At 71.2% G+C, this 89,448-nt stretch carries 78 protein-coding genes and 4 pseudogenes; 43 read left to right on the top strand and 39 right to left on the bottom strand.

Translation table 11 applies throughout. From position 1 onward, the window contains the following. Window positions 1-92: 92 nt before the first annotated feature. From BCL76_RS37305 to BCL76_RS37295, 3 genes are all read right to left on the bottom strand, one after another. Window positions 93-581, bottom strand: a complete 489-nt coding sequence (locus BCL76_RS37305) for a GNAT family N-acetyltransferase (RefSeq protein ID WP_109783955.1) — start codon at window positions 579-581, stop codon at window positions 93-95. Window positions 582-697: 116 nt separating this feature from the next. Beyond that, window positions 698-1,657: a hypothetical protein gene (locus tag BCL76_RS37300; RefSeq protein ID WP_109783947.1), complete on the bottom strand. Its 960-nt coding sequence runs from the start codon at window positions 1,655-1,657 to the stop codon at window positions 698-700. Window positions 1,658-1,759: 102 nt separating this feature from the next. Then, window positions 1,760-3,673 (bottom strand): FHA domain-containing protein, encoded by a 1,914-nt coding sequence (locus BCL76_RS37295; RefSeq protein ID WP_109783946.1) that lies wholly within the window; start codon window positions 3,671-3,673, stop codon window positions 1,760-1,762. Between the two features lie 178 nt (window positions 3,674-3,851). Here BCL76_RS37295 and BCL76_RS37290 point away from each other — a divergent pair, with 178 nt between their 5' ends. Next, entirely contained in the window at window positions 3,852-5,306 is a 1,455-nt protein-coding gene (locus BCL76_RS37290) for a serine/threonine-protein kinase (RefSeq protein WP_109783945.1), read from the top strand. Between the two features lie 36 nt (window positions 5,307-5,342). Here the strand turns inward: BCL76_RS37290 and BCL76_RS37285 are convergent, their stop codons facing one another. From BCL76_RS37285 to BCL76_RS37265, 5 genes are all read right to left on the bottom strand, one after another. Beyond that, a complete protein-coding gene (locus BCL76_RS37285; protein ID WP_109783954.1) occupies window positions 5,343-5,846 on the bottom strand; it encodes a MarR family winged helix-turn-helix transcriptional regulator in 504 nt (167 codons plus the stop codon). A gap of 42 nt (window positions 5,847-5,888) precedes the next feature. Continuing rightward, entirely contained in the window at window positions 5,889-9,794 is a 3,906-nt protein-coding gene (locus BCL76_RS37280; RefSeq protein WP_181382894.1) for a hypothetical protein, read from the bottom strand. Then, window positions 9,791-11,224: a hypothetical protein gene (locus tag BCL76_RS37275; protein WP_109783943.1), complete on the bottom strand. Its 1,434-nt coding sequence runs from the start codon at window positions 11,222-11,224 to the stop codon at window positions 9,791-9,793. The genes BCL76_RS37280 and BCL76_RS37275 overlap by 4 nt, the downstream gene beginning before the upstream one ends. After that, window positions 11,221-12,294, bottom strand: a complete 1,074-nt coding sequence (locus BCL76_RS37270) for a hypothetical protein (protein WP_109783942.1) — start codon at window positions 12,292-12,294, stop codon at window positions 11,221-11,223. The genes BCL76_RS37275 and BCL76_RS37270 overlap by 4 nt, the downstream gene beginning before the upstream one ends. A gap of 67 nt (window positions 12,295-12,361) precedes the next feature. Next, a complete protein-coding gene (locus BCL76_RS37265; RefSeq protein ID WP_109783941.1) occupies window positions 12,362-14,056 on the bottom strand; it encodes a hypothetical protein in 1,695 nt (564 codons plus the stop codon). Window positions 14,057-14,161: 105 nt separating this feature from the next. Here BCL76_RS37265 and BCL76_RS40435 point away from each other — a divergent pair, with 105 nt between their 5' ends. The 5 genes from BCL76_RS40435 (at window position 14,162) to BCL76_RS37245 (ending at window position 18,118) form a co-directional block, all read left to right on the top strand. Further along, entirely contained in the window at window positions 14,162-15,118 is a 957-nt protein-coding gene (locus BCL76_RS40435; protein ID WP_146228512.1) for a hypothetical protein, read from the top strand. A gap of 166 nt (window positions 15,119-15,284) precedes the next feature. Beyond that, window positions 15,285-16,553, top strand: a complete 1,269-nt coding sequence (locus tag BCL76_RS37255; RefSeq protein ID WP_109783939.1) for a YhgE/Pip domain-containing protein — start codon at window positions 15,285-15,287, stop codon at window positions 16,551-16,553. A 76-nt stretch (window positions 16,554-16,629) separates the two neighbouring features. Further along, the gene (locus BCL76_RS39350; RefSeq protein ID WP_181382893.1) at window positions 16,630-16,776 is read left to right on the top strand and encodes a hypothetical protein; all 147 of its coding nucleotides are present in this window, start codon (window positions 16,630-16,632) and stop codon (window positions 16,774-16,776) included. A gap of 41 nt (window positions 16,777-16,817) precedes the next feature. Further along, entirely contained in the window at window positions 16,818-17,378 is a 561-nt protein-coding gene (locus BCL76_RS37250) for a GNAT family N-acetyltransferase (protein ID WP_309136886.1), read from the top strand. Window positions 17,379-17,488: 110 nt separating this feature from the next. Further along, window positions 17,489-18,118 carry an ATP-binding protein gene (locus BCL76_RS37245; RefSeq protein ID WP_109783938.1) on the top strand — a complete coding sequence of 210 codons (630 nt, stop codon included), beginning with the start codon at window positions 17,489-17,491 and terminating at the stop codon, window positions 18,116-18,118. A 238-nt stretch (window positions 18,119-18,356) separates the two neighbouring features. On the opposite strand, the gene BCL76_RS37240 is transcribed toward BCL76_RS37245, so the two are convergent. The 3 genes from BCL76_RS37240 to BCL76_RS37230 all read right to left on the bottom strand — a co-directional run bounded on the left by BCL76_RS37240 (window position 18,357) and on the right by BCL76_RS37230 (window position 22,209). After that, a complete protein-coding gene (locus tag BCL76_RS37240) occupies window positions 18,357-18,971 on the bottom strand; it encodes a hypothetical protein (protein ID WP_219934020.1) in 615 nt (204 codons plus the stop codon). Between the two features lie 331 nt (window positions 18,972-19,302). Then, entirely contained in the window at window positions 19,303-20,862 is a 1,560-nt protein-coding gene (locus BCL76_RS37235) for an amidohydrolase (protein WP_109783936.1), read from the bottom strand. A 12-nt stretch (window positions 20,863-20,874) separates the two neighbouring features. After that, entirely contained in the window at window positions 20,875-22,209 is a 1,335-nt protein-coding gene (locus BCL76_RS37230; protein ID WP_109783935.1) for a lysine N(6)-hydroxylase/L-ornithine N(5)-oxygenase family protein, read from the bottom strand. Window positions 22,210-22,461: 252 nt separating this feature from the next. Here BCL76_RS37230 and BCL76_RS37225 point away from each other — a divergent pair, with 252 nt between their 5' ends. From BCL76_RS37225 to BCL76_RS37210, 4 genes are all read left to right on the top strand, one after another. Beyond that, window positions 22,462-23,406 carry a methionyl-tRNA formyltransferase gene (locus BCL76_RS37225; protein WP_109783934.1) on the top strand — a complete coding sequence of 315 codons (945 nt, stop codon included), beginning with the start codon at window positions 22,462-22,464 and terminating at the stop codon, window positions 23,404-23,406. A gap of 329 nt (window positions 23,407-23,735) precedes the next feature. Continuing rightward, entirely contained in the window at window positions 23,736-24,278 is a 543-nt protein-coding gene (locus BCL76_RS37220) for a hypothetical protein (RefSeq protein WP_109783933.1), read from the top strand. Window positions 24,279-24,280: 2 nt separating this feature from the next. Further along, a complete protein-coding gene (locus BCL76_RS37215) occupies window positions 24,281-24,778 on the top strand; it encodes a hypothetical protein (protein ID WP_109783932.1) in 498 nt (165 codons plus the stop codon). Between the two features lie 165 nt (window positions 24,779-24,943). Continuing rightward, window positions 24,944-25,375: an ATP-binding protein gene (locus tag BCL76_RS37210; RefSeq protein WP_109783931.1), complete on the top strand. Its 432-nt coding sequence runs from the start codon at window positions 24,944-24,946 to the stop codon at window positions 25,373-25,375. Between the two features lie 37 nt (window positions 25,376-25,412). Here BCL76_RS37210 and BCL76_RS37205 read toward each other — a convergent pair whose 3' ends face one another. Then, on the bottom strand, window positions 25,413-26,327 hold the full coding sequence (locus BCL76_RS37205; RefSeq protein ID WP_109783930.1) for a hypothetical protein: 915 nt from the start codon (window positions 26,325-26,327) through the stop codon (window positions 25,413-25,415). Between the two features lie 136 nt (window positions 26,328-26,463). Further along, the gene (locus BCL76_RS37200; RefSeq protein WP_109783929.1) at window positions 26,464-27,741 is read right to left on the bottom strand and encodes an AI-2E family transporter; all 1,278 of its coding nucleotides are present in this window, start codon (window positions 27,739-27,741) and stop codon (window positions 26,464-26,466) included. A gap of 271 nt (window positions 27,742-28,012) precedes the next feature. On the opposite strand from BCL76_RS37200, the gene BCL76_RS37195 reads away from it, so the two are divergent. Further along, window positions 28,013-30,064 carry an MMPL family transporter gene (locus tag BCL76_RS37195; RefSeq protein ID WP_109783928.1) on the top strand — a complete coding sequence of 684 codons (2,052 nt, stop codon included), beginning with the start codon at window positions 28,013-28,015 and terminating at the stop codon, window positions 30,062-30,064. 113 nt (window positions 30,065-30,177) lie between these two features. Here BCL76_RS37195 and BCL76_RS37190 read toward each other — a convergent pair whose 3' ends face one another. Continuing rightward, entirely contained in the window at window positions 30,178-30,801 is a 624-nt protein-coding gene (locus BCL76_RS37190; RefSeq protein ID WP_109783927.1) for a TetR family transcriptional regulator, read from the bottom strand. Between the two features lie 84 nt (window positions 30,802-30,885). Between BCL76_RS37190 and BCL76_RS37185 the strand changes: the two genes are divergently transcribed. From BCL76_RS37185 to BCL76_RS40430, 3 genes are all read left to right on the top strand, one after another. Next, window positions 30,886-31,107 (top strand): hypothetical protein, encoded by a 222-nt coding sequence (locus BCL76_RS37185; RefSeq protein WP_375138011.1) that lies wholly within the window; start codon window positions 30,886-30,888, stop codon window positions 31,105-31,107. Next, window positions 31,104-31,406 (top strand): DUF4190 domain-containing protein, encoded by a 303-nt coding sequence (locus BCL76_RS37180; protein ID WP_109783925.1) that lies wholly within the window; start codon window positions 31,104-31,106, stop codon window positions 31,404-31,406. Before BCL76_RS37185 ends, BCL76_RS37180 begins: the two co-directional genes overlap by 4 nt. Window positions 31,407-31,568: 162 nt before the next feature. Continuing rightward, window positions 31,569-33,146, top strand: coding sequence for a serine/threonine protein kinase (locus BCL76_RS40430; RefSeq protein ID WP_309136885.1), 1,578 nt, complete (start codon window positions 31,569-31,571; stop codon window positions 33,144-33,146). A 139-nt stretch (window positions 33,147-33,285) separates the two neighbouring features. On the opposite strand, the gene BCL76_RS37170 is transcribed toward BCL76_RS40430, so the two are convergent. The 3 genes from BCL76_RS37170 to BCL76_RS37160 all read right to left on the bottom strand — a co-directional run bounded on the left by BCL76_RS37170 (window position 33,286) and on the right by BCL76_RS37160 (window position 36,684). Beyond that, complete coding sequence (locus BCL76_RS37170; protein WP_109783923.1) at window positions 33,286-34,725, bottom strand: hypothetical protein; 1,440 nt, start codon at window positions 34,723-34,725, stop codon at window positions 33,286-33,288. A gap of 445 nt (window positions 34,726-35,170) precedes the next feature. Further along, window positions 35,171-35,434, bottom strand: coding sequence for a hypothetical protein (locus BCL76_RS37165; RefSeq protein ID WP_109783952.1), 264 nt, complete (start codon window positions 35,432-35,434; stop codon window positions 35,171-35,173). A 374-nt stretch (window positions 35,435-35,808) separates the two neighbouring features. Continuing rightward, window positions 35,809-36,684, bottom strand: a complete 876-nt coding sequence (locus tag BCL76_RS37160; protein ID WP_109783922.1) for a LysR family transcriptional regulator — start codon at window positions 36,682-36,684, stop codon at window positions 35,809-35,811. A 122-nt stretch (window positions 36,685-36,806) separates the two neighbouring features. On the opposite strand from BCL76_RS37160, the gene BCL76_RS37155 reads away from it, so the two are divergent. After that, complete coding sequence (locus BCL76_RS37155) at window positions 36,807-37,805, top strand: NADP-dependent oxidoreductase (protein WP_109783921.1); 999 nt, start codon at window positions 36,807-36,809, stop codon at window positions 37,803-37,805. Between the two features lie 163 nt (window positions 37,806-37,968). On the opposite strand, the gene BCL76_RS37150 is transcribed toward BCL76_RS37155, so the two are convergent. Together BCL76_RS37150 and BCL76_RS37145 are read right to left on the bottom strand one after the other, a co-directional pair. Continuing rightward, a complete protein-coding gene (locus BCL76_RS37150) occupies window positions 37,969-38,139 on the bottom strand; it encodes a hypothetical protein (protein WP_258310139.1) in 171 nt (56 codons plus the stop codon). A 387-nt stretch (window positions 38,140-38,526) separates the two neighbouring features. Then, window positions 38,527-38,850, bottom strand: a complete 324-nt coding sequence (locus tag BCL76_RS37145; protein WP_109783920.1) for a hypothetical protein — start codon at window positions 38,848-38,850, stop codon at window positions 38,527-38,529. 204 nt (window positions 38,851-39,054) lie between these two features. Between BCL76_RS37145 and BCL76_RS40215 the strand changes: the two are divergent. Both BCL76_RS40215 and BCL76_RS37135 read left to right on the top strand, forming a co-directional pair. Continuing rightward, a pseudogene (locus BCL76_RS40215) lies at window positions 39,055-39,220 on the top strand (cation:proton antiporter); the annotation flags it as partial. A gap of 480 nt (window positions 39,221-39,700) precedes the next feature. Continuing rightward, complete coding sequence (locus tag BCL76_RS37135; protein ID WP_109783951.1) at window positions 39,701-40,117, top strand: LppU/SCO3897 family protein; 417 nt, start codon at window positions 39,701-39,703, stop codon at window positions 40,115-40,117. Window positions 40,118-40,481: 364 nt separating this feature from the next. Here BCL76_RS37135 and BCL76_RS40210 read toward each other — a convergent pair whose 3' ends face one another. After that, window positions 40,482-40,904 (bottom strand): DUF6188 family protein, encoded by a 423-nt coding sequence (locus BCL76_RS40210; RefSeq protein WP_258310138.1) that lies wholly within the window; start codon window positions 40,902-40,904, stop codon window positions 40,482-40,484. 88 nt (window positions 40,905-40,992) lie between these two features. Beyond that, on the bottom strand, window positions 40,993-41,721 hold the full coding sequence (locus BCL76_RS37125; RefSeq protein WP_109783919.1) for an SDR family oxidoreductase: 729 nt from the start codon (window positions 41,719-41,721) through the stop codon (window positions 40,993-40,995). Between the two features lie 180 nt (window positions 41,722-41,901). Here BCL76_RS37125 and BCL76_RS37120 point away from each other — a divergent pair, with 180 nt between their 5' ends. Both BCL76_RS37120 and BCL76_RS37110 read left to right on the top strand, forming a co-directional pair. Continuing rightward, window positions 41,902-42,393, top strand: a complete 492-nt coding sequence (locus tag BCL76_RS37120) for a DUF4279 domain-containing protein (protein WP_109783918.1) — start codon at window positions 41,902-41,904, stop codon at window positions 42,391-42,393. Between the two features lie 561 nt (window positions 42,394-42,954). Next, a complete protein-coding gene (locus BCL76_RS37110; RefSeq protein WP_109783917.1) occupies window positions 42,955-43,755 on the top strand; it encodes an arylamine N-acetyltransferase family protein in 801 nt (266 codons plus the stop codon). A 22-nt stretch (window positions 43,756-43,777) separates the two neighbouring features. On the opposite strand, the gene BCL76_RS37105 is transcribed toward BCL76_RS37110, so the two are convergent. Both BCL76_RS37105 and BCL76_RS37100 read right to left on the bottom strand, forming a co-directional pair. After that, window positions 43,778-44,566, bottom strand: a complete 789-nt coding sequence (locus tag BCL76_RS37105; RefSeq protein WP_109783916.1) for a GNAT family N-acetyltransferase — start codon at window positions 44,564-44,566, stop codon at window positions 43,778-43,780. A 59-nt stretch (window positions 44,567-44,625) separates the two neighbouring features. Next, window positions 44,626-45,855 carry a PP2C family protein-serine/threonine phosphatase gene (locus BCL76_RS37100; protein WP_258310137.1) on the bottom strand — a complete coding sequence of 410 codons (1,230 nt, stop codon included), beginning with the start codon at window positions 45,853-45,855 and terminating at the stop codon, window positions 44,626-44,628. Between the two features lie 622 nt (window positions 45,856-46,477). Here BCL76_RS37100 and BCL76_RS37095 point away from each other — a divergent pair. Both BCL76_RS37095 and BCL76_RS37090 read left to right on the top strand, forming a co-directional pair. Continuing rightward, window positions 46,478-46,684 carry a hypothetical protein gene (locus BCL76_RS37095; protein ID WP_109783914.1) on the top strand — a complete coding sequence of 69 codons (207 nt, stop codon included), beginning with the start codon at window positions 46,478-46,480 and terminating at the stop codon, window positions 46,682-46,684. A 383-nt stretch (window positions 46,685-47,067) separates the two neighbouring features. Further along, a pseudogene (locus BCL76_RS37090) lies at window positions 47,068-47,316 on the top strand (hypothetical protein); the annotation flags it as partial. Window positions 47,317-47,350: 34 nt separating this feature from the next. On the opposite strand, the gene BCL76_RS37085 reads toward BCL76_RS37090, so the two are convergent. Then, entirely contained in the window at window positions 47,351-47,692 is a 342-nt protein-coding gene (locus tag BCL76_RS37085) for a VOC family protein (protein ID WP_109783913.1), read from the bottom strand. A 177-nt stretch (window positions 47,693-47,869) separates the two neighbouring features. Between BCL76_RS37085 and BCL76_RS37080 the strand changes: the two genes are divergently transcribed. After that, on the top strand, window positions 47,870-48,880 hold the full coding sequence (locus BCL76_RS37080) for a quinone oxidoreductase family protein (protein WP_109783912.1): 1,011 nt from the start codon (window positions 47,870-47,872) through the stop codon (window positions 48,878-48,880). A gap of 407 nt (window positions 48,881-49,287) precedes the next feature. Here BCL76_RS37080 and BCL76_RS37075 read toward each other — a convergent pair whose 3' ends face one another. Then, window positions 49,288-49,488, bottom strand: coding sequence for a hypothetical protein (locus tag BCL76_RS37075; protein ID WP_109783911.1), 201 nt, complete (start codon window positions 49,486-49,488; stop codon window positions 49,288-49,290). 268 nt (window positions 49,489-49,756) lie between these two features. Here BCL76_RS37075 and BCL76_RS37070 point away from each other — a divergent pair, with 268 nt between their 5' ends. Continuing rightward, window positions 49,757-50,206, top strand: coding sequence for a spore-associated protein (locus BCL76_RS37070; RefSeq protein ID WP_109783910.1), 450 nt, complete (start codon window positions 49,757-49,759; stop codon window positions 50,204-50,206). Between the two features lie 194 nt (window positions 50,207-50,400). On the opposite strand, the gene BCL76_RS37065 is transcribed toward BCL76_RS37070, so the two are convergent. From BCL76_RS37065 to BCL76_RS37050, 4 genes are all read right to left on the bottom strand, one after another. After that, window positions 50,401-50,622 carry a hypothetical protein gene (locus BCL76_RS37065; protein ID WP_109783909.1) on the bottom strand — a complete coding sequence of 74 codons (222 nt, stop codon included), beginning with the start codon at window positions 50,620-50,622 and terminating at the stop codon, window positions 50,401-50,403. A gap of 151 nt (window positions 50,623-50,773) precedes the next feature. After that, window positions 50,774-51,358, bottom strand: a complete 585-nt coding sequence (locus tag BCL76_RS37060) for a hypothetical protein (RefSeq protein WP_109783908.1) — start codon at window positions 51,356-51,358, stop codon at window positions 50,774-50,776. A 189-nt stretch (window positions 51,359-51,547) separates the two neighbouring features. Continuing rightward, window positions 51,548-52,522: a caspase family protein gene (locus BCL76_RS37055; protein WP_109783907.1), complete on the bottom strand. Its 975-nt coding sequence runs from the start codon at window positions 52,520-52,522 to the stop codon at window positions 51,548-51,550. Between the two features lie 407 nt (window positions 52,523-52,929). Beyond that, complete coding sequence (locus tag BCL76_RS37050) at window positions 52,930-53,232, bottom strand: hypothetical protein (RefSeq protein ID WP_109783906.1); 303 nt, start codon at window positions 53,230-53,232, stop codon at window positions 52,930-52,932. Window positions 53,233-53,751: 519 nt separating this feature from the next. Between BCL76_RS37050 and BCL76_RS39340 the strand changes: the two genes are divergently transcribed. Beyond that, window positions 53,752-53,892 (top strand): hypothetical protein, encoded by a 141-nt coding sequence (locus tag BCL76_RS39340; RefSeq protein WP_181382892.1) that lies wholly within the window; start codon window positions 53,752-53,754, stop codon window positions 53,890-53,892. A 425-nt stretch (window positions 53,893-54,317) separates the two neighbouring features. Here the strand turns inward: BCL76_RS39340 and BCL76_RS37040 are convergent, their stop codons facing one another. Beyond that, window positions 54,318-54,944, bottom strand: a complete 627-nt coding sequence (locus BCL76_RS37040; protein WP_109783905.1) for a hypothetical protein — start codon at window positions 54,942-54,944, stop codon at window positions 54,318-54,320. A 254-nt stretch (window positions 54,945-55,198) separates the two neighbouring features. Continuing rightward, complete coding sequence (locus tag BCL76_RS37035; protein WP_109783950.1) at window positions 55,199-55,927, bottom strand: GbsR/MarR family transcriptional regulator; 729 nt, start codon at window positions 55,925-55,927, stop codon at window positions 55,199-55,201. Window positions 55,928-56,191: 264 nt separating this feature from the next. Here BCL76_RS37035 and BCL76_RS37030 point away from each other — a divergent pair, with 264 nt between their 5' ends. From BCL76_RS37030 to BCL76_RS39490, 4 genes are all read left to right on the top strand, one after another. Further along, complete coding sequence (locus BCL76_RS37030) at window positions 56,192-57,199, top strand: hypothetical protein (RefSeq protein WP_109783904.1); 1,008 nt, start codon at window positions 56,192-56,194, stop codon at window positions 57,197-57,199. A 54-nt stretch (window positions 57,200-57,253) separates the two neighbouring features. Next, complete coding sequence (locus BCL76_RS37025) at window positions 57,254-58,408, top strand: serine hydrolase domain-containing protein (RefSeq protein ID WP_109783903.1); 1,155 nt, start codon at window positions 57,254-57,256, stop codon at window positions 58,406-58,408. 974 nt (window positions 58,409-59,382) lie between these two features. Beyond that, on the top strand, window positions 59,383-59,523 hold the full coding sequence (locus BCL76_RS39335) for a hypothetical protein (RefSeq protein ID WP_181382891.1): 141 nt from the start codon (window positions 59,383-59,385) through the stop codon (window positions 59,521-59,523). Between the two features lie 505 nt (window positions 59,524-60,028). After that, window positions 60,029-60,835 (top strand): DUF6234 family protein, encoded by an 807-nt coding sequence (locus tag BCL76_RS39490; protein WP_219934018.1) that lies wholly within the window; start codon window positions 60,029-60,031, stop codon window positions 60,833-60,835. A 321-nt stretch (window positions 60,836-61,156) separates the two neighbouring features. On the opposite strand, the gene BCL76_RS37010 is transcribed toward BCL76_RS39490, so the two are convergent. Then, window positions 61,157-61,387, bottom strand: coding sequence for a hypothetical protein (locus BCL76_RS37010; protein WP_146228511.1), 231 nt, complete (start codon window positions 61,385-61,387; stop codon window positions 61,157-61,159). Window positions 61,388-61,662: 275 nt separating this feature from the next. Between BCL76_RS37010 and BCL76_RS37005 the strand changes: the two genes are divergently transcribed. The 5 genes from BCL76_RS37005 to BCL76_RS40585 all read left to right on the top strand — a co-directional run bounded on the left by BCL76_RS37005 (window position 61,663) and on the right by BCL76_RS40585 (window position 63,146). Then, window positions 61,663-61,950, top strand: coding sequence for a hypothetical protein (locus BCL76_RS37005; protein WP_109783901.1), 288 nt, complete (start codon window positions 61,663-61,665; stop codon window positions 61,948-61,950). Continuing rightward, window positions 61,874-62,269 (top strand): DUF6973 domain-containing protein, encoded by a 396-nt coding sequence (locus BCL76_RS37000; protein ID WP_181382890.1) that lies wholly within the window; start codon window positions 61,874-61,876, stop codon window positions 62,267-62,269. The genes BCL76_RS37005 and BCL76_RS37000 overlap by 77 nt, the downstream gene beginning before the upstream one ends. A gap of 24 nt (window positions 62,270-62,293) precedes the next feature. Next, window positions 62,294-62,698, top strand: a complete 405-nt coding sequence (locus BCL76_RS36995; protein ID WP_109783899.1) for a hypothetical protein — start codon at window positions 62,294-62,296, stop codon at window positions 62,696-62,698. A 137-nt stretch (window positions 62,699-62,835) separates the two neighbouring features. Next, window positions 62,836-62,919, top strand: a complete 84-nt coding sequence (locus BCL76_RS40590) for an Imm53 family immunity protein (RefSeq protein ID WP_375138012.1) — start codon at window positions 62,836-62,838, stop codon at window positions 62,917-62,919. Then, window positions 62,892-63,146, top strand: a complete 255-nt coding sequence (locus BCL76_RS40585) for an Imm53 family immunity protein (RefSeq protein ID WP_219934017.1) — start codon at window positions 62,892-62,894, stop codon at window positions 63,144-63,146. Before BCL76_RS40590 ends, BCL76_RS40585 begins: the two co-directional genes overlap by 28 nt. 237 nt (window positions 63,147-63,383) lie before the next feature. Here BCL76_RS40585 and BCL76_RS36985 read toward each other — a convergent pair whose 3' ends face one another. Beyond that, window positions 63,384-63,995: a hypothetical protein gene (locus BCL76_RS36985; RefSeq protein ID WP_219934016.1), complete on the bottom strand. Its 612-nt coding sequence runs from the start codon at window positions 63,993-63,995 to the stop codon at window positions 63,384-63,386. A 309-nt stretch (window positions 63,996-64,304) separates the two neighbouring features. Continuing rightward, window positions 64,305-64,628, bottom strand: a pseudogene (locus BCL76_RS40660) (IS30 family transposase); the annotation flags it as partial. 638 nt (window positions 64,629-65,266) lie between these two features. On the opposite strand from BCL76_RS40660, the gene BCL76_RS38720 reads away from it, so the two are divergent. Further along, window positions 65,267-65,485 (top strand): hypothetical protein, encoded by a 219-nt coding sequence (locus BCL76_RS38720; protein ID WP_146228510.1) that lies wholly within the window; start codon window positions 65,267-65,269, stop codon window positions 65,483-65,485. 977 nt (window positions 65,486-66,462) lie between these two features. On the opposite strand, the gene BCL76_RS36980 is transcribed toward BCL76_RS38720, so the two are convergent. Continuing rightward, window positions 66,463-66,795, bottom strand: coding sequence for a glyoxalase superfamily protein (locus BCL76_RS36980; RefSeq protein ID WP_109783898.1), 333 nt, complete (start codon window positions 66,793-66,795; stop codon window positions 66,463-66,465). Between the two features lie 807 nt (window positions 66,796-67,602). Between BCL76_RS36980 and BCL76_RS36975 the strand changes: the two genes are divergently transcribed. The 7 genes from BCL76_RS36975 (at window position 67,603) to BCL76_RS38715 (ending at window position 83,013) form a co-directional block, all read left to right on the top strand. Continuing rightward, window positions 67,603-68,979, top strand: coding sequence for an MFS transporter (locus BCL76_RS36975; protein WP_109783897.1), 1,377 nt, complete (start codon window positions 67,603-67,605; stop codon window positions 68,977-68,979). 170 nt (window positions 68,980-69,149) lie between these two features. Further along, complete coding sequence (locus BCL76_RS36970) at window positions 69,150-70,457, top strand: condensation domain-containing protein (protein ID WP_109783896.1); 1,308 nt, start codon at window positions 69,150-69,152, stop codon at window positions 70,455-70,457. 431 nt (window positions 70,458-70,888) lie between these two features. Then, complete coding sequence (locus tag BCL76_RS36960) at window positions 70,889-74,083, top strand: non-ribosomal peptide synthetase (RefSeq protein WP_109783894.1); 3,195 nt, start codon at window positions 70,889-70,891, stop codon at window positions 74,081-74,083. Continuing rightward, window positions 74,083-76,095 (top strand): non-ribosomal peptide synthetase, encoded by a 2,013-nt coding sequence (locus BCL76_RS36955; RefSeq protein ID WP_109783893.1) that lies wholly within the window; start codon window positions 74,083-74,085, stop codon window positions 76,093-76,095. Before BCL76_RS36960 ends, BCL76_RS36955 begins: the two co-directional genes overlap by 1 nt. Before the next feature lies 1 nt (window position 76,096). Beyond that, window positions 76,097-77,983: a non-ribosomal peptide synthetase gene (locus tag BCL76_RS36950; protein ID WP_109783892.1), complete on the top strand. Its 1,887-nt coding sequence runs from the start codon at window positions 76,097-76,099 to the stop codon at window positions 77,981-77,983. After that, window positions 77,973-81,131: a condensation domain-containing protein gene (locus BCL76_RS36945; RefSeq protein ID WP_109783891.1), complete on the top strand. Its 3,159-nt coding sequence runs from the start codon at window positions 77,973-77,975 to the stop codon at window positions 81,129-81,131. Before BCL76_RS36950 ends, BCL76_RS36945 begins: the two co-directional genes overlap by 11 nt. 1,045 nt (window positions 81,132-82,176) lie before the next feature. Then, a complete protein-coding gene (locus tag BCL76_RS38715; protein ID WP_181382889.1) occupies window positions 82,177-83,013 on the top strand; it encodes a hypothetical protein in 837 nt (278 codons plus the stop codon). 189 nt (window positions 83,014-83,202) lie between these two features. Here the strand turns inward: BCL76_RS38715 and BCL76_RS40205 are convergent. The 3 genes and pseudogenes from BCL76_RS40205 to BCL76_RS36910 all read right to left on the bottom strand — a co-directional run. Next, a pseudogene (locus BCL76_RS40205) lies at window positions 83,203-83,361 on the bottom strand (XRE family transcriptional regulator); the annotation flags it as partial. A 753-nt stretch (window positions 83,362-84,114) separates the two neighbouring features. Next, on the bottom strand, window positions 84,115-84,552 hold the full coding sequence (locus tag BCL76_RS36920) for an NUDIX domain-containing protein (RefSeq protein ID WP_109783889.1): 438 nt from the start codon (window positions 84,550-84,552) through the stop codon (window positions 84,115-84,117). A gap of 1,429 nt (window positions 84,553-85,981) precedes the next feature. Then, complete coding sequence (locus BCL76_RS36910; protein WP_109783887.1) at window positions 85,982-86,392, bottom strand: winged helix-turn-helix transcriptional regulator; 411 nt, start codon at window positions 86,390-86,392, stop codon at window positions 85,982-85,984. Window positions 86,393-86,491: 99 nt separating this feature from the next. Here BCL76_RS36910 and BCL76_RS36905 point away from each other — a divergent pair, with 99 nt between their 5' ends. Together BCL76_RS36905 and BCL76_RS36900 are read left to right on the top strand one after the other, a co-directional pair. Then, complete coding sequence (locus BCL76_RS36905; RefSeq protein WP_109783886.1) at window positions 86,492-87,349, top strand: alpha/beta hydrolase; 858 nt, start codon at window positions 86,492-86,494, stop codon at window positions 87,347-87,349. Between the two features lie 104 nt (window positions 87,350-87,453). Next, the gene (locus tag BCL76_RS36900; protein WP_258310136.1) at window positions 87,454-87,684 is read left to right on the top strand and encodes a hypothetical protein; all 231 of its coding nucleotides are present in this window, start codon (window positions 87,454-87,456) and stop codon (window positions 87,682-87,684) included. Between the two features lie 243 nt (window positions 87,685-87,927). On the opposite strand, the gene BCL76_RS36895 is transcribed toward BCL76_RS36900, so the two are convergent. After that, a complete protein-coding gene (locus BCL76_RS36895; protein WP_109783885.1) occupies window positions 87,928-88,443 on the bottom strand; it encodes a DinB family protein in 516 nt (171 codons plus the stop codon). Between the last annotated feature and the right edge of the window lie 1,005 nt (window positions 88,444-89,448).

Genomic DNA, 89,448 nt, shown 5'->3' with positions numbered 1-89,448 from the left:
AGCATCGACCAGATCGCCCGCGACCTCACCATCTGGATGGCCGCCCGCGACTTCCCCGGACGACGGCACGCCAGCAACTTCTAAAACAAGCCCTAGGTGAGTTCCTTCCGCATCAGCGTGCACATGGTTTCGTAGCGGCGCAGCGATCCGTCAGGAGCTTGCTCGTCCCACGCGTCCGGCCGCCGGTCGTACGCGACATATCCCAGTCGTTCGTACAGTGCACGTGCCCGGGGGTTGTTCTCCTCCACAGCCAGCTCGGCCTGCCGCAGGCCGCGGTTCCTGATCCGTAGTTCCGCGGCGTCCACGAGGAAGGTGCCGATCCCGCACGACTGCAGTGCGGGGTGGACCGCCAGCTGCCACAACGTGCCGACGCCCTCCTTGACCCGGTAGTCGACCCCGCCCTTCGCCACGGGGATGTCGGCTGCGGCGCAGACGGCCAGGTATTCGACCTCCCCGATCCGGGCACGTTCCACCTGCCCGGCGACGCCGGCCAGGTGATGGTCCGATCCCGCCCACCCGCACGAGGCCAGGTCCGCATGCGTCAAGTCCCTGGCCGACAACTTCAACACGACGTCCGTCATCGTCACCACCTCCGACGGGCAAGCATCCATGCCGCTCACGCGGGGCGCAAAGCCGTTTCCTCGGCTCATCGGCATGCGGCCGTGACCATGCGCGCGGGACGGTCTCGACGGCGCCGCTACGACCGTCCTTGCGGCGGACGGGATCGGCGGACGGGGTGGCCGTCGGGGCCTTCGGTGAGCCAGGAGCCGTCGCCCAGGGGTACCCCCTCGTACGGGTTGCTCACGCCGAGGTCGATCTCACCGCAGGGCACGCCGGTGCGCACGTCGACGAGGTGGTGGCGGAACCACTCCTCCTCGTCCTCGCGCTCACCGCCCAGGGTGACGACCGCCGTGTCCGGGGTCAGGTAGCCGCCGCTCCATTCCAGGAAGGTGTCGTCCGGGTCGTACCCGAAGGCATCGACGGGCAGCGTGAACAGCACCTCTCCGCCGGGGTGGTCGTGGAAGGCGACGTCCCCCTGCTCGTGGTCGACGGTCATGAACTGCTGCCCGCCCGGTGCCAGGTCGATCAGGCAGCGGTCCGGCCACGGGTACGTCACGAAACGCGGTGCGCCGTCGGCGTCGGTCACACCCCGGAGGATGACGGACCCGTCCTGGCCCTCACCGATGTCGAGGTAGACACTGCCGTCGGCCGGGTGCACGTGGTGGAGACCGCCGTGCCCGACGGTCTCCAACTCCGTACGGGCGAGGACCTCCCCGCTGTCGGCGTCGTACACGACCCACTGGTCCGCGACCCCGCGCTGCGCCATCACGTCGGGCCGGTAGACCCACACGGTGCGGCCGTCCAAGGACAGCGAACAGCCGGGCCGATGGCCGTGACGCACGTCGGAGTGCGGTGCGAAGGCCGACGTCCACACCGGGTCACCGGAGCGCGTGAGGCAGACGACCGCGTTCCGCGTGGTGTACACGACCCGCTCCAGATCGGGCCGGACCACGGACTCCTCCACCTCGTCGCCGGCGCGCGGCCGGAACACCGCGGCGGGCTCCAGCGGCCCGAGGGCGGCGGGGTCCACCAGGTAGGCGTGGATCCGCCCGTCGCGGTGGCGCGTGATGGCCTTCGGAGGCTGCCCGGGAATCATCGGCCGAGGCTATCCCCCGGCTCAGGCCGGCCGCCCGCCGGGGCCCCGGCGGGCGGCGGGCGGCGGCGGGCAGGCGGGCGGCGGGCAGGCGGCACACCGGCGCTACACCTGCTGCAACGGGAGGCTCCGCGGGTCGGCCGGGCGGGGTACGAAGACCGGGGAGTCCGACTGGTAGAAGAGGTCGATGTCGGCCTCCTCCCCACCGACGATCAGGGTGTCCCAGGCGCCGCTCTCCCGCAGGGTGCGCAGGGTGGCCGGAGCGATCGAGGCCAGGTGGGCGCGGAGTTCACCGTCCGTGGGCAGCCCGGGCAGCCGGGACCCCAGCCGGTCGCGGATCCCGGCCATCCGCTCCAGCAGCGCGTCCAGGTCGCTCCCCTCCGGGTCGCCGGCACCGGCACCGGCACCGGCCTCCGCGGCGCGCGCGATGATGTCCCGGATGGCGCGGGTGACGCCCTGGTCGTCGGTGGTCACCATGGCGTTCCAGGCCCGGCTCTTGTGCCGGTACTGGAGCATGGACATGGCGGCCTCGTGCCGGATGAAGTCGGCGTCCCGCAGCGGCTTGCCCTGCCAGGCGCGGCTGAGCGAACGGGCCAGGGACGTGGCGGAGGCGAGGCCGCTGTTGAGGCCGCGGCCCGGCCAGAAGTGGATGGCGTTGGCGGCGTCGCCCAGCAGGAAGCCGAAGGTGCCGGGGCTGGTCGTGGTCGGCCGGTGCAGCTGCGCCGTGAACCGCGGGCGCTGCACCATGTCCAGCCGGAACGAGGTGATCGCCGACAGGTCGTCCTCGGCCACCCCGAACAGGCGAAGGCCCTGCCGGATCTCCTTCCACAGCGGGGAGCTGCGCAGCAGGGCGGGCAGGAAGAGGGTGCCGTGGGTGGGGCAGCGGAACTCGTTGTCCTCCTCCTGGCGGCTCATCAGGCAGGGGCGGGCGGCGATGCACTCCTCGAAGACCTGGCGGACCGGGTCGATGCCGATGACGTTCTTGGCCTCCTCCCGGGTGAGCCGCATGTTCAGGAAGCCCTCGCCGCGCAGCGAGTTGAGCAGGAAACGGTTCTGCGACACCGTGAGCAGCACGCTCATCGGGTCAGGCAGCTTCGACTTGACCCGCAGCCCCAGCACGACGTCCTGAAGGTGCTCGCCGTCGAGGGAGTAGATCGAGGCGTCGGCCGTGCCGAAGCGGTCGGCGTAGTGCTCGCGGGTGCGGGAGCGGCCGCCTTCGCAGACCACCAGGACGTGTTCCTGCCTGATCCGGTTCTGCCGCTCGGTCGCGTCGAATCGTTCGGGGACGAGACGGATCGCGGGCCGCCGGTTCGCCAGGTCCAGCAGTCGGTCCTCGATGTGGGCGATCCGGATGTTGCGGGGCGGACGGCCGTCGACCGAGTCCGGGCCGACGGGCCACATCTCGGAGTAGGCACCGTCGTCGTCGAACAGCGCGCCGAGGACCTCCTCGGGCAGGGCGAGGTACTGGCGGCTCTGGACGGTCACCACCTGTTGGCGGCGGAAGTTGCCCTGCGTCTCGTCCTTCCAGACGATCGCGGAGCCCTGCCTGGTCCAGCGTCCGTCATAGAGGGTGATGGTGGTCCGGCCGGGCAGCATCTCGTCGAGCGCCAGGGCGAAGGCGAGACCCACCGGGCCACCGCCGGTGACGGTGACCCGCAGAGTGCCGGGGTCCGTGGTGCTCACTCGGGGGACGTCCAGGAGGGAAAGGTCCATGACCGTCTCCATGGCGTCCTGCGCCTCGTAGAGGAACGTTTCGTCACCGATCCGGATGCAGTCGTTCGGGCGCAGTACGTGCCGGGTGACGCGCCGGTCGTTGACGAACGTGCCGTTGCGGCTGTCGCGGTCGTAGAGGACGAACCCGGGGTCCTCCGCGAGGATCTCGGCGTGCAGCCGGGAGGCATTGGCGCTGACGATCACGACGCCGTTGTCGCTCTTGCGCCCGAAACTGAGGGGCTCGGCGCCCAGGACCACGCTCTGTCCGGTGAACGGACCCGTGCGCCCAACGATGACCGAAGGCACTCCACACTCCTTGAAACGATGCCGCTGATTACCCGTACGCCGACAACACGCGATCGAGAAGGTGTTCGGTTCAACCATTTCTTGGAATCTCTTGGAATCTTTTGAGTCCCGCTGAACCGGGGGCCGGGGCCGTACGTGATGTTCGCGTCGGCTGGCGCCAAGAAGGAGAACCGCCCCCATGTACTACGACGAAGACGAGACCGTGTCGGAGACCGCGTTCACGGCCACCACCGCGGGCAGTGCCGCGGGCACCGCCGCAGGTACGGACGCCGCGGGCGGGGACCGGCTGATCGCGGGCCGCTACCGGTTGCTGTCCCGGCTCGGCGAAGGCGGCATGGGCACCGTGTGGCGGGCCCGCGACGAGACCCTGTACCGGGAGGTCGCGGTGAAGGAGGTACGGGCTCCGGCCGGGCTGGGGCCCGGTGACATCACGCGGATGTACGGCCGCCTGGAGCGGGAGGCATGGGCGGCGGCCCGGATACCCGACCGCAACGTGGTCACGATCCACGACGTGGTCATGGAGGACGACCGGCCCTGGATCGTGATGGAACTGATCCGCGGACAGTCGCTCGCCGATCTGCTCCGGGCCGAGGGCCCGCTCACCCCGCGGCACGCCGCGCACATCGGCGGGGAGGTGCTGAGCGCGCTGCGCGCCGCCCATGCCGTCGGGGTGGAGCACCGGGACGTCAAGCCGGCGAACGTACTGCTCGCCGAGGACGGGCGGGTCGTGCTCAGCGACTTCGGTATCGCGATGGTCGAGGGCAGCACCGCGCTGACCATGACCGGCGAGCTGGTCGGCTCCCCCGAGTACCTGCCGCCGGAGCGGGCGCTGGGCCGCCCCTCGGGCCCCGAGTCCGACCTGTGGTCCCTCGGTGTGCTGCTGTACGCGGCCGTGGAGGGGCTCTCCCCGTTCCGGCACGACACCGCGCTGAGCACCCTGCGGGCCGTCGTGGACGAGGAACCGCCGGTGCCCACCCGCGCCGGACCGCTGGCGCCGGTCATCGCCGGGCTGCTCCGCAAGGAGCCCGCGGAGCGGACGCCTGCCGGCGAAGCCGCCGAAGCCCTCCGGGAGATCGCCCATCCGGACGCCACCACGACCGCCGGCGCCCGCGTCCTGGCGGACTCCGCAGGACCCGCCACGCGCGCGACCGCAGGCCCCGACGCGGTCGCCGCGCCGCCCCGCAAGCGCCGTACGGTGGCCTTCGTCGCGGCCGGCGTGGCCGCCTGCGTACTGATCGGCGGCGGGATCGCGTACGCGCTGAACGGCAACGACGCGGAGACCGGCACCGGCACCGGTTCGGGCCTACGGCTGTCGGTGGCGGGCACGAACACGACCTACACCGGCAGCTGCCCCATCCCGGAGGGCCGGGCCCCGGCGTTCACCGCGACCTTCACCGCGTCCGAGCCGACACTGATCTCCTACCGCTGGGTGTCCGGCGACGGCTCGGTGGTGGATCCGCACTGGCGCACCCTGTCCGTCGGGGACAAGGCCGAGCCGACGAAGCGCGACACCGTGCGCCTGACGGCCTACGCGAAGACGGGCACCCTGAGGACCGGGATGGCCGTGGAGCTCCAGAGCCCCATCCGCACCACCTCCAACCCGGTCCCCTTCCAGATCACCTGCACCGGCTGAACCCCGTACGGGCCCGGCCGGCGCCGGCCGGGGCCCTCAAGGAGCCTGGGGCTCCGCCCGCTCGACGTTGGCGACCATCCTGCGCAGCACCTTGAGGGCGGCCACGTACTCCTCGTCGCTGATCCCCTGATGGACCACGGCGCGCTGTTCGGTCACCAGCTGCCGCAGCCGCACCCGGGCGGCTACCCCGGCTTCGGTGAGGTGCAGGCGCTGCCGGTCGTCGGTCGTGAGCCAGCCACGGTGGAGCAGCTGGTCCACGACCCGGGCGATCTCGTGCGGTCCTTCCGCCAGAGGGGTCAGTTGGGTGACCACTTCCTCCCGACCGGGCGCGGGAAGCCCGCTGTCGACCCGGTTGAGGACCCAGTACTGCGGCTGCGTCACATCGATCCGGGCCATGGCGTCCCGTAGCTGCCGGGTGACCGCCGTGTGGGCCAGGCCGCTCCAGTAGCCGATGGGCTGGGTGGCGAGCATGTCGTCGGTGGCGGCCGGATCTGCCGGCGCCTGGTCGGTGATGGGGGTCGTACCGGTCAACGGTTCCATGATCACGACGCTACACACCCCCGACCCCCTGCGCTTCGTCGGTCAGGTGCCCGGGCAGGCCGGGTGCCACGTGGCTCCCTTGGCATAGGTGTCGAGTTCCGTACGGGTGAGGCCGCCACCCGCTGCCGCACAGGCGGCGGCTCGGGGGTCGCGGGCGGCCGTCACCGCCTCGGTGACGTCCCGTAGGGCGAGAACCAGGGATCCCAGCAGGAGACGGCCCGGCGGAAGGGCGAACGCCCAGGGGTGCTCGCCGAAGCCGTCGTGCCCGAGCGCGACCGGCTCCATGTCCGGTCGTACGAGCCAGGTGGTGAAGTCCCGATATCCGGAGGTGGTGGCGAGCGCGCCCCAGGTCCCCTCCACCAACACGTCCATGGTGTGGGCCCCCTTGGGCATCGGAAGGTCGTCGAGGGGCTCGGCCTCGCCCTTGCCCGAGTCGGGCAAGCGCCAACCACGAGCCCCGGACCGGAGAACGCTGCCGTCCTCGCTGAAGAGGAGCCGACCCCCTGGGGTCGTACCGGGGATGGTCCGAGTCCGTCGGGCCTTCCCCGCGTCGGACAGGTCCCACACGGTCAGGCCCGTCGATCCGCCGTCCAGGACCAGTGTCCGCCCGTCGGGGGACAACGCCCCGCCGCCCCCCGAGTGGGGGACGAATCCGGCCTCCTTGCCGGACTCGGACACCACGCCGGAGTCGAGGTCCAGGACGGCGTCGGATCCGGAGTCCGGGCCCGCGCCGGGGGTCGCTGTCTCGTACTCCTCGGGGCCGGCTCCGTCGCCCGGGATCGCTCCCGGCTCCGGCATGCCCGTCCCCGGGACGCGCTGCTCGTCCACCGTAGGGGTGGAGGTGCCGGACATGACCCTCTGGAACGGCGCGGCGTGGCTCCCGTCGCCCTCCACCCGCCAGACCAGCGCCTCGGAATTTTCGGCGCGCACCGCCACCACGGTCTTCCCTTGCGGGCCGACCAGCAAGGAGGTGACGCCTCCGGTCGTACGTCCCGTTCCGGACCCGCTCGGGCGTCCGCTGTCCGCCACGACGTCCGCGGGCAGCGGGAACGTGGCCGCCAGTCGGCGCGGCCGGGTCCGGTCGCTCACGTCCCACAGCGACAGCTCGCCGTCCTCGAACACAGCCATGCGGGTGGCGTCCTGGTCGATCCCCAACAGGTCCGCGGGCGCCTCCAGAGCACCGAGCCGCCGGAACGGCGATCCGGCCGCGGCGTCGAAGAGGACGGTCTCCAGTTCCTGCTTCGTGGTGCCTTCGACGAACTGGGTCACCGCCAGGACCGACGCGCGCGCGGCGTACGCGGCCGTCTCGTAGCGCGTGAGGGGTTGCGGGGTCGGCGGCTGGGTCTGCGCGGAGACGTCCCAGAACCGCACCGTGCCGTCGTCGCCGCCGATCGCCAGCAGCCTCCCGTCCGGGCTGTAGGCGATCGGCGGCACGGTGTCCAGGGCCGAGGGGGGCTTCGCTGCCGCCGTCGCGCCCGCCGTCCTGCGCAGCACGACCTCGCTGCCCAGCAGGATCACCCCGGAGTCGTCCCGTGCCACGGCACCCCCCTGCGGCCCGTGCACCACCCAACTCGATCCTCGGAGGGCCGCTTCGTGCCGGTATCCCGGGCCGGTCCGCTCCGGGGAGATGCTCCAGACGTCGATGAACCGGTTGCCCGCGCCCACTCCCGCCGCGAGGGGATGCGTGGTGGCGGTGTAGAGGGTGTCGTCGAGCGTGTCGTGGAAGGCCACGCCGGTGGTGGGGTTGCTCTGTCCCGTGGTCGGACCTGGCTCGATGGTGACGGTCACCGGGAGCCCGGCGGCCCCTGTGTCGTGCACCCGGATGTTGCGGTCGTCGGCGACGGCGACCCGGTTGCCGGAAGCGTTGACCGCGAGGCCGACGAGGTCGGTGTCCGGTGTGGTGGTGTAGGCGGCCTGCTGCCCCTTCTTCCGGGGGGCGGCGGGGTCCGTGACGTCGTACACGGTGAGGGCCTCCGGGGCGACCGAGTCGCCGCCGGCCTTCGGGTCGAGCGGCCCGAGGGTGGCCAGGGTACGGCCGTCGGCGCTCACGGCGGCCTGCAGCACCTGACCGCCGCCCGGCAGTTCCGCGAGTCGCCGCGGCTTCGCCGGGTCCGCGAAGCTCCACACTTCGACCCGGAGGTCGGCGGTCCCGATGAGCACGGCCGAGCCCCCGGGGGTGGTCAGCGGTACCAGGACCGGCGGGACCTCGCGCTGCGGCTTGAGGGTCTTCGCGCCCGGCGGCACCGGAAGCGTGGCCACCGTGGCACGGGACGCCGCGTCCCGGACGGTGATCCGGTCGGCGTCCCGGGTCAGCAGGGTACGGCCGCCGCCCGTGTAGCCGAGCGCCGTCGGCCCCGGGGTGCCCGCCACCGGCGGTACCTCGCCGCGGTAGCGGGTCTCCAGCAGGATGCGCAACAGGCTGTTGCGGGAGGCGTCGCCCGGGCTCATGCGGTGTGCGGACAGGGCCAGCCGCAGGGCGCGGCCCGGATCCGAATCCTGGACGGCGGTGGCTTCGTTGAGGAGGGACCGCGCCTGCTTCTCGCGCTTCTCCGCCGCGGTCTTCTGCGACTGGTCGTGGGCGAGGTACGCGAACACCAGGGCCACGGCGAGCAGGGTCGCGACAACCTGCCTGGCGACGACCGGCCAGCTGAGCGAGCTGGCCTTGCGCCGAGCCTTCGGCACGTCGGACGCGGTGGCGATCTCCGGTTGTCTCCCGAGCAGTTCACCGGCCACTGCGCGTGCCTCGCGCCCGTCCGACTCGGCGACGACGACCACGCCGAGGTCATGTGCGGCGCTCAATTTGGCGCGGAACCCGGAGACCGAGACCAGCTCGCCGTCTCCCGTGACGTCCGCCGTGACGGAGTTGCTCGTCTTGACCCGGCGGTAGAAGAGAGCCTGCCGCCCGAGGGCGGCGAACCACACCCGGCCGTTGCTCTTGCGCAGGGCCGGCTGCCGGACGCGTACGGTCTCGGCGAGCAGCACCCCGAAGGCCGCGCCGAGCGACGGTCCCGCGATCCGGTAGGGCACCGAGCCCTTGGGGGCGACCTTGTCGCCCGCGAGCGCGAACCCCTGCAGGGACCACAGCACGGTCCCCGACACCCGCTGCCCCGACGCGTTCCAGGCCCGGGCCATGGCCGCGGCGTAGTGGTGGTCGGCGGTGAACAGCGGCATGGTCTCGGGGTCGGGCACCAGGCCACGGGGCCCGCCCGGCAGCAGGGTCAGGGTGAGCCTCCCGCAGGCGCCCACCCCGTGGTGGTCGAACAGGACGCGCACCGCCGCCGGGCTCCTGGCGGGCCCGGGGAGCCGGCCCAGTGCCAGCCGGCACAGGGCCATGGCCGCGGCCAGCACCGGTCCCGTACGGACGGCGTCCCCCGCCGCGGCCGCGAGCCGGTCCAGCGAGCGCCTGAGCCGCTCGTCGCCGTGGGCGAGGTCGGCCGGGTTCCAGGGCTCGGTGACAAGGTCCGCGGTCGCCCCGGCGCCGCGGTACCAGGCCAGTGCGACCGCGAGGCGCCCCTCGTCCGGATCCGGGTCCGGGTCCGGGACGAGGAGGTCGAGCGCGAGTGCGGCCTGGATCCGTACCGCGTCCAGGACCGGCCGCGACTCCCGCGGATCGAACACCTCTTGGCCGGAGGCCCTGCGCAGGCCGTCGGTCAGAGCGTCGTCGGACCCGGCCACTTCGATCTCACCGAGGGCGTCATGAAGGGCGGTGTCCTCCCCGGTGTACAGCAGGCGCAGGGCGTCCGTGTCGGACCGTTCGACCAGGCGGGAGAGCCAGGCGACCAGTGCGCCCGGGTCCATGGACATCAGCTTCTGCACGCGACCGGCTTCGACGGCCGTCTGACGCGCGCACGCGAGGGCGGTGTCCAGCTCGTCGAGCGTTCCGCCCCGGCCCCGGCCCCACCCGACGGCGGTCATGGTCGTCTCCTTCAGCACCGTCATCCCGCTCATGCTCCTTCCGAGCCGCGCCTTACAGGGTGGCCGGCGGGGAGCCGGTCGAGCAGTTGGCGCCAGCGGCGCCGGTCGGAGGCCCGGACCTGGCAGGCCAGCGTCCGGCGGACGGCCTCGGGGTCCAGGAACGGGAGGTCCGCGAGGCCGAGCGGCGGACCGGCCTGGTCCGCGGTGACCTCGCTCTCGGCCGCGACCGTCATCGCCAGGTCGCCGGACAGACTGTCGGAGAAGGGCGTCAGCAGGACGTACAGCTCGCTGCCTTCGGCGGCGCCGGTGACGTGCACGGGCAGCAGCAGTACCTCGTCGTAGCCCCCGGCCAGCAGCGCGGCGGTGGCGGTGTCGAAGGGCGCGGAGACCGCGACGTAGAGCCGGCCGTCGTCCTGCACGGTGAGGGTGAGGCTGAACGCCGCGCGCAGCACCTCGTCCTCGGCCGCGTCGGTTCCGCCCGAGGCGAGGGGTGCGAACCGGTTCCGTACGGTGGCCGGCCTGCCGTAGTCCAGCCGGTGCCAGACGACGTCCGCGATCCCGACCCCTGCGGTCCCGACCCCGGCATTCCCGAGTCCCGGGGCGGCGAAGGCGCCGGCGAGCCGTTCCGCCGCGAGTGCGGCCGTGGCGTACAGGAAGGCGTCGCCGCGGCCGACCGCGTCGAGCAGCCGGATCAGCCGCTCCCGGGTCGGCTGCGGGATTCGGCCGGTGGCGGCCCCGGCGAGTCGTGCGCACAGGGCGGTCGTCGCGACCCGTCGGCGCCGCGGGTCGGCCGCGCGCAGAGCGGAGCCGAGTTGTTCCAGTGCGGCGGTGAACCGGGACCCGGCGGGCGCGAAGTAGTGCCGCAGCCGTACGGGGCGACCCGCGGCGGCGGCGCCCTGCGCCGGTCCGGACGCGCCCAGGGCCGCGGTCACCTCGTCCGCCAGCCGGTCCACGCGCTCCCACGGCAGCACGTGGAAGCACTCGGGTTCGGGCCTGCCCTCGGCCGCGAGCCGGTCGAGCAGGCTGTAGCGCAACCCGGGGTGGGCCGCGGTGAGGAGGGCCTGTTCGGCCGGCTCCAGACGCTCGGCGGGCCAGCGCCGTTCGATCGCGGCGACGACCTCGGCCGTGGCGGGATCGGCGGGCAAGGGCACTCCGAGGTCGTCGAGTTCCACCACGGCGGCGCCGGTGGCGGGCTCGATCAGAGCCAGGGCGTGGCCACCGTCGGCGAGCGGCAGCGAGCCGCGCTCCCAGCCGGTGCGGAAGCGGTCCAGGCTCCGCGCGTCCGCGCGCTCGTCGCCGTCGTTGACGGGGCCGTGGGCGGCCCAGAACGGTCCTGGTGCGGACGGGAGGGTGGCGCCGTTCCCCCGGACCTGGCCGGGGATCGGCGTGGTGTCGCCCGGGGCAGTCCCGCTCGGACGGGCGTCCCGGACCCAGGTGGTCAGCGGCCGGTGCACGGCGCTCATGCGTGGGCCCCCTCGGCGAGCCGGTCCACGAGTGCCACGGCGGCGGGTCCCAGCAGCCCGGCGACCTCCAGGGCTCGGCGCCGGCCCGCGTCGGGGACATGGCTGCGCCAGGAGTACCGCAGCGCCCGCCAGTCGGCCTCACCGAGCCGGTCGGGCAGGTCGGCGGGCAGGTCGGCGGCCCAGTCCCGCAGACGGGTGACGTCCGCGTCCGGGTAGCGGACGGCGAACTTGACGAACCTGAGCAGCACCCCGGCGCTGCGTCCGGCGGGCCGCTCCGCGTTGCGGCTGGCCAGCACGCGCGGCCGGGCCCTCAGGTGGGCGATGCCCTCTCCGGAGGGGTCTACGAGCAGCCGCCTGCCGTGGTCGTAGTAGAGGCTGTTGACGGTCAGGTCGCGGGAGGTGACGTCGTCGGTCAGGCTGCCGCCGTAGGCGGAGAAGAGGAAGTCGGTCACCGCGAGTGCCTTGTACTCCAGGATGCGGGGGCCGCCCTGTTCGGGCCGCGACAGGTGGACCACGAGGCTGGGTCCGCTCATCCCCGGCCGGTAGTCGCCGAGGCCGGCGTCGACGTACAGGTCCTCGATCTCCTGCAGCAACTCCAGGGGCGGGAGCGTCCCGGCGAAGTCCAGGTCGTTGGGCTCGGCCTCGGGGCCCACGTCCACCAGGTCCCGCACAGCGCCTCCGATCAGCCAGAACGCGTGTCCACGCTCCGGTAACCGCTCCATCAGCAGGCGGACGAAGGCGCCTTCGGCTCCGGTCCCGTCCAGACACCGGTCGACGGCGTCCCCGATTCCCGGCGCCTCCTCCTCGGCCGGTCGGAAGGCCTCCGGCGGGCACGCGTCGGCCGGGCCCGGCCCGTGGAATTCGATCCGCACGTCCGCCCTTGCGGGTCCGTCCTCGGGGGGCGCCGGCGCCTCCCGGTCGCGCTCCCGCAGCAGGACCTCCCGGGGCCCGCCGACCACCGCCATCCCCCACAGCATTTCGCCGTCCACCAGGTCTCCGCGTACGGGCGTGCCGTCCTGTGCGCGCCGGTAGATCACCTGCGGTTCCTTCATGCCGTTCTCGTCGGGCAAGGTTCCTCCCCTGTTCCGCCCCTGTGCCGTCTTGTTCCGTCCTGCCCGCCGCTCCCCCACGGCCGCCTCAGCCGCCGGACAGGGATCTGCCCAGCCCCAGTCCCACCGCCGATGCCAGCACCCACCCGATGCCGACCAGCGCGTAGCCGAACCATTGGGTGGCGCCCACCGGTTGGAAAGCCGTCTCCTGGCCGAGATTCACCAGGGGCAGGAGGAGGTCCAGTGTGTAGGCCGCCGCCTGGAAGCGCGGGGCTTTCTCCGGTTCCAGTGCGGTCGGGGGTAGGGACCCGAAGACGACCGTGCCGAGCACCACCAGGGCGGCCAGCCAGCCGAGGGCCCGCCACGGCCGGAAGCCGTAGCCGACCGTCACCTGCAGTACGCCCTCCCACCAGCGGATCGGCCCGGACAGCGCTGCCCGGTGGCGGCGCTGGGCGGCGTAGCGGACCTTGCGGGCGTCCAGTGGGCGGCCGAGGGCCGTGTAGTGCTGGGCGAGTTGCTCGTACGGTTGTGCGGCTGCCTCGGCGGACGGGTCGCGGGTGAGCCAGCGCAACCGTTCGGCGGCGGGCAGGACGGGGTGCAGGGCGCGGTAGGACAGTCCGGCGAGGCGGGCCCTGGCGGGCCAGTGGGCGGGGCCGTCGAGCAGTACTCCCACCGTGCCCTGGTCCAGGTTCACCTCGTCGGCCCGGTCGACGCGCAGGTCGAGGGTATCGCGTACGTGGATCCCGGCGGCGGAGACGGTGCCGCGGGTGACGGTCAGGCCGTGCAGGCTCACGTCGGACGCGGAGAGCCGGTCCAGAGCCAGGGCGGTGAGTCCGCCGGGGTGACCGATCCGGGCTCCCGAGAGGTCGAGGCGGGTGCGCAGTTCGGCCCCGGTCAGGCGGACCTCACCGGCGGCGGTGAACGGCGCCGTGCACCACACCGCGCCCCGTACGGTCGCCCCGGAGGCGCCGAGCGCGATGCCGTCGGGGTGGGTGAGGCGGGCGCCGGTCAGCCGGACGCTGCCCGCGACGTCCGCGTTGAACATCCGCAGCGCTCCGTCGACCACCAGCCGGCGGGCCAGCAGCCGGTCCCCGAGCACCGACCGGTCCAGGACGAGCGCGTCACCGCCGGGCGCGCGGACCGCGGCGTCGTCCAGCCGCACCGGGCCGGCCACCCGAATCCCGGCCAGGAACACCATCCCGGACGCCGCCGTCCCCGCGAGGTCCAGCGCTCCGGCGACGACCATGCCCTCCGCGGCCAGTGCTCTTGCGTCGGCACCCGGTCCCAGCGTGCTGCCGGTCAGCACCACGTCGGTCTCGGCCCGGGCCCGCTCCAGCCGCACACCGCCCGGGATCGTGCAGCCCCGCAGCTCCAGCCGGCCCTGCACCCGTATCCGGTCCGCGTCCACGGCGGGCAGGTGACATCGCGTCAGGGCCAGGCCGGGCAGCAGGGCGTCGGCGCACACGAGCGGCTCGTCGAACTCGCAGTCCTCGAAGCGGATCCGGAGGATCTCCGGGGCCACTCCGCCCCCCGTCAGGTCGAGCCGACCGCTCACCCGCGCGCCGCGCAGCCGCAGGGCGGGCGCCCCTTCCCGCCCCGCGGCCGTCCCCGGCCGCCGCACCCCCCGTAGCAGCGCGGCGAGCGCGGTGGCCCGTACCGTACGGGCGGCCGTGCTCGCCGCCCCCGTGAGGTCGGCCCGCGCCCCGTCGGCGAAGGCCTGCTCCAGTACGGTCTCCGCCGGGTACGGATCGGACGAAGTCCGGTCGGCGGTCGGGGTGTTCATGGGTAGGCTCCCATCGGAACGGGGGGCGGTACGCGGGCGCGGTCCGGTACGAGTGCACCACCGCTCCGTCGCAGTCGTGTCGCACGGGAGGGGCGGGCCCACCGCATGGCGGGAACACGGAGCGCGGACGGCCGGGTGACGGCCGCCGCCACGGCGGATCTGCTGCGCCGGCTGCTGGCCGAGCGCACGGCCTACCGCACCCGGTGGGAACAGCAGGAGGTGCGCCGCACGCCGGGCCCGGTGAGTTCCTCGGCGGTGGCGCGGGTGCTGGCCCTGCACCTGTGGGACAGCGGTGAACGCCCGGACACGGAGCGGGATCTGGCACGGCGTCTGAAGGACCGGGTGCACCGCGCGCTCGCCGGGGAGTTCCTGAGCCGGGAGACGCTGGAGTGGTTCGTCGCGGCCTTCGCGATGGACGGCGCCGACGCGATGGCGCTGCGCGCGCTGTGGTCGGGGACGGCGCAGGTGGCCCCGGCGGCGGATGCGGGCGGCCCCGTGACGCACACGCTGCGGCTGCCGCAGTATCTTCCGGTCCGGCAGCGCCATCGCACCGTCTCGGTGTTCGAGCGGCACGTCATCGGCCGTGACGGCGCTCCGGAGCGCCACCGCACCACCCGTGCGGTGATGGCGTGCGAGGACGGGGTGCGGTCCTTCCCCTGCCGGCTGCCGCCCGGCGCCGTCGACGTCACGATGCTGCGCGGCGCCCGGGTCGGTGCCCGCCGGGAGTTCCCGGGCAGCACGCCGGTCGTGGAACTGGTCTTCCCGGCCCCGCTGGCGGCCGGCCAGATCGCCTCGCTCGAGTACGAGGTCGGCTACGGCCCGTTCCGGGAGCGGGTGACCGAGTACCGCAGGGTCGCGCATGCCCGCGCCGACAACGTGGACCTGGTCGTCGAGTTCCCGCCGGCGCCGCGCCCGGCCCGGGTCTGGTGGGCGACCTGGGACCACCATCGGGACGGCACGGTCCTCGGCGAGACGCCGGTCGCGCTCGCCGGGGACGGCTCGGTCCACCGGTTCGTCCCGGCGTTGGAACACGCGGCCGCCGGCTTCCGCTGGGCCTGGTGACCGTAGGCCGGGGTGGGCCGTTCCGGTGGTCCCGTACGCCGGTTCGCGACCGGAGCGCGAGCGTACGGCGGCCTTCCCCGGTGGGCAGACCATCCTGAGGGTGCCCGGCGGCCCCGCCGCTCCCACCGCCCCTCGATCCCGGCCCGCCGGGAAGCTACGGAGACCGATGTCCCCGACCGTCGCCCCCGAAGCCACTGCCGCGGCGCTGGTGCGCCGCCCCCAGCTGTGGTTGGTCCCCACGATCCTGACGGGACTGCTCGCCCTGCTGCTGTCGCTGCTCTACATGGGCGGCATCGTCAATCCCAACGCGGAACTGCGCAATCTGCCGATCGCCCTGGTCAACGAGGACACGGGCAAGCCGCCGCCGGGGCAGCCGCAGAACTTGGGCACGCAGATCACCACCACCATCGCCTCCGACCCCGCCGGCGGAAAGGCGGACTGGCGCGAGCTGAGCCTTGCCCAGGCCCAGGACCAGCTCGACTCGGGCAAGGTCTACGGCGCGCTGGTGGTACCGGCCGGTTTCACGGATTCGGTGACGGCGCTCCCCACGTCCGGGGCCACGAAGCGGCCGACCATCACGGTGCTCACCAACCCCGGCAAGGGCAGCCTCGGGTCCTCGCTGGCGAGTCAGATCACGACGCAGGCCGCCCACCGCGCGTCGCACGCGGTCGGCGAGCAGCTCACGGCGGCCGCCGGCGCGCAGGCGAGTCCCACGGCGAAGCTGCTGCTGGCCGACCCGGTGGACGTCGTCACGCGGGTCGGCCACCCGATCGGCGCGAAGAGCGGTCTCGGTCTGACGGCCTTCTACTACACCCTGCTGCTGGTGCTTGCCGGGTTCATGGGAGGCAATGTCATCAGCAACGGCGTCGACACCGCTCTGGGCTATGCCGACAACGAGATCGGCCCGTGGCACACCCGCCGCCCGACGGTGCCGATCGACCGTACCCAGACGCTGCTCCTCAAGATGCTGATGACGGCGGGCATCACGCTCGTCAGCACGGCCTTGGTGATGCTGGCCTGCATCGGCATCCTCGGGATGGACGCGTCCCACCTGCCGCTCCTGTGGATCTACTCCTACTGCGCGGCGCTCGCCGTCGGCCTGGGCGTGCAGGCCATCAACGCCGCGTTCGGCGGCATCGGCCAGCTCGTGTCGATGTTCGTGTTCATCGTGCTGGGTCTGCCCTCCTCCGGGGCGACCGTCCCGCTGCAGGCGGTCCCCGACTTCTACCGCTTCCTCTCCCACTTCGAGCCGATGCGTCAGCTCAGCGACGGCGTAAGGGCGATCCTCTACTTCGACGCCCGGGGCGACGCGGGCCTCACCCGCTCCTGGATCATGATCGCGGTCGGCACGGTGCTTGCCCTGCTGTTCGGCTTCGCCATGACCGCCTACTACGACCGCAAGGGCCTCAAGCGACTCACGCCGCAGCCCGCCTGAAAGCTCCGCCCGGCCGCGCGCACATGTCCGTCCCGCCTCGGGGTACACGACCTGCTGAGAACCCCAAGGAGGCGTCATGACAGCGTTGTTGAACAGGATCAAGCGGTTCGCGCGCGGCCCGCAGGGACAGCGGGCGGTCGCGTCGGCACGTCGGGCCGCCGCCGACCCGCGCAAGCGCGCACAGGCCGGCCGGCTCCTCGACCGCCTGCGCGGGCGCCGCTAGAAGCGGGCGCGACAACCGAAGGTGGACTCGACCGGCCCGGAATGATCCAATACAGGATGACTTCGTTCTGGGTGGGTAAGCGCGTACGTCTGCGTGGCATAGAGCCTGGTGATGCACCTGCGTTCATGCGTTTCGCGGCGGAAGAGGAGGGCCTGGGAGACCTGGTCAACCCGCCTCGGTCCGCGGAGGGATACCGCATCCGGGCCGGTGAAGGAGCGGCCGCGAAGCCCGACGGCGACCGCTTCCAGCTGGTGGTGGAAGCGGTGGACACAGGGGAGACGGTCGGAGCTGTCGGCTCGCACCAGGCTGACGCGCGCATGGGCTGGTTCGAGTACGGCATCACGATCGGTGCCGAGCATCGCCGCAAGGGCTACGCGGCGGAGGCCGCGGTCCTGCTGCTCCGTTTCATGTTCCAGGAGAGCCGGTACCACAAGTGCCAGGTTCGGATCTTCGCGCACAACGACGCATCGCTGGCTCTCCACCGTCAGCTCGGCTTCACGGAGGAGGGCCGACTGCGTGAGCAGGTCTACCTTGCCGGTCGCTACCGCGATGTGGTGATGATGGGCATGCTCGCCGACGAGTTCGCCCGACAGCACGCGTGATCGCCTGAGCGGGGTTCCCCTGCTCCCACCTGCTCCCGGCCGGTGGGACGCCGGGTCATGAGCGTCATGAGTGCCCAGGTCGGGCGCCGACCGTTCGGCATACTTGACCGATGGACACCTCAAGAGCCTCCTGGCGCAACACGACGCACGACTGGGCGCGTGAGGTGGACTTCGACCACCTCGCGCGCATCCGTCAGGATCCGGCGGCGTTCGCCCCTGGTGGTGTCCGGCACCTCATCCTCGAAGTCGTCGCCTATGCGGCCGACGAGGCGGAGTCCAACGGCGGCGGACGCTGTACCGTCACCCTCCACCCCGATGGTTCCGTGTCGGTGGCCGATGCCGGGCGGGGCACCGACACCCGCCTCGACGAGCACGGCCAGATCGTGAAGAAGCCGATCATGGCGTCGAAGGACCTCCGGTTCTTCGACCACCCCGACGCACAGTTGCTCCCCGATGATCAACCACGCCGGGGCATGTCGGTGGTGGCGGCGCTCAGCGAGTGGCTCGTCCACACCAACCGCCGGCGCGGCGGAGCATGGACCCAGCGGTACGAGTACGGCGTTCCCGTGACCGATCTGGCACCGATCACGGACGACGGCACGACGGGCACCACCGTCCACTTCCACCCGATCGAACCGGTGCGTGCGGCGAGCGCGACGCCGACGAGGGATGAGCTGCTACGGTGCGCCGCGTCGTGGCCACACGTATCCGTCGAGGTCGACGACCGACGCCCTCGCTGAGCTACCCGGCCCGCCTTGGCCGCCGGCATGTCGGCGGGCTCTGCCGGCAGCACGGTCATGACGGTGCTGTGCTGACCTCGCGCGCCTGCATCGCGACGACCCCGAGGGCGACTTCGCCCCTGCACACGCTGGAAGCAGCACTGCTGATGATTGGTTCGGAAACACCGGCGCGCGCCATGCTCAACGCGTCCGCGCACGACGGCCTTTCCCAGCCCCCGATCGTCCTACGCCTCCCGTGTCACGGTCGGACGGGCAGGTCAAGAACGCGGGCGAGAGCGGCGGTGACGGGAGCACGGTGATCAGGCAGGTGCCTGGACGTCCAATCGGCCGCCAGGGCGTGGAAGTCGGCCATATCGCGCTCGGCACCGACGAGTAGGTGGCGGAGCTCGGCGACGGACAGCGCGATCACCGGGCTGTCTCGACACTCGGCGTTGACAGTGAGCTTGACGGTGTCACCGAAGAGCTCGGCAACGGGTGACACGGGATCGTGGCCGAATGCGAGCAGGTCGCCGTCGTCGAGGAACCGATGCCAGTCGCGCCAGCTCTCCAGCCCGTCACAGCAGCCGGGCTGAAAGAAGACTCCGGTGGAGGTGTCGATGACCCGCAGACCGCCGGGGGCGACGACGTCGTCCTCGCGTGTGAGCAGTCCGTGCAAGAAGGAGCCAAGCGCGTCGGCCGACCGTAGTGCGTCCTCGGAGTCGACGTTGTTGTAGTCGGCGATGCGCATCATCGCCGCCCCTACCGCGGCGGGCGAGAGCTCCCCGCCGAGAGGCAGGAAGTCGAACGGTTCGATGTCGGCGACAGGCCAGAGGTCGAAGCCGTCAGGTGCGTACATCTCCAACACGGGCTGCATCGTGATCACCCTGCGAAGTGTGCCGCACCCACCGTCCGTACCCGGACCGCTGGGACCCATGCACGGAGCGTCCTGGACAAGGGACAATGCGGCACAGGGTCCGCCTGGCTCCCCCGCGGCCCGGGCAGTGGCAGCACCTCCAGCCCGGGGGTGTGATCTTCATGCACGAGGCCCGATCTGTCGCGGGCATCGCGGAGATCATCGAGGTGCTGCCGCCTCGTGTGTGAGGCCACGGGGAAAGCTCGACGGCGGCGACCGCACCGAGCCCCGCGGATGTAGCTTCGGGCCTGCAAGCCGTCGCGTAACGGGCACGGCACGTGTGGGCTCCAGGTCAGGCGCGCCTGCCGGCCACGTACGTCGCGACGACCTCGATGGCTCCGATCCTCGAGGGGTCGACCCGCCTCGGGTCATCACCCAGTACGGCCAGGTCCGCACACCGGCCCGGAGCCAGGGTGCCCGCGCTGTTCTCCCGGTGGGAGGCGTAGGCGCCCGCCACGGTGTAGGCGTGCAGGGCCTCGTGGACGGTGATGCCCTCGTCGGGGCCGATGAGGCGGCCGGAGGCGGAGGCCCGTTCCACCATGAACTGGACGGCCCGCAGGGGCGATCCGTCGGTCACGGGGCGGTCGGAGCTACCCACCAGGGTGACGCCGTGGTCCAGGAATCCCCGGCCCCGGTACATCCAGGGCGCCCGCTCCGGGCCCATCACCGCCGCGTAGTCGTCGCCGAAGGAGCGCAGGAAGTGCGGCTGCACCACCGCGCTCACTCCGAGGTGGGCGAATCGGGCCAGTTGGTCGGGCCGGACCAGGCCGGCGTGTTCGATCCGGTGCCGGGCGGTGGGTCGGGGCCGCAGCCGCTGGGCGCGTTCCAGGGCGTCCAGGGCCAGGTCGGCGGCGCGGTCCCCGATGGCGTGCACGGCGAGCTGCCAGCCGGCGAGGTGACCGTCGACGATGGTCTCGGTGATCCGTTCGGGGTCGGCCTGGAACTCCCCCGTGTGGTCGGTCCCTTCGTAGGGGCGGGTGAGAGCGGCCGTACGGGCCATCATGCCGCCGTCGGTGTAGACCTTGAGCGCGCCGAGGGAGAGCCAGTCGTCGCCGAAGCCGGTGCGCAGGCCGAGGTCGATCGCGCGGGGGATCCCGTCGGCGGCGTGCGCGGTCACGGGCCGCAGGGTGTCGGCAGCCGCCATGAGCTGGACCCGTAGCGGCAGCCGCCCCTGGTCGCGCAGGAGTTGGTAGGCGCCGAGCTCCACCGGGCTGTTGCCGAGGAGTCCGCCGCCGATGCCCGCCTCGGCGCAGGCGGTGACGCCTTCGGCGAGGCAGGTGCGGCCGGCGTGTTCGACGGCGTCGGCGATCTCCTCCTGCGAGTAGGGCAGGCGGAGTCGGCGGGCGGTGGTCATGGCGCTCTCGGCGAGGAAGCCTTCGCCGTGGGCGAGTTCGCCGGGGAGCAGGTCGAGAACGGTGGTGTTGACGACGCAGCCGTGTCCCGAGTCGTGGAGCATGAACACCTTGCGGCCGTCGCTGACCTTGTCCAGCTCGGCGGCGGTGAGGTGCCGGCCCAGGGCTCGTTGGTCGTAGCCGCCGATGTCCACCCACGCGCCGCGCGGTGCGCGGGCGACCGCCTCGGCGACGACGGCGAGCACGTCCTCCACGCGTTCGCAGGGCGCCACGCTGGGGGTGGTGGCCTTCAGTCCGGTCCAGGCCAGGTGGACGTGGGAGTCGATGAAACCGGGCAGCACGGTGGCGCCTTGGAGGTCGACGACCTCACGGGCGGGCAGTGCGGTCACGGCTTCGTCCAGGCCGACGATCCGGCCGTGCCAGATGCCCAGGTCGCGGGCCACGGGGTGGTCCGGGTCCATGGTGAGGAAGGTGGCGTTCGTCAGCCTGGTGCAGAGCATGGGTGCGGGTCCTCAGGGGGTGGGCGCCGTACGGGAGGCCGGTACCGGTACGCGGCCGTGGGCGACGATGGACTGGAGGATCTCGCCGACCCTGACGGCCGTGTTCGACAGCAGGGAGGACGTGATGCCGTGCGTGTGCTCCGTTCCTCCCTGGAGGTAGATGCCGCAGCGTAGTTCGGGCGCGCTCCGGACACGGTAGTCGCGTGCCACGCGGACGCGGCCGAGGCCGTCGCGTCGGCAGTACTTCTCCACGTCACCGAGCAGTCCGAGGCCGTCCGCCGAGCGGTATCCGGTGGCGTAGACCAGCGCGTCGGCCGCCAAGGCCTCCTTCTCCCCCGTGACCAGCGATTCGACGGTGACGCGTACGTGGTCGGGGGTCTCGGTGACGTCCGCGAGCCGCGACACCTTCAGGAAGCGGAGCCGCTCGGTTCCCAGGACCTTCTCCTGGTACTCCTGCCGGTAGAGGTCGTCGATGAGGTCGATGTCGACCACCGAGTAGTTGGTGTTGGCGTGGTACTCGATCAGCTTGCGCTTGATCTCCTCGGGGGCGGTGTAGTACTCGTCGACCGCCGAGGGGTCGAAGATCCGGTTGGCGAAGCCGCTGTCGTCGGCGGGGCTGTAGCCGTAGCGCGAGAAGACGGCGCAGACCTCGGCCCGGGGGAAGGTGCGGTGCAGGAAGGCCACGTTCTCGGCGGCGCTCTGGCCGGCGCCGACGACGACGAACCGGGAGGGGTCGGCTCCGCCCAACGCGGCCACCCGCGTCAGGAGTTCCGAGGTGTGCCAGATCCGCTCGGTACGGTCCACGCCCTCCGGCATCCGGGGTCGCAGGCCGGTGCCGATCACCAGGTTGCGCGCCCGGTGGACCACGAGCTCCGAGCCGGATCGGGCGGTCACGTCGACGTACTCGATCACGCCGTCGCGCAGGACCGGGCGTACGGCGACGACCTCGGATCCGTAGGAGACCATGTCGTCGACCTTGGCGGCGGCCCACTCGAAGTAGTCGTGGAACTCGACGCGCAGCGGGAAGAGGTTCTTGTGGTTGACGAAGTCGATCAGGCGGCCCCTGCTCTGGAGGTAGCAGAGGAAGCTGTACTCGCTCGCCGGATTGCGCAGTGTCACGAGGTCCTTGAGGAAGGACACCTGCATCGTGGCGTCGTCGATGAGCATGCCGCGGTGCCAGCCGAAACGGGGCTGCTGCTCGAAGAAGTGGGCGGTGACCGCTTCCTGCGGTCCGACGCCGGCGTTGTGCTCGCTGAGCGCGATCGCCATGGCCACGTTCGAAGGGCCGAAGCCGATGCCGATGAGGTCGTGGATCAGGGGCGCGTCATCGGACAGATCCTGTGACATGTGACTCCCAATCGTGCGGGGGGCAGCCGATTGCCATGCGTGGGGGAACCGGGGGCAGGGCACGCCGAAGGAGCGGAGCCCGAAGCGAACTTAGGGAAGGCTAACCTGACACAGTGGACCTGTCGATGGGCAAATCAGATCGAGCCTCCACCGATCGAGAGCTGAACTCTCGTCAAACGAGGGCATGTTGCACAGTTAGGTAAGGCTTGCTTTACTCGATTTGAATCTGTCGCCGCTCCAAGGAGGAACCCCATGCGGGTCGTCATGTTCGGCTATCAGACGTGGGGGCACCGCACCCTGCAGGCCCTGCTGGAGTCCGAACACGATGTCGTCCTGGTCGTGACGCACCCGAAGAGCGAGCACGCCTACGAGAAGATCTGGAGCGACTCCGTCGCCGATCTCGCCGACGCCCACGGCGTCCCGGTGCTCATCCGCAACCGCCCTGACGACGAAGAGCTGTTCACCCGGCTCAAGGAGGCGGAACCGGACATCATCGTGGCGAACAACTGGCGCACATGGATCCCCCCGCGCATCTTCGACCTGCCCCGCCACGGCACCCTCAACGTCCACGACTCACTGCTGCCGAAGTACGCCGGCTTCTCGCCGCTGATCTGGGCGCTGATCAACAACGAGCCCGAGGTGGGCGTCACCGCCCACCTCATGAACGACGAGCTCGACGCGGGCAACATCGTGGTCCAGCGCGCCGTACCGGTCGGCCCGACGGACACCGCCACCGACCTGTTCCACAAGACGGTCGACCTGATCGCGCCGGTCACCGTGGGCGCCCTGGGCCGGATCGCGGCCGGCGAGACCGACTTCACCCACCAGGACCGGTCTCAGGCCAGCTTCTTCCACAAGCGGTCGGCCGAGGACATCCGCATCGACTGGAACTGGCCGGCCGAGGACCTCCAGCGACTCGTCCGCGCCCAGTCGGCCCCCTACCCGGCCGCCTTCACCTTCCACCGCGGCAAGCGTCTGGAGGTACTGGCCGCCGTCGTCTCGGAGGGCCGTTACGGGGGCACACCCGGCCGTGTCTTCTACCGCGAGGGCGAGGGCGTCGTGATCGTGGCCGGAGCCGACGCCCGCACCGGGCGCAATCACGGCCTCGCCATCACCCGGGTACGCACCGAGGACGGCGAAGAGATGCCCGCCACGGACTACTTCACCACCATGGGCGGGTACCTGACCAGCCACTGACCCACCACCCCTCTTCGACCCACCCGCCCCGTCGACCCGGGCGCCGAACCTTCCCGGCGCCCGGGTCGACCTTTTGGCCGCGGCACCCGGGCGGAGCAAGCGGGGTGCACGGGCGGGCACGGGCACGGGCACGGAACATGATCGCGCGTCCGCCGGGTAGCCGCCGGAGCACGGGGTGCGGTTCGGGCCGACAGAGGCTGCGACGGAGAGCCGCACCCCGGCGGGACCGAGTACCCCGGCGGGACCGAGCAGGCCGGGCCCGCGTTTGACCGGTGCCACTGCGGGCAGCCGCGTGGCAGAGGCCGATCAGGCCCGGATGGAGGCGAGCCATGTCGAACAGCGTGCTCATCACCGTGATCGTCATCGCGGCGGTCGTGGTCATCGCACTCGGCGTCGGGCTGTGGACGATGTCCCGCCGGCGCCACCTGCAGCAGAGGTTCGGGCCCGAGTACGACCGCACGGTCGAAGCCGAGGGCGGCCGCATGGCCGCGGAGCGTGACCTTCGGGCCCGCGAGGAGCGCCACGCCGGATTCGAGCTCAAGGAACTCCCCTCGGAGCGGCGTCAGCAGTACGCACGGGAGTGGAGCAACGTCCAGGAGCGATTCGTGGACCGGCCGGAGGGCTCCGTCGGCGAGGCCGACGAACTCGTCACGCGACTGATGCGCGAGCGCGGGTACCCCACGGAGGGATTCAATCGCCAGGTGCGCGACCTCTCGGTGGAACACGGACGGACCTTGGAGCACTACCGCGCCGCGCACGACGTCAAGGAGCGCAGCGGTACGGGCCAGACGACGACGGAGGAACTCCGCGGAGCGATGGTGCACTACCGCGCGCTCTTCGGGGAGTTGCTCGACGACCAGAGGAGCCGGTGACCATGCGGAACCCGTTGGACAGGAAAGACGACCGAGCTGTCGGCACCGAGCTGACCACGGAGGACATCGCCAACCCCCAGGCGGCGTCTCCCGAGCCCGACCCCCGGCTCGACGATGAGCGGCAGGTGCCCACCTACCCGGGTGAGGCGACGGCGGACACCCGGGGCGACGACGATGCCGCCACGGAGCAGGAAGCGACCCGGTACCAGAGCGAGCAGCCCTCGGCGGCGGACGAACCGCTCGTGGCCGACGAGGAGGCGGAGGGCTACCGCAGGACGTGGCGCGAGATCCAGAGCCGATTCGTGGACGACCCGCAGGAAGCGGTCAAGTCGGCGGACGCCTTGGTGGCCGAGGTGATGCAGACGCTCGCCCGAACCTTCTCCTCGCGCAAGCAGGGGCTGCAAGGTCAGTGGGACCAGGGTGAACAGGTCGCCACGGAGGAGCTGCGGCTGGCACTCCAGCAGTACCGATCCTTCTTCGACCGGCTCCTCAACACCTGAGGCCGACGGCCCAGGATGTTGTCGGCGGGCGAGCCACCCGAGCGTCGACGCGGCCGCTGCGCGCCGGACCCCGCAGGTAGGGGCCCGGCGCGCACTCCGTAGGCCCGCCGGTACCGCAGGCGCTCTTGAAGGGGTACGGACAGAACACGCCACCCGGAGCCTGTGATGACTCCCTCGAACCATGACCCTCAGCCTCAGCCTCAGCCTCGATGGCACCTCGATCTGCCCTACGACGCCAGTGCCGCAGGCCGTGCCCGCGACGCGACCTACTGGTTCCTGCACGGCGCCTGCGATCTGGAGCATCCGGTACTCCCGGCCTCGGCGGACGCCGCCGCGCTGATCGTGACCGAACTCGTCACCAATGCCGTCCGGCACACCGACGGCCCGTGCAGCCTCGACCTCGCCCTGCACGAGGGGCTGCTCGACATCGACGTCACCGACACCAGCTCGGTACCGCCCGTGACACGCCCCCCTCACCTCAACGGCAGCGGGGGCTGGGGCCTGATCCTCGTCCGCCGCATCGCCCGCGAGTTCAGCATCATGCCCACCTCCGCGGGCGGGAAGCGCGTCCACGTCTGCGTCGCCGTCGCCGTGTGACACCGCCGACGCGGGTCAGCGATCGGCCGATGTCGTATCAGTCTTCGCTCCGGCCCGGTTCTTCCAGTCCGCGTGCGGCCTTCTCCGCGGCCCGGCCGGCTTCCGCGTGAGCCCGCTCGGCCCTCCGATACGCCTGCTTCGACTCCTGGACCTCCCGTCGGGCCGTCTCGACCCGCTGCCGCACGGTGGAGAGTTCCTCGCGCAGGTCGGCCGCCTCGCCCTCGGCCCGGTCCCGGTCGGCCGCGGCCTCGGCCAGGCGCTGCTCGGTGCGCCGCAGTGCCGCCGCTGCTTCGGCGGCGCGTTCCCGGGCGGCCACCGTCCGGGCACGGCGCTTCTCGGCGGCCCGCCTGGCCCGCGCGGTCTCCTGGCCGGCCGCCGGCCGGACCGGATCGGCCACCGCGGGGGCGGGTACGGGCGCCGTCGCGGGAGGGCGTACGGGGGTGTCGGGCGGGGGCACGGCTCCGGGGGCCGGTTCCAGGCCGTCGAAACCCACCGTCACGGGCGGCGGCTTCGCCAGCCGGCCGGCCACCCACAGGCGAGCGGCGTCCTCGTCGCCCAGCAAGCCGTGGAAGATCTCTCCGACCTCGCGCAGCGCCGTCTCCCGTAGCCGCTCCCCCGCCCCGGCCGCCAGTTGGGCGGCCTCCCCGGACAGCGCACCGATCACCTGGTGCTGCTGGTGCGACAGAGCCCGCATCCCTTCGCCGTCGAGCTCCCGGTGCGCACGGCGCAGTTCCGTACCGAGGCGCAGCAGGGCCTCGGCCAGGTCGGGGCGGCTACGAGCCAGCAGGTTCACGGCCCACACGGCCAGGGTCGGCCTGCGCAGTCCGCCGATCGCGGCCACGGCCGCGGTGTCCTTCTCCCCGCGGGCCCGGGCCACGTAGGCGTCGCGGGCTCCGATGAAGTCCGCCGGCCTCAGCCCGTACAACTCGAAGATCACCGCATCCGCGTCCATACCGGCCACCCTGCCCCGCGGCGGGGCCGCGACCGGGTGCGCCACGTCGTCGGCGGCGCAGGTTCATCCCGGCTGCTGAACCCGCAGGCCAAGGTGTCCCGGTGCCCGGGTGCCCGAGCACCCGGGTTGCAGGATGTCAGGCGGGATCCTGGTGGGTCGTCGGCGGCGGATCCGCCGGCTCCTCCTCGGTCTCCGCGGTGGCCGGCGCCGGGCTCTCGTCGTCTCCGGCGTGGGCGCGCAGGTGTCCGATCACCGTGTTGGCCACGGCGACCAGGGGGACGGCGACGACCGCTCCCCCGATGCCGGCCAGCACGCCGCCGGCCGCGACGGACAGGACCACCGCGAGGGGATGGACCCGTACGGCCCGCCCGAGGATGAACGGCTGCAGCACATGGCCTTCGATCTGCTGGACGACGAGCACCACCAGCAGGGTCATCAGTGCGGTGAACACCCCCTGGGTGACCAGCGCGACGACCACGGCGAGCGCCCCGGACGCGACGGCGCCGACGAGGGGCACGAACGAGGCCAGGAAGATCACCACGGCGATGGGGACGGCGAGCGGCACGCCCAGGAAGTAGATGCCGAGACCGATGAACAGGGCGTCGATGAAGGCGACGATCACGGTCCCGCGGACGTAGGCGGTCAGGGTCCGCCAGGCGGCCGGTCCCGCGTCGGCCACATCGGGCCGGGCAGCGGCGGGCACCAGCTTGAGCGTCCAGCGCCAGATGCGCCTGCCGTCGTACAGCAGGAAGAGCGTCGAGAACATCGCCAGCAGCATCCCGGTCAGGATCTCCAAGAGGACGGTGACGCCTTGGAGCCCGGTCGAGGTGATCTCGCTGGTGCTGGTACCGATGGCATCGCTCAGGCGCCCGGCCACGTCGTTGATCTGCTGCTCGGTCACGTGGAAGGGGCTGTCGAGGAGCCATCGTTTCAGTTCCTCGATGCCTTCCTGGAGTCGCCCGGAAAGATTGTCGAGGTTGTCCAGCACCTGCCAGACGACGAACCAGCCGATCAGTCCCAGCACGACGAACCCGAAGAGCGCGGTGACGGCGGTGGCGAGCCCCCGGGAGAGCCCGACGCGGTGCAGGCGGGCGACCGTCGGCTCCAGCAGGGCCGTGATGAGCAGCGCGGCGACGAAGGCGAGGGCGACGAGCCGGACGGAGCCGATGACCCTCATGACCACCCACAGGGCGGCGGCGAGCACCAGGAACCGCCAGCCGGCCTCGGCCGCGACCCGTATCCCCCAGGGCACCGCCCGGGCGGGGTCCGGGTCACGCGGACGCCTCCGGTGTGCTTCGGCCGCGCGCTCCCGTTCGGCCGACAGTTCGGCCTCGCGGAGCGCCTGCGCACGGCGCTCGCCGAATGCGGCGGCGCCGGCTTTCACGCGGCCGGGCCATGTGCGGATTCCGGGCATCGTGGACCTCCTTCCGTCCCACCCCGCCGTCTGCCCAGGTTTCGGCCGCTCAGGCAGGCCGGCCCGAGGTACTCGAAACCGGTTCGACCGCACCCGTTCCGCCGGCGGCGGCAAGTGATGCAGAAACGCTGCACGTTGCCTCCGCGCCCCGCCGCGGGGAGGGTGAGCCCCCTGTCTCCGGGGCGTGTCCGGCCGCCTTACGGGTTCACCCGTGGTCACTCTGGACCATCGAGCCCGTAGGCCGTCCACCCCCACCTGACTCAGGAGCATCATGCGCGCCTCGCCCCGACCGGCCCGGTGGCTGGTGCCCGTCCTGCTCCTCGTGGTCTGGCTGGGCGTCGGAGGAAGCCTCGGCTCCTACGCGGGGAAGCTCGGCGAGGTCTCCACCAACGACCAGGCGGCCTTCCTCCCCCGCAGTGCCGAATCCACCAAGGTCGCCCAGGCCCAGGGCGCCTTCCGGCAGGAGGAGTCGCTGCCGGCCGTGGTGATCTGGACGGCCGACGGCGCCGCGAAGGTGACCCCGGCCCAGGCCGCCTCCGCGCGAGCCGCGCTGGCCACGCTGGAGGGCCGGCCCTGGATCGCCGGATCGGCCTCCCCCGTCCTGCCGTCGCGCGACGGCAGGGCGCTGCAGGCCGTGGTCCCCCTGGACCCCGCGTCGGGCGACGAGCTCCCCGCGGCGGTCGCCGAGATCCGGGAGGCCGGCGCCCGTGTCGCGGCCACCGCGTTCCACGTGACGGGGCCCGCTGCCACCCGGGCCGACCTGTCGGAGGCCTTCGCCGGGATCGACGGACTGCTGCTCGGTGTGGCGCTGGCGGCCGTCCTCGTCATCCTGCTGCTCGTCTACCGCAGCGTCCTCCTCCCGTTGTTGATCATCGTCGGGGCGGTGTTCGCCCTCTCGCTGGCCTGCGCGATCGTATACGCCCTGGCGAGCGCGGGGCTGGTCCGGGTCGACGGGCAGGTCCAGGGGATCCTCTCGATCCTCGTCATCGGCGCGGCCACCGACTACGCCCTGCTGCTGACCGCCCGCTTCCGTGAGGAACTGGGGCACACCGAGGACCGGTACTCCGCGATGGGCGCCGCCCTGCGCCGGTCCTGGGGGCCGATCGTGGCCAGCGCCGGCACCGTGGCCCTGGGTCTGCTCGCCCTGTTCCTCAGCGACCTCACCAACAACCGGGCGCTGGGGCCCGTCGGGGCGATCGGGATCGTCTGCGCGGTGGCGAGCGCCCTCACCTTCCTGCCGGCCGCGCTGGTGCTGCTGGGACGCAAGGCCTACTGGCCGGCGCACGTGACGGTCGGGAACGGCTCGGCAGGGATCTGGAGCCGGATCGCCGCCCTGGTCGGCGGCGCTCCCCGGCGGGTGTGGGCCGTGGCCCTGGCGGGCCTGCTCGCGTGCGCCGCCTTCGCGCCCACGCTGCACTCGGGCGGTGTTCCGCTGGACGAGATCTTCGTCAACGAGGCCCCTTCGGTGACGGCGCAGAAGGTACTCGGCCGGCACTTCCCGGGAGGGGCCGGCAATCCGGCCGTCGTGATCGCCGCCGCCGACCGGCAGGCACTCGTACGCGAACGGGCCGAAGCCACGCGGGGCGTGGACTCGGCCGCCGTGCGGGGCGAGCAGGGCGGCCGGGTACGGATCGACGTGATCCTGAAGGACCCCGCGGACAGCGCGGCGGCGAAGGAGACGGTGGTCCGGCTGCGCGAAGCGGTCCATCAGGTACCCGGCGCGCAGGCCCTCGTGGGCGGCTACACCGCGCAGGCCTACGACACGCAGCGGACCGCCGAGCGCGACCGCGAGGTCATCGTCCCGGTGGTGCTGGCCATCATCCTCGTCATCCTGGTGGCCCTGCTGCGCTCCCTGGTGATGCCGCTGCTGCTGGTGTCGACGGTGGCCCTCAACTTCTTCGCCACCCTGGGCGTGTCCGCCCTCGTCTTCCAGTACGTGTTCGGGTTCAGCGGCACGGATTCGTCCGTCCCCCTGTACGGGTTCGTCTTCCTCGTCGCGTTGGGCGTGGACTACAACATCTTCCTCATGTCGCGGGTGCGCGAGGAGTCGCTGCGGCACGGCGTCCGGGAGGGGGTGACCCGGGGGCTGACGGCCACCGGCGGGGTGATCACCTCCGCGGGGGGGGTCCTCGCCGCCACGTTCGCCGCGCTGAGCGTCATCCCGCTGGCGTTCCTCGTGCAGATCGCTTTCATCGTGGCCTTCGGCGTCCTGATGGACACCCTGATCGTGCGCTCGCTCCTGGTTCCCGCCCTGGTCCTGGACATCGGTCCGGCGGCCTGGTGGCCGGGCCGGTTGAGCCGCCGCCCGAGCGCCGATCTCTGACGCGGGCGGGGGGCGGGGCAGCGGCACGTGCGGGGCCCCGGCGGCGGAGCGGTGCAACGCCGAGGCCGACGCCGACGCCGACGCCGAGGCCGAGACCGAGACCGACGCCTGGGTCAGCCGGGCCAGTTCACGCGTCCGAGATGGATCAGGCGGAGCTGGGCGCGTGCCGTGCCGGTGGCGGCCGACCAGTCCTCGCCCCGGAGCGAGGCGGCCAGGAACGCCGAGGCCGTCATGAACATGTGGTCCACCAGCAGCCGCGACAGCATCGTCACGTCGTCGGCGTCCCAGCCCTCGCTCACGGGATCGGCCGCGAGCGCGGCGCCCACCTCGTCGGCGAGCACGTCGAGTTGCCCGGCGATGGCCTCGCGCACCGCCGGCACCCCGCCGTGGCGCTCGCGGACCAGGAAGCGGACGTGCGCGGGCCGGTCGCGCACGAGTTCGGCGACGAGTCGCACCACGGCGTCGCCGCGCCGCGCGGCGTCGCCGGTCGCGGCGAGGATGTCCCGCACCGTCCCGTGCAGGCTGGCCAGCGCCTCCTCGACCAAGGCGGTCCCCAGCTCGTCCATGCCCCGGAAGTGCCGGTAGAAGGCGGTGGGGGCCACTCCGGCGGCCCGGGTCACCTCTCTGAGGCCGAGGCTGCCGAGGCTGCGGTCCGTCAATTCCGCCAAGGCCGCGTCGAGCAGGGCGCGTCGGGTGCGGCGGCGCTGGGTCTCACGAAAGCCGGTGTGCGGACTCATGACGCGAAGTCAACCGCGTCACAGTTGCGCGCCGCCAGCATGAGGACAACTGAACTGGGTAGTCAGTGAACAACTGTTACCTGAATGGAAGGACGTCTCATGCTCTTCCTCGTAGGTGCGTTGCTGGTGCTCGGCGTCGTCATCGGCGCCGTGGCCCACGTCCCCGCGCCCGTCAGCATGGTCGCCGGTCTGGCCATCGCGCTCTGGCTCGCCGTCTTCGCCGTACGCGAGCGCTTCTCGGGCCACCGCGGGGCCGCACGCCTCGACCACGGACACCTCGACCACGGACACGGAGGTCTGCGATGAGCCCGCTGACCGGAACCGACACCCGGGCCGCCCGGGCCCGTACCGGAGCCCGACCCCCGGCCCCCACCCGTGACGCCGACGCGATGGCCGTCACCGGGTTCGTCCTCGGCCTGGTGGGGCTGCTCGTGATGAACCTGATCCTCGGCCCGACCGCCGTCGTCCTCGGCGCCTTCGCCCTGCGGCGGCGCACGACCAGGCCCGGCCGGGCCCGCCTGGGCATCGCCCTGGGTCTGGCCGACCTGGCCGTTCTCGGCTGCCTCGTCACCGCCGACGGGACCTGGTCCTGGGGCCTGGCCTGAGACATGTCGCATGGTCAGGGGTCACGTGGAGCCACGTCGGTCGCCGATCTGAGCAACGTCCGCGCACGCCTCGGAACGTATGCGAACGCCGTGGAACGCCTGCATGACCATGATTCAGGCCACTAGAATTCGGCCGTACCAGGCGCGATGCGGGGGGGCCGAGTGGACGCATTGATACCGGGTGACCCCGTGCGGGTCGGGCCCTACCACGTCGTCGCACGACTCGGCAGCGGAGGCATGGGCCGGGTGTACCTGGCCCGCACGCCCGGCGGACGCAGCGTGGCCGTCAAAGTGGTCCATCCCGAACTGGCCCGGGATCCGGAGTTCCGACGCCGGTTCGCCCGCGAGGTCGCCGCCGCACGGGCGGTGGACGGGCGATACACCGCACAGGTCCTCGCCGCCGGTGTGGACGATCCGACACCGTGGCTGAGCACGGTCTTCGTACCCGGGATGTCGCTCGCCGAGGCCGTGGCCGAGCACGGGCCGTTCCCCGAAGCCTCGGCGCTCGCCCTGGCCCGCGGCCTGGCGGCGGCCTTGGCGGCCGTGCACGCCGCCGGGTTGGTGCACCGTGACCTGAAACCGTCCAACGTCCTGCTGGGCCCCGACGGGCCCCGGGTGATCGACTTCGGGATCTCACGGGCCACCGAGGCGAGCGCGTTGACCCGCACCGGTATGACCGTCGGCTCCCCCGGCTTCATGTCGCCCGAGCAGGCCTCCGGGGGCACGGTCGGGACCGCTTCCGACGTGTTCTCCTTCGGGGCGGTGCTGGCCTTCACCCTGAGCGGTGAGAGCCCCTTCGGGACCGGCGCCACCCCCGCGCTGCTCTATCGGGTCGTGCACTCCGAACCGCGGCTGGAGAACCTCTCCGGGCCCGCGCGAGACCTCGTACGGCGCTGCCTCGCCAAGGACCCCGCCGCACGGCCCACCCTGGAAGCCCTGTTCACGGAAGTCGCGGCCGAGGCGGACGACGCCCGGCCGATCGGTTCCGACTGGCTGCCGGCCCCGGTCGCGCACAGCCTGCTCGCACGCGCCTCCTCGGCGCTGGAGGCGGACTCCGACCCGTCGCTGACGGCCACCGAGCCCCCGCGGTACGCGCCGACGCGGGTAGATCCCGCGGTGGCGGCCGGGGCGTACCCGGCCACCCCGCCCGGGTACGGCCCGCGCCCGGCCGGGGCTCGCGCCCGGCTCCGTACGGCACCCTTCGTCGCGGCCGCCGCCGTGGTGGTGGCCGCGACGATCGGGGCCCTCGCGTACACGGCCGTGCAGAACGGGAAGGACGCGGCCGAGCGCTACGTCTCCCAGGACGACAGCGGCGACAGCGGCGACAGCGGCGACGGTCCGACGGATCCGACGTCGGAGAGCTCCGACCCGCTCGACGGGTGGTCCATGTCGGATGAGGCGGAGATCCAACTGCCCACCGGCCACGGCATCGACGCGACCGACCTCACACAGGCGCCGCTGGGGGACGGCTTCGATCTCGACCTGCACGCCGACTGGAACCTCGCCGGGGACGACATCCTGCTCATCAAGTCCGGGGATGCCGAACTGAACAGCGACTGCCTCGCGGACGAGCGGAGCTCCGACTACGGAACGTCGGTGGAGGACGCCGACTGGGGCATCGACGACCTGATCTGCGTCCGGGTCTCCTCCGACCTGTTGCTCGTCCTGCAGGTCACCGACATCCAGGACGGTCAGGACGACTACCTGGAGGGCGTCGCCAAGGTATGGCAGCGCGATTGATCCACTGATCCCGTCCGGTCCGCAGCGTGATCGACACCGTAAGGGGGGTACGAAGAACCTCTACGCCTTCCGGCAGCTCCTCACACACCGAAGCGACGCGCACCGGTGAACGACGAGAGCGGCCGTCGGCGAGCGTCTGTCAGGGGGTGGGGCGGAACATGATGGTTCCGGTCGGCCCTTGCCCGGGTTCGGTCAGGGCAAGACTTCCTGTGGTGTAGTCGATGATCAGGTTATCCATGGACAGCAGGCTGTCGGTTGCCTTCACGGTACTGATCTGGGTCCGGGTGCCGTCCTTCGCCGCATAGGCGTAGACGGGCATGTCCTGGGAGGTCTTCCCTGCCAGCACGTACACGGTGTCCTTGTCGACTCCGAGGAAACGGGGGGTGGTGACGGTGTCGACCGCCTCGGTCCATCGCGTGGCGCCGCTCTCCAGGTCGAGGGCGACGATCTGAACGGGAGCCGTGCTGCTGGCGGGGTTGCCCGCGACGAGGTAGGCCGTGGAGCCACTGAAGGCGATGTCGAAGCGCTTCGCCCCGCCGAGGCGCCGGCTCCGGTTCAGCCGGATCTCGCCCGCGTCGGAGGCGAGCGGAATGCGCCGGGCCACACTGCCGTCCCGGGTGAAGGTGACGAGCTCCGGCTTGGTGACCTTGTCGAAGCTGTAGGGCTCGACGATCGCGGTCATGGGGGCGGCCCCGACCAGACTGACGCCGCCCTTGGCGGGCACCGGCATGGGGACGGGCTCCTTGGACAGCTCCTTGCCCGAGGCATCGAGGGTGGATACCCAGTACCTCCACAGCTCAGGGCCGCCCTCGATGCCGATCATGACCATGATCCGGTCCTGGTGGGCGGTCATGTCCCAGTTGAGGACGTACTTGTCGAGCCCGACCCCGATGTTGCGCCACGTCCATGCTTCAGCGCCGTCGAGACGCAGCCCGACGACCGTGTTCGGGGTCATGACGGCGAGGACATCGCCGGTGAGGAAGGCGAGCCGGGTGGTGTCGTTCGTCAGCGGCTTGCCGTTCAGGGGGGCGCCGGAGATCTGCTTGGTCCAGGCGATCTTGTTGCCGTTGCGGGTGTCGATCAGCGAGATGCGGTCACAGGCAGCCCTCAAGGCCTCCGGGTCGCCCTTGATCCACGCGATCGCACCCAGGCCGTCGGCGGTGAGGCTCTCCGTCATACCGCAGGGCGTCATGTCCGGTTCGGGCGGCACGACGGTGCCCAGCTTCTTCCCGGTGGCAGGGTCCAGGATCTCCACCCCGGTCCCGCGGCCCACATAGTAGGCGCCTGGCGTCCGCCAAGCGGCCATGTACGGCGTGCGCAGCGAGTCACCCTCGACGCGCGGAGACTTCCACACCGGGGCGAGCTGCGCCGGGGCGAACGGTTCCTTCGGCGCGCTACTGCTCTTGGCGGGCGTGCTCGTCGTGCTGTCGCTGCAGGCGGTGGCGCCGGCGAGGAGAAGAACCGCGGTGGCGGTGACGGCGAGGATCCGGCGGCCGCGGTCCCGCAGGCGTCCGCCGCTCCGCGGCTGGAATATGTGACCGGAGTCCTCGGTCGGGTAGGCCTGCTGATGGCGCGCCATGCGGTGGTGTTCTCTTCCGTCTCGATGGATGGTGTGGCCGGGCCCACGCCACAGGGCCGCCGCGGCGGCGGCGCGGAACGTGGCGGGGGTACTGGGAGGAATCGTGTCACAGCGGCAAACAGTGACGCGTCCTCACCATTGCCGGCTCATCCGGGGGTTCGTGTCCGGCTGAGCGCTACGGCGGCCCGCCACGCGACGCGCGCCGCCGGAGCCGAGAACGTACGGCCACTGCCGCACCAGGGCGCGCGGGCTGTCACGAGCCGTGCCGAACACGACGGCCCGGGAGACGACGACGGCGTGCAGGGGTGGCCGGCCCCCATTTCGGGCCGGCCACCGGCCCCGGCACGACCGTTGCCGTGCGACGGTCGTCGCGTCACCGCACCTGATCGCCGAGGACGTCGCGAGCTGCGGCCCGGTCGCCGCCGACGGAAGCCGCTCGGACCGGTCACAGACCGGCGATGTCCCCGGCCTTCTTGAGTGCGGATCCGAGCGCGTCCGCCACGGCGTTGTGCCGCTTCGTGCGCGCCGCCCGGTCCGCCGGTACCAGGCGTGCGGCGGCCTGCACGGCGTGGGCGTCCGGATCACCGAAGGCGGTCTGCGGGTGCTCTCCCGTCTCCGCGCAGTGGGCCGTGACCTCCTTGACCGCCCGGAGCACAACTGCCCGGTCCACGCCCGGCTGCATGGCCAGCCGTACCTGGAAACGCGCCATCCACTTTTCCCGGTCCTTGTCCGCCACGTGCTCTCCCCGGTGATCGAAGTCGTCTGTCGTGCTGTGGGACGCCGGGGCGTCGGAACGGGTTGCGCATGCCTGACGTCGGGGTGGCCCGGACCCGGCCGACGGTCGGTCAGTGACCGCCGGTCGACTCGGAGCAGCCGCCCTCGGGAGTAGGGACCGTTGGTCTTCTGGACGAAGGCGGTGACGCACGCGTCGTCATGGACACGGACACGGACACGGCACACGGACACCGACCGACGCACCGTCCGGGCCAGACGTAGTGGTCGGTCTCGAAGCGCCGGCCCGACGAACACAGCGCGCCTCACCTCTTGGCGCAGTTCAGCGCCGACCGGTTCGGCCGGTCCCGGTCAGACTTCCGGGGCGGTCATGACGGCCTCGGCCGCCAGGCGGAGCTTCCTGATCATCGGGTTCGGGTCCCCCTTGCGACTGACCAGGACGACCTGGCTGGGGGGAGCGCCCTCGATCGGGACGGTGACGAGGTCGGGACGCAGTGAGCTACGCCGATCGCCGACCGGTAGCACGGCGATCGCCCTGCCACTCGCGACGAGTTCGAGCTTGTCCTCGTAGCTCTCGATCGGTCGGACGCCGGCCCCGAGGATCCGGTAGGAGGTCCAGTCCGTGGTCTCGAACGCGCACGGCGTCGCCTCCTCGCCCGCCAGTTCTTCCGCGGTCACCGACGCCCGGTCGGCCAGTCGATGGCCACGCGGGACCACGAGCATCCGGGGCTCCTGGTACAGCGGGGTGGTGAGCACGTCGTCGGCGGCGAGCGGCAGCGGGGCCCGCGCGATCAGGGCGTCGACGTGCTTGTCGGTGAGCGCGCCGACGTCGCGACAGCTCAGGTACCGGGTGGTGATCTCGGCATCCGGGTAACGGTGGCGCAGTTCCCGTACGGCGGCAGTGATCACCAGGTCTTCGACGTACCCGATGGCGATGCGTTCGGTCCGGTGTGGTTCACGCACGGTCAGCTCGGCCTGGCGGGCGGCCTGCAGCAGGGCTTGGGCCCGGGGGAGGAACCTCTGGCCGGCCGGGGTGAGCCGGGTGCCCTGGGGAACGCGGTCCAGCAGGCGTGCGCCGAGATACTTCTCGAGCCGTTGGATCTGGCGGCTGAGCGCCGGCTGGGCCACGTGCAGGTCGGCGGCGGCCCGGCCGAAGTGCTGGTGCGCCGCCACCACGGTGAAGTAGCGCACCAGCCGCAGTTCCAGGTCCTGTCCGAGATCGTTCACCCTCGCAGCGTACGCGTCATGCCGTTTCGGAATGATCAGGTTGCCGAACCGGTCTTGGACGGTCGTGCCGTCATGGGCCTTGACTGAGGGAGCAACGTTTCCCCGAGAAAGCGACAGGCGCGATGAAGGCCATTCAGTTCCACGAAGCGGGCGGACCGGAAGTTCTGCGGTATGACGAGGTGCCGGTTCCCGAGATCGGCCCGGGCGAGGTGCTCGTCCGGGTGCACGCGGCGGGCATCAACCCGCCGGACTGGTACCTGCGTGAGGGGCTGAAGGTCATGCCGGCCGAGATGAGGCCGGCGCTGGAGTTCCCCTTGATCCCCGGAACGGACATGTCGGGCGTGATCCAGGCGGTCGCTCCCGACGTGCGGGAGTTCGCCGTCGGTGACGAGGTCTTCGGCATGCTGCGATTTCCCGGATTCGACGGCAGGACCTACGCCGAGTACGTGGTCGCGCCGGCCTCGGACCTGGCTCACAAGCCGGCCGGTATCGACCACGTACAGGCGGCCGGGGCGCCGATGGCCGTGCTCACGGCCTGGCAGTACCTGATCGACCTCGGCCACGACGTGCCGTCCCCTTTCACCGGCCAGGTGCACCGGCCGGTACCGATCACGCCGGGGATGACCGTGCTGGTCAACGGGGCCGCCGGTGGAGTGGGCCACTTCGCGGTGCAGCTGGCGAAGTGGAAGGGGGCGCATGTCGTGGCGGTGGCCTCGGGCCGGCACGAGCAGTTCCTGCGCAAGCTCGGCGCCGACGAGTTCATCGACTACACCACGACGCGGGCCACGGACGTGGTCAGCGGCGTCGACCTGGTGATCGACACCGTCGGCGGCCCGGACAGCTCACGCTTCCTGACCGTGCTCAAGCACGGAGGCACCATGCTTCCGGTGTTCTTCGCCCGGTACGACCCGCAAGAGACGGCGCGTCTGGGCATCACGGTCTCGAACATCCAAGTACGTTCCAACGGCCCCCAGCTCGCCGAGATCGGGCGCCTGTTCGATCAGGGCAAGCTCCAGGTCGGGGTGGACAGCACCTACCCGCTGCCCGAGGCGGGCAGCGCACACACACGGGCCGCGAAGGGCCATATCCAAGGCAAGATCGTGCTGACGGTGGTCCCGTGATCACCGAACCCCAGCAGGCGGTGGTGCACTACGCCCCCGCGCTGGACGAGCTGAATGTGCCTGCGCCGGAAGCGATCGGACCACGAGCCCGGGGAGGCTGCGGCCTCACCGGCACTCGGCACGCCGTCGCGTGGACCGCAGGAGCCCTTCGTGGGCGGGGCGGTCACGTAGTAGACGACCCGGACCCCTCGACGTCGTCCGCGTAGTCGGGCAGCAGGGTGGGCACTTCGGTGCCGAGGTCGGGGTTGACGCTGATCGCGACGATCGCACCGTCCGGACGGTGCGTCCCGTTCCCGGTGAGTTGGGTGAGCTGAGCGAGGGCGGCCTCAACCACGACGGCACGCGAGCGGCGGCCGCGTGGATTTCCGCCAAGCAGGGGTGACCGGTCGAGCGGCACGCGTTCCGGTGGCGCGGAAGTGGCCCGCTCACCCGCCTGGGTCCGCGGCGCACGAAAAGGCGTGCACGCGGGACGGACCCGGGGGGGTGCGGGGTTATGCGGCTCGTGCACACCTCGCGCCAGGTGTGGACGAGCCCGCTCACCGCGCTCCGCTCGGCTTCACCTCGGGGTGGTCAGGTGCTCTTGCGAGCCGCCCCCAGCATCGCGGGACCGGTGATCAGCAGGGCGAGCCCGACGACCGGGAACGGGAAGCCGGGCCGGAAAGGACGTACAGGGCGACGCCGGCCAAGGTGGTGGGCGTGCCCGCGGCCACCATCGCGACCGTCAGGTCGCGCTCGGCGATGTTGCGGCTCGCCGCGCCGTGCGCTCGGCCTGGATGAAGCAGCCCACAGCGGCCGCAATGAGACAGAAGCCGAAGACCGTGCAGGCCATCACGGTATCCGCGGACGCGTCGAGCATTCGGGGAACGGCGTTGAGCGGCATGAGTGCGTAGAGGCAGAGGACCGCCCAGGCGTAGGGGCGGGCGGCCAGTTGTCGACCTCGCAGGCCGCGTGGCGTCCAGCCGGCGAGCAGCGCCAAGGGGAGCGGCAGCACGAGCAGCGTGCCGGCCGCGAGGGCGATCGCGTGGTAGATGGGGTTGCCGTTCATCGGTACCTTCCTGGATCGGACACCCACGATAGACCTGGCGCTGGGGCTTCTTCATGCCGGAGTCCGGCAAGGTCCGGCGGGTCGAACTGCTGTCAGGGAACCCTCGACGGGGCGCATGGAACGTGCGCAATCCGCCGTGGTGTGCCGGGAAGCCTGGTCGGCGACGGGGATGGCTCTCTTCGCGGGATCGGGGATTCTCACGTCATGGTGCTCGTCGCCGTCTTCGGTGTGGCGCTTCTGGTCGCTGTACTGCTGTCCGGGCTTGCCGCCCGCACGGTCATGTCCACCTCGCTGCGGTTCCTGCTGGGCGGGGCACTGGCCGGCTCTGTGTACGGTGCTGTTCACCGACGGCATGCACGTCTCGTTCCCGAACTACGACCTGCTCGTGCTCCAGGCCGGTATCCCGCAGGCCGAACCGGCGTACACGCTGATCGCCGTCTGCACCGCCTTCTCGATCGTCGCCCACTCCAGCACCGACGTACCACCACACCCCAGCCCCGGCCTCGCCTCGCCCCGCCTCGCCCCGACGAGTGCCGGCGAAACGGTCCCGCACACCCCCGGACAGCGTCGCGCCTGCATGTGCCACTCCCCCGGCCCGACCCCTGACCCGCTCCCGGCTGCGGCCCGAGGGCGAGCGTCGCCGTCCCGGCGAACCGTGCGCCGCCGCGACCGCGGCGCACGTTCGGGTACACGTATTCGGGGCCGAGGCCCCGCCCGCAAGCCGGGGCGGCGGGGCCCTGACGAGTCGACAGGATCACGACTCCGCATCCGAATGGAAAGAGTCCGATTTGCGCGGTCAGGAGTCTGTAACGTACGCGCGTTCGATCAACGCATCCCGAAGGAAACCTCCATGGCCACGCCTCCCGCGCCGCAGACCCCCGAGCAGCCCGTCGCCCCCGGCACGTTCGGCGCCCCCGTCACGCCGTCCGAGCCCGCGAAGAAGAAGGGCGCCCTGGGGAAGAAGATCCTCGGCGTCGTCGTGGCGATCACGGTCGTACTGTTCTGGCGCCTGGGCCTTCCCTACCTGACGGGCGAGACTCCGGTGCACGCGGAGGCCGGCGACTGCGTCGTCGTCACCGGCCCGGAGAACGACCCCAAGGTCGAGAGCAAGGGCTGCACCGAGAAGGTGGCCGACCTCTACAAGGTCGTCAAGGTCATCGACAACACCTTCGACATCGACAAGTGCAAGGACGTGGCTGAGGTCGCTCTCGCGCAGCAGCTCGACTCGGACAAGTTCGTCCTCTGCATGGAGCCCGTCAAGAACTGACGCCCCACACACGCCCGCAGGGGCCGGACCCAACAGGTCCGGCCCCTGCGGGCGTCGGCGTCCGAGCCAGTAGACCCAGCGCCACGACGGCGCGTTCGCCGGCATCGTGATGCTGATGGCCGGCTGTCGCCAACAGGACGAGGGCGAGCACCACAGGAAGCACGGACAGCAACATGAGGGTCATGAGGCACTTATGCCCCCCGCCCCGCGAGGCGATGGATCCTCTGTCGCTCCCCGTCGCTCCTCAAGCTGTCGACGTGCCTGCTGAGCCGGCGGACACAGCGACGCCCCGGTCCCGAGGGCGGATTCCAGCGGTCGTCGCAACACAGGTCGAGTGCCGCAACTCCGTCGGTTGCGGTGGTGGTCAGTGGTGCCAGTCGGTCTCGCCGCCTGGGCCCACCAGGACGGGATCGATTCCCGAGCCGGTGAGGTTCCACGACTCGTAGTCGGGGTCCGGCTCGTCGCTGAGCCGAGTGCCGTCATCGAAGCCGAGGGACAGGGCGCCTTGCCCGGTGACCTCGGTGTCAGTGACGACCCTGGCGAACAAGCCGAGTATCGGCGCCAAGGACGAGCCGGTGGTCGGCGTCAGAAAGGCCTGGTGACCCGAGGGGTCTGTGAGGGTGAACGGTGTCTCGATGACGAGCTCACCAATCGACGCGGACGCGGCCGTCCGGGGCGTGGTCGGTGAAGCGGACCCAGGCCCCCGGGCCTTCCGCTCGTACGAACGACCCGAATCAACCCGCCAAGGCGGTAAGAACCGCTGTAGTTGGCGGACTTGGCCAACCACAGCGCCCCGGCATGGGGCGGGGCGGCGTCGTCTGCCCTGATCGTCCTGGTCCGACCGACCGACCGGGAAGCCGGAGAGCGCGAGGGGTTCACGAGAGCCAGTCGGTGAAGCGGGTGGGAGCGAGATGAGCGTCCATGTCGGTGAGGATGTCGCCCTTGACGACGGCGAACATGCCGGCGGTGGGGTCGGTGACGACCGTACGGTTGTCGCCCTTGCGAGACAGGGCGATCCGGCCCAGCTCGTCCAAGGGGAATATCTCGGGGCCGGCGATGTTGCGAATGCCATTCAGCGGGGCACCCGCGGCAACCTCCGCCACCGCGTCGGCCACGTCCTTGGAGGCGATCGGCTGGATCGGCCTGGCGGGCAACCGGACGGTGTCGCCGTCGGCTGTCCAGGACAGGACGGCGTCCATGAACTCCATGAACTGCGTTGCCCGGACGATCGAGTAGGGGATGGGCCCGGCCGCGAGGATGTCCTCCTGGAGCACCTTGGCCCTGTAGTAGTCCAACTCCGGCACCTGGTCCGCGCCGACGATCGAGAGGATGACGAAGTGGCCGACGCCGCCCTTCTGGGCCGCGGCCAGAAGGTTGTCCATCGAGGTCTGGAAGAAGGCCGGAGACGCTTCGTCGAAGGTCGGGGAGTTCGTCAGGTTGACGACGACGTCGGCTCGCACGACCGCCTCGTCCAGACCCTGGCCACTGATGACGTCGACTCCGGTGGACTGCGAGTGCGGTAGCGCCTCGTGACCGGCGGCGTTCAGAATCTTGACGACCTGCGACCCGATCAGCCCGGTGCCACCGATGACTGCGAACTTCATGACGTGCCTTTCGTCGGGAGATGCATCCGCGATATGACACATAGTCTCGATATGGGCGTTCAACATGAGGTAAGGGCCATGCGCCCGGTGAACGTGTCGCTCAATCGGTCAACTCGCGCAGGCGATGGAGGATGAAGAGTGACCGGTGAAGGGCGAAGGGCGAACGCGTACTCTTCGGGGATGCCTCTCCACCAGTACGTCTATTTCGCTCTGTCCAGCCGACGCATTACCGCACAGGAGATAACTGATGCGCTGGGCATAGAGCCTGATGAGACGAGGGTGGTCAACCCGCGTAGGCTCCCTGTTGACCCGGCGAATCCGTTCCGCCAGATCTGGAAGGTCGTGTGCAGGGAACCGGGCCTGTGCGTGGACGAACAGATCGCGCACGTCTTGGGCCGTCTCAGGCCGCAGACCGACCGCATAGCCGAGCTCATGAGGCAGTTCAACGGTGTGGGAGACGAGGAAGAACCTGGCCTCGCAGCCTGGCTGGAGGTCGTGCGCTACTTCAACGACGACGAACACCAGGACGGGGCCGGGCAGCCGGAGGGGCAGGACGAGCGCAACCTCTTCGGCTGGGCGCTGGACCGTGAGACGATCGCCTTTCTTGCCGCTACTGGCGCGTATCTGGACGTCGATGAGTACGACATGACCCCGACTCCGCTTTCGGACTGAATGCCGACGAGGATCTAAAATCCGCGGTTTCTTCCAGGAGTCCGGCGGATGTACCCGACCGGCCCGTTTCGTTTTCGGCGCGTTGAAGACGCAGACCCGGCACCGGACCAGGTGAGTGTGGCTTCGTTCGCGAGTTGCAAGAACGCCTGTAGTTGCCCGACGAGAACACCCTAATCACGGTCGACTTCGGGGGCGTCACGGTGAAGCCGGCCGGCGAACTGGTGACCTGCCACCTGTTCGCGTTCCGGATTTCGTACCCGGGGAAAGCCGTGCACCAGCACCTAGTCTTCGCCTCGGCGGGGCAGGGGCGTTCTTCGAGGGCCACGTGCACGCTCTCGACGTGCTGGGCGGGATGCCGACCGGAAGGGTCCGCTACGACAATCTCAGGGCCGCCGTCGCCCAGGTGCCGGGCTTCTCACGGCGCCGGGTGGATGCGGAACGCGAACGCCGTGACGCCGGCCCGCCAAGGCATGGACATGCCGGTACGGTGACCGGGCCCTACCGGGCTCCGGTGCCGGCCGGGTATGGCCGCGGCGGGGGGCAGGTTGCGAGACTGGCGGGATGGAAGAGTTTTCCGCGTCACGCGTTGACGCCTACCTGCTACGGATCGGGGCGGAGCGGCCCGGGTCGGCGAGTGCGGACGCCCTGCGCGACCTGCACCTGCGGCATCTGCGGACCGTTCCCTTCGAGAGCCTGTCCATCCACCTGGGCCAGGAGATCGTGTTGGAGGAGGAGGCGCTGCTCGACAAGCTGCTGCACGGCGGCCGCGGCGGTTTCTGTTACGAGCTGAACGGCGTGTTCGCACTGCTGCTGCGGTCCCTCGGCTACCGGGTGGAGCTGCTGCAGGCCCGGGTGCACTCGGCCGACGGCGGGCCGGGCGTCCCGTACGACCACCTGGCGCTGCGCGTGGAGTGCGAGGACGGCCGTCCATGGCTGGTGGACGTGGGCTTCGGCGACCACAGTCACCTCCCGCTGGCCTTCGACGAGCGCGACGAGCAGAAGGATCCGGGCGGCGTGTTCCGGATGGTGCCGGTCGACGGCCCCCACGGGGATCTCGACGTCCTGCAGAACGGCGTGCCGCGGTACCGGCTGGAGACGCGCCCCCGAGTCCTGTCCGACTTCGTGACCGGCGCGTGGTGGCACAGCACCTCGCCCGCGTCCGGCTTCACCCGCAAGCCGGTGTGCTCGCTGCTGACGGAGGCCGGCCGGACCACCCTCAGCGACCGCGTCCTGACGGTCACCGCCCACGGGGAACGGACCCAGCGGACCCTGGCCGACGACGCCGAGGTCCTGGCGGCCTACCGCACCCACTTCGGCATCGACCTGACCCGCGTCCCGGTCCCCCTCCACCCCCGCCCGTGAAAGCCCAGGACGACCCTTGGGCCTACGGCGTCAGCGGCGTCAGCGGCGTTCGAAGGCGTGCGAAGGCGTGCGAATGGCCGATCACGGTGAAGCCGCGACGCTCGTACCAGTGGCGCGGCCAGTCCATGGCATCGGCGGTCAGGAAGCGGAAGTCGCTGTCGTGGGCCGCGGCCAGGTTCAGGGCGCCCGCCAGGACGGCGTCGGCGTAGCCGCGTCCGAGGTGCGCCTCGGCAGTGATCAGATCCTCGATCTGGGCGGTGCCGGTGGCCCGGTCGACGTAGAGGTCGGCCCACGAGGCGACCTCCCCCGTCTCGGTGCGGGCGCCGATGAACCGCACGACGTCCGCCCCGCCCCGGCGGGCCTCACGCCGATCGACGAGCTGGCGCAGGACCTCGTCGTCGGCGTCGGGCAGGAAGCCCCGCCAGCGCAGGGTCAGCGGAGCGCGCAGCGCGTCGAGGTCCACCTCCTGGGCGGGTCCGGGGTCCGGCACCGGGCCCGTGTGCAGCATGACCAGGTAGGTGGAGTGGGTGTACCCGGCCCGGATCAGCGGCTCCGCGCACGCCTTGCCGGTGTCGTCGTCGAGTACGGAGATCAGCCGGTGCGGCAGCCGTCCCAGGGCTTCCTCCGCGATCGCGGGCAGCGCCTCGGGGTCGACGGCCGCGTCGATGACGACCTGGTTGTTCGCGTGGGACTGCGCGAACGCGTCGTCGTACACGGCGAACCCACCGGGGAGGGCTACGGTGCGCGCGGCCTGGCGGCGGGCGAAGTCCGACAGGAAGGTGTTGACGCGCTGGAGGGCTGGGCTCGGCATGGGCCGATCCTATGCAGGCGGGGCCGCGTACGCCTTCGAGTTTCTCCGCGGGCCGACCGTCACAACCGGAGGATGACCAGCGCGGTGTCGTCGGTGAGGCCGACCGCGGGGATGAGCTCGGTCAGCAGGGCGTCGGCGAGGACGTCGGGGACGGAGCCGCGGTGCCGTACGAGGGCTTCGGCGAGCCTTCCCAGGCCTACGTCGATGTCCTCGCGGCGCCGTTCGATGAGCCCGTCGGTGTAGAGGGCGAGGGTGGAGCCTTCGGTGAAGGCGACCTGTGCCTCGGGGCGGCGGGTGTGCTCGGGCCGGGCGCCGAGCGGGGGGTCGGTGGCCTGGTCGAGGAAGGTGATGGTCCCGTCGGGATGGCACAGGACGGGAGGGGGGTGACCCGCGCTGCTGTAGGTGAGGGTGCGACTGTTCCAGTCGATGAAGACGGACACGGCCGTGGTGGACTCGGCGCCTTCGATGTCGCGGGCGTACAGACCGAGGACCTCCAGGGCCTGGGCCGGCCCCTCGGCGACGCGGGAGGCGGCGGACAGGGCGCTACGGAGCTGGCCCATGACGCCGGCCGCGCCGAGTCCGTGGCCGACGACGTCACCGACGGCGAGGGCGGTGCGGCCGGGCTGGTCGACGAGGTCGTACCAGTCGCCGCACACGTTCAAGGCCTCGGTGGCGGGCCGGTAGCGCACCGCGGCCCGATGGTGGCCGAGCGGGCGCGGCGCGGGCAGCAGCGACTCCTGGAGGTGAAGCGCGACCTCCCGCTCGTGGGCATGGATGCGGCGCAGGCGTTCGTTGACGGTTTGGAGCTCCCGGGCGCGGGTGTAGAGCTCGGCCTCCAGGATGTCGGCGGCTCGGTCCCTGCCGCTGGGGCCACCACGGGCCCGGATCAGTTCGGTGACCTCTTCCACCCGGTGCAGCAGGAGGGCGACGCTTCCGTCGGGGGCGAGGACGGGGACGTTGACGGGGCTCCAGTAGCGCTCCTGCCACACCCCTGACCGATCGGGGGACTCGACGTCGTAGCGCTGCACGGCCATCGTGTCGGGCTCGGCGGTGGTGGCGACCCGTTCCAGGGAGGCGCGCAGGTTGCGCATGCCGGTCGCCGCGTCATCGGCGGGGTTGTCGGGGAAGACGTCGAACAGGTAGCGGCCGATGAGCTGCTCGCGGGTGCGGCCGGAGGTCGCCAGGAAGGACTCGTTGACGTCCACGTAGACCAGATCAGGCGTGAGCAGGGCGACCGCACCCGGCAAGGCATGGAAGACCGCCTGGTAGTCGATCCCGGATCCGTCCACGTCCACCTGTTCGCACGCCGCCGCCCGATCATGAGGTCGTTCCCACGATAAGTGCGAGGGCGCGGGGCTGGCCCGCCGTCGGCCCGGCATTGAGCCGTTCGGCCCAATGCCGGGCGCCCGGGGGGCACCGCACTCGGACCGGGACGGGCCGCCTGACCTCACCCGAGCCGCTCGGCGAAACCGGCTCGGAACAACGACACGAGCCCCTCCGCCCCGCGCCCGCAGCGACCAACGTCCCGCGGAGCACCCAGAACGACCCACGGCAGCGAACACACCCCGCACTCGCCCCGTCCCTCTTCTTCCCGCGCACAGGGGGTGAGTCTGCGTGGTCACCACCCGCCGGGCGGCTGGTGACCTGCAAGAACGACCCACCGCCGACGGCCGACGTTCCCCCTCGGTCTCCCCCGCCCACCGCGGTCCGAGGCGTCGGCCGCTACGGGATGGCCGCCACCTTGCATTCACTCCAAATGACCCGATCCCGCATCACCACCGCCCGCCACCTACCCATCTGCAACCCCTGCGGCACCGACGAAGCCGTCCGCGACCACACCGGCCAACCCCCGATCCCACCCACCGACCGGCCCATCAACTTGTCCAGGTAGCCTACTGCGAACGCACCGGCATGGATCCCGACAGGCTGCGGAGCTACCTCCAGGTAGGGCAGCAGGAGCTCCGGTCCGCCGGCCCGCAGGAGGACGCCCGCGCGCACGTGGCGGGCCTGGTGGGCGAGGCCATCTCGGAGGAGGAAAGCTACCTGCCGCCGCAGGTGGCGCAGTTGGCCCGCAAGGTGGCCGAAGTCCTCGGAGTGCCCGAGCCGGCCGCGACGTAACACCGGGGTCGCGTGGTCGTTGGACAGCGCGCACCCATTCCGGGCCCCCGGGGATGTCATGGCTGATCTCCGGGGCCCTCGGGGTTGCTGGACGAACTTCTACTACGGCGACTCCTCCCGTCGTCGCGCGGTCCAAGAAGACGTGTTCTCGCCGACTTGGGGTAGGGCCCGGCCCGTGTGACTGCAGCCTCACACGCGCAGTGGTCTCCCGCGCAACGGGGAAAGCCGACCGGGTTCGGCGAGCGCCTACGGCTGCTCGTGGGCTGTCAGCACATTGGTCACCGCAGACCTGAGCCTGATCTACTCCGCACTCCTCGAACATCGCCCGCCCGACCCGGATCGGTCGCGAGGCCTTGCGGTGTTTACTGGCCCGCCGAGGGACCGCGTCCTGGGCCAGCCCCATCAAGGCCCACTTCGGACCGCTCCGGCAGTTCACCCTCGCCGACTCCCACCACCGCAACCACACCGTCCAGGCCCGGGCTCTGCACGTCTACCTGCGCCGGCGGAACAAGAACGCCCGCCACCCCGAGGTCCTTGCAGCACAGCGACGCGAACGCGCCCGCATCCGCATCCGCATCCGCGGCGAGAAAGGAATCCGCTGGGGCGGCAGACCACCCCTGGGCTCAGCGTGACCAGCCGCGCCCACCTTTCTCCCGAATATTTCCCTCAGCGACTGACGTACTCGTAGACGCCGCCGTCCGGATGGCGCAGCACGGCACGGTGTCCGTTCGGGGTGGCCTGCGGAGGAGCAATCAGGGCGGCCCCGGCCGCCACGGCTCCCGATATGGCCTGGTTCAGGTCCGGCACCGACAACGTCGCAGCCACTCCCGCGAAGCGCCCTGCTGCCTCTTCCGACCCGCTGAAAAGGAGGAAGGCGCCGACAGCGGCCAGCTCCAGGCCTGCGAACTGAAACCTGTTGGCTGCTTCCCCGGTGAGCTGCTCGTAGAAGGACACAGCAGCGTCGAGGTCATCCACGCGGCGGCGCAAAGTCACTGAAGTGATCGACATACACACATACTTACACCCCTTCAGGATCCACCGACACCACCCCGATCACCCGGTGAACGTTGCCGATCACAGCACTAGGCGACTCGGCTCTCGGCGGGGGCGCGGGGTGGTCTGCCTGCCGGGAATCGGATCGCCATCAACGGGGTTGGTGGGGGATGAACCAATATTGGAGGGGTCATGCGAGCGATTCAGGTGTACGAAGTGGGCGGTCCCGAGGTGCTGCAGGAGGCCGAGGTGGACCAACCGCGTCCGGGTCCGGGCGAGGCGGTCGTGGAGGTCGCCGCATCCGGGGTGAACTTTCTCGACGTCTACCACCGCGAAGGCCGGTACAGCCTCCCGCTGCCCTTCACCCCGGGCTCTGAGGGCGCCGGCACGGTCGTCGAAGTTGGACCCGGCGTCACTGACGTCGCGGTCGGGGACCGGGTCGGTTGGGTGGAGATTCCCGGCACGTATGCCGAGCGGTCCGTCGTGGACGCCTCTCGGCTGGTGCCGCTGCCCGATGACATCGGCTTCGAGACAGCCGCCGCCGTGCTCCTCCAAGGCATGACCGCGCACTATCTCGTCAAGGACGCGTACCCGGTTCAGGGGGGTGACACGGTGCTCGTGCATGCGGCTGCTGGTGGCATGGGGCTACTTTTGACCCAGCTCATCACCCATCTCGGCGGCAGGGTGATCGGCACGACGTCGACCACGGCGAAGGCCGAGCTGGCGAAGCGTGCCGGGGCCGCCGAGGTGGTCCTTTCCTCCGCCGTCGGCGATCTCGCAGCCGAGGTGAGGCGACTCAACGGCGGTCAGGGACTGCCGGTTGTCTTCGACGGCGTCGGCGCGCACACCTTCGATGCGAGCCTCGCCAGCCTGCGACCACGCGGCCATCTCGTGCTCTTCGGCGCGGCAAGTGGTGCCGTGCCGCCGTTTGATCCGATTCGGCTCGCCCACGGCGGTTCGCTGACCCTGATCCGGCCCAGCCTCGGGCACTTCATCGCCGATAGGTCCGAACTGCTCCGACGGGCCGCCGATGTGTTCGAGTGGGTGCGCTCCAAGGCGCTTGAGGTCACCGTAACGGGCCGCTACGCATTGTCCGAGGCCGCCCAGGCCCACAGCGATCTGGAGGCTCGGCGTACCACCGGCAAGCTGCTCGTCGTACCCGATGCGGCCGCTCTTGGACGCCGCGAGGAGACGCACAGCTGATCGCGTGTGACGAGGTCGGCGATCTTGGAGACTGAGATGTCGAGGGCATGGCCGACCGTCATCGCCGAGATCCCCGACAGCATCAGGCACTCAGCAGGCCAAGATGATCACGCCACGCCGAGTTTCGCGCGAGCCCGCCCGGAAGCCGGCGCGCCTCGGCGCCGCCCTCTCATCGAGGGCCGGCGGCCGGGCAGATGCACGGGGCCCGGGCGGGCTCGGATCGTGTGAGGCAGGTCGAGGGAGGGCTCTCACCTGCCTGCAGTGATCACCACAGGACACTGAGACAGAGGTCTTCGGGTGTGGCCGAGACCAGGGGGCATGAAGGCCGGCCCGCGGGGGCTGGGCCAGGCGCAGGCCGGGCAGGCGGCGGCTGAGGGTCGTCAGAGCGGCATGGGCTGTGACCCGGGTCAGGCGCCGGCCCAGGCGCTGATGCAGACCGCCCCGAAGGCCATGTGGTCGAAGGCCGGCTGCTGGGGGTCGAACCGGTCCGGGTCGGCGTGGCGTGCCGGGCCACGGTCGGCGTCGGCGCCGACGTCGGCCAGTGAGCAGACCAACCACTCGCCCCGGCGGATACGAACACCGGCCAGGGTGAAGGCCTGCCCGCGCAATCTCCCGGCGGCGGCCGGATACCCACTCCCGGGACTCTGCCGACTGGCCCCCGGGGCACGGCATCGCGCCCCGGGGCCCCGTCAGGCCGCCATGTCCCCGGGGAAAAAAGGGTCGGTCACTCTCGAAACGTCCCAGGGCCGGGTGCGCCGTGGAGGTGCCGATCAGGCGAGGCGGTCGCATCTTTTGCGAACGATGCGCAACCGTTCCGCCGTCGCGCATGTCCCACCATGTGGGAGTAACCAACTCCAATGACGACCTGGGGGAAATATGAAATTCACCCGTTCCGTCCTTACCACCACCGCATTCGCCGCCCTGGCCCTGGCGGCCACGACCGCGCTGGCGGCGCCCGCCACCGCCGCGCCCAACACCACGCCGCAGAAGGTCTGCGGAAGCGCCTACAAGACCGTGAACTCGGCCGCCATCGGTTCGCTGGGCACCGTCTATCTGACGTACAACGCCTCGAACGGCAAGAACTGCGTCGCGACCATCCGCAACAACCCTGGTGCGGCCGTGGACATGGCCCTCTGGATCGAAGTCAACGCAACCTCGGAGCGCGGCGAGGACTACGGCCGGTACACGTCGTACGCGGGCCCGGCCTACGTGTACGGCAAGGGCCACTGCGTCGACTGGGGCGGGGGCATCAGCAACGTGCATGTGCAGGTGTACAACTCCAACTGTGGTGCGCTCAAGGAGCACCGGGTCACCGAGGTCCGCTGACCCGAGCTCCTCCTGACCGCGACGTTCTGTGCCGTCGTGCAGTCGTCGGGGGCACAACCTACGACCCGACGACTGCACAGGAACCGCCGTGGTCCGGCTCGCCCCGGCAGACTCGCCGAGTTCTGCCGGATTCGTAGGATCGGAGGGCCTGGGGACTCCGGGCACGGCTTTGCATTCTGAGCCGACGAGATGGCTCAAGAGACTTGGCTGCCCGGAGTCCCGCGACGAGCGCCGGGGCGTACGCCGAACTCGCCGAGGAACGGCGCCGGCGCGACGAGGCCGCCCGCCGCCGGCTCACCGAAGCGGAACTCGACCGGTACGAGCAGCAGCTGCGCGGCGAGGAAGAAGCCGACTTCCCGTCTCATATCGACGAAGCCGAAGCCCACCTCGACGAGCTCCAGGCCGACACAGGGCACGGCCGGTCCACGACACCTGGATCGGCCGGGCCCAGCATCACGCCATCCCGGCGCAGGTCAGCCGCGAGCACCGGACAGCGCGCGGCCGGCGCCCGCTTCGCGGGCGCCGGCTGGGGTCTGTCGTCGTCGGGGCCCGCCCCGTCCACGGTCGTCAGAAGTGGAACGAGAAATCCAGGAACTTGGTGCTCGCGGTGGCGAAGGTCAGGGCGTCCCGGAAGTAGGCCGGATCGGCGTCCTTCGGCGGCTTGGGCATCGTCGGGTACTGCCCGGAGGCGCCGAAGTCCTTCTTGTCGGACAGGACCTGCACGGTTCCCTGGGCGAGGATCAGCGCGAGCGTGGTGGCGTAGTCGACCCAGCCCTTGTCCTTGCGCCGGTGTGCGGGCACGCTGTCGATCGCCGAGATCAGGTCCTTCTTCTGCGGCTTGAACTCCTTGGTGGCGATGTCGATGATCAGCGGCCCGAGGGTCTCGACCGCCGCCCATACGAGGGGCCAGATCTTCTCGTCCGGCACGTTGTCGACCTTGGTGTCGACGAAGTCCTTGGTGGCCACCTTGTAGCCCTTGGGGTTGGCCTCGGCGGCGGCGATGTAGTTCTCCAGCAACGACCAGGTGATCGTCGCCACGTCGCCGTAGGCGTTGGACGTCTCGAAGTCCTTGCCGGAGGCCTCGCCGGCGAAGGCCGCCTCGAGCTGCTCCTTGAACCGTTCGGCCCTGGGGTCGAGTGATGTAGCGGTCATCTCTCCTCCTGAGTGATCTTGCCGATGGTCGTCGGCGTTCTTCGCGGCGCCACTGGCACCGCTGCTCTTCTTCGGGGCTTTCTGCTGGGGTTTCGGGGGATTCGGTGCAGCAGGCGGCGCCTGCTTCTTCCTGGAGGCCTGGGAACTGGCCTGAGCGGCTGGGGCAGACGACCTCGCCAAGTAGGCCTCCTAGCGCTCGCTCAGGTTCTTGTTCAGCCATGCCTCGACCGAGTCGCCGATGTTCGAGATCTGCTCGTCGGCTTTGAAGGACTTGGTCCCGTCACCCATGGAGATGAGGGTCTGGGTGAGCAGGTGCGGCTGTGCGAGAGGTGCCATGGCGATCGGGTGCTGGGTCATGTTGAGCCGGTCGAGGCGTTGGCTCACCAGCCTGTTGAGTTCGGCCACCGGTAGGTCCGGACGGATGTCGTTGATCAGGGCGTAGGTGAAGGCGGACAGCTGATCGGTGGGCGGGCTTCCCGCGGCTGCCGTCTCGTTCGCCAGGCAGGCCGAGAACAACACTCCGTTGAGTTCGGCCGCGGCTTCCTTGAACGATTTGGCCGGCGGGACGCCGACCGGATCGATCATGAGGTTCTTGGCGATGGCTCCGGCGTCGGCGGTGGCCGATCGGCCGAAGAACTTGAACTGGGTCACCTGTGCCAGCAGTTGGGCGTCGCGGCCGGCTCGTTCCGGGTCGGGCGTCCAGAACTTTCCCTTGGCGACGTGGCACTGTGTGGCCCCGTTCTTCTGCGTGGTGACGAATCGCTTGCTCATGCCGCCGGAGTGGCAGGAGTCCAGGATCACCGTCAGTACGCTCGGCGGCAGTCCCTGGGTGCGGCGTACCAGGTCGGTGTCTTTGAGGAAGTCGTCGTAGAGGCAGAGCACCTCGACCATGGTGCTGCCCTCGGGATAGCTGTATCCGTGGGAGGACTGGAAGAAGACGATCTGGTCTCCGGAAGTTACTCCGGTGAACAGCCAGTCGAGCTGGTCGAGGACGTTGGTCAGCGTCGCGTTCTGGTTGTGCACGAGCTGGATGTCCATGGGGTCGAAGTCGTACGACCCTTCGAGCATGTTCCTGATCGCGAGCGTGTCGGCGACGCAGGAGTTGAGGTTGTTTCGCGGATCCGGGTAGAGGTCGATGCCCACGAGCAGGGCGCGTTTGGTCATGGTGGCCCTCGGGGATCACGTCGCGGTGCGAGATGGTGCCGGAATCCGATCACGCAGCGTGACAATAAAGTTACAGAGAGTGTGCATTTCGGGCAAAGCGACACGCTGGATCATGGGTTTGGTGACGCGACAGTGGCATATGGCGGCTGGGCGGGAGCTGCGAGCGCACCGCACAAACCGCCTACGCGTACGCGAGGGCAAAAATCACCCCTGCGGGGTACTGCGGGCCGGGGTGTGCGTCCGGGCGGTACCCGCGGTTCCCGGGCCGCGCGGGCAGCCCGGAAAACCCGCAGGCGCTCGCTCACGACCGGTGCGTCACCCGAGGCCGGGCCCGCCCAGCCGGCTCCGCCGATGAGCAACACCACCGCAGGGATCGTCGATTCGTCAGTCAAGTAGGTGGCGGGCCATCAGGACCGCCCACCACGGCCGTGCCGTTCCTCGACGACTCGACCTACGAGGCCCCTGCGGCACGGCCACGCGAACGACCGGGCGGCCGAGTCGGAATCGAGGTCGGTGATGACGTCGTCCCGGATCTCGCCCACCATCGCCTCGTCGCGGTCGGCCCACGCCCGCACCAGGTCGGGCCGGATGTACCGGACGGCGATCGAGCGGTCGCCGAGCGGGCGGGCGTACTTGGAATCCATGTGGCTCTGGGCGACCGGGTAGATCTCCATCCGGCTGCCCCGGCCGTCGTTGTCCAGGTGACGCACCGGCCGACCGGAGCGGATCAGGTTCTCCCGCCGCCGCCACCAGTAGGGCGCGTCGATCCGCTCCCGGCTCGCCGCGGACGGCGGTGGCGCTCTTCACGGTCGCGGCGGGGAATACCGACGGCCAGTGAGGCGGTTCGAACGCGCGATGCGGAACCGAATGCGACCGAGACGCATCTTTGAACACGTTCAGTGTTCAGCCTTTGGGGGTTCTCCATTTCCACGCAACGCAACAGGACCACGTTCTGGCTCTCGGCCGGAGCGGTGGTGACCGTCCTGACGTCCGCCGGCTGGTGACTCCACGGCGCCAACCAGGAACTGGACGGAAAGGCTCCGGTCTCCTGCGGCCAGGCCGTCCGCTTCCTTCAAGCCGCCCATCCCCCCGACACCGCACGAAACAAGCGGTGCACGAAGGGCCAGTGGCAGACCACTTGGTACAACATCGACTTCCAGACCTCGCGAACGGAGGCGGAAGCGTGGCTGCGCACCACGTACCCGGACGCAAAGGTCGGCCGCGACTGCGTGCAGGCCGACCTGTGCGCGCACCCCGCCGCCCCCGCGGACGGGAACGACAACGGCAACGCCGACCACCTGAGCGTCGACATCCACTTCGAGGAACGCGACTCCGCGCACGTACACGTCTCCGGAGGCACATCGAACTGACGGACGTTGACGCGCCAGTGGGGGACGGCGTGGTCGGAGGTCTGCTCGTGCGAGCCGGCCGGTCGAAGATGCGGCGACCTTCGGCCGGCAGCCGGCGGTCAGTGACGTGGTCGCCGCGCAGGGCTGCCGTGTGGGCTTTGCCGTAGACGGCGTTGAGGAGGCCGAGGGAGGGCTGGTTGTCGCTGAGGGCGATGGCCTGGTCGGCGAAGACGTCTGCGACGGGGAGGGCCGCGCCTTCGTAGCCGAGGGCGATCGCGGCCGGCCCTGACCCGGACGCCGGTGGCGGTGTCCTCGGAGGCGTCGGCGGCCTTGGCGGCCATCCGGTGCCAGTGCAGCGGAGAGCCCCGGCCGGGCGGCTGGGGCTCGCGAACCCGCAGTGCCGCGGCCGAACCCGAAGGCGCCGCAGCCGGGCTCGGTCAATCCGCTTACCGGCAAGAGGCAACGTCCGCGTACCAGATCCTGCTCGGCGGTCTCCCCACGTCGGAATCGAAGCGCTTGGGCATCCCCGGCATCAGCGCGGGGCGCAACAGCCGCCAAGTGCGCTCGATCGCCACGCCGGTGAAGCCGTCGAACTCCGGCGTGACCTGGAGCAGCACCGCACCGTCTCGCAGTGTCGCGACCCGGTGGAAGTCACCGGCCGCGGCAATCGCCTCGCCGCCGCCGAGCTCGTGGGCGATCTCGCGCGGGATCACCATCAGCCATTCGTACCCGCGCAGCAGCCGCCGCGACTGCGGCAGCGTCATCGAGGGCAGCGGCGGGCCGACCCGTTCCTCGTGCTCGGTGCGGCCCAGCGTCAGGCTGTAGCCGACCTGGGCGTAGGACGGATCCACCTCGTGCGAGAAGTCGCGCAGCAGCTGCGTCATCCGCGCCTGGGCAGCCGACCCGAAGCGCTCTTCGGGGGTCTCCGCGCTGAGCCTGACCCAGTCCCTGGAGCTCTCGTCGCGCGCGACGCCCATCCGCAGGAGCTCCTGGCCGGGCATGCCTCGGTCGTCCAGCCGGTAGACCGCGATCTGGGCCAGCTCCACGTCCAGGGCCAGCCACTTGCGCAGCATCGGCAGGTTCTTGCCGGTCAGTACCCGGGAACGGTTCGTGATCCGTCCTCGACTGACGATGTGTGCGCTGAGGAATCCCCATAGCGACCCGGGCGGGCCGCACGGCACCGACTGCGTCCGTGACCGGTCACGTGGGCGCTACCCAGGGCCGGCCCTGGGTAGCGCTCACGTGCGGCGCTTCGCCCGAAGAGCAGGGAGGGCGGCACGGCACTGCCGGGCAGACGCCCAGCGGACCGACGGGGTCCTCCAACGCCTCAGCGGGACGTGTTTCGCCTCGCGGCATCGGCCTGCCGCCATTGCTCGGCCGCCTCGATCATGGTCCGGCCCACGTGCTCGAAGAAGTGGCCTATGTCTTGCATCCGGGTGCCGGCGGGTGTCGTGGCGCCGAGGACCTGGGCGCCACGCAGGGCGAAGTCGGCCAGCGTGGCGTTCTGACGGGCGCTGGCCATCCAGCCGCGGAACCAGGCATCGGCGTCGATGACGTACCGGTCGCGTCGCCGACCGGTGTCGCGTTCGCGCCTGATGAGCTCCTGCTGTTCGAGTTCGCCGACGGCCTTGGAGACGGATGCCGGGCTGACCTGGAGGCGCTGAGCGAGCTCCGTGGCGGTCAGGCTGCCTCCATCGGTCACGTACAGGCACGTCAGTACGCGGGCGGTCATCCGCGGGAGACCGGTCCCGACCATCAACGCCGTGAACTGTTCCTCAAGTTCGACGACGGCCTCCGGGTCGCGTCCGCGCGTGTCGCTCGCGGTCGGGGCGGCGGTCGGGGTCGTGGGCTGCTTGTGGCGGCGGGCGCGCCCCGTGGCGGCGCGATGGGCCGCGTCGGCCCGATATGCGGAGGGGCCGCCGTTGCGGGCCACCTCCCGGGTGACGGTGGAGATGGGCCTGCCCAGGCGCCCGGCGATGTCGGTGTAGCTGAGTCCATCCCGCAACCCCTCTGCGATCGCCTGACGTTCGTGGTGGGTCAGTCTGCCTCCGGGCATCGGCATTGCCTCCGTGTTGGGTCCGCGTGTGCGGCCAGTATTGCTTTCGCGGTCAGGTCATTGCAAGGAACTTCCGTCGGGTTTGCATTCGCCTTCATTGTCATTGCAAGAGTTTTTCGCCTTGACCTGCATACATACTGACTGGCGCGCCTTCTTCATTGACGAATGAGTGAATGCAATTTAGCTTTTAGTCATTCGCGAACGAGTGATGTGAACCGAGCCGGCCCGGACGAGGGCTGCTCGTCGCCCTGATCGGAGCCCCTCATGACGTCCTTACCCACACCCGTGCGTGGCTGGCACCGGCCGCTGCTGGTCTGTGCCGCCCTCATGTTCGGCCTGGTGCTCGTCTCCGGCGTCGGTACCCTCGTCGACACACGGACGCTGCTGGGCGAGTCGGTGTGGGTCAAGCCGCTCAAGTTCGGCTTCGCCTTCGGCCTTTACGCGGGCACGCTGGCCTGGCTGCTGACCGAGCTGACCAGGGGCCGACGGCTGGGACGCCTGCTGGGTGCCGTCTTCGCGGTGGCCGTCACCGTGGAGGTGGGAGCCATCACCGCCCAGGCGGCGCGAGGCACCTTCAGTCATTTCAACGCGGACCAGAGCGACCGGGTCACCCTGGCCCTGGTCCCCCTCCTCACCTTCGGCGTGATGGTCATCGTCATCGCGCAGTTGGTCCTCGCGGTCGTCGTCCTGATCCAGCGCACGGGCGGAGCAGCACTGAACCGAGCCATCCGCTCCGGTCTCGCGCTCGCCACCTTCGGCATGCTCGTACCAGTCTTCTGGATGGTCACCGAGATCCACTCCCGTACGGTGACCGACGCCAACGGTCACTCCGTGCAGATGTACCAGGGCCACGGCATCGGAGACCCTGACGGCCACGGCATGCCCGTCACCAACTGGAGCGTGACCGGCGGCGACTTCCGGGTTCCGCACTTCTTCGCCCTGCACGGCATCCAGGTACTCCTCCTGATCACCGCGGTACTGACCGCCTTGGCCGCCGAGCGCGTCTGGCTGCGCGACGAGAAGGTACGGGCCCGCCTGGTCGGCAGTGCCGCCCTCGGCTACACCGGGCTGGTCGCGGTGGTGACCTGGCAGGCGTGGCGCGGACAGTCCTTGATCCATCCGGATACCGCCACCCTCCTCGCCCTCGTCGCGGTGCTGCTGCTCACGGTGGGGACCACCGCACGAGTGATCGTGGCCGCCAAACGCGCCACGGCCGAGCGCATCACGGCGCAACCGGCCGGGATCCCTGAGCCCGCCCGCCTGGGGCGCTGACACCACTTCCCCGATCCGACGAACCGAACGCGAACTCCCGAAAGGAACACCGACATGACCCGTCACTTTTCCACCGAGGCGACCGCAGAGGGCACGCCGGCGGTCCCCGCAGCAGCCATCGGGGCCACCCCCGACCGTTCCGCACTGCAGCGGGTCCTGGACCGCGCCGCCGCCCCGGGCGGCGCTCCCGGCATCGCCGTCGACGTACGAGACGGCCACGGCGCGTGGTTCGGCTCGGCAGGAGTCTCCGATACCGGGACCGGAGAGGAGCGCGGGCCGTCCGAGCGGTTCCGGATCGGGAGCACGACGAAAGCATTCACGGCCGTGCTGGTCCTGCAGCTGGCGGCCGAGGGCAGGCTTGGCCTTGACGACACGGTGGAGCAGTGGCTGCCCGGGATGGTGGCGGGCAACGGCTACGACGGCCGTGCGATCACCATCCGGCAGTTGCTGAACCACACCAGCGGCATCTTCAACTACGGCAACGACGCACAGTTCTTCACGAAGGGCATCGGTGCGGCATGGTTCCAGCACCGTTACGACTCCTACACCCCCGAGCAGTTGGTCGGGATAGGCCTGGCCACCCCGCCGTCCTTCGCTCCGGGGGAGGCCTTCCTGTACTCGAACACCAATTACTTCCTGGCCGCCCTGATCGTCGAAAAGGTCACCGGCGGGACGTTCACCGAGGCACTCACCCAGCGGATCGTCCACCCGCTGAGGCTCACCGGGACTTACCTGCCGGGCACGGAACCGACCATCCGAGGGCCGCATCCCCGGCACTACTCCACCCTCTTCGCCTCCGACGCCCGGCCCGAGGTCCACGACGCGACCGAGATGAACCAGTCCTTCGCCTGGGCGGCCGGCGGCGTCATCTCGACCACCGGCGACCTGCAGCGCTTCTTCGGCGCGCTGCTCCAAGGCCACCTGCTGCCGGCCGAACAGCAGCAGGAGATGTTCACCACCGTCGACACCACTGGGCCCGTCCCGTGGATCCCCGGCACCCGGTACGGCCTGGGTGTGTTCTCCTGGGTGCTGCCGTCAGGCGTCACGGTCTGGGGCAACGCGGGTGCGACGTACGGCTCGTGGACCTGCGCCATGGGTTCTCGTGATGGCAGGCACCTACTCACCAGCCAGGTCAACGGCGACTGGAGCGGTCTGGGCGTCTTCGGCGACGTCCTCACCACCGAGTTCGGGGCGGCCGGCGGAAGCTGACGGAGCCGGCATGCGGGAACACCCGTACCGCGGAGGGCTCCGCAGCCCTGTCCTTCCCTTCCGGGGGCCGGGCGCGTACAGGACGGTACGCGCCCGGCCCGGCCCGCGTTGCGCGCACCCCGAACCCGGAGCACCGGGCGTTCGCAGTGCTCGCCTGCGGGGTCGCAACGGCGCCCCGGTCCCGAGGGGATCCAGGGCGCTGCTGTCAGATGTTCAGGCTTGGACGTCGCTGCGTTCACCTGGCCCGTCCTGCTCAGCCTCCTCGCCGCCGCAGCCGCGGTGAGCATCCGCCGTCGCCGCAGAGGCCGGCATCCGGTCACCAAGGCCTGACACCGGACCGGGACCGCCTTACGAACTGTGGGCGGCCGACCCGAGCAGCCGGACACCGGCTGCCGGTGGATGCGTATCGCGGCGTCTACGGGGGGCGGGCGCGCGAAAGCCGCCGGTCCTCCTCACGCCTGCCCGGCGGTATGCCGATTGCCTGTCTCGGACCAGTCAGCTCATGACACGCACCTCGCTGACCGCCCGGCCGCTCGCGTGGCTGGGCACCTGGCACAGCCCCTGCCCGGCCCCGCGCGTCCGACGGCGTTCACGGCGCGACAGCCATGTCCTGAGTACCCGTGCTCATGAGCGGAGGCCTCTGGGCTGCGATCGTCGATCCATGAACAAGATCTACCCGGTCGCGGGTGCGGCCTGCACCGGAGTCTTCACCGGGTGGCCGGCCACCGGGCTCTGGCAGTGGGCCATACAGGCGGACACCCAGTCCTGTGCGGACAGCGTGTCCCTCTGTCTGACGCCCTATCCCCTGGCCGGTCTGGGCTCATGGCTGATCCTGAGTCCCCTCACGTTCTTCCTGGTGCTGTGCCCTGGGCGTCGTGCCCCGCGTGACCACGGTGCCGGCATGCCTCTTCCTCCAGACGGCCGCGCCGGCGATACTCGCCCCGCTCTCAGCCGAGAACTACCCGGAACCATCAATGGCGCCCCAGGACCTGCTCGGGCAGGGCCCCGCCCTCGTGGCCCTGTGCACCATTCCCGCATGGCGCCGCGCGGGACAGGTAGGAGTGGGCACCTTACTGCTGTCGTTCCTCCTCCTCCACCACTTGATGGTGGGCTGACCGCGTCGTCCGGGCGCACCGCACGATGCCGACGAGAACATCAACCCTGGCCCGGGTCAGCTGCGTACGCGAAGACGGACGCGGCAGCCTGCTCGTCAGGAGACAGGCGCTCGGGCACAAGCGCTACGGGCCGGCGCATCTGCCGAAACGGAAGCGTCGCCAAGCCGGGACCGGTTCAGCAACAACCCGGTCCGATCCCCCACCCCACCCGGCAGACTCCGCAAGCCGCAGGCCGCAGGCCGGCCTCGCCCGGACAGGAAAATCCAGTGACGTTCACACATGGAGAATTGCTCGGGGCGGCAACCCGCATGCTCGCCTACCTGGTCGGCACACTTCTGCTCTGCGGAATCGTGATCACCATCGCGGTGGCCCTCACGGTCACAGTCAAGGAACGCATCACATCCCGGTGCCGGTGAAGACCGGCCATCCCGGAACGCGGGTCTGTCGGCCGCCGGTGAGTACGCGTACTCATGCCTGCCCGCGGCAGACTCGACATGATGCGGCCATGACGGATTCCCTCACTGAGCCTCGACTCCGGCGTGGCCGACGACCCTGGTCGCGCCGGACGTCCCGCGGCGCAGACCTGACCATCGGTATCTCCCTCTTACTGCTCGGGGTGGGATGGCTCGCCCTGGACTACATGTTCGGGCACGGCATGGAGGTCTGGGCCGCGCAGGGAGACCGGGAGCGGATCGACGCGGCAGACCTCGCACATATGGCGCGGACCCAGGACTACCTGGTCGCCATGCTCGTGGTCGCGGCCCTCGCGCTCGTGTTCCGTGCGCCCTGGACGGCACTGTCGCAGTTGCTCGTCGCCGCCCTGGCAGGAGCGCTGCTGGTGACCGCGCAGCACAGCTGGGACCGCTCCCATCCCAGCCCGGCCGGTGCGGCGTCGCAGGGTGCGGCTTCGCATTATCGCGAGAACAACGCCTTCCGCATCTCAGGTGAGATGTCTCCCGCAAGCGCGCAGGACGCGCAGAAGGAAGCCGACCGCATCGAGCCTGTCCTCAAGCGGCTCTGGGAAGGCGGGACGTGGAATCCGCAGAGCGTGCGCGCGGCGCTGCTCGAGGCCGGGTTCCAGGAGGAACGGTTCGGGCCGAAGGGCGAGTGGCTGGGCGGAACCCTCAGCGTGCGGGACATGGGGCCGCGCTTCGAGACCGACCACTACGTCTGGCCCGAAGGCGCATTGGTCGGTGTCCGTGTCCACGACGACGCCTGCGTCACCGCCTTCGCACAGAAGACCAACTACCAGGTGAAGACCAACGGCCCGTACCCCGAAGGCGGCTGCTTCGAGCCGCGTGCCGGCCACTGACCAACCCAATCACCGGCCCGTCTGGGACCCGTGCGGCGATGCGGACACGGCCTGGCCGCGAAGGGAGCGTCGGCGTCGAGGCGCCCGGGGTCAGTTGCTCGGTGCCGGGACCGGCCTGGCCGGCACCTGGTCCAGGACCTGGGTGAGGAACCGCGCCGGATCCGTCGCTGATGCCATGTCATGGGCATCGCGGCAATCCCGTCCGAACGGACGAGCATCGCCCCATCACCGGGCAAGAGTGGGTCCCGGACACCCCGGAGCGCCGACGACGATCCACCCGGCCGTTGCGGGTATGCGTACGCCGACCGGGGAGTCGGGGGCTCAGTCGCCCAGGTGAGTGAGGGGGAGGTTGGGGTCCTTGGCGGCCAGGTAGGAGGCGCTCGTGATGTGGACGGTGTGGCCGCGCAGCGCGATGGAGGTCGGTCCTTGGAGGCCGTCGGCGGAGGTCAGGACGGTGGTGTGGGTGCCGTCGCGTCCACGCCCGCCACGGCCCGCACCCTGGGCCGGCCCGGCCGCGGCAACCGGGTCCTGGGCGACATCCGCGTCGCCCACGGCGACATGGTCCAGGGCGCCACCACCTTCACCACCGCCCGCACCGAAACCGAACAGCACGGCAACCGGGGCGAGCAGGCCATTGCCCAGGCCATCCTTGCCCTCGCCTACGCTTCACCGGCCCCGACCGGGCCGGAGAGGAGATCACCCTCGCTGAGCAACACCTGGCCGGGCTCGACCAGCGCGCGACCGCCCTCACCGTCCAGGTCTCCGCCCTCGCCCGACAGACCGGCACCCTGGCTACCCTCGACGGGGCCCGCAGACTGCGTACCGAGATGCACGACGCCTACATCACCGCGGCCCAGGCCATACTTGAACTCGCACTCGTCTTGCACCACGCCGTCACCGGCGAGCAGTACAAGGCTCGGGCCGCCACAGCCCGTCTGACCGAGCCCACCCGGACCGGCGACTACCGCTACTGCGTCGGCGCCGCTCATCACATGGCCGGCCTGCGGATGCCCGAACCCTCCGCGGTGTCCTGGCTCGATGGCCCTGGCACCGTCCGCGCCGGCCGGCGCGACCTGGTCCAGGCCGGCCGCGACCAGTTCCGCGCACAGCGGTAGCGGGTCCAGGTCTCCCGTCCTCGGGCGGCAGAACGCCTACCGGCACTTCACCTGGCAGGCCGTGATCACGGCCAAGCACGGGGCCCGGACCGCCAAGATGGTCGCGGACGCCCACGAGGCGTACGGCGACCGGGAAGGCCACAACTATGCTGATCACCTCTCGGACCTCGTGAACAACGAGTACGGCCGCCAGATGGGCGAGAAGATCGCCGCAGCCAACTCCGGGGCCTCGGAGTCCCAGCTCAGGGACGCGATCACCAGGGAAGCAAAGAACTACACGCCAAGTGGGAACTATGCCCGACTCAGTGACTTCGGGTAACCCGCTCCAGAAGGGAGATGTCGGATGAGGAGTGGCGTCCGTTTCCTGATCGGCTCACTGGTGGCCGTCCTACCGCTGGCGGTGTCCTGCACCGTGCAGACGGACGAGGACAGGGCGCGGCAAGTCGTCGGGGCCTGGAAGTCGCCGACCCTGGGCACGATCCAGTTCCTCAAGGACGGTGCGCTCGGAGAGGTGAGCCTGCCTCCCAGCGTGTGTCCCAACGGGGCGTGGTCAGCCGACACGAAGTTCACCGGTACCTGGCGACCCTGGCATCTGGACTCCGTCGGGCCGGCTACGGAGGTCACGTTGACGGCCGCCGCCGGTGGCCCGAGGTGCGACCTGTTCTTCCTGTACTCCACGGATCAAGGTCAGGCACAGCTCGGCATGGCCTATGCCCCGGAGGGTAGTGAGCCCTTCGTCCGGCAGTAGACCAGCAGGCCGGTCATCGCGGAGAGCCTGAGCCTTCGCACGAGGGGTCGTGCTCATCCCACCGAGGATGAGCACGACCCCTCTTAGCACCCTGGCGCCGGTGGCCGCGCGCGGTCCCAGCAGTAGCCTCTGCTGTCATGAGCGATTCGGAGCAGCACCTTCTTGCCTGGCTGCAGGACTGGTACGCGAAGCAGTGCGACGGCGACTGGGAGCACGAGTAGGGCGTGAAGATCGCCACGCTCGACAACCCGGCTGGACCGTCGAAATCGATCTGGAGGAGACGGACCTCGGGGGATGTGAGTACCCTCGCCAAGACGTCGATCGCAACGCCCAGGATTGGGTCCGGGCCTGGACCGCTGAGAAGACCTTCCACGCGGCGTGCGGCCCCGGGAACCTCGGCGAGGCCCTTGCGATCTTCCGTACATGGGCGACCACCAGCGCTCCCTGACGCTGCAGGGACAGATACCGGGACCCGGCGAACCCTTTGCGGTCAGAGCAATGGGCGACCGTGGTGTGGAGCTCGGCGGTGGATGTCGGGTGGTGCCGCACGCCGCCGAGCAGAGCGTTATCGGTGGTTGAGGACGGTTCGTCTTCCGCGATCGCCAGGCTGCCGAAGACTTCCTACGTCAGGGGGCGCGGCCCCCGGAACGATGCTGCCGGGGTACGAGCGGCGCCCGCTGCGAGGCTACAGGTGGGGCAGGACGAAGTCGTACCCGGCCATGCCGTGGGCGTTCCCGGCAGGACAGGCGCCGTTGGTGGGGTAGCCGTAGTAGTAGAGCCCGTAGCACTTGGGGCAGAACCGCCAGTTGCGCTGCGTGCCCGCGGTCTCCGGGATGTCGTGCGGGAGGACGAAGTCGTAGCCCTGCATCGCGTGGGCGTTCCCTGCGGGACAGCGGCCGTTGTCCGGATAGCCGTAGTAGAACATGCCGTAGCACTTGGTGCAGAAGCGCCAGTTGTGCTGGGCGGTGGACGTCTCGGGGACGTTGTACGGGAGGTTGAAGTCGTAGCCGGCCGCGTCGTGGCCGCCGCCGGCCGGGCAGGCGCCGTCCGTGGGGTAGCCCCGGAAGAACATGCCGTAGCACTTGGTGCAGAACCGCCAATTGGCCTGGTTGGCCCGGACCGAGGCGGTCCCGGCGGGCGAGGAGGCCGTCGCGGGCGAAGCCGCCGCCGGACCGGCCGCCGCCCCGATCGCAGCCGCGCCACCCAGCCCGGCCGCGAGACCCAACGCCCGGGTCAGCACATCCCGCCGCCCCGGCAGCGACTGCGGATCCTCGTCACGCACCGTCAGGAAACCCATGAGTGTCCACCCTTCCACCGACCACGCCGGCGAATCGACACGCGAAGCCCGACCAGGCATTCGTCACTCCGAGTATTCGATCATCGCTATGCGTGGTCAACGGAGCGTAGGAGCGCACCAGGCCAACCCGACGCGCCCCCGCGCTCACCCTCACGAGCACTCCCCCGGCCCCCGACCCGGGCGGTGGTGGCAACGTCGCCGGGGGGCTACGCCGGGGAGTCGGCGGGCCGGGGCGGTGGGCGTGGCTGGAGGCGAGCAGGCCCCCCGCAGCACGGCGGCAGCCCTGGCACAGGCCGGATACCCCACGTCGGACACCTCACCCGGATTGCGTTCCGCGCGCGGTGTCGCCATCTCGCGCAACCGGTCGTCGATGTGGATCCGGTCGGCCTCGGACAGGCACCGCGACGGCACGGAAGGCGGCTCCACCGCGATGATCGGTGGAGCCGCCTTGTTACTGCCGGACGCGCCGCGTCCGTAGCGCCGGCGTTTCCCGGTCCGCCGGTTGATCCTGACGATCCGGCACGCTTCCGTGTTGCCCACGCCCTGCTGCACGAGCCGGAAGTATGCCGCCCGCTCAGCGGTGAGCTCCTTCCGTCCCTGCGACTGCCGGTCCTCGCGGATCTCGAAGTCAATGCCCTCCTTGAGCTGGGGTGTTGCAACGACTCCCAGAACCTGCGGCAGTCTCTGGGGCCTTCCGCTGTCGCCCTGGGCCGGAAGGGCCGCACGGCGGTCGTGCGTGGGTGCTCAGTGCGGCCCGAGCACACCTACTTCAGAGATGTGAATTCGCGCTTTTCCGGGCTCGTCTCCCGCCACAGTACGGTCACACCGTCGATCGTTCCGACCCAGAGCGAGCCGAAGCATCCGGTTCCGAACTTCAGCTGGACCCTCGTCACCCCCTGGCCCGTATCGAACGACGACCAGCTGCCGGCTCCCGGATCCGGGACCCCTTCACGACAGTCTTCCTTACCGAAGCCGACACCCTTGGATTCGAATGAACCGTCCGCCTTCAGGGCGACTTCACTTCCGCCCGCTCCCCAGGAGCGGACCAACGAGTCTCGATCGGCCAAGACAGCCTTCGGATACCCCGCCCCGGCGTCCTCAAGGGCCGCACAGGAAGACACGACAGGAGCGGAAAGAGCCAGGAACAGTACGGCCGCTCGAATCGATTCGAGGGTTCTCATCTATGCGGACCCCCATAGTTGTAATTTCGCGGAACTGCCACTCGGAAGACTCGTCATGGCCTGCCCCTTCCCATGCCCCAAGACGCCGACATGTCCGACATTCTTCTGCAGGAACTTATCGGCCGGAGTACCGTAGCCCGTCTTGGCGTGGGCGAAGGGCGAGACCGTCATTCCATTGATGACGACGATACGCGCCTGCACGCCATTCACTCCTTCGCGGAGTATCTCATGATTCGCCGTGTACGAACGCAGAACAGTCGTGGCCGGCTTGGCGTCATCGTGCGTGGCGATTGCGGTCAGGACCCCTGAGCTGAACCGGCAGGCCGGCCGGTCGGCCGCATCCTTGTCGTCGACTCACCAGACCTCTGACCGTTTCCGTTGAAGAGCTGCCCGATTTCATTTCGGTGCGCTGCAGCGAGATCACTCTTCTCACGTCTCGCGCCCTGACTGCTTTCTCCATAGGGGATTTCGGGCGACAATGCCCCCATTACCCAAAGGCATCCCACCATGGTCACCGACCCGTTGTTCTGCCCCCTCCCCCATGGACGGCGTCTTCGGGGTTGCAGGACAGGATCGGATCGAACTGGCACGCCCGCTCCTTCGCGTACTCGGGGCCGCGATGGTGGGAGGGGCGTAGGGGAGCGTGATGACGCTGACGAAGGAGCCGGGCTTGTTGCCGGAACCGCCGTTGCCCGCTGCTTGCCGCCGCCACCGCCGCCCCCACCACCGCCGCCGCCATCGTCCTCAATGTAATCGCCTTTGGTCCAGCCGCCGTTGTTCGCGTAGCTGAAGCCGTTGAGGGACTGGTGCTGGTCGAGGCTCAATGCGGGGTCGACGCTGATGAACCGGCCGAGGGCCGCGTGCTTGGCGGTGCCGAATTCGTCGGTCAGTACCCCGGCCTTGACGGCCGCGACGGTGTAGGAGCGGACTGGGAGGTGGCACCGCCCGGCGTCTCAACCGGATTCGGGCTCCTGTGAAACACGCTTCCGGCACACGCCCTCAAGGTTGTCCGACCCGTCAGACCTCACAGGGCACCGGCCAGGCCCTGCATGCGTGGGCACTCCGTCAACGCCGGACTCCCCCGGCCACGTGTGAGCCGTCAACACCCGATCAGCGAGAACGTGACCCGACGGGGGGGCGGGCCGTTGCGGCGGAGCCGCGCCCGGGCGACAAACGCTCGCCGGGCCAGGTCGAACTCCCCTGCACGTGACATGCCCGTGCGACTCGGCCGGAACCGCCCACTCCAGGTCAGCCGGCAGATCCCAGGCGCACGCTGTCGGCGCGTGTCATTCCGTCGGCGTGCCGATCCGAAGCCGGTTGCCGTCAGGGTCGCGCAGCTCGATCTCACGCGCCCACGGAGCGTCCTTCGCCTGCACACCGAACTCGGCGGCGACGGCCTCGACATCACGAACGCGGAGGTAGATCAACGTGTCGGGGCGGGCGTCGCCCTTGTGCTCCGACAAGAACAACCGCACCCCGCCCCGGGCGACCTCGACGAACGCGGGAAACTCCGGCTCGAAGCGGTGTTCCCACTGCTTGGCGAAGCCCAGTCGTCCGTACCACACGACCGCCGCGGCAGCGTCCTCGACGCGAAGAATGGGAATGGCTTCCTCGTCCATGGAGCCATCGTCGCAGACCGCCCGAGGTGAACGTTGCCTGATGCGACACAGGGCCTGTCGGAAGTGTTCGACCGAGCCAGGAAGTTCTGGCTCCACCGTGCTGATGACCGGTGTGCTCTCGTAGGCTCCCGGCGGTCCGATCGAAGGGGCCGGCCGGGTCGTCGGCCAGGGTCAGCCCCGGGGCGTCGAGGCGGTACCGGCGCGAGGCGCGCCCGGCCCCGGCCGGCACGAACGGGGCGAGCCTCGGCCCCACAGGTACTTCGATCTTGTCGTGGGCGAGGAGCCGGGACGCGACCGCGCCGCGGTCGAACTGCGGGTACACCTCCGTAGCGGCCACCGGGGCGGGGAAGTCGGGGTGTCGGCGGCGCCGGTTCACCACCGCCGCCCGTCCCACCCTGACGATCCGCGCCACCTCCGCCGACTACACGCCGACAACCCCCGCTACCGCCCGAGTTGATGCGTTGCCCCGGCCGGGGTTCCCGCCGCGTGGTGTCGCTGGGCGGTGCTGGCCGTCCGCATAGCGGACGGAATGGATGGCTCCGCGGGGGCGCGGTCGGGAGTGGGTCTTTTCGGTCAGGCTGGAGTCCGTTACTCAGGGTAAGTGGCGCCGCTCGACGGCTCCTTGCACCCCCGCTCCCCCTTACCCCGCCCGCCCCGCGCCGAATACGCAACCGACAGGAATTAACGCGGCCGAACCCCGGGTGATGCGAAAGATTTCCCGATCTGTGACCGTAGCGCAGCAAAACAAGTCCGAAAATGACAGGTTTACTTTGACTGTTGAGCGATGGGTCCGTGAATGTCGTTCACATGTCCGACACATCCCGAGCCACCCCCGGTGGCCCTCTGCGCCTGCGCGACTTCCGACTGCTACTCGCGGGAGCCGCCACCGGACAGCTCGGTGCACAAGTGACCCTGGTGGCGCTGCCGCTCGTGGCCGTCCTCGAACTCGACGCTCCCGCCTTCCAGGTGGGCCTCCTGACCGCCGCGGAGACCGCCGCCTTCCTGCTCGTGGGCCTGCCCGCCGGAGCGCTCACCGACCGGATGCGCAAGCGTCCCCTGATGATCCGCGCGGACCTGCTGCGCGCCGTGGCCATGGCCAGCATCCCCGCTGCCGCCCTCCTCGGCGCCCTGACCATGGCCCAGCTCTACGTGGTCGCTCTCGTGACCGGCGTGGCCACCGTGTTCTTCGACGTTGCGCACCAGAGCTACCTCCCGCAGATCCTGCCCCGCGACCAGCTCGTGGCCGGCAACGGCGCCCTGGAGACGGTCCGTTCCACCGCCCACGTGACCGGTCCCGGGATCGGCGGCGGACTCGTCCAGCTCGTCGGGGCGCAGTTCGCGGTCATCGTCGACGCCGTCGGCTACCTGCTCTCCGCCCTCTTTCTCCAGCGCGTCCGGCAGACCGAGGAAGCACCCGAACCCGTGACCGCGGGAGGCTCCCTGCGCAAGGAGATCGGCGAGGGCGTCCGCTTCGTCTTCGGCCATCCGCTGCTCCGCGTCATCGCCCTGACAACCGGCCTCGCCAACTTCTGCACGGCCGTCCTCATGGCGACCCAGACCGTGCACCTCGTCCGTGTCGTCGGACTGCAGGCCGGCGGGCTCGGGCTGGTGCTGTCCGCGTCGGCCGTGGGAGGTCTTCTGGGCGCCGTGTGCGCCGGACGCCTCGCGGCCGGCCTGGGGCAGGCCCGGGTCATGCTCCTGTCCGTCCTCGTGACCGGCCCGTTCGCGCTGCTGTGGCCCCTGTCCGGGCACGGGCTCCTCGGAGCCGTCCTGTTCGCCGCCGGGTCGGCGGTCGTCTCCTTCGGCGCGGTCGTCTACAACGTCGCCCAGGTCAGCTTCCGCCAGGGCATGTGCCCGCCGCGGCTGCTCGGCCGGATGAACGCCACCCTGCGCTTCCTCATGTGGGGCACCCTGCCGCTGGGCGCCCTCCTCGGCGGAGCCCTCGCCCAGTCCTACGGATCGCGCACGGCCCTCGCCTGGTGCGCCGTCGGCATCCTCGCCGTACCCCTGCCGCTGCTGTTCTCCCCGCTGCGCCGCATGCGGGACCTGCCCGGACCGCACGACGACGCGGACGCCGGCGCCGAACCCGGCGCCGAACCCGGGGCACCGCACGCCACCACCACCGCCACCGCCACCGCCACCGTCGACGGTGACGAACAGCCCACCCCCGCGCCCACCCGCTGACCGCCCCGCCCCACCCCGGCCGCCGCCATGCCCCCGCCCCGCACCCGTACGGCGACCGGCAACGCGAACCCCCGCACGGGCCCCGCCCGCCGCCACCGACCACTCACCGCCCCGTCCGCAGGGGCCGCGCCACCCGTCCGCGCGACTGCGGCAACGACGAAGAGGACCACGTGCTCAGCATCACGAGTCAGTACCTCGCCCGCTACCGGCGCCTCACCGGCGACCGGTCCGACACCGTACTGCCGGTCACCGGAGCGCAGCGCCGCTTCCTGCTGGTGCGTTCGCTGGACCCCTCCGGACGCCCCGACCTGGTGCCGATGTTCTTCGCGTTCCCGTACGGAACCGTCGACCCCGAACGCCTGCGGGCAGCGGCGTCCAGGCTCGCCGCACGGCACACGGCCCTGCGCTCACGTCCCGCCGTCACCCGCGGCACACCCGTCCTGCACGTCGCCGACCCGGACGTCGACCTGGCGCGCCCGGCCCTCCTGCCGGGTGAGTCGGCCGCCGACGCGCTACGCCGCGCGCTGGACTCCTGGGACGGCCAGGGTCCCCCCTTGAGGCTCTTCCTCGTACGCGACGAGGAGCACGAGGAGGAGATCCTCGCCGTCGCCCTGGACCACGCCGTCTGCGACGGCCGTTCCCTGGCCCGGATCGTCGACGAACTCGGCGCCGCCTACAGCGAGGAGGCCATCGGTTCCCCCGTCGCACCGGGAGAGACCGACGCCGAACTCACGGCCTACCGCGACGCGGTCCTCGGCCAACTCGCCGCCGAGGAAAAGGCGGAGACGCCCGAGGCGACCGCCTACTGGGCCGGCCGGCTGCGCGCGCTGCGGGCCCACGCCCCGGCGCGCGTCCCGGCTCGCGTCCCCGAGGGCGCACGGCCCAGCGGCGCCGCGCAGGCCCGGCTGCCCGCGCACGACGGCGGCGTGGCCTTCCCCGCACTGCTCGACGCCTGCCGCTCCGCGGCCCGCGAACTGTACGGCCCCGGCCGCACGGTCCCGCTGGGCTACCCCTGGGGCGGCCGGCCCCCGGGCGCGGAACCGGTCATCGGCTGCTTCCTGAACACGCTCGTCTTCCCGGCCGACACCGGGCCGGCGGAGCGACCCGGCAGCGGCACCGACCGGGAGGCGACGGCCGACGCCTGGTGGGACGACCTCGACCGGGCCGACGTACCGTTCGACGCCGTCGTGACCGCCGCGCGGGCCGCCGGCTCGGCCTGGACCGGAGGGCTCGACGGACTCCTCACCGTGGACGACGACAGCCGTCGTCCGCCGCTCGTACTGGCCGGTGTCGAGGGCCGGGAGGTCCATGTCGACGGCAGACCCGTCCGCGGCCCCTTCGCCGTCTCCGTCACCCAGGGGGCGGAGATCCGACTGCGGATGGTGTGGGACCGGGCAGTGCTCGACGACGAGAGCGCGCACCGCACGTTCGACGCGCTCACCCACGCGCTGCGCCCCTCGGAGCGCACCGTGCGGTGACCATGCCACGCCGCCACGCCGCCGCGCCGCCGCCCCGCCGCCCCGAGGCGATGCCGACCCGCGGACGCCGCGGCGAGGCAACCCGGCCACCGGCGGCACGGCACGCACCACCCGCACCGCATGTCCCGGGCCGCCGGCAGTTGCACGTCCGCATGCGCTGCGGGTACCCGATCCGGCCGCGGCGCCCGCGGCGCGTCAGGGACCCGCGACCACCGCGCACCGGAGCCCACGCCCACCCGGCCACCCGGCCACCCGGCCACCCGGCCACCCGGCCACCCGGCCACCCGGCCACCGCGTACCCCACGACTTCCCCCCATGGCATCCCCCCACGCAGAGAGCGGCACCGCGCGACCCGCGGCGCCGTCCGCACGACCGCCGGACACGACCGTGACCCGGCACCGGTCACCGACCCACAACCTCAGGGATCGCCCATGCTTCCCCTCTCCTCCTCGCAGGAGATCGTCTGGCTGCACGAGCAGATGCAGCCCGGCAGTCGCGCCTACAACTTCACCGCCTCACTGGACCTGTGGGGCACGCTCGACACCGACGCGCTGCGTCTGGGTCTCGAAGCCACCCTCGCCCGCCACCCCGGCCTGCGGCTCGAACTCGTCGCCTCCGCCGGTTCCGTACCGGCGCAGCGGGTCGCCCGAGCGTGTGCGCCGAGGCTGCGCACGACCGACCTCAGCACGGAGGCGGATCCGGAGGCGGCCTTCGCGCGCCTCCTGCGCACCGAGGCCGAGACACCGCTCGACACGTTCGAGGCGCCGCTGATCCGCTGGACGCTCGTGCGCCTGGCCGAGCGCCACCACCGGCTCGTCCACGTCGAGCACCACCTGATCCACGACGGGCACTCCTTCGCGATCCTGCTCGATGACGTCTTCCGCGTCTACCGCGCCCACGTCCTCGGCGAGACCCTCCGGCTCCCGCCCGCCTCCTCCTACGCGGACCACGTCCAGGAGCGCGCCGAGGCCGCGTACGCCCCCGAATCCCTCGACTTCTGGCGGGCCGAACTGCGCGATCAGCAGCACGACCTGCCGCTGCCCGGCCTGACCCGCCCCGGTGCCCGCCGCAAGCACCACGGCGGACAGCTGCGCCAGACGATCGGCGCCGATCTCGCCGAACGCCTGCGCGGGCACGCCCGTTCACGCGGTCTCACCCCCTTCTCCACGCTCCTGGGGCTGTTCGCCGAGCTCCTGCGCCGGCACAGCGGCCGCTCCCGGATGGTCATCGGCACCGCCGTCGGCAACCGCCCCCTCGGCTACGAGGACGCCGTGGGCATGTTCGTCAACACCATCCCGCTGCCGCTCGTCCTGGACGGCGCGGCACCCGCCCAGGACACCATGGACGAGGTCACCGACACCCTCATCCGGGCGCTCCCGCACCAGGACGTACCGGTCCAGGAGCTGACCCGGGCACTGGGCATGCACACCTCCGGCGCCGACAACCCCCTCTTCTCCGTCATGTTCAGCGCCCACGACGCGCCGCTGCCCGAGATCGACGTACCCGGCCTCGACATCACCCTCTTCGAGGGCTTCAACACCGGCACCACCCGCTTCGACCTCGACGTGGTCCTGCTCCCGGACGACCGGCGCGGTGTCACCACGCGCCACGGCTCGCCCGGTATGACCCTGGTCTGGGACTACGACATGGACCTGTTCGGCGAGGACGTCGCCCGCTTGCTGTCCGGCCGCTTCCTGGACCTGCTGCGCGCCTACCTCGACAGCCCCGAGACCCCGCTGGCCGAACTGGATCCCACCGTCGTGGAGCCGGCCGCCGAGCCCGTGCCCGTCCCCGCCGACCGTGATCCGCTGGATCCCGTCGCCGGGCGGCACCCGTCTCAGCCGGCGCTGCTGTGCGGCGCCCGCCGGCTCACCTACGGCGAACTGGACGAGCGCGTCGGCTCCCTGGCCGAGCGGCTGCGCACCGCCGGCGTCATGCCCGGCCGTCCGGTGGCCGTCGTACTGCCCCGGGGCACCGACTCCCTCATCGCCCTGCTCGCCTGCCTGCGGACCGGCGCCGTCTACTGCCCGCTCTCCCCGTCCGATCCGCCGGCCCGGCTCGGTCTGCTGCTGGAGCGGCTCGCCCCGGCACTGGTCCTCACAGGTGAGGGCACCCCGGCCCTGCCGCAAGGACTGCCGACCGCACGGATCGACGCCCCGGTCCTGCCCCCGGCCCACGGAACCACCGAACTCCCCGGTACCGCGTACGTCATCCACACCTCCGGCTCCACCGGCACGCCCAAGCCGGTCGCCGTCGGCCACGCGGCGCTGGTGCACCACCTGACGGCGACCGCCGACCGCTTCGGCCTCACCACCTCGGACCGGGTGCTGATGTTCGCCCAGCCGTCCTTCGACGTCGCGCTCGAAGAGGTGCTGCCGGCCCTGTACGCCGGTGCGTGCCTGGTCCTGCCCGAGTACGAGGTGCCCACGGGCGCGGAGCTGGCCGAAGCGCTGGTGTCCGCCCGGGTCACCGTCGCCAACCTGCCCACCAGCTACTTCCTCGCCACCCGCGAGGACCTTCGCCCCGTACTGCGGGACGAGAGCTGGGCGCCCCGGCTCGTGGTCCTCGGCGGAGAGCGCCTCCCCGTCGAGGCACTGCGCGGCGTCCTCGCCGACACCGACGCCACCGTGCTCAACGTGTACGGGGTCACGGAGGCGGCCATCAGCTCCACCGTCCACGAGGTCTCCCGCGACGCCCTCGCCGCGGGCGCCGAGATCCCCCTGGGCACCGAGCTCCCGGGCGAGCGGATCCACGTCCTCGACGCCCACCACCGCCCTCTGCCGTCCGGCGCGGTCGGTGAACTCGCCGTGGCCGGCCCCGGTCTCGCCGAGGGCTACGCGGGCAACGCGGAGGCGACGGCCGCCCGGTTCGTCACCCTCGACGCGGCCGGCGGACAGCGCGTCTACCTCACCGGCGACCTCGGATACCGCGGCCTCGACGGCCTGCTCTACTTCCTCGGGCGCCGCGACAACCAGATCAAGCTGCGCGGCCACCGGATCGAGCTGGAGGAGATCGAGGCGGCCGCGTCCGCGGTACTGGGCGGCCGCTCCTGCGCCGTCGTACTGGACCGGGAGAGCTCCGGCGGGCCCCGGCTCGTCGGCTTCCTCGAAGCCGGGGCCGACGACGCGGACTTCGACGAGAAGGCGCTGCACGCCGAGCTGAGCGGCCGCCTGCCCGGCCCGCTCGTGCCCGCCCGCTGGGCACGGCTGGACGTCATGCCGACCCTCGCCGGCGGCAAGCCCGACCGTACGGCCCTGTCCCGGCGTGCGGCGGCGCTCGACGCCGACACCGCTGCCGGGACCGGCACCGGCACCGGCACCGGCACCGAAGGCGCCCCCGGTGCCCGGACCGACGCCGACTCCGAGCCCGCGGCCACCACCGGGTCCGAGGACCCCATGACGGCGCTGCTCGCCGAAGGCTGGCGCGAGGTCCTCGGCCACAGCCGTTTCGACGCCCGCTCCCACTTCTTCCACAGCGGGGGCCACTCCCTGCTGGCCGCCGAGCTGGCCGCCTGGCTCGAGCCCCGGCTGGGAACCCGCCCGCCGCTGCGGATCCTCTTCCGCAACCCCGTGCTCGCCGACCAGGCCGATGCCCTCGCCACCACCGCCCCCTCCACGGAGTCGTGATGATCCAGTCCCCGGCCGCGCCCGCCGCCCCCGCCCTGCCCCTCGACACCACCCTCGCCACCGCCCTCGCCACCGGACTCGACTCCACCCCTGCTGCCCCCGCCGCGCCCGCCACCCCCGCCGGCTCCGCGCCGAGCGTCGCCCACGGCCCCGGCGCCGAACCGACCCGGGTCCTCGCCCGCTTCGAGGACTGGGCCCGCAGCGCCCCGCAGGCCCCGGCCGTGATCGACGGCACGCGGATCTGGACCTACCGGGACCTCGACGCGGCGGCCGCGCTGGTCGCCGCCGATCTGGCCGACCGGGTCCGGCCCGGCGACCTCGTCGGCGTCTGCCTCGACCGGTCCACCGCCCTGGTGGTGACCGCCGTCGCGCTCGCCCGGCTCGGCGCCGTCTACCTGCCGCTGGGCCCCCGGCCCGGCGAACGCCGTATCCAGGCCGTCACCGAGGACCTGGACGTCGCCTGCCTGATCGGCGACCCCGGTGTCCTGCCCGAGGAGCACCGCAGCGGGCAGCACCTCCCGCTTTCGCTGCCCACCGCCGGAGTCAACGCCCCCGCCGTCGCCGTGGCGGCCGTCGCGGACTCCGTCCCCGGCACCCGGCGCGCCCCCGAAGGCGCCCTGTACGCCGTCCTCACCTCCGGTTCCACCGGCCGCCCCAAGGCGGTCGCCGTGGCCGAGTCCTCGCTCTCCGTCGCCCTCGACTGGTACCGCTCCGAGACCGGCCTCGCCCCCGGCGACCGCCAGTCCCTGCTCATCGGCGTCGCGTTCGACCCGCACCTGCTGGAACTGTGGGCGGCCCTCACCTCCGGCGCCGCCCTCGTCCCGGCACCGGACGACACCCGCTGGGACAGCCGCGTCCTCACCGACTGGTGGCGCGACAGCGCCCTCACCCACGCCGTGGCGGCCACCCCCACCGTCGAGCCGCTCCTGGACCGCCCGTGGCCGCAGGATCTGAAGCTGCGGCATCTCGTCGTCGGCGGCGACCGCATGCGCCGCCGCCCCGGAGCGGATGTCACCGCTACCGTCCACAACGCCTACGGCCCCGCGGAAGCCACTGTCGTCACCACCACCCACACCATGCGCGGCACCGACCCGGAGGCCGGGGACCGGACCCCGCCGCCCATCGGCACCGCGCTGCCGGGCGTCACCCTCATCGTCACGGACGAAGCAGGCCGCCCCGTCGCCCGCGGGCAGGAGGGCGAACTGCGCGTCGGAGGCCACTGCCTGGCACTGGGGTACCTCGACCCCGAGCTCACCGCACGCCGGTTCACCGCGCCCGCGCCGGACGCGGAGCTGCCCGCCGTCGAGCGGCTCTACCGCACCGGCGACCGGGTACGGATGAACACCGACGGCAGCCTGGACTTCCTCGGCCGCCTCGACGACCAGGTGAAGATCAGCGGGGTCCGGATCGAACCGGCCGAGGTGGAGGCCGCCTTCGAGCAGGATCCCCGGGTACGCACCGCTGTCGTCACCGTCCTGCGCGACAGCTCCGGCCACGGCCGCCTCGTCGCCCACGTACGGCCCACCGACGGCGCCGAACCCGCGGCCGGGGACCTCCTCGACGCGGTCCGGTCCTGGCTCCCCGAGCAGGCCGTTCCCACCGCCGTACGGATCGTCGACGGCTTCCCGCTCGACGCCAACGGCAAGGTGGACCGCCTCTCCCTGGCGGCTCGGGCCCAGGCGCCGCAATCGCCCCTGGCCGCCGCTTCGGACGATCCCGCCGAGGCCGCGGCCGGCACCGGCACCGGCACGGACGCGGTCGTTGCCGTCACCGCCGGCGAACGGCTCGTGCTGACGACCGTGCGCGACCTCCTCGGCCGGCCCGACATCGGTCTCGGCGACCACTTCACCGACGCCGGCGGCACCTCCGTGGTCGCCGCACGGCTGCTGGCGACCGTCGAACGCGAGACGGGAGTGCGCCTGCGCGCGCCCGAGCTGCTGCGCAGCACGGACCTGCGCGCCTTCGCCGCCCTCCTCGACCAGCGCCTGACCGCGCGCCCGGAAGGAGCCTGACATGACCACCGTCACCCCGCTGCCCGCCGACCCGGCGCGCGGCACCCCCGTAGCGCCGCCGGCCGCGACCACCACCACGGCGCCCGTCCGGCCGTCGGCGCCGGCCACCGGCCTGCCCGCACTCGTCGCGCGGCACGCCGAACGCACCCCCGACGCCCTCGCCGTGGTCGACGGCGACACCGCCCTCACCTACGGTCGTCTCCTCGGGGCCGGCCGCGCCCTCGCGGCGTACCTGCGCGAGCACGGGGTCGAGCGCGGCGACCGGGTGGCGCTCCTGACGGCGCGGTCGTCCCGCACGATCGTCGCGCAGCTCGGCCTGTGGCTGGCCGGTGCCGTATGCGTACCGCTCGATCCCGCCCAGCCCCGCCCGCGCACCGAGGCGATGATCGCCGACGCGGAGGTGACGCTCACCGTCGGCGACGCGAAGCTGCTGGACGCGGCCACCCTGCCCGGCCCCGTCCTCGCCCTGCCCGAGGCTCCGCTGACGACCGGTCGGCCGTTCGACGCGTCCGACCCCGACAGCCCGGCCTTCATCATGTTCACCTCCGGTTCCACCGGCCGCCCCAAGGGCGTCCTCGTGCCGCACGGGGCCATCGCCGAGCTGGTCACCGCACCGGACTACGTCACCGTCTCCGGCCGCGACCGCGTCCTGTTCCACTCCCCGATGACCTTCGACGCCTCGACGTTCGAGGTCTGGGTCGCGCTCGCCAACGGCGCGGCCGTCGTCGTCTGCACCGAGCAGCGGCCCTCCCTGGAGGACCTGGCCCGGCACGTGGAACGGCACGGCGTGACCGTGGCGTTCTTCACCACGGCCCTCTTCCACCAGCTCGCCGCCCGCCGCTCCCGCGTCTTCGCCCAGCTCCGCTCGGTCGTCGTGGGCGGCGAGGCGATGGCCGCCGCACAGGCCCGCGAGGTGCTCGCCGCCTTCCCCTGGCTGGAACTCGTCAACGGCTACGGGCCCACCGAGACGACCACGTTCGCGACCGCCCACCGGGTCACCGCACGGGACTGCGAGGGGCCCGTCCCGATCGGCCGGCCCATGGCCGGGGCCACGGCGCACGCCCTGGACGCCGAGGGCCAACCGGTGGACGACGGCGACCGGGGCGAACTGTGGATCGGCGGCAGCCGGCTCGCCCACGGGTACACGGGCCTGCCCGAACTCACCGCCGAGCGGTTCGTCGAGCGGGCCGCCACCGGGCGGCTCTACCGTACGGGCGACATCGTCTCCCTCCGGACCGACGGCGTCCTCCAGTTCCACGGCCGCAACGACGACCAGGTCAAGGTGCGCGGCTTCCGCATCGAACCCGCCGAGGTCGAACACGCCCTCCGCGAGCAGCCGGACGTGGACGACGCCGCCGTCACCGTCGACGGCGCCGGCACCCCCGAGGCGCGCCTCGTCGCGTTCGTCGTCGCCGCGCCCGGCCACGTCCCGCACGGCACGGCGCTGCGCGAGCGGCTCACCGCCGTCCTGCCGGGCCATCTCGTCCCCGACACGGTCGCCTTGCTGGAGCGTCTGCCCCTCACCCCGGCCGGCAAGGTCGACCGGCGTGCCCTCTCCGGGCGCGCGCACGCCACCGAGGGCCGGACCGCCGACGCGCCGGCGGTCCGGATGACACCACTGGAACAGGCCGTCGCCGAGGTGTGGAGCCAGGCACTGGGCATCGAGGTCACCCGCGCCGACGACGAGTTCCTCCTCATCGGCGGCCACTCCCTCCTCGCCCTCGCCGTCACCGACGACCTCCGCGAGGAGCTCGGAGTGGAACTCTCCCTCGCCGAGTTCTTCGCCGCCCCGACCGTCGCCGCCCAAGCCGCACTGGTCGAAAACCTCCTGATGGCCGCGCACGAAGACCTCCACCCCGAGACCCCGGAGCACAGCGATGTCCACTGACACCGACTCCGCGGCCGGCAACCGCAAGGAGCAGCTCCAGCAGGAGCTGCTGCGCCGCGCCCGTGCCGGCAAGGCCCGGCGGACGACGGACGTGCCCACCGGCGCCGCGGGCGCCGTCGACGACGGTCGCGCACCGCAGGACACCGCCGAATCCGCAGCCACCGCCCGGCCGGCCGCGGGTGTCGTCCCCCTGTCCCGCGCCCAGCGGCGCATGTGGCTGATGGAACGGCTCGGCGGAGCGGGCGACTCGTATCACGTACCGTTCGCCACCCGGGTGCGCGGCCCGTTCGACGTGGCCGCCCTCGCCACCGCCCTCACCGGGCTGGTGGCCCGGCACGCCATCTTGCGCACCCGCTACACGGAGCGCGACGGCGAGCCCCACCAGGAGGTCCTCCCGACGCCACGGACGATCCCCGTACACGTCGTCGACACCGACCCGGCGAACGCCGCGGGGCTGCTGCGGCGCGAGACGGCCCGGCCGTTCGACCTCGCCGCGGGCGACGCCGTACGGACGCTGGTCCTGCGCCACGGCACCGAGGACCACACCCTGCTGCTGACGTTCCACCACATCGCTGTGGACGGGGCCTCACTGGAGACCGTGGCCGACGAACTCGCCGTCCTCTACGCGGAAGCCACCGACGGGAACGGCCGCACCGCCCTGCCCGCACCGCCGCAGTACGCCGACCACGCGCGCCGCGAGCACGAGGCCCTGCCCGGCTTCGCGGCGGAACTGGACCGCTGGAGCGACCTGCTGGCCGATGCCGTCCCGCCGCGCCTGCCCCGGCCCCGGCCCGCGGCGGCGCCGCAGTCGTCCGTACGTCCCGGGGCCGCGCGCAGCGTGCCGCTGGAGCCCGCCGTGCCCGAGGCCCTGCGGGCGCTGGGTGCACAGCGGCAGGCCACCCTCTTCGCGGTATCGCTCACCGCGGCCTTCGCCGCACTGCACCGCCTCACCGGCGACGACGACCTCGTCATCGGCGTGGCGGGCACCCACCGCAGCGGAACCGCCATGCGCGGTCTGGTCGGCCTGTGCGTCAACACCCTGCCCGTACGGGTCGACGCCTCCGGCGACCCGACCTTCGCCCAGCTGCTGCGGCGCGTGCGCGACGCGCTCCTCGAGGCCCAGCGCCATCGGCACATCCCCTTCGACCTGGTCCTCGAACGCCTCGGCGCCGGAGCCCGCGGCGCGGACGGCACCGCGCTGGTCCGCGTCACCTCCGACGTCCTGGGTGAGCCGACCGTCCTGCGGCTGCCGGGTACGTCGGCCGAGTACGTCGACGTACCCTCCGACGGCGCGAAGTTCACCCTGTCCTACGGCCTGGTACCCGGCGACGGGGCAGTACGGCCCCGGGCGCTGGTCCAGTACGACCCGAACGCGCTGGACGACAGTGTGGCGGAGGCGGCCCTCGGGGACTACGCGGCCCTGCTCGACGCGGTCGCGGCCGATCCGGAACGCGCTCTGAGCACGCTTGTGCTTCCCGGCCCGGTCGACGGCGCCTCCGGTGCACGGGCCGGCGCCGGCCCGGAGGGCGCCTGCGGCGGCGACCAGGAGGGCGCCGTTGCGGAGGGGGCCGTTGCGGTGGGTGCCGTATCGGAAGACCACCGGCAGGGCAGCGAGGCGGAAGGCGCCGGGGACGGAGCGGTTCCGGCAGGCGCCCGGCAGGACGCGCCGGAAGGCGACCGCCACCCCGCCGCGCAGGCCCTGCGTGCCCACCCGGGCGTCGCCGACGCCACCGTGGTCCGGCCCGACCAGGGACCGCCCCTGGCCTACGCCGTCCTCCACGACAGCGTCGGCACGTCCGGCCACGAACTGCTGGGCCTGCTGCGCCGCTCGCTCGCACCCGAGGCCGTGCCCGCCACGGTCACGCTCCTCGACGCGCTGCCCCGCACGACCGCCGGCCCGCTCGACCCTGCCCGGCTCCCCGGGCTGCCCGAGCCGTCCGCGCCGGGCGCCCCCTGCGGCCCCATGGCCGAAGCCGTCACGGAGAGCTTCACCGCGGTCCTCGGCGTCGCGCCGTCGCCGGACGACGACTTCTTCGCCCTCGGCGGCCATTCGCTGAAGGCCGTTCAGCTCGCCGAGCGGCTGCGTACGGACCTCGGTCTGCCGCTCACCGGCCTCGACGTGCTCCAGGCCCGCACACCGCGGGCCCTGATCGCACTCCTCGACGAACGGGCGGCGCGGCAGAGCGCCGCGAGGACCGCGAGGACCGCGAGCAGGCCGGCTCCGCGCTCCCGCGACGTCCGCCCGGGCACGGTGCTGGTCACCGGCGCGACCGGTGGCGTGGGCGCGTTCGTCGTACGTGAACTCGTCGCGCAGGGCCGCCCCGTGCTCGCGCTGGCCCGGCCCGAGTCCGCCCATCTGATCGCCACCGAGGGCGTCGATGTCATCGAGGGCGACCTCTGCGACCTGGCCGGACTGCGGGACGCTGTGGCGCAGGCGGACGCGGTCGTCCACGCCGCCTGCACCTTCACCCGGCACGACATCGACAGGGCGGCGATGGAGACGATGGTCGCCGCCTGGCGGCGCGGCCCCTTCGTCTTCGTCAGCAGCGTCGACGCCTACGGTCATCCCACCACGGATCGGGTCGCCGAGGAGGCACCGTCCCACGAGCCCGTGAGCCCGTACGGGAGGACGAAGCTCGACTGCGAGGCCATGCTGCTGCGTGCCGCGGGCACCGAGGGGCGCGGTGGTGCGAGCGCCGTACGCTCACCGATCGTCTGGGGCGCGCACGACCGGCTGCGCGAACAGCTGCGTTGGGGCGCCATCGGCACGCTCTACCAGGCCGCCCGGCAGGGCCACCCGATCGACCTGCCGCGTCCCGGCACCGACGGCCACGACTGGTACGGAGCCGCCTGGGTGCACGCAGCCGCCCTGGCCCGTGCGGTGGTCGCATGCCTGGACCGGCCCGTGCACGGGGTCGCCAACGCGTGCAGCGGCCACGTGTCCTGGCACGATCTGGCGCAGGACCTCACGGAACTGCTCGGCACCGGGGCGCAGTTCCGCACCACCGAAGCCGTGGCCCAGGACCTCGATCACCGCTGGCACTACGACAGTGCACGCCTGGCCCGTCCGCTCCGCCCCCGCCCGGGGGAGGAACGGCGGACCGTGCTGGCAGAGATGATCGGCGCCATAGCTCCTGAGAACGCCTGACCCGCCGGCTGCGCCCGGAGCACCCTGCAGGGTGCTCCGGGCGCAGCCGCGCAAGGAGACCGCTTCGCCCCGGCCACCGGCCTCTCCTCGACACACGGTCAGCTCGCGAAACCGACCGTCCCCCTCCCAGGGCCAAGCACCGAGTTGCTGCCCGCTGCGGCATCGCGCGCCGCGGGCGGAGCGCTCTTGCCGTCCGCGTCCGGTGGATCCGCGCAGGCACGGTCGCCGTGTCCGCCACGGTGACGACCGCCGGATCCCATCAGCCCTGCGGGAGCAGTCGCAACAGTGGGGATAAAGAAATGACCGGGGGGCGGCTCAGCTTGTTCATCCGCCGTACGGTGCACCGCTGGATGGGCCGCCTGGGTGGGCACGGCCGCGCACGCCTTCGAAGCACCCGGCCCACCGGGCGGCGACGCCCGACAGCGGGGGCCGCTGCGCGATCGTGTACGCCGCCCACGTCCCGACGTAGACCGGGACCGGAGCGGCGGGCAGGTGCCGCTCGGCCGGCCAGAGGTCCTCGCCCAGCTCCCCGAGCACGCCGAGGGGCCTCGGTGGGACGGCTGACCGCGTCGGGAACGGCGCCGTCGGCGCTGACTCCGTACCGCCTGAGGTACTGGCCGCGCAAGACCGCAAGATGGGCATGCTGATTGGCCTGCTGCCCGACATCGGCAACGGCCTGGGCAGCCATCTCCGGCATGGTCATGAACAATGAGCCGCTGAGTCCCCTCGAACGCGCCCTGAGCGGACTCGCCGACATGGTGCGGTCGTCCGAGTGCATCAGCCCGCCGCCCGAGGACGGCGAGGAAGAACCCCGGCCGGTGCAGCGCTTGGGGTGGCGCGGTGGACCGCGTCGGAGACCAGGCGGTAGGCCATCGCCATGGTCTGCGCCGCTTCGCCGAGCGCTTGGGCGAACGGCTCGGGCAGCGGCGGGTACCCGGACGTCGTCATCAGCAAGAACTCGCTGAGGGGTGGAGGGCCCGCGACAAAACCGTTGCATAGACTCGCCCGCAGTCGAACACTGAAGGGTGAAATGAGCAAGCTACGAGTGCTTGACGGCAAGGCCTTTATGAACAAAGACTTCCAAGGGATGACACTGCCCACTCCGCTAATGTTCGGCGACTGCGTCAGCTTCACCCACCAGGACACAGAGGTCCAAGCCTTCCGCAACCTGGTACCCATCAAAGCCCGCGGAGACTTCGAATTCTCCGTCACCTGCCTGAATCGGACAAACGCCCAGGGCGCGGACTTCGAGCGCTTCGTCGCCACCAACCTCCACCAGAGGCTGCACCGGAGAGCGGAGCCCAAGGACGCCTCAAAGCGGTTCCATTTTCGCGAATGGTATGACACGCGAAGACTGGAGGAGATTCCGCCGGCGGAGCAGGCGGTTTCCTACGTCGCATCACTCCCCTACTACCGTGCGCCCGTCGAAGTCCTCTGGGACTTCACCAACTTCGGCGTTCTGCGCTGGGACAGGCTGAAAGAGTCGGCCCAGCGACAGGGCCACCCCGCCCCAGCAAGGGACGGTGTCCACGCTCCAACGACCGACGGCTTCATGTTCCTCCCCAACATCTACGCCGAAGTTCGACCCGACTTGATGCCTCAGGACATCGAAGGCATCCGCGAGGACGCACTGAAGATGCTGAAACACCTGCCGAAGATGCGTAGCGGCTTGCTGCGCCATGCCATGGCCGAGGCGATCGACAAAGAAATCCAGCCACTGGCCGCGTTGTGCAGCAAACACGGCACCTTCGGCGAAGCCGTACTGCCCGGAGCATTCCACCCCATCATGGGAATATTCCTAAGGTCGCACGACGGAAACTCCCAGGAGGCGTTCATCGAAACGGAAGAACACTTCTACACCATCTCGCTGGTCACCTCCTGACCAGAACCCCGAGGTGTTCCCGAGATACCCGGCATGACCTGATGGGTGAGGTACCCGTACTTCTGGAGAAGTCCCCAACGGATTTGCCGGGTGACGCATCGGCGGCCCACGCCGCGACCGAATGGCGGGTATCGCCAGGATCAGAGGCTTGAACACCTTGACGTCGTGGAGGTCGGCGCCCGACACGGCCACCGCCTTCACCCCGTCCGAGCCGGGGAACGTCTTCGCATACAGGGTCGTCAGACGAGCCGCGACCGACCACAGGCGCGAGTCGTCGAGCTGCTGCTGGACGGTGACGAGCTCGGCGCTGACCCGGCGTTGAATGTCGACCGCACCCAGACTCAGGTAGCGGCACGGCCTCGTCGCGGACGACGGACAGGTGCGCCGTCCAGTCCGCGAGCGCTCCGCCGGGGTCGACGTCCGCTTCGTACAACAACCCCCTATGCCCCGCCGACCGCACGCGCACACCGCCCGCAAGGCCTCCCGCCTGGACGGCGGGACCGGCCGTCGCAGGCCGTCCAGTGCGCCGTCGACGGCACGTTCGGGCCGCTCCCGACATCGAAGTACACCGGCCCCCCCTGGTGGAGCAGCCGGCCCCGGGCGGGCGCGCGCTGATGACGCTCGGGACGTCGTCGCCGTCGTGGCCTGGCCTGGCCTGGCCTGGCCGTGATCGAACGACGCCAGGACGGGTCGGTGGAGGCGGAGCTGTGTACGGTCGAGTTCGGTCACCGCGCCGGGGCCGGCTTCGACCGGCTGTTCCTGTCCGCCGCGTTCCGATCAACGATCACCACTAGCGACGGGCAGACGCCGCTCAGCCGGATCGCGCCGCCGCCCGACGCGGCCCGCAGCCTGTGGCTGACCCTGGACCACCTGTACCCGGGCCTGGTGCGCGACTTCGGTGCCGAGGAGCTGACGATCGGCGCGCCCGAGTGCCGGTCGTGGATGAGCCTGCGCGCAGTCGGCCACCGGCGGTGGGGCGTGGCGACTTCGGAGCCCCGGGACATCTGGGTCGGACCATTGGCCTCCGGGCAAATCTCGCCGTGGCCACTGCGACCTTCGGGTCGGCGAGGATGCCGACCAGTTCGAGCGGGCGACGGCCGGCTACGCCACGGGGATCGTGAGGCTTCCCGCGCGGATCGCGTCGAGCAGCGCCTCCTTGATCTGGGGCGGCATGAGGTTCAGTGCCTCGACGGCTTCAGCGGTGAGCGGGACCTCCTCGAGCAGATATTCTCCGCGGTCGTCGCGCGTGAACTCCGGCCCGGTGCGGTCGTCGAAGTTCCGGACGACGATCTGGGCGGTGTAGAAGTGCTCGGTCTCGCCCTTGTCGTTCTCCACCTGGCTGAAAGGGTGCAGGTCGACGGCTTCGCCGGCGATCTCCTCGCGAATTTCCCTCAGCAGCGCAGCTTCCAGGTCGGCGTCTTCGGGCTCGACGCCGCCGCCGACGAGGACCTGGTACGGGGGGATGCCGGGGCGGATGCGATTGATGACGAGCATGGTGCCGGCGGTGGTGAGCAAGATGGCGCGGACGCGCTGCTTCATGAGCTGGTCTCCCCGGTGGTGGTCGGTCTTGGGTCAGTGGGGCAGCCAGCCGCCGTCGATGATCGACGACTGGGCGGTGATGAACGATACGTTGGGGCGCAGGGCCTCCAACTCCCGACCGGCCGGGAGAGCGGCGGCCGCTCCGAGGTCGCAGGTGAGGCGAGCCAGGAGGCGGGGTGAGGGATCTCGCCGCCGCTGGTGTTGCGGCCTGCATACTCGAAGTCCCGCCGGCGGCGGCCGTGGAGACGATGTCGGGTTCGGTGGGGTCGCCCAGGGTGAGGGCGGTGGACCACCGTCCGGCGGGGTTGCGGGCAGTTCGGCAGGCGGGGATTTCGGCGGGGACATCCAGGGGCAGCTGGGTGCTGTTGACCGTGGCGAGGGTGAGTTCGGCGGCGAGCCACCAGGTGTCGATCCGGCCGCCGGGGCGGATGCGGTCGGCGTGCGGGCCGGGGACGCGCTCGGCGAAGGTGCCGGTGCGCTCGCTGGTGGTCACCGCGCCGATCAGGTCGTCGCAGACGGCGTCGACCACGCCAGTGACCGCGTCCAGCGCCGTGAGGTCGTCGTCGGCGAGGGCGATGAGGTCACCGAGCTGGTGCCCGGCGCAGCCGGAGGCGAACACGTCCTCGTAGAAGAGCACGTCGTGGCCTGGGTCGTCCTGAAGGCGCTCGTGCAGGGCGGGGACCTTGAGGCGGCCGGCGAGCCGGCGCCATCCGAACTCCTCCGCCGTCGCCGGCGCCCGGGGCATCCTCGTGCAGAACGTCCCGCCTGCTGCTCCTGCTGCCCGCCCTCGGCGAGCGGAATCTGCCCGAGGACGCCACAGCCGTGGTCGGCGGCGCGCCGGCGCAGGCGGGCGTGGACACAGCGCCGGCCCCGCATCTCGCGGCAGCGCTCCTCGCCGACCACCCCTTGTGGGGTCGGCTGAATGGACGCTTCCTGTGGCCTCTCCGCTGTCATCAAGCCGAGGTCTCTTCCTCGGAATCCCGCATTGTGACGGGTACATGAATCCGCGTGGTGGGACTCGCCACGCCCGGGGCATCACCCGCGAGCAGAGCAATCGCCTGGCGCACGCACTCGGCGCCTGGCCCGCTTGAACGCCCCCAGCAGCGACGGGACGGCGACAGCGGCATTCAGTCCCGGCGTCACAAGCCTCCGTGGATCTTGGCGCACAGGCGTCGTCCCCATGCTTGGAACCACCGCGGACTCGTGCCCTCCAAGGCCGACTTCAGAGTTTTGGAGGGCTTCCGGCAGAACCGGAGATGCCGCCCCTCGCCTCGACCCCATGTCCCCGTCGTCCTTCACCAGCCCCTTCTTCGTCAGCCACTGTGTCGGCGACACCCCTCCGTCTGCTAGGTGATGCCAGGGCAGCGACTCCGGCACATCGAGTACCCGAGTACCCGAGTCACCAGTGCTGAGCGCGGAGCCGGCCTCCCTATCCCTCGTGGACTTCCTGGTCGGCGGCTTCGTTGGCGGCGTCGATCTCGGCCATGTGCTCCTCCGCCCAGGTCCGCAGCCCCGCAAGCGCGGCTTCGAGGGACAGCCCGAGTGCGGTGAGTCGGTAGAAGACCCGCGGCGGCACGGTCGGTTCGACCCGGCGCGACACCAGCCCGTCGCGCATCAGGCTTCGCAGCGTCACGGACAGCATCTTCTGCGAGACGCCGGGCATCCGGCGTCTCAGCTCCGCGAAGCGCACCTCGTCCGGTGCGGCATCGGCGAGCGTCTTGACGGCCATGGACGTCCACTTCGTACCTATGCGGTCCAGCAACTGCCGCGTCGGGCAGTTGGGATCGAACAGATCGCCGCGCACCCCGCGACCGGCGGCCCGGGCTCCTCGGGTGGTCACCTGGGGCTCACCACCTTCCCTGAAAGTGCCTCCTGGGAAGCGGCCGGACAGTTACCTATCGTTCTGTGGTCACCAATGGTAACCGCCTGGAGGGTCGTCATGCCCGTCACCACCACACACCAACTACGCCGCATCACGACGAACGGCGTCCAACTCAACGTGGCAATCGCCGGGGACGGACCTGCAGTTCTCCTGCTGCACGGCTTCCCGCACACCTGGCAACTCTGGAGCGGCATCATGGACCGACTGGCCGGGCAGTACCGGGTCATCGCCCCGGATCTGCGAGGCTTCGGCGCCAGTTCACGTGCCGCCGAAGGTTACGACGCAGGCACCCTCGCCTCCGACCTCGAAGGGTTGCTCGACGCACTGGACGAGCCCTCGGCAGCGGTGGTCGGCATCGACGCGGGCACCGCCCCCGCCGTCCTGCTCGCGCTGCGTCAGCCTGGACTCGTCCGGCGCCTGGTCGTGATGGAGGCACTGCTCGGCAGCCTGCCCGGAGCAGAACACGTCATCGAAGGCGGCGCCCCGTGGTGGTTCGGCTTCCACGCCGTCCCCGGCCTCGCCGAGACCGCCCTGGTCGGCAACGAGGCCCCGTACATCGACTGGTTCCTCAACTCGGGGACGCTCGGGCGGGGAGTACCCGACGACATCCGTGCGGCCTTCGTCCACGCGTACACCGGGAGCGAGGCCCTGCACTGCGCGTTCTCCTACTACCGTGCCCTGCCCACCAGCGCGCAGCAGATCCGGAGCGCCGTCGCGACGGCTCGGCTGATCATGCCCACCATGGCCGTCGGCTCTCACCCCGTCGGCACCGGCCTCGAACGCCAACTCCGGCCCATCGCCGATGACCTGGTCGGACACCATCTCCAGGATTGCGGCCACATCATCCCCCTGGACCGCCCCGACGCCTTGCTCGCGCTCCTTGCCCCCTTCTTGTCCGCCGATCTACCGAAGTGACCGGAGCGAGGCCGAAGGATCGCGGTCGGCGGGGTTCGGGCATCAATGACAGTGAGGCGACGCTCGTGGCACCGGGCGAGACCGTGCAAGGTGCTCTGCCACGCGTGAGTGCATTCGAGGACGGATACGTACCGCTGGTGTCCGTGGCATCCCTGCAGCTGTACAACCACATGGCTGAAGAAGCCACGGCCCGTACCTGCGCGAACGAGACTTGCCGGGGCTCCTTCGTCCGCTGGCGAGGCCGCGCCGAGTACGGGAGGAACCGCACCACCGGCATCAAGTTCTGCACCCGCGAATGCGCACACGCCCAGCGCGAACATCGCCGAAGCCGCTAGGTCGCAAGCGAGCAGCCAGAACGGCCTCCCTACTGTAGGTACACGCGACGAGAAGCAGCCGGCGACGTGACGCGGCAGTTCCGCGCTCACCCGCCGGCTCGGCGCCCCGGTCTCGCTGCCGTCCACCCCACTGTTGCCGCGACCTCGTCAACTGGAGCGACAGGCCCCCGGAGCCGATCATGCCGCCAGCCACACTGACTGCGGGTGCAACGCCAACGGGCTCTCCCGCAAGCGGTTACCGCGCTAGAAATAGCCCTTTGTGCCGTCGAGCAACTCCCGGACGATGTCCGCGTGCCCCGCGTGCCGCCCCGTCTCCTCGACGAGGTGGATCAGCATCCAGCGGAGGTTGGCGCTGCCGGAGCGGAAGTCGGCGTGCCGGCCGACGTCGTCGAGGGAGGCCGCGGCGACGATCTCATTGCTGCGGGCGCACTGGGCCTCGTATTCCGCGAGAAGCTCGGTGAGGGGGCGGCCGTCGGTGTGCCAGTCGGCGTCCTCGCTCGACTCGTCGAACGAGGGGTTCTGCTTCTTGTCTCCGCCGAGGAACAGCACCTCCAGCCACGTGTGCTCGGTCCAGCGCATATGGGAGATGAGACCGGCCATCGTCATGGCCGGTGAAGTCGGGATGACCGAGCGGTGCGCGTCCTCATCGCTCAGTCCCTCACATTTCCAGCGCAGAATCTGCCGCTGCAGGTCCAGCCAGCCGATGAGCGCGGTGCGTTCATCCGCTTGGAGCGGGGGGCGTACCAGTTCCGATGTCATGCCGGCGCACGCTACCGGGGCGGATGGGAGAGGGACACCTGGATTTACGGGCTCTTCCGCGATCGACGATTTTCGTCACGGTCGGGGACATCGGGGCGGTCGTACGAGTTGTCCGGGTTGTGATGGTGCATCACGCGTTCTGCGGTTTCCCGGAGTGGCTCTTGGGCGAGCTGATCACGGAACTCGCTGCGCGTCCGAACGTCACGACCGGCGTCACGGCTCGCGCCGACGAGAGGCAGGGGCCGGGCCGAAGTACGAGCAGCTGGTATCTACCGACCAATTACCGGCCACGCTGGTGCACTTGCGGACCGGGCTCACCTATGAGGCACAGGGAGTCATCCACCGGGCGGTGGCAGAGGTGAGGCCGCCACTCGCAGCCCGCGGGTTCGCGGGTCCGCAGCGCCCCAGGCTGCGGCTGCGCCCATCGGCGGACGTGTTCGCCTGCGCCGAGGCCGAGGGGGTGACCCTTCGGATCGACGGGATGGAACCCAGGTGAAGCGCCCCAAAACACACCGGCCCGGACGACCTGCGCTCGTGTCGGGCAAGCGCAAGCGGAATACGGTCAAGACGACGACCACGAACCACGATCAGCGATGGGCAGGGCCGGACCCTGTGGTCCGGAGAGGAGCGTCCGGGCCGGGTACATGACCGGACCTGCGCGCACCGAGGGCATCACCGAGCAGTTCCGCATGCACCCGGACGTCACAGCCGATCTCGACAACGGCTACCGGGGCCTCGCGAACGTGTTCCCGGCCAGGTCTAGGCCGTCTCTTTCGGATCTTGCCGGTCAGGCCCGCGGCGTCCGGTGCCGTGCCTCGCAAGGCGGAGGGGCGACGTACTCGGGCGCCCCGACAACACGGCGAGGTGCGGTGCCGGGCGTCGCGGGCCCGGCAAGATCCGGAAGAGACGGCCTAGAGCGTGTCTCTTTGATGCGTTGGTCAGTTGATCGGATGTGCCTGTCCGATTAGTGATCACTGATGCGATGTGGGGCCGGATCGAGCCGCT

Source organism: Streptomyces sp. CG 926, from assembly GCF_003148825.1.
Classification (GTDB): domain Bacteria; phylum Actinomycetota; class Actinomycetes; order Streptomycetales; family Streptomycetaceae; genus Streptomyces.
The sequence above is the reverse complement of the archived record's forward strand: the minus strand, read 5'-3'. Positions and strand labels throughout refer to the sequence as shown.

What these genes read in the sequence shown, in the direction of transcription:
- BCL76_RS37305 (WP_109783955.1), bottom strand. Translation starts at nt 581, where the DNA reads ATGACGGACGTCGTGTTGAAGTTGTCGGCCAGGGACTTGACGCATGCG.
- BCL76_RS37300 (WP_109783947.1), bottom strand. Translation starts at nt 1,657, where the DNA reads ATGATTCCCGGGCAGCCTCCGAAGGCCATCACGCGCCACCGCGACGGG.
- BCL76_RS37290 (WP_109783945.1), top strand. Translation starts at nt 3,852, where the DNA reads ATGTACTACGACGAAGACGAGACCGTGTCGGAGACCGCGTTCACGGCC.
- BCL76_RS37285 (WP_109783954.1), bottom strand. Translation starts at nt 5,846, where the DNA reads ATGGAACCGTTGACCGGTACGACCCCCATCACCGACCAGGCGCCGGCA.
- BCL76_RS37280 (WP_181382894.1), bottom strand. Translation starts at nt 9,794, where the DNA reads ATGAGCGGGATGACGGTGCTGAAGGAGACGACCATGACCGCCGTCGGG.
- BCL76_RS37275 (WP_109783943.1), bottom strand. Translation starts at nt 11,224, where the DNA reads ATGAGCGCCGTGCACCGGCCGCTGACCACCTGGGTCCGGGACGCCCGT.
- BCL76_RS37265 (WP_109783941.1), bottom strand. Translation starts at nt 14,056, where the DNA reads ATGAACACCCCGACCGCCGACCGGACTTCGTCCGATCCGTACCCGGCG.
- BCL76_RS40435 (WP_146228512.1), top strand. Translation starts at nt 14,162, where the DNA reads ATGGCGGGAACACGGAGCGCGGACGGCCGGGTGACGGCCGCCGCCACG.
- BCL76_RS37255 (WP_109783939.1), top strand. Translation starts at nt 15,285, where the DNA reads ATGTCCCCGACCGTCGCCCCCGAAGCCACTGCCGCGGCGCTGGTGCGC.
- BCL76_RS39350 (WP_181382893.1), top strand. Translation starts at nt 16,630, where the DNA reads ATGACAGCGTTGTTGAACAGGATCAAGCGGTTCGCGCGCGGCCCGCAG.
- BCL76_RS37250 (WP_309136886.1), top strand. Translation starts at nt 16,818, where the DNA reads ATGATCCAATACAGGATGACTTCGTTCTGGGTGGGTAAGCGCGTACGT.
- BCL76_RS37245 (WP_109783938.1), top strand. Translation starts at nt 17,489, where the DNA reads ATGGACACCTCAAGAGCCTCCTGGCGCAACACGACGCACGACTGGGCG.
- BCL76_RS37240 (WP_219934020.1), bottom strand. Translation starts at nt 18,971, where the DNA reads ATGCAGCCCGTGTTGGAGATGTACGCACCTGACGGCTTCGACCTCTGG.
- BCL76_RS37235 (WP_109783936.1), bottom strand. Translation starts at nt 20,862, where the DNA reads ATGCTCTGCACCAGGCTGACGAACGCCACCTTCCTCACCATGGACCCG.
- BCL76_RS37230 (WP_109783935.1), bottom strand. Translation starts at nt 22,209, where the DNA reads ATGTCACAGGATCTGTCCGATGACGCGCCCCTGATCCACGACCTCATC.
- BCL76_RS37225 (WP_109783934.1), top strand. Translation starts at nt 22,462, where the DNA reads ATGCGGGTCGTCATGTTCGGCTATCAGACGTGGGGGCACCGCACCCTG.
- BCL76_RS37220 (WP_109783933.1), top strand. Translation starts at nt 23,736, where the DNA reads ATGTCGAACAGCGTGCTCATCACCGTGATCGTCATCGCGGCGGTCGTG.
- BCL76_RS37215 (WP_109783932.1), top strand. Translation starts at nt 24,281, where the DNA reads ATGCGGAACCCGTTGGACAGGAAAGACGACCGAGCTGTCGGCACCGAG.
- BCL76_RS37210 (WP_109783931.1), top strand. Translation starts at nt 24,944, where the DNA reads ATGACTCCCTCGAACCATGACCCTCAGCCTCAGCCTCAGCCTCGATGG.
- BCL76_RS37205 (WP_109783930.1), bottom strand. Translation starts at nt 26,327, where the DNA reads ATGGACGCGGATGCGGTGATCTTCGAGTTGTACGGGCTGAGGCCGGCG.
- BCL76_RS37200 (WP_109783929.1), bottom strand. Translation starts at nt 27,741, where the DNA reads ATGCCCGGAATCCGCACATGGCCCGGCCGCGTGAAAGCCGGCGCCGCC.
- BCL76_RS37195 (WP_109783928.1), top strand. Translation starts at nt 28,013, where the DNA reads ATGCGCGCCTCGCCCCGACCGGCCCGGTGGCTGGTGCCCGTCCTGCTC.
- BCL76_RS37190 (WP_109783927.1), bottom strand. Translation starts at nt 30,801, where the DNA reads ATGAGTCCGCACACCGGCTTTCGTGAGACCCAGCGCCGCCGCACCCGA.
- BCL76_RS37185 (WP_375138011.1), top strand. Translation starts at nt 30,886, where the DNA reads ATGGAAGGACGTCTCATGCTCTTCCTCGTAGGTGCGTTGCTGGTGCTC.
- BCL76_RS37180 (WP_109783925.1), top strand. Translation starts at nt 31,104, where the DNA reads ATGAGCCCGCTGACCGGAACCGACACCCGGGCCGCCCGGGCCCGTACC.
- BCL76_RS37170 (WP_109783923.1), bottom strand. Translation starts at nt 34,725, where the DNA reads ATGGCGCGCCATCAGCAGGCCTACCCGACCGAGGACTCCGGTCACATA.
- BCL76_RS37165 (WP_109783952.1), bottom strand. Translation starts at nt 35,434, where the DNA reads ATGGCGCGTTTCCAGGTACGGCTGGCCATGCAGCCGGGCGTGGACCGG.
- BCL76_RS37155 (WP_109783921.1), top strand. Translation starts at nt 36,807, where the DNA reads ATGAAGGCCATTCAGTTCCACGAAGCGGGCGGACCGGAAGTTCTGCGG.
- BCL76_RS37145 (WP_109783920.1), bottom strand. Translation starts at nt 38,850, where the DNA reads ATGAACGGCAACCCCATCTACCACGCGATCGCCCTCGCGGCCGGCACG.
- BCL76_RS37135 (WP_109783951.1), top strand. Translation starts at nt 39,701, where the DNA reads ATGGCCACGCCTCCCGCGCCGCAGACCCCCGAGCAGCCCGTCGCCCCC.
- BCL76_RS37125 (WP_109783919.1), bottom strand. Translation starts at nt 41,721, where the DNA reads ATGAAGTTCGCAGTCATCGGTGGCACCGGGCTGATCGGGTCGCAGGTC.
- BCL76_RS37120 (WP_109783918.1), top strand. Translation starts at nt 41,902, where the DNA reads ATGCCTCTCCACCAGTACGTCTATTTCGCTCTGTCCAGCCGACGCATT.
- BCL76_RS37110 (WP_109783917.1), top strand. Translation starts at nt 42,955, where the DNA reads ATGGAAGAGTTTTCCGCGTCACGCGTTGACGCCTACCTGCTACGGATC.
- BCL76_RS37105 (WP_109783916.1), bottom strand. Translation starts at nt 44,566, where the DNA reads ATGCCGAGCCCAGCCCTCCAGCGCGTCAACACCTTCCTGTCGGACTTC.
- BCL76_RS37095 (WP_109783914.1), top strand. Translation starts at nt 46,478, where the DNA reads ATGGATCCCGACAGGCTGCGGAGCTACCTCCAGGTAGGGCAGCAGGAG.
- BCL76_RS37085 (WP_109783913.1), bottom strand. Translation starts at nt 47,692, where the DNA reads ATGTCGATCACTTCAGTGACTTTGCGCCGCCGCGTGGATGACCTCGAC.
- BCL76_RS37080 (WP_109783912.1), top strand. Translation starts at nt 47,870, where the DNA reads ATGCGAGCGATTCAGGTGTACGAAGTGGGCGGTCCCGAGGTGCTGCAG.
- BCL76_RS37070 (WP_109783910.1), top strand. Translation starts at nt 49,757, where the DNA reads ATGAAATTCACCCGTTCCGTCCTTACCACCACCGCATTCGCCGCCCTG.
- BCL76_RS37060 (WP_109783908.1), bottom strand. Translation starts at nt 51,358, where the DNA reads ATGACCGCTACATCACTCGACCCCAGGGCCGAACGGTTCAAGGAGCAG.
- BCL76_RS37055 (WP_109783907.1), bottom strand. Translation starts at nt 52,522, where the DNA reads ATGACCAAACGCGCCCTGCTCGTGGGCATCGACCTCTACCCGGATCCG.
- BCL76_RS37040 (WP_109783905.1), bottom strand. Translation starts at nt 54,944, where the DNA reads ATGCTGCGCAAGTGGCTGGCCCTGGACGTGGAGCTGGCCCAGATCGCG.
- BCL76_RS37035 (WP_109783950.1), bottom strand. Translation starts at nt 55,927, where the DNA reads ATGCCCGGAGGCAGACTGACCCACCACGAACGTCAGGCGATCGCAGAG.
- BCL76_RS37030 (WP_109783904.1), top strand. Translation starts at nt 56,192, where the DNA reads ATGACGTCCTTACCCACACCCGTGCGTGGCTGGCACCGGCCGCTGCTG.
- BCL76_RS37025 (WP_109783903.1), top strand. Translation starts at nt 57,254, where the DNA reads ATGACCCGTCACTTTTCCACCGAGGCGACCGCAGAGGGCACGCCGGCG.
- BCL76_RS39335 (WP_181382891.1), top strand. Translation starts at nt 59,383, where the DNA reads ATGGCGCCCCAGGACCTGCTCGGGCAGGGCCCCGCCCTCGTGGCCCTG.
- BCL76_RS39490 (WP_219934018.1), top strand. Translation starts at nt 60,029, where the DNA reads ATGACGGATTCCCTCACTGAGCCTCGACTCCGGCGTGGCCGACGACCC.
- BCL76_RS37005 (WP_109783901.1), top strand. Translation starts at nt 61,663, where the DNA reads ATGCACGACGCCTACATCACCGCGGCCCAGGCCATACTTGAACTCGCA.
- BCL76_RS37000 (WP_181382890.1), top strand. Translation starts at nt 61,874, where the DNA reads ATGGCCCTGGCACCGTCCGCGCCGGCCGGCGCGACCTGGTCCAGGCCG.
- BCL76_RS36995 (WP_109783899.1), top strand. Translation starts at nt 62,294, where the DNA reads ATGAGGAGTGGCGTCCGTTTCCTGATCGGCTCACTGGTGGCCGTCCTA.
- BCL76_RS40590 (WP_375138012.1), top strand. Translation starts at nt 62,836, where the DNA reads ATGAGCGATTCGGAGCAGCACCTTCTTGCCTGGCTGCAGGACTGGTAC.
- BCL76_RS36985 (WP_219934016.1), bottom strand. Translation starts at nt 63,995, where the DNA reads ATGGGTTTCCTGACGGTGCGTGACGAGGATCCGCAGTCGCTGCCGGGG.
- BCL76_RS38720 (WP_146228510.1), top strand. Translation starts at nt 65,267, where the DNA reads ATGTCCGACATTCTTCTGCAGGAACTTATCGGCCGGAGTACCGTAGCC.
- BCL76_RS36980 (WP_109783898.1), bottom strand. Translation starts at nt 66,795, where the DNA reads ATGGACGAGGAAGCCATTCCCATTCTTCGCGTCGAGGACGCTGCCGCG.
- BCL76_RS36975 (WP_109783897.1), top strand. Translation starts at nt 67,603, where the DNA reads ATGTCCGACACATCCCGAGCCACCCCCGGTGGCCCTCTGCGCCTGCGC.
- BCL76_RS36960 (WP_109783894.1), top strand. Translation starts at nt 70,889, where the DNA reads ATGCTTCCCCTCTCCTCCTCGCAGGAGATCGTCTGGCTGCACGAGCAG.
- BCL76_RS36955 (WP_109783893.1), top strand. Translation starts at nt 74,083, where the DNA reads ATGATCCAGTCCCCGGCCGCGCCCGCCGCCCCCGCCCTGCCCCTCGAC.
- BCL76_RS36950 (WP_109783892.1), top strand. Translation starts at nt 76,097, where the DNA reads ATGACCACCGTCACCCCGCTGCCCGCCGACCCGGCGCGCGGCACCCCC.
- BCL76_RS36945 (WP_109783891.1), top strand. Translation starts at nt 77,973, where the DNA reads ATGTCCACTGACACCGACTCCGCGGCCGGCAACCGCAAGGAGCAGCTC.
- BCL76_RS36920 (WP_109783889.1), bottom strand. Translation starts at nt 84,552, where the DNA reads ATGAAGCAGCGCGTCCGCGCCATCTTGCTCACCACCGCCGGCACCATG.
- BCL76_RS36905 (WP_109783886.1), top strand. Translation starts at nt 86,492, where the DNA reads ATGCCCGTCACCACCACACACCAACTACGCCGCATCACGACGAACGGC.
- BCL76_RS36895 (WP_109783885.1), bottom strand. Translation starts at nt 88,443, where the DNA reads ATGACATCGGAACTGGTACGCCCCCCGCTCCAAGCGGATGAACGCACC.